Source organism: Streptomyces sp. NPDC001220, assembly GCF_053597895.1.
Window position 1 is genome coordinate 147,612 of record NZ_JBSFJE010000011.1, and the last position, 114,833, is coordinate 262,444.

At 70.8% G+C, this 114,833-nt stretch carries 101 protein-coding genes and 2 pseudogenes (2 of these 103 cut by a window edge); 67 read left to right on the forward strand and 36 right to left on the reverse strand.

The annotated features are described in order from the left end of the window. Together ACWDGI_RS26080 and ACWDGI_RS26085 are read left to right on the forward strand one after the other, a co-directional pair. Window positions 1-119: the final stretch of a hypothetical protein gene (locus tag ACWDGI_RS26080; RefSeq protein ID WP_450762848.1), read on the forward strand. It extends 184 nt beyond the left edge of the window; the window shows 119 of its 303 coding nt (coding positions 185-303); its start codon lies beyond the left edge, outside the window; the stop codon is at window positions 117-119. A gap of 115 nt (window positions 120-234) precedes the next feature. Further along, window positions 235-1,335 carry a calcium:proton antiporter gene (locus tag ACWDGI_RS26085; RefSeq protein WP_450762850.1) on the forward strand — a complete coding sequence of 367 codons (1,101 nt, stop codon included), beginning with the start codon at window positions 235-237 and terminating at the stop codon, window positions 1,333-1,335. A 23-nt stretch (window positions 1,336-1,358) separates the two neighbouring features. On the opposite strand, the gene ACWDGI_RS26090 is transcribed toward ACWDGI_RS26085, so the two are convergent. Beyond that, window positions 1,359-2,630 carry an MFS transporter gene (locus tag ACWDGI_RS26090; protein ID WP_450762852.1) on the reverse strand — a complete coding sequence of 424 codons (1,272 nt, stop codon included), beginning with the start codon at window positions 2,628-2,630 and terminating at the stop codon, window positions 1,359-1,361. A 172-nt stretch (window positions 2,631-2,802) separates the two neighbouring features. Between ACWDGI_RS26090 and aroQ the strand changes: the two genes are divergently transcribed. Continuing rightward, window positions 2,803-3,276, forward strand: coding sequence for a type II 3-dehydroquinate dehydratase (aroQ, locus tag ACWDGI_RS26095; RefSeq protein WP_362731057.1), 474 nt, complete (start codon window positions 2,803-2,805; stop codon window positions 3,274-3,276). A 4-nt stretch (window positions 3,277-3,280) separates the two neighbouring features. Here the strand turns inward: aroQ and ACWDGI_RS26100 are convergent, their stop codons facing one another. From ACWDGI_RS26100 to ACWDGI_RS26120, 5 genes are all read right to left on the reverse strand, one after another. Then, complete coding sequence (locus ACWDGI_RS26100; protein WP_450762854.1) at window positions 3,281-4,033, reverse strand: amino acid ABC transporter ATP-binding protein; 753 nt, start codon at window positions 4,031-4,033, stop codon at window positions 3,281-3,283. Then, window positions 4,030-4,953, reverse strand: a complete 924-nt coding sequence (locus ACWDGI_RS26105; RefSeq protein WP_450762856.1) for an amino acid ABC transporter permease — start codon at window positions 4,951-4,953, stop codon at window positions 4,030-4,032. Before ACWDGI_RS26105 ends, ACWDGI_RS26100 begins: the two co-directional genes overlap by 4 nt. Continuing rightward, window positions 4,950-5,834 (reverse strand): ABC transporter substrate-binding protein, encoded by an 885-nt coding sequence (locus ACWDGI_RS26110; protein WP_450762858.1) that lies wholly within the window; start codon window positions 5,832-5,834, stop codon window positions 4,950-4,952. Before ACWDGI_RS26110 ends, ACWDGI_RS26105 begins: the two co-directional genes overlap by 4 nt. Before the next feature lie 526 nt (window positions 5,835-6,360). Further along, window positions 6,361-7,017, reverse strand: coding sequence for an MBL fold metallo-hydrolase (locus tag ACWDGI_RS26115; protein ID WP_450762860.1), 657 nt, complete (start codon window positions 7,015-7,017; stop codon window positions 6,361-6,363). Window positions 7,018-7,061: 44 nt separating this feature from the next. Further along, a complete protein-coding gene (locus ACWDGI_RS26120; protein ID WP_450762861.1) occupies window positions 7,062-7,751 on the reverse strand; it encodes a maleylpyruvate isomerase family mycothiol-dependent enzyme in 690 nt (229 codons plus the stop codon). Window positions 7,752-7,975: 224 nt separating this feature from the next. Between ACWDGI_RS26120 and uvrA the strand changes: the two genes are divergently transcribed. Further along, a complete protein-coding gene (uvrA, locus tag ACWDGI_RS26125; RefSeq protein WP_450762863.1) occupies window positions 7,976-11,005 on the forward strand; it encodes an excinuclease ABC subunit UvrA in 3,030 nt (1,009 codons plus the stop codon). A gap of 190 nt (window positions 11,006-11,195) precedes the next feature. Here the strand turns inward: uvrA and ACWDGI_RS26130 are convergent, their stop codons facing one another. Next, window positions 11,196-12,107 (reverse strand): carbohydrate kinase family protein, encoded by a 912-nt coding sequence (locus tag ACWDGI_RS26130; protein WP_450762865.1) that lies wholly within the window; start codon window positions 12,105-12,107, stop codon window positions 11,196-11,198. Window positions 12,108-12,163: 56 nt separating this feature from the next. Next, a complete protein-coding gene (locus ACWDGI_RS26135; protein WP_450762867.1) occupies window positions 12,164-13,282 on the reverse strand; it encodes a LacI family DNA-binding transcriptional regulator in 1,119 nt (372 codons plus the stop codon). Window positions 13,283-13,692: 410 nt separating this feature from the next. On the opposite strand from ACWDGI_RS26135, the gene ACWDGI_RS26140 reads away from it, so the two are divergent. Continuing rightward, window positions 13,693-14,124: a Rieske (2Fe-2S) protein gene (locus ACWDGI_RS26140; protein ID WP_450762869.1), complete on the forward strand. Its 432-nt coding sequence runs from the start codon at window positions 13,693-13,695 to the stop codon at window positions 14,122-14,124. A gap of 26 nt (window positions 14,125-14,150) precedes the next feature. On the opposite strand, the gene ACWDGI_RS26145 is transcribed toward ACWDGI_RS26140, so the two are convergent. After that, window positions 14,151-15,098: a hypothetical protein gene (locus ACWDGI_RS26145; RefSeq protein WP_450762871.1), complete on the reverse strand. Its 948-nt coding sequence runs from the start codon at window positions 15,096-15,098 to the stop codon at window positions 14,151-14,153. Window positions 15,099-15,894: 796 nt separating this feature from the next. On the opposite strand from ACWDGI_RS26145, the gene uvrC reads away from it, so the two are divergent. The 12 genes from uvrC (at window position 15,895) to pgi (ending at window position 31,912) form a co-directional block, all read left to right on the forward strand. Further along, window positions 15,895-18,249: an excinuclease ABC subunit UvrC gene (gene uvrC, locus ACWDGI_RS26150; RefSeq protein ID WP_450762873.1), complete on the forward strand. Its 2,355-nt coding sequence runs from the start codon at window positions 15,895-15,897 to the stop codon at window positions 18,247-18,249. Further along, window positions 18,246-19,292: an RNase adapter RapZ gene (gene rapZ / locus ACWDGI_RS26155; protein WP_450762875.1), complete on the forward strand. Its 1,047-nt coding sequence runs from the start codon at window positions 18,246-18,248 to the stop codon at window positions 19,290-19,292. The genes uvrC and rapZ overlap by 4 nt, the downstream gene beginning before the upstream one ends. Beyond that, window positions 19,289-20,356 (forward strand): gluconeogenesis factor YvcK family protein, encoded by a 1,068-nt coding sequence (locus ACWDGI_RS26160; protein ID WP_450762877.1) that lies wholly within the window; start codon window positions 19,289-19,291, stop codon window positions 20,354-20,356. Before rapZ ends, ACWDGI_RS26160 begins: the two co-directional genes overlap by 4 nt. Continuing rightward, window positions 20,347-21,336 (forward strand): DNA-binding protein WhiA, encoded by a 990-nt coding sequence (gene whiA / locus ACWDGI_RS26165; RefSeq protein ID WP_360481844.1) that lies wholly within the window; start codon window positions 20,347-20,349, stop codon window positions 21,334-21,336. The genes ACWDGI_RS26160 and whiA overlap by 10 nt, the downstream gene beginning before the upstream one ends. 168 nt (window positions 21,337-21,504) lie before the next feature. Further along, window positions 21,505-24,459 carry a M14 family zinc carboxypeptidase gene (locus ACWDGI_RS26170; RefSeq protein ID WP_450762879.1) on the forward strand — a complete coding sequence of 985 codons (2,955 nt, stop codon included), beginning with the start codon at window positions 21,505-21,507 and terminating at the stop codon, window positions 24,457-24,459. A gap of 274 nt (window positions 24,460-24,733) precedes the next feature. After that, window positions 24,734-25,744, forward strand: a complete 1,011-nt coding sequence (gene gap, locus ACWDGI_RS26175; protein ID WP_450762881.1) for a type I glyceraldehyde-3-phosphate dehydrogenase — start codon at window positions 24,734-24,736, stop codon at window positions 25,742-25,744. A gap of 151 nt (window positions 25,745-25,895) precedes the next feature. Further along, on the forward strand, window positions 25,896-27,107 hold the full coding sequence (locus tag ACWDGI_RS26180) for a phosphoglycerate kinase (protein ID WP_450762883.1): 1,212 nt from the start codon (window positions 25,896-25,898) through the stop codon (window positions 27,105-27,107). 5 nt (window positions 27,108-27,112) lie between these two features. Beyond that, complete coding sequence (gene tpiA, locus ACWDGI_RS26185; RefSeq protein WP_450762885.1) at window positions 27,113-27,889, forward strand: triose-phosphate isomerase; 777 nt, start codon at window positions 27,113-27,115, stop codon at window positions 27,887-27,889. A gap of 136 nt (window positions 27,890-28,025) precedes the next feature. Then, a complete protein-coding gene (gene secG / locus ACWDGI_RS26190; RefSeq protein ID WP_079178834.1) occupies window positions 28,026-28,262 on the forward strand; it encodes a preprotein translocase subunit SecG in 237 nt (78 codons plus the stop codon). Window positions 28,263-28,472: 210 nt separating this feature from the next. After that, window positions 28,473-28,808 (forward strand): RNA polymerase-binding protein RbpA, encoded by a 336-nt coding sequence (locus tag ACWDGI_RS26195; protein WP_003976875.1) that lies wholly within the window; start codon window positions 28,473-28,475, stop codon window positions 28,806-28,808. 119 nt (window positions 28,809-28,927) lie between these two features. Next, a complete protein-coding gene (locus tag ACWDGI_RS26200) occupies window positions 28,928-30,187 on the forward strand; it encodes an MFS transporter (protein ID WP_450762887.1) in 1,260 nt (419 codons plus the stop codon). A 72-nt stretch (window positions 30,188-30,259) separates the two neighbouring features. Continuing rightward, complete coding sequence (pgi, locus tag ACWDGI_RS26205) at window positions 30,260-31,912, forward strand: glucose-6-phosphate isomerase (protein WP_450762889.1); 1,653 nt, start codon at window positions 30,260-30,262, stop codon at window positions 31,910-31,912. An 88-nt stretch (window positions 31,913-32,000) separates the two neighbouring features. Here pgi and pgl read toward each other — a convergent pair whose 3' ends face one another. From pgl to tkt, 5 genes are read right to left on the reverse strand one after another with little or no spacing between them, the layout of a single operon-like run. After that, window positions 32,001-32,783, reverse strand: a complete 783-nt coding sequence (pgl, locus tag ACWDGI_RS26210; protein WP_450762891.1) for a 6-phosphogluconolactonase — start codon at window positions 32,781-32,783, stop codon at window positions 32,001-32,003. Beyond that, complete coding sequence (opcA, locus tag ACWDGI_RS26215) at window positions 32,780-33,886, reverse strand: glucose-6-phosphate dehydrogenase assembly protein OpcA (RefSeq protein ID WP_450762893.1); 1,107 nt, start codon at window positions 33,884-33,886, stop codon at window positions 32,780-32,782. The genes pgl and opcA overlap by 4 nt, the downstream gene beginning before the upstream one ends. Further along, window positions 33,883-35,406: a glucose-6-phosphate dehydrogenase gene (gene zwf / locus ACWDGI_RS26220; RefSeq protein ID WP_450762895.1), complete on the reverse strand. Its 1,524-nt coding sequence runs from the start codon at window positions 35,404-35,406 to the stop codon at window positions 33,883-33,885. The genes opcA and zwf overlap by 4 nt, the downstream gene beginning before the upstream one ends. A gap of 1 nt (window position 35,407) precedes the next feature. Beyond that, window positions 35,408-36,526: a transaldolase gene (gene tal / locus ACWDGI_RS26225; protein ID WP_450762897.1), complete on the reverse strand. Its 1,119-nt coding sequence runs from the start codon at window positions 36,524-36,526 to the stop codon at window positions 35,408-35,410. A 33-nt stretch (window positions 36,527-36,559) separates the two neighbouring features. Further along, the gene (gene tkt, locus ACWDGI_RS26230) at window positions 36,560-38,647 is read right to left on the reverse strand and encodes a transketolase (protein ID WP_450762899.1); all 2,088 of its coding nucleotides are present in this window, start codon (window positions 38,645-38,647) and stop codon (window positions 36,560-36,562) included. A 378-nt stretch (window positions 38,648-39,025) separates the two neighbouring features. Between tkt and ACWDGI_RS26235 the strand changes: the two genes are divergently transcribed. From ACWDGI_RS26235 to ACWDGI_RS26250, 4 genes are all read left to right on the forward strand, one after another. Beyond that, window positions 39,026-39,979, forward strand: coding sequence for a heme o synthase (locus ACWDGI_RS26235; RefSeq protein WP_450762901.1), 954 nt, complete (start codon window positions 39,026-39,028; stop codon window positions 39,977-39,979). A 68-nt stretch (window positions 39,980-40,047) separates the two neighbouring features. Further along, window positions 40,048-40,368, forward strand: coding sequence for a hypothetical protein (locus ACWDGI_RS26240; RefSeq protein WP_450762903.1), 321 nt, complete (start codon window positions 40,048-40,050; stop codon window positions 40,366-40,368). A 474-nt stretch (window positions 40,369-40,842) separates the two neighbouring features. After that, window positions 40,843-41,949, forward strand: a complete 1,107-nt coding sequence (locus ACWDGI_RS26245; protein ID WP_450762905.1) for an amidohydrolase family protein — start codon at window positions 40,843-40,845, stop codon at window positions 41,947-41,949. 18 nt (window positions 41,950-41,967) lie between these two features. Continuing rightward, complete coding sequence (locus ACWDGI_RS26250) at window positions 41,968-42,705, forward strand: nucleotidyltransferase domain-containing protein (protein ID WP_450762906.1); 738 nt, start codon at window positions 41,968-41,970, stop codon at window positions 42,703-42,705. On the opposite strand, the gene ACWDGI_RS26255 is transcribed toward ACWDGI_RS26250, so the two are convergent. Both ACWDGI_RS26255 and ACWDGI_RS26260 read right to left on the reverse strand, forming a co-directional pair. Then, window positions 42,660-43,679 carry a COX15/CtaA family protein gene (locus ACWDGI_RS26255; protein WP_450762908.1) on the reverse strand — a complete coding sequence of 340 codons (1,020 nt, stop codon included), beginning with the start codon at window positions 43,677-43,679 and terminating at the stop codon, window positions 42,660-42,662. The two genes, ACWDGI_RS26250 and ACWDGI_RS26255, sit on opposite strands and share 46 nt — an antisense overlap. A gap of 99 nt (window positions 43,680-43,778) precedes the next feature. Beyond that, on the reverse strand, window positions 43,779-46,532 hold the full coding sequence (locus tag ACWDGI_RS26260; protein ID WP_450762910.1) for an NB-ARC domain-containing protein: 2,754 nt from the start codon (window positions 46,530-46,532) through the stop codon (window positions 43,779-43,781). Window positions 46,533-46,790: 258 nt separating this feature from the next. Here ACWDGI_RS26260 and ACWDGI_RS26265 point away from each other — a divergent pair, with 258 nt between their 5' ends. Continuing rightward, entirely contained in the window at window positions 46,791-47,936 is a 1,146-nt protein-coding gene (locus ACWDGI_RS26265; RefSeq protein WP_450762912.1) for a glycosyltransferase family 4 protein, read from the forward strand. 69 nt (window positions 47,937-48,005) lie between these two features. On the opposite strand, the gene ACWDGI_RS26270 is transcribed toward ACWDGI_RS26265, so the two are convergent. From ACWDGI_RS26270 to ACWDGI_RS26285, 4 genes are all read right to left on the reverse strand, one after another. Further along, entirely contained in the window at window positions 48,006-50,108 is a 2,103-nt protein-coding gene (locus tag ACWDGI_RS26270) for a glycogen debranching N-terminal domain-containing protein (protein WP_450762914.1), read from the reverse strand. Window positions 50,109-50,223: 115 nt separating this feature from the next. Then, window positions 50,224-51,012, reverse strand: a complete 789-nt coding sequence (locus ACWDGI_RS26275) for an ABC transporter permease (protein WP_450762916.1) — start codon at window positions 51,010-51,012, stop codon at window positions 50,224-50,226. Next, complete coding sequence (locus ACWDGI_RS26280; protein ID WP_450762918.1) at window positions 51,009-51,932, reverse strand: ABC transporter ATP-binding protein; 924 nt, start codon at window positions 51,930-51,932, stop codon at window positions 51,009-51,011. Before ACWDGI_RS26280 ends, ACWDGI_RS26275 begins: the two co-directional genes overlap by 4 nt. 46 nt (window positions 51,933-51,978) lie before the next feature. Then, entirely contained in the window at window positions 51,979-52,782 is an 804-nt protein-coding gene (locus tag ACWDGI_RS26285; RefSeq protein WP_450762920.1) for an aminoglycoside N(3)-acetyltransferase, read from the reverse strand. Window positions 52,783-52,954: 172 nt separating this feature from the next. On the opposite strand from ACWDGI_RS26285, the gene ACWDGI_RS26290 reads away from it, so the two are divergent. Genes ACWDGI_RS26290 through ACWDGI_RS26325 form a run of 8 tightly spaced genes read left to right on the forward strand, consistent with a single transcriptional unit; the run spans window position 52,955 to window position 59,537 of the window. Next, window positions 52,955-53,689: a helix-turn-helix transcriptional regulator gene (locus ACWDGI_RS26290; RefSeq protein WP_450762922.1), complete on the forward strand. Its 735-nt coding sequence runs from the start codon at window positions 52,955-52,957 to the stop codon at window positions 53,687-53,689. Further along, complete coding sequence (sufB, locus tag ACWDGI_RS26295) at window positions 53,686-55,107, forward strand: Fe-S cluster assembly protein SufB (protein WP_189260921.1); 1,422 nt, start codon at window positions 53,686-53,688, stop codon at window positions 55,105-55,107. The genes ACWDGI_RS26290 and sufB overlap by 4 nt, the downstream gene beginning before the upstream one ends. A 58-nt stretch (window positions 55,108-55,165) precedes the next feature. Further along, window positions 55,166-56,350, forward strand: coding sequence for a Fe-S cluster assembly protein SufD (gene sufD / locus ACWDGI_RS26300; RefSeq protein WP_450762924.1), 1,185 nt, complete (start codon window positions 55,166-55,168; stop codon window positions 56,348-56,350). Next, window positions 56,347-56,667 carry a bifunctional 3-phenylpropionate/cinnamic acid dioxygenase ferredoxin subunit gene (locus tag ACWDGI_RS26305; protein WP_450762926.1) on the forward strand — a complete coding sequence of 107 codons (321 nt, stop codon included), beginning with the start codon at window positions 56,347-56,349 and terminating at the stop codon, window positions 56,665-56,667. Before sufD ends, ACWDGI_RS26305 begins: the two co-directional genes overlap by 4 nt. 7 nt (window positions 56,668-56,674) lie before the next feature. Further along, on the forward strand, window positions 56,675-57,466 hold the full coding sequence (gene sufC, locus ACWDGI_RS26310) for a Fe-S cluster assembly ATPase SufC (RefSeq protein WP_450762928.1): 792 nt from the start codon (window positions 56,675-56,677) through the stop codon (window positions 57,464-57,466). Continuing rightward, entirely contained in the window at window positions 57,463-58,719 is a 1,257-nt protein-coding gene (locus ACWDGI_RS26315; protein WP_365799009.1) for a cysteine desulfurase, read from the forward strand. Before sufC ends, ACWDGI_RS26315 begins: the two co-directional genes overlap by 4 nt. Window positions 58,720-58,737: 18 nt before the next feature. Then, window positions 58,738-59,208, forward strand: coding sequence for a Fe-S cluster assembly sulfur transfer protein SufU (gene sufU, locus ACWDGI_RS26320; protein WP_365799011.1), 471 nt, complete (start codon window positions 58,738-58,740; stop codon window positions 59,206-59,208). Further along, the gene (locus tag ACWDGI_RS26325) at window positions 59,205-59,537 is read left to right on the forward strand and encodes a metal-sulfur cluster assembly factor (protein WP_037743875.1); all 333 of its coding nucleotides are present in this window, start codon (window positions 59,205-59,207) and stop codon (window positions 59,535-59,537) included. The genes sufU and ACWDGI_RS26325 overlap by 4 nt, the downstream gene beginning before the upstream one ends. Before the next feature lie 54 nt (window positions 59,538-59,591). On the opposite strand, the gene ACWDGI_RS26330 is transcribed toward ACWDGI_RS26325, so the two are convergent. Then, on the reverse strand, window positions 59,592-60,449 hold the full coding sequence (locus ACWDGI_RS26330) for an AbfB domain-containing protein (RefSeq protein ID WP_450762931.1): 858 nt from the start codon (window positions 60,447-60,449) through the stop codon (window positions 59,592-59,594). A 272-nt stretch (window positions 60,450-60,721) separates the two neighbouring features. Here ACWDGI_RS26330 and ACWDGI_RS26335 point away from each other — a divergent pair, with 272 nt between their 5' ends. The 6 genes from ACWDGI_RS26335 (at window position 60,722) to ACWDGI_RS26360 (ending at window position 65,109) form a co-directional block, all read left to right on the forward strand. After that, window positions 60,722-61,042: a DMT family transporter gene (locus tag ACWDGI_RS26335; RefSeq protein WP_450762933.1), complete on the forward strand. Its 321-nt coding sequence runs from the start codon at window positions 60,722-60,724 to the stop codon at window positions 61,040-61,042. Next, window positions 61,042-61,578 carry a TetR/AcrR family transcriptional regulator gene (locus tag ACWDGI_RS26340; protein WP_450762935.1) on the forward strand — a complete coding sequence of 179 codons (537 nt, stop codon included), beginning with the start codon at window positions 61,042-61,044 and terminating at the stop codon, window positions 61,576-61,578. Before ACWDGI_RS26335 ends, ACWDGI_RS26340 begins: the two co-directional genes overlap by 1 nt. A 118-nt stretch (window positions 61,579-61,696) precedes the next feature. Beyond that, a complete protein-coding gene (locus ACWDGI_RS26345) occupies window positions 61,697-62,302 on the forward strand; it encodes an RNA polymerase sigma factor (RefSeq protein WP_450762937.1) in 606 nt (201 codons plus the stop codon). Window positions 62,303-62,304: 2 nt separating this feature from the next. Further along, entirely contained in the window at window positions 62,305-63,300 is a 996-nt protein-coding gene (locus ACWDGI_RS26350; RefSeq protein WP_450762939.1) for a CU044_5270 family protein, read from the forward strand. A gap of 133 nt (window positions 63,301-63,433) precedes the next feature. Continuing rightward, window positions 63,434-64,423, forward strand: a complete 990-nt coding sequence (dapD, locus tag ACWDGI_RS26355) for a 2,3,4,5-tetrahydropyridine-2,6-dicarboxylate N-succinyltransferase (protein WP_450762941.1) — start codon at window positions 63,434-63,436, stop codon at window positions 64,421-64,423. 461 nt (window positions 64,424-64,884) lie between these two features. Further along, window positions 64,885-65,109, forward strand: a complete 225-nt coding sequence (locus ACWDGI_RS26360; protein ID WP_360481757.1) for a hypothetical protein — start codon at window positions 64,885-64,887, stop codon at window positions 65,107-65,109. 134 nt (window positions 65,110-65,243) lie between these two features. Here ACWDGI_RS26360 and ACWDGI_RS26365 read toward each other — a convergent pair whose 3' ends face one another. Further along, window positions 65,244-65,753 carry a hypothetical protein gene (locus ACWDGI_RS26365; protein ID WP_450762942.1) on the reverse strand — a complete coding sequence of 170 codons (510 nt, stop codon included), beginning with the start codon at window positions 65,751-65,753 and terminating at the stop codon, window positions 65,244-65,246. 140 nt (window positions 65,754-65,893) lie between these two features. On the opposite strand from ACWDGI_RS26365, the gene ACWDGI_RS26370 reads away from it, so the two are divergent. Together ACWDGI_RS26370 and ACWDGI_RS26375 are read left to right on the forward strand one after the other, a co-directional pair. Further along, window positions 65,894-66,454: a SigE family RNA polymerase sigma factor gene (locus ACWDGI_RS26370; protein ID WP_450763209.1), complete on the forward strand. Its 561-nt coding sequence runs from the start codon at window positions 65,894-65,896 to the stop codon at window positions 66,452-66,454. After that, complete coding sequence (locus ACWDGI_RS26375; protein WP_450762944.1) at window positions 66,451-67,668, forward strand: WD40 repeat domain-containing protein; 1,218 nt, start codon at window positions 66,451-66,453, stop codon at window positions 67,666-67,668. The genes ACWDGI_RS26370 and ACWDGI_RS26375 overlap by 4 nt, the downstream gene beginning before the upstream one ends. Here ACWDGI_RS26375 and dapA read toward each other — a convergent pair whose 3' ends face one another. Then, window positions 67,669-68,580 (reverse strand): 4-hydroxy-tetrahydrodipicolinate synthase, encoded by a 912-nt coding sequence (dapA, locus tag ACWDGI_RS26380; RefSeq protein ID WP_450762946.1) that lies wholly within the window; start codon window positions 68,578-68,580, stop codon window positions 67,669-67,671. A 108-nt stretch (window positions 68,581-68,688) separates the two neighbouring features. Here dapA and ACWDGI_RS26385 point away from each other — a divergent pair. The 4 genes and pseudogenes from ACWDGI_RS26385 to ACWDGI_RS26400 all read left to right on the forward strand — a co-directional run. Next, a pseudogene (locus tag ACWDGI_RS26385) lies at window positions 68,689-69,048 on the forward strand (hypothetical protein); the annotation flags it as partial. A gap of 95 nt (window positions 69,049-69,143) precedes the next feature. After that, window positions 69,144-69,626, forward strand: coding sequence for a DUF3618 domain-containing protein (locus ACWDGI_RS26390; protein WP_450762948.1), 483 nt, complete (start codon window positions 69,144-69,146; stop codon window positions 69,624-69,626). A 103-nt stretch (window positions 69,627-69,729) separates the two neighbouring features. Then, window positions 69,730-70,488, forward strand: coding sequence for a helix-turn-helix domain-containing protein (locus ACWDGI_RS26395; RefSeq protein WP_450762950.1), 759 nt, complete (start codon window positions 69,730-69,732; stop codon window positions 70,486-70,488). Window positions 70,489-70,505: 17 nt separating this feature from the next. Beyond that, window positions 70,506-71,243 carry an SRPBCC family protein gene (locus tag ACWDGI_RS26400; protein ID WP_450762952.1) on the forward strand — a complete coding sequence of 246 codons (738 nt, stop codon included), beginning with the start codon at window positions 70,506-70,508 and terminating at the stop codon, window positions 71,241-71,243. 10 nt (window positions 71,244-71,253) lie between these two features. Here ACWDGI_RS26400 and ACWDGI_RS26405 read toward each other — a convergent pair whose 3' ends face one another. Next, on the reverse strand, window positions 71,254-73,080 hold the full coding sequence (locus tag ACWDGI_RS26405) for an endonuclease/exonuclease/phosphatase family protein (protein WP_450762953.1): 1,827 nt from the start codon (window positions 73,078-73,080) through the stop codon (window positions 71,254-71,256). 308 nt (window positions 73,081-73,388) lie between these two features. On the opposite strand from ACWDGI_RS26405, the gene ACWDGI_RS26410 reads away from it, so the two are divergent. The 5 genes from ACWDGI_RS26410 (at window position 73,389) to ACWDGI_RS26430 (ending at window position 80,443) form a co-directional block, all read left to right on the forward strand. After that, window positions 73,389-74,819 (forward strand): hypothetical protein, encoded by a 1,431-nt coding sequence (locus ACWDGI_RS26410; RefSeq protein ID WP_450762955.1) that lies wholly within the window; start codon window positions 73,389-73,391, stop codon window positions 74,817-74,819. Between the two features lie 285 nt (window positions 74,820-75,104). Continuing rightward, window positions 75,105-76,559: an alkaline phosphatase PhoX gene (locus tag ACWDGI_RS26415; protein WP_450762957.1), complete on the forward strand. Its 1,455-nt coding sequence runs from the start codon at window positions 75,105-75,107 to the stop codon at window positions 76,557-76,559. Between the two features lie 453 nt (window positions 76,560-77,012). Beyond that, window positions 77,013-78,596 (forward strand): TROVE domain-containing protein, encoded by a 1,584-nt coding sequence (locus ACWDGI_RS26420; protein WP_450762959.1) that lies wholly within the window; start codon window positions 77,013-77,015, stop codon window positions 78,594-78,596. 144 nt (window positions 78,597-78,740) lie between these two features. Then, window positions 78,741-79,388, forward strand: a complete 648-nt coding sequence (locus ACWDGI_RS26425) for a GntR family transcriptional regulator (protein WP_450762961.1) — start codon at window positions 78,741-78,743, stop codon at window positions 79,386-79,388. 14 nt (window positions 79,389-79,402) lie between these two features. Then, window positions 79,403-80,443 (forward strand): 1-aminocyclopropane-1-carboxylate deaminase, encoded by a 1,041-nt coding sequence (locus tag ACWDGI_RS26430; protein ID WP_450762963.1) that lies wholly within the window; start codon window positions 79,403-79,405, stop codon window positions 80,441-80,443. A gap of 63 nt (window positions 80,444-80,506) precedes the next feature. Here the strand turns inward: ACWDGI_RS26430 and ACWDGI_RS26435 are convergent, their stop codons facing one another. The 7 genes from ACWDGI_RS26435 to ACWDGI_RS26465 all read right to left on the reverse strand — a co-directional run bounded on the left by ACWDGI_RS26435 (window position 80,507) and on the right by ACWDGI_RS26465 (window position 87,954). Continuing rightward, a complete protein-coding gene (locus ACWDGI_RS26435; protein WP_450762965.1) occupies window positions 80,507-81,703 on the reverse strand; it encodes a TerD family protein in 1,197 nt (398 codons plus the stop codon). 104 nt (window positions 81,704-81,807) lie between these two features. After that, a complete protein-coding gene (locus ACWDGI_RS26440; RefSeq protein WP_450762967.1) occupies window positions 81,808-82,797 on the reverse strand; it encodes a zinc-dependent alcohol dehydrogenase family protein in 990 nt (329 codons plus the stop codon). Further along, the gene (locus tag ACWDGI_RS26445; RefSeq protein WP_450762969.1) at window positions 82,794-83,639 is read right to left on the reverse strand and encodes a carbohydrate ABC transporter permease; all 846 of its coding nucleotides are present in this window, start codon (window positions 83,637-83,639) and stop codon (window positions 82,794-82,796) included. Before ACWDGI_RS26445 ends, ACWDGI_RS26440 begins: the two co-directional genes overlap by 4 nt. Next, window positions 83,636-84,571, reverse strand: coding sequence for a carbohydrate ABC transporter permease (locus tag ACWDGI_RS26450; protein WP_450762971.1), 936 nt, complete (start codon window positions 84,569-84,571; stop codon window positions 83,636-83,638). Before ACWDGI_RS26450 ends, ACWDGI_RS26445 begins: the two co-directional genes overlap by 4 nt. After that, window positions 84,568-85,947: an ABC transporter substrate-binding protein gene (locus tag ACWDGI_RS26455; RefSeq protein WP_450762973.1), complete on the reverse strand. Its 1,380-nt coding sequence runs from the start codon at window positions 85,945-85,947 to the stop codon at window positions 84,568-84,570. Before ACWDGI_RS26455 ends, ACWDGI_RS26450 begins: the two co-directional genes overlap by 4 nt. An 88-nt stretch (window positions 85,948-86,035) precedes the next feature. Continuing rightward, complete coding sequence (locus ACWDGI_RS26460; RefSeq protein WP_450762975.1) at window positions 86,036-86,806, reverse strand: DeoR/GlpR family DNA-binding transcription regulator; 771 nt, start codon at window positions 86,804-86,806, stop codon at window positions 86,036-86,038. 323 nt (window positions 86,807-87,129) lie between these two features. Next, window positions 87,130-87,954, reverse strand: a complete 825-nt coding sequence (locus ACWDGI_RS26465; protein ID WP_450762976.1) for an NAD-dependent epimerase/dehydratase family protein — start codon at window positions 87,952-87,954, stop codon at window positions 87,130-87,132. Between the two features lie 267 nt (window positions 87,955-88,221). On the opposite strand from ACWDGI_RS26465, the gene ACWDGI_RS26470 reads away from it, so the two are divergent. Beyond that, a complete protein-coding gene (locus tag ACWDGI_RS26470) occupies window positions 88,222-89,163 on the forward strand; it encodes a 5-dehydro-4-deoxyglucarate dehydratase (RefSeq protein WP_450762978.1) in 942 nt (313 codons plus the stop codon). Between the two features lie 29 nt (window positions 89,164-89,192). Beyond that, window positions 89,193-90,350, forward strand: coding sequence for a hypothetical protein (locus tag ACWDGI_RS26475; protein WP_450763211.1), 1,158 nt, complete (start codon window positions 89,193-89,195; stop codon window positions 90,348-90,350). Here ACWDGI_RS26475 and ACWDGI_RS26480 read toward each other — a convergent pair. Further along, window positions 90,293-91,519, reverse strand: coding sequence for an MFS transporter (locus ACWDGI_RS26480; RefSeq protein WP_450762980.1), 1,227 nt, complete (start codon window positions 91,517-91,519; stop codon window positions 90,293-90,295). The genes ACWDGI_RS26475 and ACWDGI_RS26480 overlap by 58 nt on opposite strands. A 161-nt stretch (window positions 91,520-91,680) precedes the next feature. Here ACWDGI_RS26480 and ACWDGI_RS26485 point away from each other — a divergent pair, with 161 nt between their 5' ends. The 16 genes and pseudogenes from ACWDGI_RS26485 to ACWDGI_RS26560 all read left to right on the forward strand — a co-directional run. Continuing rightward, on the forward strand, window positions 91,681-92,265 hold the full coding sequence (locus ACWDGI_RS26485) for a TIGR03086 family metal-binding protein (protein WP_450762982.1): 585 nt from the start codon (window positions 91,681-91,683) through the stop codon (window positions 92,263-92,265). A gap of 74 nt (window positions 92,266-92,339) precedes the next feature. Next, on the forward strand, window positions 92,340-93,092 hold the full coding sequence (locus tag ACWDGI_RS26490) for an MBL fold metallo-hydrolase (protein WP_450762984.1): 753 nt from the start codon (window positions 92,340-92,342) through the stop codon (window positions 93,090-93,092). Window positions 93,093-93,298: 206 nt separating this feature from the next. Then, window positions 93,299-93,955 carry a GntR family transcriptional regulator gene (locus ACWDGI_RS26495; protein WP_450762985.1) on the forward strand — a complete coding sequence of 219 codons (657 nt, stop codon included), beginning with the start codon at window positions 93,299-93,301 and terminating at the stop codon, window positions 93,953-93,955. After that, window positions 93,952-94,863, forward strand: coding sequence for a dihydrodipicolinate synthase family protein (locus tag ACWDGI_RS26500; protein ID WP_450762987.1), 912 nt, complete (start codon window positions 93,952-93,954; stop codon window positions 94,861-94,863). Before ACWDGI_RS26495 ends, ACWDGI_RS26500 begins: the two co-directional genes overlap by 4 nt. Beyond that, on the forward strand, window positions 94,851-96,593 hold the full coding sequence (gene araD, locus ACWDGI_RS26505) for an L-arabinonate dehydratase (protein ID WP_450762989.1): 1,743 nt from the start codon (window positions 94,851-94,853) through the stop codon (window positions 96,591-96,593). The genes ACWDGI_RS26500 and araD overlap by 13 nt, the downstream gene beginning before the upstream one ends. Before the next feature lie 115 nt (window positions 96,594-96,708). Further along, window positions 96,709-97,644, forward strand: coding sequence for a carbohydrate ABC transporter permease (locus ACWDGI_RS26510; RefSeq protein ID WP_450762991.1), 936 nt, complete (start codon window positions 96,709-96,711; stop codon window positions 97,642-97,644). After that, window positions 97,641-98,525: a carbohydrate ABC transporter permease gene (locus tag ACWDGI_RS26515; RefSeq protein ID WP_450762993.1), complete on the forward strand. Its 885-nt coding sequence runs from the start codon at window positions 97,641-97,643 to the stop codon at window positions 98,523-98,525. The genes ACWDGI_RS26510 and ACWDGI_RS26515 overlap by 4 nt, the downstream gene beginning before the upstream one ends. Before the next feature lie 70 nt (window positions 98,526-98,595). Further along, window positions 98,596-99,744, forward strand: a complete 1,149-nt coding sequence (locus tag ACWDGI_RS26520; RefSeq protein WP_450762995.1) for a Gfo/Idh/MocA family protein — start codon at window positions 98,596-98,598, stop codon at window positions 99,742-99,744. Further along, the gene (locus ACWDGI_RS26525; protein ID WP_450762997.1) at window positions 99,741-100,199 is read left to right on the forward strand and encodes a DUF6807 family protein; all 459 of its coding nucleotides are present in this window, start codon (window positions 99,741-99,743) and stop codon (window positions 100,197-100,199) included. Before ACWDGI_RS26520 ends, ACWDGI_RS26525 begins: the two co-directional genes overlap by 4 nt. Before the next feature lie 127 nt (window positions 100,200-100,326). Beyond that, entirely contained in the window at window positions 100,327-101,667 is a 1,341-nt protein-coding gene (locus ACWDGI_RS26530) for an ABC transporter substrate-binding protein (RefSeq protein WP_450762999.1), read from the forward strand. A 113-nt stretch (window positions 101,668-101,780) separates the two neighbouring features. Next, window positions 101,781-102,530: a rhamnogalacturonan acetylesterase gene (locus ACWDGI_RS26535; protein ID WP_450763213.1), complete on the forward strand. Its 750-nt coding sequence runs from the start codon at window positions 101,781-101,783 to the stop codon at window positions 102,528-102,530. A gap of 18 nt (window positions 102,531-102,548) precedes the next feature. Beyond that, window positions 102,549-103,865 carry a pectate lyase family protein gene (locus ACWDGI_RS26540; RefSeq protein WP_450763001.1) on the forward strand — a complete coding sequence of 439 codons (1,317 nt, stop codon included), beginning with the start codon at window positions 102,549-102,551 and terminating at the stop codon, window positions 103,863-103,865. Between the two features lie 87 nt (window positions 103,866-103,952). Next, complete coding sequence (locus ACWDGI_RS26545; RefSeq protein ID WP_450763002.1) at window positions 103,953-105,083, forward strand: pectinesterase family protein; 1,131 nt, start codon at window positions 103,953-103,955, stop codon at window positions 105,081-105,083. Window positions 105,084-105,105: 22 nt separating this feature from the next. Further along, a complete protein-coding gene (locus ACWDGI_RS26550) occupies window positions 105,106-106,218 on the forward strand; it encodes a right-handed parallel beta-helix repeat-containing protein (RefSeq protein WP_450763004.1) in 1,113 nt (370 codons plus the stop codon). A gap of 118 nt (window positions 106,219-106,336) precedes the next feature. Next, window positions 106,337-107,134: an HAD family acid phosphatase gene (locus tag ACWDGI_RS26555; RefSeq protein WP_450763006.1), complete on the forward strand. Its 798-nt coding sequence runs from the start codon at window positions 106,337-106,339 to the stop codon at window positions 107,132-107,134. A gap of 147 nt (window positions 107,135-107,281) precedes the next feature. Then, window positions 107,282-107,581 (forward strand): annotated as a pseudogene (locus ACWDGI_RS26560) (right-handed parallel beta-helix repeat-containing protein); the annotation flags it as partial. A 9-nt stretch (window positions 107,582-107,590) separates the two neighbouring features. Here the strand turns inward: ACWDGI_RS26560 and ACWDGI_RS26565 are convergent. Both ACWDGI_RS26565 and ACWDGI_RS26570 read right to left on the reverse strand, forming a co-directional pair. Beyond that, on the reverse strand, window positions 107,591-108,442 hold the full coding sequence (locus ACWDGI_RS26565; protein WP_450763008.1) for a hypothetical protein: 852 nt from the start codon (window positions 108,440-108,442) through the stop codon (window positions 107,591-107,593). Then, window positions 108,439-109,011 carry a SigE family RNA polymerase sigma factor gene (locus tag ACWDGI_RS26570; protein WP_450763010.1) on the reverse strand — a complete coding sequence of 191 codons (573 nt, stop codon included), beginning with the start codon at window positions 109,009-109,011 and terminating at the stop codon, window positions 108,439-108,441. Before ACWDGI_RS26570 ends, ACWDGI_RS26565 begins: the two co-directional genes overlap by 4 nt. A 308-nt stretch (window positions 109,012-109,319) precedes the next feature. On the opposite strand from ACWDGI_RS26570, the gene ACWDGI_RS26575 reads away from it, so the two are divergent. Continuing rightward, entirely contained in the window at window positions 109,320-110,771 is a 1,452-nt protein-coding gene (locus ACWDGI_RS26575; protein WP_450763012.1) for an NCS2 family permease, read from the forward strand. 81 nt (window positions 110,772-110,852) lie between these two features. Here ACWDGI_RS26575 and ACWDGI_RS26580 read toward each other — a convergent pair whose 3' ends face one another. Further along, entirely contained in the window at window positions 110,853-112,310 is a 1,458-nt protein-coding gene (locus ACWDGI_RS26580; protein ID WP_450763013.1) for a peptidoglycan D,D-transpeptidase FtsI family protein, read from the reverse strand. 81 nt (window positions 112,311-112,391) lie between these two features. Beyond that, window positions 112,392-113,165, reverse strand: a complete 774-nt coding sequence (locus tag ACWDGI_RS26585; RefSeq protein WP_351694752.1) for an IclR family transcriptional regulator — start codon at window positions 113,163-113,165, stop codon at window positions 112,392-112,394. Window positions 113,166-113,310: 145 nt separating this feature from the next. Here ACWDGI_RS26585 and ACWDGI_RS26590 point away from each other — a divergent pair, with 145 nt between their 5' ends. After that, a protein-coding gene (locus tag ACWDGI_RS26590) for an aldehyde dehydrogenase (NADP(+)) (RefSeq protein WP_450763015.1) crosses the window boundary here: on the forward strand, window positions 113,311-114,833 show its 5' portion. It continues 7 nt past the right edge of the window; the window shows 1,523 of its 1,530 coding nt (coding positions 1-1,523); it begins with the start codon at window positions 113,311-113,313; the stop codon falls past the right edge of the window.

The following is a 114,833-nucleotide window of genomic DNA, read 5'->3' on the forward strand; positions in this document are numbered from 1 at the left end:
CCATGCGCAACAGCGACGACCCCGAGACCAGCAAATTCGCCGAGCGGATGGCCGCCCTGTGCACCCGCCCGCCGTCCTTCTCGGACTGCGACGTCGTGGACATGACCGACTTCGCGTAACCGTTCGACCGACCGCACCCGTACGACCCCGGGGGCCGTGCCGCGCCGACGGCGGGCCCCCGGAGCCCGAAAGGACCGGAATGCGAACCCCGTACGCCTCTGCCACCATCGCTGCATGATCACTCGGCTCAGGTCGCTCTCCACTCAGTGGACGTTCCTCGTGCCGGTGCTCGCGGTCGTCCTGCTCCTGTTCACCTGGGGTCGTGATCTGCCCGGCGTGGTCGTCGCACTGGTGACCGTGGTCCTCGCCGGATCCGTCCTCGCCGCCGTCCACCACGCCGAGGTCGTCGCCCACCGGGTGGGCGAACCCTTCGGCTCCCTGGTCCTCGCCATCGCCGTCACGATCATCGAGGTGGCCCTGATCGTCACCCTCATGGTCGACGGCGGCGACAAGAGTTCCACCCTGGCCCGGGACACCGTCTTCGCCGCCGTGATGATCACCTGCAACGGCATCGTCGGAGTCTGTCTCCTCGTCGCCTCCCTGCGCCACGGCACTGCGGTCTTCAACCCCGAGGGCACCGGCGCCGCCCTCGCGACCGTGGCCACCCTGGCCACCCTCAGCCTGGTCCTGCCGACCTTCACCACCAGCAGACCGGGCCCCGAGTTCTCCGGCGTGCAGCTGACCTTCGCGGCCCTTTCCTCACTGATCCTGTACGGCCTGTTCGTCGCCACCCAGACCGTGCGGCACCGCGACTACTTCCTGCCGATCACCCGGCAGGGCGAGGTGATCGACGGCGACGACCACGCCGAGGCGCCCTCCGCGCGCACCGCCTGGATCAGCCTCGGCCTGCTGGGCCTCGCCCTGGTCGGCGTCGTCGGACTGGCCAAGGGTGTGTCGCCGACGATCGAGTCCGGCGTGCAGGCGGCCGGACTGCACCAAGCCGTCGTCGGTGTGATCATCGCCCTGCTGGTGCTGCTCCCCGAGACCATCGCAGCCCTGCGCTCCGCCCGCCGCGACCGTGTGCAGACCAGCCTCAACCTGGCGCTCGGCTCGGCCATGGCCAGCATCGGACTGACCATCCCCGCCGTTGCCCTGGCCTCCATCTGGCTCTCCGGCCCCCTGGTACTCGGCCTCGGTGCCACCCACATGCTGCTGCTCGCGCTCACCGTGGTGGTCAGCTCCCTGACGGTCGTGCCGGGCCGGGCCACACCGCTCCAGGGCGGCGTCCACCTGGTGCTCTTCGCCGCCTATCTGGAGCTGGCGATCAACCCCTAGGGCGCACTCACCCGGTGACCGGCTCACCCGGTGACCGGCTCGGCCGCCGCCACCGGCACCGGGCGCGTCTCCGGAAGCAGCGCGAAGCAGCCGAGACTCAGCAGCGCGATCGCCGTCAGGTACGTCCCCACCGCCCACGGCACCCGCCCGCTGTGCTCCGCCAGCGCCGTCGCGACGATCGGCGTGAGCGCGCCTCCGAGGACCCCGCCGAGGTTGTAGCCGACGGCGGCGCCGGTGCAGCGCACCCGGGGCTCGTACAGCTCCGGCAGATAGGCGGCGACGACGGAGAACATGGTGATGAAGGAGACCAGTGAGCCGGTGAACCCGAGGAACATCAACAGGGGCTCACCGGTCGCCAGTAGCGCGACCATCGGGAACATCCACAGCGCCGAGGCCGTGCACCCCGCAAGACACAGCGGCCGTCGCCCGTAGCGGTCGCCGAGCAGGGCCATCACCGGCGTGAGCGAACCCTTCACCACCACGGCGGCCATGATGCAGACGAGCATGACGGTACGGCTCACCCCGAGCCGTTCCGTCCCGTACGCCAGCGCCCAGGTGGTCACCGCGTAGAACACCGCGTACCCGACCGCGAGCGCCCCCGCCGTCAGCAGTACAAGCCGCCAGTGATGCCGTACGACCTCGGCGATCGGCACGCGCGCGTGGTCGTCGAGTTCCAGGAACCGGGGGCTCTCGGCAAGCGACGAACGCAGCCACAACCCGCTCAGCGCCAGCGCTCCCGCCGCCCAGAACGGCACCCGCCACCCCCATTGCGCGAACTGCGCTTCGGACAGGGACGCGGACAGGGCCAGCATCACGCCGTTGGCGAGCAGAAAGCCGACTGCCGGGCCGATCTGCGGAAAGCTCGACCACAGGGCGCGCCGCCCGGGGGGCGCGTGTTCCGCGGTCAGCAGCACCGCCCCGCCCCACTCCCCGCCGAGCCCCAGCCCCTGGAGAAAGCGCAGCACGAGCAGCAGCACGGGCGCGGCCACACCGATCGTGCCGTACGTCGGCAGACAGCCGACCGCGACCGTCGAGGCGCCGGTCAGGAGCAGGGAGGCGACCAGGACCGGACGCCGGCCACGCCGGTCCCCGATGTGCCCGAACAGCACCGAGCCCAGCGGGCGGGCCACGAACCCCGCACCGAACGTCCCGAACGCCGCCAGCGTGCCCGCGAGCGGTGAGAACGTCGGGAAGAACAGCGGCCCCAGGACGAGCGCCGCGGCCGTGCCGTAGACGAAGAAGTCGTAGAACTCGATGGCGGTTCCGGCGAGCGAGGCGGCCGCCAGCCTCAGCATCGAGGGAACCCTTACGGTGCGTACATCGTGCATGTCGCGTCAACTACCCACGGTGACCATCCGTTACGGGGGCGCACGGCGCCCTTCGCGGGCGCCTCGGCGCACCGTGATAAACCGGTCTGAGCCGCGGTCCACCCAGGGCCGCTCATCGTCCGAACGGACCGGAGGAAGCGTGCCCCGCACCCTGGCCAACGCCCCGATCATGATTCTCAACGGGCCCAACCTGAACCTGCTCGGCCAGCGCCAGCCCGAGATCTACGGCTCCGACACGCTCGCCGACGTCGAGGCCCTCTGCGTCAAGGCGGCGGCCGCGCACGGCGGCACCGTGGACTTCCGGCAGTCCAACCACGAGGGCGAACTGGTCGACTGGATCCACGAGGCGCGCCTGAACCACTGCGGGATCGTCATCAACCCGGGCGCCTACTCGCACACCTCGGTCGCCATCCTGGATGCCCTCAACACCTGCGACGGGATGCCTGTGTTGGAGGTCCACATCTCCAACATCCACAAGCGCGAGTCGTTCCGGCACCACTCCTACGTCTCCCTGCGCGCCGACGGCGTGATCGCCGGGTGCGGTGTGCAGGGCTATGTGTTCGGCGTGGAGCGGGTGGCGGCGCTGGCCGGCGCCGCCACGGCAGACGCCTGACGCCTCAGAGCCGTCCCGCCTCCACGATCCGCCGCAGGAAGCGCTGGGTCCGCTCCTGCTGCGGATCGCCGAACACCTGCTCGGCGGTGCCGTGTTCGAGTACGACGCCGCCGTCGAGGAAGCAGACCTGGTCGGCGACGTCCCGGGCGAAGCCCATCTCGTGCGTCGCCAGGACCATGGTCATGCCCTCGTCCTTCAGACCGCGGACCACGGTGAGCACCTCGCCGACCAGCTCCGGGTCGAGGGCGGCGGTGATCTCGTCGAGCAGCAGCAGCCGGGGTCGTACCGCAAGGGCGCGCACGATCGCCACCCGCTGCTGCTGACCGCCGCTCAACCGGTCCGGGTAGGCGCCCGTCTTGTCACCCAGCCCGAGGCGCTCCAGGAGCTCCCGGGCCCGTTCCTCGGCCTCCGCCCGTGAGACGCCGTGCACCCGGCGCGGTGCCAGGGTGATGTTGTCCAGCACGGTCATGTGCGGGAAGAGGTTGTAGGCCTGGAAGACCACGCCGATACGGCGGCGTACCGCGTCCTGGTCCGCGCGCGGGGCGGTGATCTCCTCGCCGTCCAGCCAGATCGCGCCGTCGTCGATCTCCTCGAGGAGGTTGGCACAGCGCAGCAGCGTCGACTTGCCGGAGCCGGACGCGCCGATCAGCGCGGTCACCGTGTGCGGGGCGACCGCCAGGTCCACGTCCCGCAGCACCACGGAGCCGCCGAAGGTCTTGCGGACGGACTCCATGCGCAGGACAGGTGCGTCGCTCATATGGATCCTCCCTGGGCCCGCTGCCGGTCCATCCGTGCCGTCACCCAGTCCGTGAAGCGGGTCATCGGGATGGTCAGCGCCACGAAGACCAGCCCGGCGACGATGTACGGCGTGTAGTTGAGGCTGCGGCCCACGATGATGTCGGCCGCCCGTACGGCGTCGATCGCACCACCGATCGACACGAGACCGGTGTCCTTCTGGAGCGACACCAGGTCGTTCAGCAGCGGCGGCACCTGACGTCGTACGGCCTGCGGCAGGATCACATGGCGCAGGGCCTGCCGGTTGGTGAGGCCGAGCGAGCGGGCCGCCGCGCGCTGCGAGGGGTGGACCGACTCGATGCCGGCACGGAACACCTCGGCCACGTACGCGGAGTACGTCAGCGTCAGCGCGGTACCGCCCAGCAGCACCGGATCGACCGTCACGCCCTGCAGCCGCAGCGCCGGGACGCCCAGCACCACGATCATCAGGTTGATGATCAGCGGCAGCCCGCGGAAGAAGTCGGTGTACGCCGCCGCGAGCGCCCGCACCGGGAAGAACACCGGCCCGCGCAGCGTGCGTGCGATGGCGATCAGCATGCCGAGGACCAGCACGGCGACACCGCAGACGACCAGCAGCCGGACGTTCAGCCACAGCCCTTCAAGGACCTTCGGCAACGCCTCGCGCGCGTACTGCCCGTTGAAGAACGTCTCCTTGGTGCGCGGCCAGCCGGGCGCGTTCACGACGACCAGGTAGAGCACGACCGCCGTGACCAGCGTCGAGAGCGCGGCGATCGCGGTGGCGCGGCGGGCGCGGGCACGCCTGTGGCGTTCCCGCTCCAGCCGCCGTTCGGACGGGGTGTAGCCGTCGTCCCCGTGCGCGGACATGCCACTCGTGCCGTCCACGCCCTCCCCCCGGGCGGACCCGTCCTTGGTGACGATCACTTGAGCACCGGGGCGTCGACGGCGTCGGACAGCCACTGCTGCTCGATCTTTGCCAGCGTGCCGTCCTTGCGCAGCGCGTCGACGGCGGTCGTGACGCACGAGGTGAGCGCGCTGCCCTTGTCGAGGACCAGGCCGAACTGCTCGGGCGTGCCGCCCTGGTTCTCGAACTGGCCGACGATCTTCGCGTTCGTCACCTCGGCCGAGGTGATGTAGAAGGCGGTCGGCAGGTCGACCACGATCGCGTCCACCTGGCCGTTCTTCAGCGCCGACTTGGCCTGGTCGTTCTTGGCGTACACGGCGGGCTGCTGCGACGGCTTCACCACGTCGGTGATGTAGTCGAGGCTGGTCGTGCCGACCTGGGCGCCCAGCTTGAGGCCCTTGAGATCCGCGATACCGGTCGCCTTCGCGGCCTTGCTGCCCTTGAGCGCGATGACCGCCTGGCGCACGTCGTAGTAACCCGACGAGAAGTCCACGGCCTTCTTGCGCTCGGCGCTGATGGACACCTGGTTGATGTCGAAGTCGAAGGTCTTCACACCGGGCGCGAACGCCTTGTTGAACGGCACGCTCTGCCAGACGACCGCGCTCTTGTCGTACCCCAGTTGCTTCGCCACGGCGTACGCGACCGCCGACTCGAAGCCCTCGCCATTGGCCGGCTTGTCGTCCTTGAACCACGGCTCGTACGCCGGTTCGTCCGTCGCGACCGTGAGCTTGCCGGACGTCTGGGTGGCCAACTTGCCCTTGGCGCACGTGGTTCCGGCCGAGGAGGAAGACCCGCCGGAAGCCTTCTCCTCCGGCTGCGGAGCACAGCCGACAGCGGTGGCGAGCAGGGCTATGGTGGCGGCGGCGACAGCGCGGCGCAGTGCGCTCGGGGCAGGGTGCATGGCGGGAGAGTGACAGCGAACGCCGCGTATGTCCAGGTCAAGGGGTTATCTGTCCGCATAGTGGGAACCGGTGTTGCGGTCTTGTGAACGTTGTCCGCCGCGGGTTGCGAGGCGACCACGCCGGGGCCGCCGGTCGAGGGCGGGGAATGGTGACCGGCGGCCCGTACCGCGCAGGAGCCGTCATCCTGTGCGGGGCTGACACCAGTTGACCGCGCGACGACGCGCGCGGGGAGCGTGCGCTGGCCCCCGGCGCGTGCGAACTGTTCACACGGGGCGCGCGACGAGTCCGCGCGGGGCGTGCGAGGTCGTGCGCGCCGGGCGCGGGTGAAGGGGTGCGCGCCGGGCGCGATTTCAGAACCACACGCCGGGCGCGCACTGCTCACACGCACGGCTCTCACGCACGGCTCGCGCGCACGGCTCTCACGCACGGCTCGCGCGGACGGCTCTCACGCACGGCCCACGCGGATGGGTGACGCCCACAGCTCACGGCCCACAGCTCATCCCCATGGCGTGTGTGCCCCAGCGCTCACCACCCGCGCGCGTGCCACTCCGGCAGGTGCGGGCGCTCCGTGCCCAGCGTGGTGTCGTTGCCGTGCCCCGGGTACACCCAGGTCTCGTCCGGCAGCACGTCGAAGATCTTCGTCTCGACGTCGTGGATCAGGCTGGCGAAGGCCTTCGCGTTCTTGCGCGTGTTGCCGACCCCGCCGGGGAAGAGGCAGTCCCCGGTGAAGACGTGCGGGTGGCCGTGCGGGTCGTCGTAGACCAGGGCGATGGAACCGGGGGTGTGCCCGACGAGGTGGCGGGCGGTCAGTTCGACCTGGCCGACCCGGATGACGTCGCCGTCGTCGACGGCGACGTCGGTGGTGACCGGGATACCGGGAGCGTCCTCGCGCCCCGCGTACGTCCGTGCACCGGTGCCGGCGACGACCTCGGCCAGCGCCTGCCAGTGGTCGCCGTGCTGGTGCGTGGTGACGACGGACGCGATGCCGTCGTCACCGATCATGCCCAGGAGCGTCTCGGCGTCGTTGGCCGCGTCGATCAGCAGTTGCTCGTCCGTGGCCCGGCAGCGCAGCAGATAGGCGTTGTTGTCCATGGGCCCGACCGCGATCTTGGTGATCATCAGGTCCTTGAGCTCGTGCACGTCCGCCGGTCCGCCGACCGTCACCTCTCCGCTGTACGTCATGGCGGTCAGCCTATAGCGGGGAGCGGCCCACGAGGTGCCGTGCGCTACAGCGGCGGAAGCGCGGGCAGGGCGCCGCCCCGCACCGTCAGGGCCGAACCGTCACGGCGGCCGGCGAGCCAGCCGAGCAGCTCCGCGGCGCTTCCCTCGACGCCGACCGGGCCTCCGGGGGCGCCGCCGCCCGTCGTCCACACGCGGCCGCCGTCGGCGCGCAGTCCGGTCGAGGGAACGTCCTGGTGGCCGCCGAAGCGTTCCGCCAGGAAGTCGATCTCCCGTTCCGCGAACTCCGCCGGGAGGTCCTCCAGCTCGTAGCCGATCCCGAGGTCGACATGGTGCAGCTCGACCTCGGCCCAGCGCCGGAACGGCACCCGTGCCGCGGCGTCGGTGACCCCGTTGCGCAGCTCCACCGTGCGCGTCCAGTCCGCTGGCTCCGCCCCGCGGGCCCGGAACCGGGCGTCGCTCTCGCGCAGGTCGGTGAGGTGGGTCTCGAGCGGGCGCGGGGCGTCCCGCTCGATGTCGGCGTCCCGGGCCCCGCCGGAGACGTACATGGGGCGCCCGCCGAGGACGTTCGTGAGCGCGTCCGCGTTGCGGGCGAGATGGGCCAGGACGTGACCGACCGTCCAACCGGGCAGCCGTGACGGTCGCGCCACGGACGCGTTGTCCAGTTTGGCGACAGCGGTGAGGATCCGGTCCGTCGCTTCCTGTACAGACGCCAGGTCATGAGCGTGATCAATCATGGGGCTGACAGTAGCCGCGCCACACCTTCGGGTGAAGGTTTCGCACTAGGTCCGTAAATCGAATGCGCGTGCTATATCGTCGACGACGGCGTCGGGCATGCTGGATGGTCCGGGATTGTTTACGCATCCAGGAATCCAACCGGCGTTGTCAGTGGCTCCCCCTAGTCTGAAGAAGCACGGGGCCCTGCCCCTGTCACTTCTCTCAAGAAAGGTGCGGACCGGCTGTGGCCGACCGTCTCATCGTCCGTGGCGCGCGCGAGCACAATCTGAAGAATGTCTCGCTCGACCTGCCTCGTGACTCGCTCATCGTCTTCACGGGGCTGTCCGGGTCGGGCAAGTCCTCCCTGGCCTTCGACACGATCTTCGCCGAGGGCCAGCGGCGCTACGTGGAGTCGCTCTCCTCGTACGCGCGCCAGTTCCTCGGGCAGATGGACAAGCCGGACGTGGACTTCATCGAGGGTCTGTCCCCGGCGGTGTCCATCGACCAGAAGTCGACCTCGCGCAACCCGCGCTCGACGGTCGGCACCATCACCGAGGTCTACGACTACCTGCGTCTGCTCTTCGCGCGCATCGGCAAGCCGCACTGCCCCGAGTGCGGCCGCCCCATCTCCCGCCAGTCGCCGCAGGCCATCGTCGACAGGGTGCTGGAGCTGCCCGAGGGGAGCCGCTTCCAGGTGCTCTCGCCGCTGGTGCGTGAGCGCAAGGGCGAGTTCGTCGACCTCTTCGCCGACCTCCAGACCAAGGGCTACTCCCGCGCGCGTGTGGACGGCGAGACCATTCAGCTCTCCGAGCCTCCGACGCTGAAGAAGCAGGAGAAGCACACCATCGAGGTGGTCGTCGACCGTCTCACGGTGAAGGACACCGCCAAGCGCCGCCTCACGGACTCCGTGGAGACCGCGCTGGGCCTGTCAGGCGGCATGGTCGTGCTCGACTTCGTCGACCTCCCCGAGGACGACCCCGAGCGCGAGCGCATGTACTCGGAGCACCTGTACTGCCCGTACGACGACCTGTCCTTCGAGGAGCTGGAGCCCCGCTCCTTCTCCTTCAACTCGCCCTTCGGCGCCTGCCCCGAGTGCACCGGCATCGGCACGCGCATGGAGGTCGACCCGGAGCTGATCGTCCCCGACGAGGACAAGTCCCTCGACGAGGGCGCCATCCACCCTTGGTCGCACGGGCACACCAAGGACTACTTCGGCCGCCTGATCGGCGCCCTCGCGGACGCGCTGGGGTTCCGCACCGACATCCCCTTCGCCGGCCTGCCGCAGCGCGCCAGGAAGGCCCTGCTCTACGGCCACAAGACACAGATCGAGGTCCGCTACCGCAACCGGTACGGACGCGAGCGCGTGTACACCACGCCCTTCGAGGGGGCGGTGCCCTTCGTCAAGCGCCGGCACAGTGAGGCCGAGAGCGACGCCAGCCGGGAGCGCTTCGAGGGCTACATGCGCGAGGTGCCCTGCCCGACCTGTCAGGGCACGCGCCTGAAGCCGATCGTCCTCGCGGTCACGATCATGGACAAGTCGATCGCCGAGGTCTCGGCGATGTCCATCAGCGACTGCGCGGAGTTCCTGGGCGAGCTCAAGCTCAACGCGCGCGACAAGAAGATCGCCGAGCGCGTCCTGAAGGAGGTCAACGAGCGGCTGCGGTTCCTGGTCGACGTCGGCCTGGACTACCTCTCGCTGAACCGCGCGGCCGGCACGCTCTCCGGCGGCGAGGCGCAGCGGATCCGCCTGGCCACCCAGATCGGCTCCGGTCTCGTCGGTGTCCTGTACGTCCTCGACGAGCCGTCGATCGGCCTGCACCAGCGCGACAACCACCGGCTCATCGAGACCCTGGTCCGGCTCCGCGACATGGGCAACACGCTCATCGTGGTCGAGCACGACGAGGACACCATCAAGGTCGCCGACTGGGTTGTCGACATCGGCCCCGGCGCCGGCGAGCACGGCGGCAAGGTCGTGCACAGCGGTTCCCTCAAGGAGCTGCTGGTCAACGAGGAGTCGCAGACCGGCCAGTACCTGTCCGGCAGGAAGGCGATCCCGCTGCCGGACATCCGCCGCCCGCAGGACCCGTCCCGTCGGCTCACGGTGCACGGCGCCCGCGAGAACAACCTCCAGGACATCGACGTGTCCTTCCCGCTGGGCGTGTTCACGGCCGTCACGGGCGTGTCCGGCTCCGGGAAGTCGACGCTGGTCAACGACATCCTGTACACGCACCTGGCGCGTGAGCTGAACGGTGCGCGGAACGTCCCCGGCAGGCACACGCGGGTGGACGGCGACGACCTCGTCGACAAGGTCGTGCATGTCGACCAGTCGCCCATCGGTCGCACCCCGCGATCGAACCCGGCGACGTACACCGGCGTCTTCGACCACGTCCGCAGGCTGTTCGCCGAGACCACCGAGGCGAAGGTCCGCGGCTACCTGCCGGGCCGCTTCTCCTTCAACGTCAAGGGCGGCCGCTGCGAGAACTGCGCCGGCGACGGCACCATCAAGATCGAGATGAACTTCCTCCCGGACGTCTACGTCCCGTGCGAGGTCTGCCACGGAGCCCGGTACAACCGGGAGACGCTGGAGGTCCACTACAAGGGCAAGTCCATCTCCGAGGTCCTGAACATGCCCATCGAGGAAGCCATGCACTTCTTCGAGGCCGTCCCGGCGATCAACCGCCACCTCTCGACGCTGAACGACGTGGGTCTCGGCTACGTCCGTCTCGGCCAGTCGGCGACCACCCTGTCCGGCGGTGAGGCACAGCGCGTGAAGCTCGCCAGCGAGCTGCAGAAGCGCTCCACCGGGCGTACGGTCTACGTCCTGGACGAGCCGACCACGGGTCTGCACTTCGAGGACATCAGCAAACTGCTGAAGGTCCTCGCCGGCCTCGTCGACAAGGGCAACACGGTCATCGTCATCGAGCACAACCTCGATGTGATCAAGACCGCGGACTGGGTCGTCGACATGGGTCCGGAAGGCGGTGCAGGCGGCGGACTCGTCGTCGCGGAGGGCACGCCCGAGGAGGTCGCCGCCGTCCCGGCCAGCCACACCGGCAAGTTCCTGCGCGAGGTCCTCGGCGCCGACCGCATCAGCGACGCCAGCTCGGTGAAGGCCCCGCGCAAGCCGGCGGCGAAGAAGACGGTCGCGGCCAAGTCGGTGGCGAAGAAGACGGCGACCGCCACGACCGCCGACAGCACGGCCACGAAGAAGGCGGCCGGGGCCACGAGGAAGACGGCGCCCGCGAAGAAGACGACCCGGGCCCGCAAGGCCTGAGGTCCCCGGGCGACCGGCTCGGACAAATCCAGAAAAGTGCGGCGCCCCGCGGGAACTCCCCGCAGGGCGCCGCTCGTTCCATCATCAGCCGCCCGATCCTCGCGGCGGCGGCGAACCTTGACTCATCAACAGCGGAATCAGCGCGGTGTCAGCGGCACCGTTGAAGAGGCGACGGAGAGCCGAACGGCCCCTACAGGTCCCCTAGTTCGGAGGCGTACGGCGGCTCCGCACCCGCCCGGGAGCAGGTGATCGCGGCCGCCCGCGCCGCGAATCGCAGCAGCCTTGTCCAGCCGTCGGCGCCCAGTCCCGCAAGCGCCTCGGCGGACAGGGCGTCCTGGGCGGCGAGTCCATGCAGCAGAGCCGCGTTCACGGTGTCCCCGGCGCCGATCGTGTCCACGACGTCGACCTCCTCACCGGGCATGGCGTACACGGTGCCATCGGGAGTGAAGGCGCTGAGACCGTCACCGCCATGGGTGATCACCACAGCGGAGGGGCCCGACTCCAGCCACTCGCGCGGGGTACCGCCCAGCCACAGCGCATCCTCCTCCGAGAGCTTGAGGAGAGTCACCGAGGGCAGCCAGCTCTTGAAACGCGCCCGGTAGGCGTCCGGATCCGTGATCAGACCTGCCCGGATGTTCGGGTCGAGGGCGGTGAACAGACCCTGCCCGGCCGCACTGCGCATCAGCTCCTCGTAGGCGCTCGCCCCCGGTTCCAGGACGAGCGAGAGCGTGCCGAAGGAGACGGCACGGGTCGTGGCGGGCAGGCTGGTTGGTGCGGTGAACAGACGGTCGGCGGTGCCGTCGACATAGAAGGAGTAGGAGGCGGAGCCCTGCGCGTCGATCGTGGCCGCCGCGAGAGTGGTCGGCTCCGTGCCGCGCTCCACGAGGGAGACATCGACTCCCGCGCGCCGTAGCCCGTCCAGCAGGGCCTCGCCGAAGGCGTCGTGCGAGGTGCGGGAGCAGCAGGCGGTGGGGGAGCCGAGGCGGCCGAGGGCCACGGCCGTGTTGTACGGGCCGCCGCCGAGCGCCGGCTGCAGGGCCGCGAGGGCGCCCGCGCCCTGCGGTACCAGGTCGATCAGTGCCTCACCGGCGACGACGATCACGAGACGGTTCCTTCCTCGGGGTACTCGGAGTGCTGGCGGTGCTCTGCCCGCCCGGACTACCCGGACTGCTGGACCTGCCGGGAGCGGACGGACCGCTGACGCGATCCCGCCGACGAGGCCGGCCAGGCCGACCGGGTCCGCGCGGTCGCCCCGCCCTCCTCCTCCTGACAGCCGCACGACGTCCGGTGCGCGAAGGTGCATGGAAGCCGTACGGTCCTGGCGGTCCGGTCGGGTGCGGCCAGCCTTTCGAGAAGCACGCGGACCGCCTCGGCGCCGATCTCCCTGCTGGGCTGGGCGACGGCGGTGAGACGAGGCGAGAACAGATCGGCCCAGGCGAAGTCGTCGAAGCAGCACAGGGCGATGTCCTCCGGCACGGAGAGGCCGTGCGCACGCAGCGCGCGCAGGGCGCCGATGGTCATCGCGTTGTTGGCGGTGACGAGCGCCGTGGGCGGCGCGGTGAGCGCCATCAGGGCGGCGGTGGCCCGCTCGGCTCCGGCGGACTCGGAGTTGCCGGGGACGACCAGACCGTCGTCGAAGGGCAGCCCCGCGGTGGCGAGCCCCTGCCGGTAGCCGGTGATCCGTTCCTCGGTGGTGCTGAGCCCGGGCAGCCCCGCGACCAGGCCGATCCGGCGGTGCCCGAGACCGGCCAGGTGGGCGACGAGCCGGGCCGTCGGCTCGGTGTTCTCGGCGCAGACCTGATCGAAGCGCGGGGCGCTGTCCGCGTGGCCGTCGATCACCCGGTCGAGGAGGACGGCCGGTACGGCATGCCGGTCGAGGTAGGCGAGGAGCGCGCGCGGGTCGGCGGAGGGGGCGACGATCATGCCGTCGACGCGGCGCTCGTGCAGAAGCTGGACGACCTTGCGTTCGTGCTCGGGGTCGTCGTGCGGATCGGCGATGAGCAGGCTGTAGCCGTGCTCCAGGGCGGCGGCCTCGACACCCTGAAGGATCTCTGTGAAGTAGGGATTGCTGATCGCCGACACCGCGAGCCCGATGGAGCGGGTGCGGGAGGTCACCAGGGAGCGGGCGAGGGTGTTGGGTGTGTAGCCCAGTTCCTCGATGGCGTCGAGCACCGCCTGACGTGTGTGGGGCAGCACCGGACGCGTCTCGTTCAGTACATGGGAGACGGTCGCCACGGAGACCCCGGCACTCCGGGCGACGTCGGCCATGGTGGGCATGGGGCTCCCCTCCTTCGTTTCCCGATCTTGGGCAAGGCCTGGGTTCCCTCCCGGGCCGCGGTGGGTCTCCGCCGGGAAGTTACTCCATCCGGGACCTCTGCGTAAACGCTTACGCAAGCGTTTACGTCCGATCGGGTGAACTCTCCCCAGGGCGTGGTCACGCCCTCTCCGCCGCCCGGACCGTCGCCGCCGTCGGGTGAGACGCCCAAGCCCCCCGCCCCCACCGGTCTGCACCTCCGGGCCCTGGGTGCCCCAACCTCGCTCGCACCTCGCCCACAACCCGACCCACCCCGAAAGCGGGACGATCTGCCCGGGTATCGTCGCTCTGCTCGACCACGGCCGCTGCGGCCGGTCACGGCCACCGCTGCAATCGATCCACCCCGCCCCCCCCAAGCCCGCTGGAGCCCCCGATGCCCGCCGACCGATCCTCCGCCAGCCGTCGTACCGTCCTGCGGGGAGCGGCGGTCACACCGGTCGCCGGGCTCGGGCTGGCCGCCTGCTCGGCTCCCGGCGGCGGAGCCTCGGCGGACGCGACGCCGACCGCCCCGGTCGACCTCGGGGCCGAGAGCGAGGTCACCAAGGGCGGCGCGAAGCTCTACCGGGAGCACAACGTCGTCGTCAGCCGGTCCGCCGACGGTGCCCTGAAGGCGTACCACACGATCTGCACGCACGCGGGGTGCCCGATCAACAAGCTCCAGGGCACGACGCTGGTCTGCCCCTGCCACGGCAGCGAGTTCGACGCGGTCACCGGAAAGGTGGTGCGGTCGCCGGCCACCGAGCCCTTGAACGAACTGCCGGTCAAGGCCGCGAACGGCCGGATCGTGGCAGGCCCGGGCGCCTGATCCGGGGGAGCCGGTTCAGCGTCGGGTCATTCCCAGTCCCAGCCGATCCCGAGGAGACCCGGCCGTACCCGGGGCTCGACCAGGTGGACGGAGCGGTGCAGCCCGCTCAGCGGGAGGGCCTGCCGGCCACTGCGCGGGGCCGCCGCGGAGTGCTGGGCGAACCGGTGGCAGTGCGTCGGCAGTGCGTCCGCGGTGAAACGGACCTGGAGGGTGTACTGGCCGCCGGGAAAGCCGAAGTCGCGGACGTACTCGCGGGAGACACCTGCCGTGCCGTCCTCCACGACGTAACGGAAGAGAAAGGTGTCGCCGGAGCGCAGGCGGGTGCCGAAGAGGAGTTCGGCGACGAGCAGGCCGGTCTCCGGGTCCGAACGGACGCGTCCGGTCCGGCAGTTCTCCAGGGCGCGCACGGTCATGTGCTGGGGGGCGCAGCCCGGGTCGCCGTGGTGGACGGCCACGAAGCGGTCGACGCCGTCCCGGTGGGCGCGCACGATGTGCTGCGACTCACGGGCGGCCAGCTCGCGGTGGGCGCCGATCCGCACGCGCTCGTGGTGTCCCAGGGTGTGCAGACCGCCGTCGAGGGACCAGTCGAGTTCGGACTGCAGCCGGTCCAGGACGTCGGAGGCCTCGATCAGGGAGCGGTAGGAGCGGGCGGCGGGGCGGCGTACGGCAGGGCCCTGATCGGCATCGGCGAGCAGCCGGATCAGGGACTCGTCCGGGAGCTGGAGTATCTCCTCCAGTGCCCGGACGGCCCGCAGTGACTCCGGGCGCTGCGGGCGACGAGCTCCCTGCTGCCAGTAGCTCAGGCTGGTGACGCCCACTTTGACCCCGTAGCGCGAGAGATGGTGCTGCACGCGCTGGAGCGGCAGCCCACGGGCGGCGATCGCGGCGCGCAGGGCCACATGGAAGGGGCCGCCGCGCAGGGCTGAGTCCAGTTCCGCGGTGGCGACGTCCGCGTGCTGTATGGCGTGCCGCATGCAGGAGGGCCTTTCTCTTGGGTTCACCACGGCTGGTCAGGCCGTTGGCGGGGGTCCGGGGCCACCCCGTCGGCGTCGGGGCGGCCGCACCTGGGTACGCCGCGTCCGCAGGCCGCTGCTCAGGGCCCCGAGTTCCCCCGCATTGAAGCGTGTTGACCAATCTCCGACAACACCTTCGGCCGGCCGAGGGCGCCCACCTGGCCGAGGCGTGCCCCCGACGCCGGAAGGATCGCGCGGGCGAGAGGGCGCCGTGGTCGCCCGGGGGAGCGAAGCGCGCTCGCGCGCAGGGCGCCGATTTGGCCAGGAAGCCGCGCAAGGTCCGTCGGGATCGACCCAGCGGTTCCGTGCCGGTCACGGGCCGGGCAACGGCCGGGTACGCGTCGGCGGAGTGCCGGGAGGGCTCGCGATGTCACCGAGGTGGCCGATTCCGAGATCCGCCTCCGGGGCGGGCTGGTCTGGCCCCGCCAGCAAGCGCGGGGGCCGCGCTCTGAGGAGCGGAGAGCCGCACGGCGACGGGGGCGCGGCGACGGGGGCGCGGCGACGGGGCTGCACACCGGTCGATCGATCTCAGCCGGTCCGGCCATCCAAGCTGGTCCGGCCAATCCAAACTGGTCCGGCTGGTCCGGCTGGTCCGGCTGGTCCGGCTGGTCCGGCTGGTCCGGCCGGTCCGATCCATCCCGCCGGTCCGAGCCATCCCTCAGTCCCGCCGGCTGGACGGGACCGCCGGTCCCACCGGCCCGTCGGGGTTGTCCACAGGCTCGTCGCGGTGTCGGTGCGCGCCAGTAGGGTGTGAGACATGGCCGACCCCTCCAGCTACCGCCCCAAGCCGGGACAGATCCCGGACTCTCCCGGGGTGTACAGGTTCCGCGACGAGCACCGCCGGGTGATCTACGTCGGAAAGGCGAAGAGCCTGCGCCAGCGCCTGGCGAACTACTTCCAGGACCTGGCGGGCCTGCACCCGCGCACCCGGACGATGGTCACCACCGCCGCGTCCGTGGAGTGGACCGTGGTGTCCACGGAGGTCGAGGCGCTTCAGCTGGAGTACTCCTGGATCAAGGAGTACGACCCCCGGTTCAACGTCAAGTACCGCGACGACAAGAGCTACCCCTACCTCGCGGTGACGATGAACGAGGAGTTTCCGCGCGTCCAGGTGATGCGCGGTCACAAGAAGAAGGGTGTCCGCTACTTCGGGCCGTACGGCCACGCGTGGGCGATCCGGGACACCGTCGACCTGCTGCTGCGCGTGTTCCCGGTGCGCACCTGCTCCGCCGGGGTGTTCAAGAACGCCACCCGCACCGGCCGCCCCTGCCTGCTCGGCTACATCGGCAAGTGCTCCGCCCCCTGCGTCGACCGGATCTCCCCGGAGGACCACCGCGACCTGGCCGAGGAGTTCTGCGACTTCATGGCCGGCCGCACCGGCACCTACCTCCGCCGTCTGGAGAAGCAGATGATGGAGGCCGCCGAGGAGATGGAGTACGAGCGGGCCGCCCGCCTGCGCGACGACATCGAGGCCCTGAAGAAGGCCATGGAGAAGAGCGCGGTCGTGCTCGCCGACGCGACCGACGCCGACCTGATCGCGGTCGCCGAGGACGAGCTGGAGGCGGCCCTCCAGATCTTCCACGTGCGCGGCGGGCGCGTGCGCGGTCAGCGTGGCTGGGTGACCGACAAGGTGGAGGACGTCACGACCGGGGCGCTCGTCGAGCACGCCCTCCAGCAGCTCTACGGCGAGGAGACCGGGGACGCCGTCCCCAAGGAGGTGCTGGTCCCGGCCCTGCCCGAGCCGGTCGAGCCGGTCCAGGAGTGGCTCGCCGGCCGCCGCGGGTCGAACGTCTCGCTGCGCATCCCGCAGCGCGGCGACAAGAAGGCCCTGATGGAGACCGTGCAGCGCAACGCCCAGCAGGCGCTCGCCCTGCACAAGACGAAGCGTGCCTCCGATCTCACCACCCGTTCCCGGGCCCTGGAGGAGATCGCCGACGCCCTGGACCTGGACAGCGCTCCGCTGCGCATCGAGTGCTACGACATCTCGCACCTCCAGGGCGACGACGTCGTGGCCTCCATGGTCGTCTTCGAGGACGGTCTGCAGCGCAAGAGCGAGTACCGCCGCTTCCAGATCAAGGGCTTCGCCGGCCAGGACGACGTGCGCTCCATGCACGAGGTGATCACCCGCCGCTTCCGCCGCTACCTCGCCGAGAAGGAGCGGACCGGCGAGTGGGTGGAGGAGGACGGCACGGACAGCTCCGTCCCGGACGCCGGCGCACCCTCGGACGCCGATGCACCTACGGATGCCGCTGCCCTCACAGCCTTCGGCGCACCCACGCCTTCCGGCGCACCCACACCTCCCGGCGGCGCACCCACAGCCTCTAGCGCACCCCTGGCCGCCGGTCCCCCCACGACCGCCAACACCCCCACCGCCGCCGACCCCGCCGGCACCTCCACGGCAACGGCCGCCGACCCCGCCGGCACCTCCACGGCCACCGACCCCGTCGGCACCCCCACGGCCGCCGACGCCGACGCCGACGCCGACAACGGTCCGATCAACGGGTTCAAGGACGACGACGGCCGGCCCAGGAAGTTCGCCTATCCGCCCCAGCTCGTGGTCGTCGACGGTGGCCAGCCCCAGGTCGCGGCGGCCAAGCGGGCGCTCGACGAGCTGGGCATCGACGACATCGCCGTCTGCGGTCTCGCCAAGCGCCTCGAAGAGGTCTGGCTGCCCGAGGACGACGACCCCGTGGTCCTGCCCCGCACCAGTGAGGGTCTCTACCTGCTCCAGCGCGTCCGCGACGAGGCGCACCGCTTCGCCATCACCTACCAGCGCACCAAGCGCGCCAAGCGTTTCCGCTCCGGCCCGCTGGACGACGTGCCGGGCCTCGGCGAGACCCGCAAACAGGCGTTGATCAAGCATTTCGGCTCGGTGAAGAAGCTGCGGTCCGCCACAATCGAGCAGATCCAGGAGGTACCGGGGATAGGCCGCAAGACGGCCGAGACCATCGCCGTGGCCCTCGCCCAGGCGGCCCCGGCCGCGCCTGCCGTGAACACGGCGACCGGAGAGATCATGGATGACAGGGAAGACGAGGCGCCCGAGACGACGGCGGACGCCTCGGGGGAGCCCGTACCCGCGGGTGCCCCGGACGATCGGGGGCAGGAGAGATGACCGAGCGCGACGCACAGCCCACAGCCCGGCGAGATCCGGCGTTCAGCGAAACACAGGGCGCGCCCAAGGAAACGCACAACGAGGCGGGCCAGGATCAGCCGCAGCAGACGGAAGCGGAAGCGGTCCAGGAAAACGGAGCAGAAGTGAGTACCGATGCCACTCCGGCCGGGGTGCCCGAGGCGGCCATCCCCGAGCTGGTGATCATCTCCGGCATGTCGGGAGCGGGCCGTTCGACGGCGGCCAAGTGTCTGGAGGACCTCGGCTGGTTCGTCGTGGACAACCTCCCGCCGGCCCTCATCCCCACCATGGTCGAGCTGGGCGCCCGCTCCCAGGGCAACGTGGCCCGGATCGCGGTAGTGGTCGACGTGCGCGGCCGGCGCTTCTTCGACAACCTGCGCGAGTCCCTCGCCGACCTCGACAGCCGGGGCGTCACCCGCCGGATCGTCTTCCTGGAGTCCTCGGACGACGCGCTGGTCCGCCGCTTCGAGTCGGTGCGGCGCCCGCACCCCCTGCAGGGCGACGGCCGGATCGTGGACGGCATCGCCGCCGAGCGGGAGCTGCTGCGCGAGCTGCGCGGCGACGCGGACCTGGTGATCGACACCTCCAGCCTGAACGTGCACGAGCTGCGCGCCAAGATGGACGCCCAGTTCGCCGGCGAGGAGGAGCCCGAGCTGCGGGCCACCGTGATGTCGTTCGGCTTCAAGTACGGCCTCCCGGTCGACGCCGACCTGGTCGCCGACATGCGGTTCCTGCCCAACCCGCACTGGGTGCCGGAGCTGCGCCCGTACACCGGCCTCAACGAGGAGGTGTCGGCGTACGTCTTCAACCAGCCGGGCGCCAAGGAGTTCCTCGACCGGTACGCCGAGCTGCTGCGGCTGATCGCGACCGGGTACCGGCGCGAGGGCAAGCGTTATGTGACCATCGCCATCGGCTGCACGGGCGGCAAGCACCGCTCGGTCGCCGTCTCCGAGAAACTCGCCGCCCGTCTGGCCGCAGAGGGAGTGGAGACCGTAGTCGTGCACCGGGACATGGGGCGCGAGTGACCGGACGCTCTCCACGGCTGAGCAGGCTGCGCCGGGTCGTGCCCGAGTCCCGCTCGGGCCGTCCCGTCGAGGCCCGCGGCGCCCGGCCGCGCCGGCGCGGTACCCAGCCCAAGGTGGTCGCCCTGGGTGGCGGCATGGGCCTGTCCGCCTCGCTCGCCGCGCTGCGCCGGATCACCGGCGACCTCACCGCCGTCGTCACCGTGGCCGACGACGGCGGCTCCAGCGGGCGCCTTCGTGACGAACTCGGTGTGCTTCCTCCGGGTGATCTGCGCAAGGCCCTCGCCGCGCTGTGCGGTGACGACGACTGGGGCCAGACCTGGGCCCGGGTCATCCAGCACCGTTTCCAGTCCAAGGGCGACCTGCACGAGCACGCGGTCGGCAATCTGCTGATCGTCGCCCTGTGGGAACAGCTCGGCGACCACGTCCAGGCCCTGGACCTGGTCGGCAAGCTGCTCGGCGCGCACGGGCGGGTGCTGCCCATGTCCGCCGTGCCGCTGGAGCTGCAGGCCCTGGTCAAGGGGCATGATCCGGAGCGGCCGGAGGAGGTGGACATCGTCCGGGGGCAGGCCACGGTGGCGCTGACGCCCGGCGAGGTGCAGTCCGTGCACCTGGTGCCGCACGACCCGCCGGCCGTACCGGAGGCCGTCGCGGCGGTCCTGGACGCGGACTGGGTGGTACTGGGGCCCGGGTCCTGGTTCTCCTCGGTGATCCCGCACCTGCTGGTCCCCGATCTCCTCGACGCGCTCACCGAGACCAAGGCCCGCAAGGTCCTGTCGCTGAACCTCGCACCGCAGCCGGGTGAAACCGAAGGCTTCTCCCCGCAGCGTCATTTGGAGGTTTTGGGCCGACACGCCCCTAAACTCGCCCTGGACGTGGTGCTGGCCGACGAGGCCGCCGTGCCCGACCGCGACTCGCTCACCGAAGCCGCCAAGCGGCTGGGAGCCGCGGTCGAGCTGGGCCCCGTGGCCCGGACCGACGGATCATCCCGGCATGATCCGGAGCTGTTGGCCGCCGCGTACGACCGTATTTTTCGGATGCATGGAAGGATCGGCCCATGGCGATGACGGCAGCGGTGAAGGACGAGATCTCCCGGCTACCCGTCACCCGGACCTGCTGCCGGAAGGCCGAGGTCTCCGCCATTCTGCGGTTCGCGGGCGGCCTCCACCTGGTGAGCGGGCGCATTGTGATCGAGGCGGAGCTGGACACCGCGATGGCGGCCCGGCGCCTCAAGCGGGACATCCTGGAGATCTTCGGACACAGCTCCGAGCTGATCGTGATGGCACCCGGCGGACTGCGCCGCGGCTCGCGCTACGTGGTGCGCGTGGTCGCGGGCGGCGACCAGCTGGCCCGCCAGACCGGGCTCGTGGACGGGCGCGGCCGCCCGATCCGGGGCCTGCCTCCGCAGGTGGTCTCCGGGGCGACCTGCGACGCGGAGGCGGCCTGGCGCGGCGCCTTCCTCGCGCACGGCTCGCTGACCGAGCCCGGCCGTTCGTCCTCCCTGGAGGTGACCTGCCCCGGCCCGGAGGCCGCGCTCGCCCTGGTCGGGGCGGCCCGTCGGCTGTCCATCGCGGCGAAGGCCCGTGAGGTGCGCGGCGTGGACCGGGTGGTCGTCCGGGACGGTGACGCGATCGGCGCGCTGCTGACCCGGCTCGGCGCGCACGAGTCCGTGCTGGCCTGGGAGGAGCGCCGGATGCGCCGCGAGGTGCGGGCCACCGCGAACCGCCTCGCCAACTTCGACGACGCCAACCTGCGCCGCTCGGCGCGCGCGGCCGTCGCCGCCGGTGCCCGGGTCCAGCGGGCCCTGGAGATCCTCGCCGACGAGGTGCCCGAGCACCTCGCGGCGGCCGGCCGGCTGCGGATGGAGCACAAGCAGGCCTCCCTGGAGGAGCTGGGCGCGCTCGCCGACCCGCCGCTCACCAAGGACGCGGTCGCGGGCCGGATCCGCCGTCTGCTGGCGATGGCCGACAAGCGCGCGTCCGACCTGGGCATCCCGGGCACCGAGGCCAACCTCAGTGAGGAGATGGCCGACAACCTCGCAGGCTGAGTCACCGTCAGTACACCGGTGCCGACGACCTCTTCGGCCGTCGGCACCGGTGTTTGCGTCTCTTTTAAGCCACCGTGAACTGTCTGTGAGGCGCCCTTGACTCGATCATGGAGTGTCATGAGCCTGGCAGGGGTTCGCCGCCGTGGCGGACCACTGCTAGGGGGGTTCATGAGACACAGAGCGAGATCGATCCTCGCTGTCGGCGCGCTCCTGATCGGCGGAGCCGCACTCGCGCCCATGGCCCAGGCGCAGACCGGGGGTTCGGCGAAGCCCGACCCCGACGAGGTCAAGGTCTTCCACGCCGACGTCACCAAGAAGCAGATTCCCCTGCTGCTCAAGGCCGGCCAGGACGGCCATGAACTCGGCGACCAGGTCACCGGATCCGGCAAGACCGAAGTCGAGGTCTACCTCACCGACGGACAGGCCCGGACCCTGGAGAAGCAGGGTGTCGACCTCACCGAGCACACGCTGTCGGCCAAGGCGGAGACGCGGGTCGCGGACGCCTCCCAGGGCGTGTTCCGCCCGTACGGCGGCAGCGGCGGGCTCAAGGAGGAGATCCTGCGGACCGCGCAGGCCAACCCCGGCCTCACCAAGGTCGAGTCCATCGGCAAGACGCTGAACGGCCAGGACATCCTCGCGCTCAAACTGACCAAGGGCGCGAAGAAGTCCAAGGACGGTTCCAAGCCCGCCGTGCTCTATGTGTCCAACCAGCACGCGCGCGAATGGATCACGCCGGAGATGACCCGCCGGCTGATGCACTACTACCTGGACAACTACCGCACCGACAAGCGCATCAAGAAGATCGTCGACTCGACCGAACTGTGGTTCGTGCCGTCCGCCAACCCCGACGGCTACGACTACACCTTCCAGAACTCCGACACCCGTCTGTGGCGCAAGAACCTGCGGGACGTCAACGGCGACGGTGTCATCAGCACGGGTGACGGCGTCGACCTCAACCGGAACTTCGGCTACAAGTGGGGCTACGACGACGAGGGTTCGTCCCCCAACCCCACCAGCGAGACCTACCGCGGCGCGAGCCCCGAGTCCGAGCCCGAGACCAGGGCGCTGGACGACTTCGAGAAGCGCGTCGGGTTCACGTACGGCATCAACTACCACTCGGCCGCCGAACTCCTCCTCTACGGGGTCGGCTGGCAGGTGGCCACGCCGACCCCGGACGACGTCCTCTACAAGGCGCTGGCCGGCACCCCGGACAACCCGGCGATCCCCGGCTACCACTCGCAGGTCTCCTCGGAGCTGTACACCACCAACGGCGAGGCGGACGGCCACGCGTCGAACGTCAACGGGATGGCGATGTTCACCCCCGAGATGTCGACCTGCCAGACGGCCTCGAACATCGACCCGAACGACGCCTGGAACGCCGCCGACTGCCAGTCGGTCTTCAACTTCCCGGACGACGAGAAGCTGATCCAGGACGAGTTCGCGAAGAACATCCCCTTCGCGCTCTCTGTCGCCGAGACCGCCGCCCACCCCGACCAGCCGGTCTCCTCGGTCGGCCTGAGCGCCGCCGACTTCACCCCGGCCGCGTTCTCCACGTCGTACTCGCGCGGCGCCGACCAGGAGGTCTCCGTCGTCGTCCGCAAGGCGATCCGCGACAAGGAGCTGAAGTACCGCGTCAACCGCGGCCGTACCCACGACATGGCGCTCAAGCACTGGAAGGGCGGCGAGACCTACGGCGGTGAGGACAACCTCTACTTCGACGAGTACCGGGCCAAGGTGAAGGACGGCGTGCCGGGCGACAAGGTCGAGGTGTGGTTCACCGGGGAGACCAGGAGCGGCAAGAAGGTCTCCAGCTCGCACTTCACGTACACCGTCGCCGAGCGGCCCAAGGCGGACACGCTGGTGGTCGCCGAGGAGGGCGCCAAGGCCACCCAGGCACAGACCTATGTCGACGCGCTGAAGGCGGCCGGACACAAGGCGGTCGTCTGGGACGTCGCCACCCAGGGCGCGCCCGACGCGCTCGGCGTGCTGAAGCACTTCAGGACGGTCGTGCACTACTCGGGCACGAGCGGCCCCGGCAACGACACCCAGCTCCAGCTGCGCGCCTACCTCAACGAGGGCGGCAAGCTGATCGAGGCCGGCGAGCTGGCCGGCGGCAGCGTGAACCTCGGCGACGGCACCCCGTCGAACGACTTCAGCCAGTACTACCTGGGCGCCTACTCCCGCACCTCGACCAGCGGGGCCACCGGATTCACCGGCTCCGGCGCGCTGGACGGCTCCGGTGGCGCGCTCAGCGGCACCTCCGCCAACCCGCTCGACAAGGCCGGGACCTACGCCGTCACCTCCGACGAACTCGCCGCCGACACCTACCCGCAGTTCGCCAGCGCGGGCGCGGGCCAGTTCGCCGGGACCGTCAACCCGTACGGGCCGTACTCGGGGTCGTACATGGCCGCCGCGGTCCACACGGACGACGCCTACAAGCGCCTCACCCGCACCATCGACCTCACCGGTGTCACCGCGGCCGACCAGCCGGCCCTGAGCGCCAAGCTGCTCTGGGACACCGAGCCCGGCTACGACCACGCGGTGGTCGAGGCGCACGTGGTGGGCGCCGACGACTGGACGACGCTGCCCGAGGCGGGCGGTGCCACCAGCGACGCCGTGCCGAGCGAGTGCGGGGCCGGGTTCCTGATCGCCGAGCACCCGTGGCTCAAGCACTACCTGACCATCACCGGCGACCAGTGTGCCGCGAGCGGCACCAGCGGCTCCTGGCACAGCTTCACCGGCAGTTCGGCGGGCTGGCAGTCCGTGAAGTTCGACCTGAGCGCCTACGCCGGGCGGACCGTCGAGGTCTCCATCGGCTACATCACCGACCCGAGCACCGGCGGACACGGCGTCCTCGTCGACGACGCCTCGCTCCTGACCGGCTCCACGGCCACCGAGACCGAGGGCTTCGAAACCTCCCTCGGCCCCTGGAGCGTCAGCGGACCGCCGGCGGGCAGCCCGGCCGTCCTCAAGGACTGGGAGCGCACCGGAGCCCTGTTCAGGACCTACGGAGCCGTCACCACCGACCGCACCGTGCTGCTCGGTTTCGGCCTGGAACAGGTCAGCTCGGCCGCCGACCGTGCCGCTCTGGTGAAGAAGGCGTTGACGGCACTCGACAACTGACGGCGACGGCACTCGACATGTGAGCCGACCCGCTCACGAACGAGTGACAACGGGCTGAAACGCGGTCGGCATTCCGTGACAAAACCGCGTGATACGACCCCCGATCCGGGGCGGTCCGTACCCCTACTGGCGGGTACGGACCGCCTCGCCGTGTATGGGGCATCTGGATGTCACCTCGGGAGCCTCAGGGAGGTAGGGTCGTGGGTGGTCGGGGACATCCCAAATACAGCTCGCCGGCACCGCATGGCCGGCGTACCAACGAGGAGATCGGTTCGTGACGATCCGCGTAGGCATCAACGGCTTCGGCCGTATTGGTCGCAACTACTTCCGCGCGCTGCTGGAGCAGGGTGCAGACATCGAGATCGTGGCTGTCAACGACCTGGGTGACACCGCGACCACCGCCCACCTGCTCAAGTACGACACGATCCTTGGGCGTCTCAAGGCCGAGGTCTCGCACACCGCCGACACCATCACGGTCGACGGTCACACCATCAAGGTCCTGTCCGAGCGCAACCCCTCCGACATTCCGTGGGGTGAGCTGGGCGTCGACATCGTCATCGAGTCGACCGGCATCTTCACCAAGAAGGACGACGCCGCCAAGCACATCGCCGGTGGTGCGAAGAAGGTCCTCATCTCGGCTCCGGCCAAGGACGAGGACATCACCATCGTGATGGGCGTCAACCAGGACAAGTACGACCCGGCGAACCACCACGTCATCTCCAACGCCTCCTGCACCACCAACTGTGTGGCGCCGATGGCGAAGGTCCTCGACGAGAACTTCGGCATCGTCAAGGGCCTGATGACGACGGTGCACGCGTACACCAACGACCAGCGCATCCTGGACTTCCCGCACAAGGACCTGCGTCGCGCGCGTGCCGCCGCCGAGAACATCATCCCGACCACCACCGGTGCCGCGAAGGCCACCGCGCTGGTCCTGCCGCAGCTCAAGGGCAAGCTCGACGGCATCGCGATGCGCGTCCCGGTCCCGACCGGCTCGGCCACCGACCTGGTCGTGACGCTGCAGCGCGAGGTCACCAAGGACGAGGTCAACGCCGCGTTCAAGAAGGCCTCCGAGGACGGCGACCTGAGCGGCTACCTGGCCTACACCGAGGACGAGATCGTCTCCTCGGACATCGTCGGCGACCCGGCCTCCTGCACCTTCGACTCCTCCCTGACCATGGTCCAGGAGGGCAACACGGTGAAGATCCTCGGCTGGTACGACAACGAGTGGGGCTACTCCAACCGCCTCGTCGACCTCACGGTCTTCGTCGGCAACCAGCTCTGATCGGCCAAGCAGGCACCTCGATGCGGTAGCAGGGCTCGGGCAGCGCACGGTCGCGCCGCCCGAGCCCTGACGCACGTATGGATCGACCCGGCGGCTACGGTTCGATCAGCCCTCGTACGATCAAGAGCCCTCCTGTAGGAGTCCCCAAACCATGAAGACGATCGACGAACTCCTCGCCGAAGGGGTCGACGGCAAGCGGGTCTTCGTCCGCGCCGACCTCAACGTGCCGATGTCCGACGGCCTCATCACCGACGACGGCCGCATCCGCGCCGTCCTGCCCACCGTCAAGGCCCTCGCCGACGCGGGCGCCAAGGTGGTCGTCGCCTCCCACCTGGGCCGTCCCAAGGGCGCCCCGGACCCCAAGTTCTCCCTGCTCCAGGCCGCCGAGCGGCTCGCCGAACTCCTCGGCGCCCCGGTCGCCTTCGCCCAGGACACCGTCGGCCCCGCCGCCCACGACGCGGTGAACGGCCTGCAGCCCGGCCAGGTCGCGGTCATCGAGAACCTGCGCTTCAACGCCGGCGAGACCGCCAAGGACGACACCGAGCGCGGTGAGTTCGCCGACCAGCTGGCCGCCCTCGCGGACGTCTACGTCGGCGACGGCTTCGGCGCCGTGCACCGCAAGCACGCCTCCGTCTACGACCTCCCGGCCCGGCTGCCGCACTACGCCGGCTACCTGATCGCCACCGAGGTCGGCGTCCTGAAGAAGCTCACCGAGGACGTCCAGCGCCCCTACGTGGTGGTGCTCGGCGGCGCCAAGGTCTCCGACAAGCTCGCCGTCATCGACGAACTGCTCGGCAAGGCCGACCGCCTCCTCATCGGCGGCGGCATGGTCTACACCTTCCTCAAGGCCAAGGGGTACGAGGTCGGCAGCTCCCTCCTCCAGGAGGACCAGCTCGGCACCGTCACCGAGTACCTGGAGCGCGCCGAGAAGACCGGCGTGGAGATCGTCCTGCCCGTCGACACGCTGGTCGCGCCCGAGTTCCCGGACCTGTCGGGCAAGGCCCCGTCCCAGCCCAGCACGGTCGCCGCGGACGCCATGCCGGCCGGCCAGATGGGGCTGGACATCGGCCCGGAGACGGCCAAGCTGTACGCCTCGAAGCTCGCCGACGCCGCCACCGTCTTCTGGAACGGCCCGATGGGCGTCTTCGAGCACCCCGACTACGCCGCGGGCACCCGGGCGGTCGCCCAGGCTCTCGTCGAGTCCAAGGGCTTCACCGTCGTCGGCGGCGGTGACTCCGCAGCCGCCGTGCGCATCCTCGGCTTCGACGAGAACGCGTTCGGACACATCTCGACCGGTGGCGGCGCCTCCCTCGAATACCTCGAGGGCAAGACGCTCCCCGGCCTCGCCGCACTGGAGGACTGACCCACATGAGCACGCGCACGCCGATCATGGCGGGCAACTGGAAGATGAACCTCAACCACCTCGAGGCCATCGCGCACGTCCAGAAGCTCGCCTTCGCCCTGGCCGACAAGGACTACGAGGCCGTCGAGGTCGCCGTCCTGCCGCCCTTCACCGACCTGCGGTCCGTGCAGACCCTGGTCGACGGCGACAAGCTCAAGATCAAGTACGGTGCCCAGGACCTCTCGGCGCACGACTCCGGCGCCTACACCGGCGAGATCTCCGGCCCGATGCTGACCAAGCTGAAGTGCACGTACGTGGTCATCGGCCACTCCGAGCGCAGGCAGTACCACGCCGAGACCGACGAGATCGTGAACGCCAAGGTCAAGACCGCCTACAAGCACGGTCTGACCCCGATCCTGTGCGTCGGCGAGGAACTGGAGGTCCGCGAGGCGGGCAACCACGTCTCCCACACCCTCGCCCAGGTCGAGGGCGGCCTCAAGGACGTCCCGGCCGAGCAGGCCGAGTCGGTCGTGATCGCCTACGAGCCCGTCTGGGCCATCGGCACCGGCAAGGTCTGTGGTTCCGGGGACGCCCAGGAGGTCTGCGCCGCGATCCGCGGCAAGGTCGCCGAGCTGTACAGCCAGGAGCTGGCCGACCAGGTCCGCATCCAGTACGGCGGCTCCGTCAAGGCCGGCAACGTGGCCGAGATCATGGCGCAGGCCGACATCGACGGCGCGCTGGTCGGCGGCGCCTCGCTGGACGCCGACGAATTCGTCAAGATCGTGCGCTTCCGCGACCAGTGAGCAGAACTGCGAGTAGGCGGTAGCGGCGATCCGTCGTACCCTTGCGGGGCCGAAACTGTTACGAGGAGCCCGCTCCGGGCTTCGATCCCGGTTTCGGCCCCGCAGTCCATCCGTATCCGAGGAAGTTGGTCCAGCCGTGGTTTTGGGGTTCTCGATCGCCCTGATCGTCTTCAGCCTGCTGCTGATGCTGCTGGTGCTGATGCACAAGGGCAAGGGCGGCGGCCTCTCCGACATGTTCGGTGGCGGCATGCAGTCCTCCGTCGGCGGCTCCTCGGTCGCCGAGCGGAACCTGGACCGGATCACCGTGGTGATCGGTCTGCTGTGGTTCGCGTGCATCATCGTCCTCGGCATGCTGATGAAGACGAACAGCTGATCCGCGACTCGCACACACGCACAATCCGCACGTAAGGCCCCATGTTCGGTACGCGCACCTGAGCGCGGCCTATCATGGGGCTTGCGTCTAGGTGCGGGGGCGGTAACTCCCAACACTGGACGCGCGTTGGGCCTTACGTAGACTGAGGCGCTCGCAACGAAGCGACACGCCGACTCGCTTCGCGGCACCATCACGCAGGGAGTTACGACCGTGGCAAGTGGCAACGCGATCCGAGGTAGCCGGGTCGGGGCGGGGCCGATGGGCGAGGCCGAGCGCGGCGAGTCCGCGCCGCGTCTGCGCATCTCCTTCTGGTGCTCCAACGGGCACGAGACGCAGCCCAGCTTCGCCAGCGACGCGCAGGTGCCCGAGACCTGGGACTGCCCGCGCTGCGGCTTCCCGGCCGGTCAGGACCGGGACAACCCGCCGGACCCGCCGCGCACCGAGCCGTACAAGACGCACCTCGCGTATGTACGGGAGCGGCGCAGCGACGCGGACGGCGAGGCGATCCTCGCCGAGGCGCTCGCCAAACTGCGGGGCGAGATCTAGGAGTTGAGGCCGGCCAGGTGCCTGAGGGCGCCTGGCCGGAGCTGTCTTCGCGGCCGGGACCCGGGCCGTTGTCAGTGGTGCCCTCTACGGTTTGTGCATCGGCGAATCGTGAGGGGGCGATGATGACGGGGCAGGAGCGGGCGCCCGCCTGGCGCGGGGGATTCGGGCGGCTGTGGACGGCCGCCGTGGTCTCCCGGTTCGGAGACGCGTTACGGACGTCCGCGCTGCCCCTGCTGGCCGCGCGCCTGACCGACGATCCTCTCGCCATCGCCTCGGTGACCGCCTGTGGCTATGTGCCGTGGCTGCTGTTCGGACTGCTCGGTGGCGCCGTCGCGGACCGGGTGGACCAGCGGCGCGCGATGTGGGCCGTGGACACGGTACGGGGGCTGCTCGTCGCCGCCTTCGCCCTCGCCGTGGGGCTCGGTCACGCCTCGATCCCGCTGCTGCTCGTGCTCGCCTTCGCGCTGACCACGCTCCAGACGCTCTTCGACAACGCGTCCACGGCCCTGCTGCCCTCCCTGGTCGACCGGCAGACACTGGGCGGGGCCAACGCCCGGCTGATGACCGGACAGCAGATCGCCGGCGGCCTGCTCGGCGCCCCGCTCGTTCCGCTGCTCCTGACGGCCGGCGCGTTCATGCCCTTCGCGGCCGACGCGAGCACCTACCTGGCGGCCGCGGCCCTGGTCGCCTCCCTGCGGACACGGCCACCCGAGCGGGCGCCGCGCCCGGCCGGCAGCACCCTGCGCACCGAGATCGGCGAAGGCCTGCGCGCCCTGTGGCAGGACCGCGCCCTGCGCGCCACCTGCGTGGCCACCCTGCTCTGCAACATCGGCATGGGCGCCCTGATCGCCACCCTGGTGCTGCACGTCACGCGCTGGCTGCAGGCCGGCACCGCGGGATACGCGGCGGCCATGACCGCGTTCTCGGTCGGCAGCATCACCGGCGGCTTCCTCGCCCAGCGCATCGCCCGCCGCACCGGGCGGGTGCGCGCCCTGCTGGTCGCCGGGACCGTCCAGACGTCGTCCCTGCTCCTCATCGGCACCGTCCGGCACCTCGGCGCGCTCGTCGCCGGGATGCTGCTGCTCGGCGCGATGAACATGGTGTGGAACGTCAACCAGGTCACGCTGATGCAGCAACGCGCGCCCGAGTCGATGACCGGCCGGATCGCCGCCGCCTTCCGCACCTCCTCCACGTCCGGCGCACCGCTCGGCGCCCTCCTCGGCGGAGCCGTCGCCGGGGCGTACGGCCTGAACGGGCCCGCGCTGCTCGCCGCCGTCCTGTTCGGTCTGGCCGTCACCTCGTTGATACCGGTGCGCAAGCCGGACGTACCTGTTGTTGCGCCGCGGAACGGCGCGACAGCAGGCCGCGTCCCAAGCTGATCAATTAGGTTGGAACGGCAGCGGGGCAGGTACGCAACAGGACAGGTGCAAGGAAGAAGGCTGAAGTCGCACATGAACGCAGACGGCCGTACCAGGCTCAATCAGACGCCCGAGTGGACCGCGCTCGCCAAGCACCGGGAGGAGCACGCCGACACCCATCTGCGGGACCTGTTCGCGGCCGACCCGGCGCGCGGCACGGGCTACACCCTCCAGGTCGGTGACCTCCACATCGACTACTCGAAGCACCTGGTCAACGACGAGACGCTGCGGCTGCTGCGCGAGCTGGCCGCCGCCACCGACGTCTTCGGCCTGCGGGACGCCATGTTCCGCGGCGAGAAGATCAACGTCACCGAGAACCGCGCGGTGCTGCACACGGCGCTGCGCGCCCCGCGGGACGCGGTGATCGAGGTCGACGGAGAGAACGTCGTACCGCAGGTGCACGCGGTCCTGGACAAGATGAGCGGCTTCGCCGACCGCGTGCGCTCCGGCGCCTGGACCGGCCACACCGGCAAGCGCATCAAGAACGTGGTCAACATCGGCATCGGCGGCTCCGACCTCGGTCCCGCGATGGCCTACGAGGTGCTGCGCAGCTTCACCGACCGCGATCTCACGGTCCGCTTCGTGTCCAACGTGGACGGCGCCGACCTGCACGAGGCCACCCGCGACCTGGACGCGGCGGAGACGCTGTTCATCATCGCCTCGAAGACCTTCACCACCATCGAGACGATCACCAACGCCACCTCCGCCCGCAACTGGGTGCTGGGCGAGCTGAAGGCCGGTCAGGACGCGGTCGCCAAGCACTTCGTGGCCCTCTCCACGAACTCCGAGAAGGTGTCGGACTTCGGCATCGACACGGCCAACATGTTCGAGTTCTGGGACTGGGTCGGCGGCCGCTACTCCTACGACTCGGCCATCGGCCTCTCGCTGATGATCGCGATCGGCCCGGACCGCTTCCGCGAGATGCTCGACGGCTTCCACCTGGTCGACGAGCACTTCCGCACCGCCCCCGCCGAGTCCAACGTCCCGCTCCTGCTGGGGCTGCTGGGCATCTGGTACGACAACTTCCACGACGCCCAGTCGCACGCGGTCCTGCCGTACAGCCACTACCTGTCGAGGTTCACGGCGTACCTCCAGCAGCTGGACATGGAGTCCAACGGCAAGCACGTGGCGCGGGACGGCAAGGAGGTCGAGTGGACGACCGGTCCGGTCGTCTGGGGCACGCCCGGCACCAACGGGCAGCACGCCTACTACCAGTTGATCCACCAGGGCACGAAGCTGATCCCGGCGGACTTCATCGGCTTCGCCGAGCCGGTCGCCGAGCTGAGCGGCGAACTCAAGGCGCAGCACGACCTGTTGATGGCGAACTTCTTCGCCCAGACGCAGGCGCTGGCCTTCGGCAAGACGGCCGAGGAGGTCCGCGCGGAGGGTGTGCCGGAGGAGCTCGTCGCGCACAAGACCTTCAAGGGCAACCGCCCGACGACCACCATCCTCGCCCGCGAACTGACCCCGTCGGTCCTCGGCCAGCTCGTCGCCCTCTACGAGCACAAGGTGTTCACCCAGGGCGCCGTCTGGAACATCGACTCCTTCGACCAGTGGGGCGTGGAGCTCGGCAAGGTCCTCGCCAAGCGCGTGGAACCGGCACTGACGGAGGGCACGGAGGTACCCGGCCTGGACCCGTCGACGACGGCCCTGGTGGCCAAGTACCGCGAGCTGCGCGGGCGTTAGGCCCGGGGAATGAAGAACCCGCCCGGGGAATGAAGAACCCGTACGGCCACCGGGCCGTACGGGCTCTCCACTGGTTTTCAGGACCTCGTCACGGCGAAGCCGGTGGGTACAGCGAGCGGGGTAGCTGGGACGCTGCTGCCGCGTCCAGGAGCCAGAGGGTGCGCCGGCGGCCCTGGGCGCCCGCTGCCGGGGCCTGGATCTCGCCCGCGCCCGAGAGGGCGATGGCGACGGCCTCGGCCTTGTCCTCGCCCGCCGCCAGCAGCCAGACCTCGCGGGCCGAGCGGATGGCGGGGAGGGTGAGGGAGACCCGGGTCGGCGGCGGCTTCGGGGAGCCGTGGACGCCCACCACCGTGCGTTCCGTCTCCCGGACCGCGGGCAGCTCCGGGAAGAGCGAGGCCACGTGGGTGTCCGGGCCGACGCCCAGCATCAGGACGTCGAAGGTGGGCACCGAGCCGTGGTTCTCCGGGCCGGCCGCGCGGGCCAGTTCCGCGGCGTAGGACTCGGCGGCCGCCTCCACGTCCGCGCCCCAGGGGCCGTCCGACGCGGGCATGGCGTGCACGCGCTTCGGGTCCACCGGCACCTGGTCGAGCAAGGCCTCGCGGGCCTGGGTGTCATTGCGCTCCGGGTCGCCCTCGGGCAGGAAGCGTTCGTCGCCCCACCACAGGTCGAGCCGGCCCCAGTCGATGGCGTCCCGCGCCGGAGCCGCCGCGAGGGCCGCGAGCAGACCGTTGCCGTTGCGGCCGCCCGTGAGGACCACGGACGCCTCGCCCCGGGAGGCCTGGGCGTCCACGATCTTCGTGATCAGGCGGGCCGCGGCGGCCTGCGCCATCAGCTCCTTGTCGTGGTGCACGACCAGCTGGGGGGTGCTCATGGTGCCTTCACCCTCTTCTTCAGCGGTTCCTTCGCCGCCGCTTCGGGCGCGGCAGCTTCCGGGGCAGCGGCTTCGGCGGCCGGTTCTCCTTTGGCCGACGGCTCGGGCGCCTGGGCCTCAGGAGTGGCCTGGGCGGCCGGAGCGGCCGGAGCCTCCGGTTCCGCGGCCGGCGAGGCCGACGCGTTCAGCCGCTCCACACCGAACCGCAGGGCCGAGGCGTAGGTGTCGTCCGGGTCGAGCCGCCGCAGTTCCTCCGCGATCAGCTCGGCCGTCTCCCGCCGCTTCAGCGCCACCGCCCGGTCCGGCTGGCCGTCGATGGACAGGGTGGCGAGGGAGCCGTCCGCGCGGTCGAGCGCGATCGCCCCCTGGCTGGTGTCGAGACGGACCGCCGTCAGGCCGGGGCCCGACGAGAGGGAGCGCTTGACGGGGACGTCCAGCCGGTCCGCGAGCCACATCGCCAGCAGCTCACAGCTCGGGTTGAACTCCTCGCCCTCCACCTCGACGGCCTTGACCTCGCAGACCACCTGGTCCAGGGCCGCCGCCAGCATCGAGCGCCAGGGCGTGATCCGGGTCCAGGACAGGTCCGTGTCGCCGGGGGTGTAGGCGTCCGCGCGGGCGGACAGCTCCCGTACCGGCTGCTCGGAGGAGTAGGTGTCGGTGACCCGGCGCTGGGCGAGGGCGCCCAGCGGATCCTTCGCCGGGTCGAGCGGGGCGTTGACCGGCCACCAGACGACGACCGGGGCGTCCGGCAGCAGCAGCGGCAGCACGACCGAGTCGGCGTGGTCGGCGACCTCGCCGTACAGCCGCAGCAGCACCGTCTCGCCGGAGCCCGCGTCCGCGCCCACCCGGACCTCGGCGTCCAGGCGGGAGGCCGTACGGTCGCGGGGGGAACGGGAGACACGCTTGATGACGACCAGCGTGCGCGAGGGGTGCTCGTGCGAGGCGTCGCCGGCGGCCTTCAGGGCGTCGTACGCGTTCTCCTCGTCGGTGACGATGACGAGGGTGAGCACCATGCCCACGGCGGGCGTGCCGATGGCCCGGCGGCCCTGTACCAGCGCCTTGTTGACCTTGCCGGCCGTGGTGTCCGTGAGGTCTATCTTCATGGCCGGCGCCAGCTCCGTCCGTCTCGTGCGAGCATCTCGTCGGCCTCGGCGGGACCCCAGGTGCCCGACGGGTACTGGGCGGGCCTGCCGTGCTGGTCCCAGTAGTCCTCGATCGGGTCGAGGATCTTCCAGGACAGCTCGACCTCCTCCGTGCGCGGGAAGAGGTTGGCGTCGCCGAGCAGCACGTCCAGGATCAGCCGCTCGTAAGCCTCCGGCGAGGACTCGGTGAACGACTCGCCGTAGGCGAAGTCCATCGACACGTCCCGGATCTCCATCGAGGTGCCCGGCACCTTGGAGCCGAAGCGGACCGTGATGCCCTCGTCCGGCTGGACGCGGATGACGATCGCGTTCTGGCCCAGCTCCTCCGTCGCCGTGTGGTCGAAGGGGGAGTGCGGGGCCCGCTGGAAGACCACCGCGATCTCGGTGACGCGGCGGCCCAGACGCTTGCCGGTGCGCAGGTAGAAGGGGACACCCGCCCAGCGGCGGTTGTCGATCTCGACCTTGATCGCGGCGTAGGTGTCGGTCTTCGACTTGCCGTCGATGCCGTCCTCTTGGAGGTACCCGGTGACCTTCTCGCCGCCCTGCCAGCCGGCCGCGTACTGGCCGCGCACGGTGTGCTTGCCCAGGTCGTCCGGCAGCCGTACGGCGCCGAGCACCTTCTCCTTCTCGGCGGCCAGCGCGTCCGCGTCGAAGGAGGCGGGCTCCTCCATCGCGGTCAGGGCCATCAGCTGGAGCAGGTGGTTCTGGATGACGTCACGGGCGGCACCGATGCCGTCGTAGTAGCCGGCGCGGCCGCCGATACCGATGTCCTCGGCCATGGTGATCTGCACGTGGTCCACGAAGGACCGGTTCCAGATCGGCTCGAACATGGTGTTGGCGAAACGCAGCGCCAGGATGTTCTGGACGGTCTCCTTGCCGAGGTAGTGGTCGATCCGGAACACCTGGTCCGGTTCGAACACCTCGTGCACGACCTTGTTGAGCGCCTCGGCCGACTTCAGGTCGTGGCCGAAGGGCTTCTCGATGACCGCGCGCCGCCAGGAGCCGCCGCTCTGGTCCGCCAGGCCGTGCTTCTTCAGCTGCTGGATGACGACCGGGAAGGACCGCGGCGGGACGGACAGGTAGAAGGCGAAGTTGCCTCCGGTGCCCTGCGCCTTGTCCAGCTCCTCGATGGTGGAGCGGAGCCGCTCGAAGGCGTCGTCGTCGTCGAAGGTGCCCTGGACGAAGCGCATCCCCTGGATGAGCTGCTGCCAGACCTCCTCGCGGAACGGGGTGCGGGCGTGTTCCTTGACGGCGTCGTGGACCTCGGCGGCGAAGTCCTCGTTGGCCCACTCGCGGCGGGCGAAGCCGACCAGGGAGAAGCCCGGCGGCAGCAGACCCCGGTTGGCGAGGTCGTAGACCGCGGGCATGAGCTTCTTGCGGGAGAGGTCGCCCGTGACGCCGAAGATGACCAGACCGGACGGTCCCGCGATACGCGGGAGCCGTCGGTCTGCGGGGTCACGCAGCGGGTTGCTGCTCGACAATTTAGCCCTCCGAGGGGGCCAGGCGCTCCAGCTCCGCCTGGGTCGACTTGAGCAGGTCGTTCCAGGAGGCCTCGAACTTCTCGACGCCCTCGTCCTCCAGAACCTGGACCACGTCGTCGTACGAGATGCCCAGCCGCTCGACGGCGTCGAGGTCGGCGCGGGCCTGCTCGTAGGTGCCGGTGATCGTGTCGCCGGTGATGCCGCCGTGGTCCTCGACCGCGAGGAGGGTGGCCTCCGGCATGGTGTTCACGGTGTTCGGCGCGACCAGGTCGTCGACGTACAGGGTGTCCTTGTACGCCGGGTCCTTCACACCGGTCGACGCCCACAGCGGACGCTGCTTACGCGCGCCCGCGTTCTCGAGCGCCTGCCAGCGGCCGGAGGAGAAGACCTCCTCGTACGCCTGGTAGGCGAGCCGGGCGTTGGCGACGGCGGCCTTGCCGCGCAGCGCCTTGGCCTCGTCGGTGCCCAGGTCGTTCAGGCGCTTGTCGATCTCGGTGTCCACACGGGACACGAAGAACGACGCCACCGAACGGATGAGCGAGAGGTCCAGGCCGCGCTCCTTGGCCTTCTCCAGGCCGGAGAGGTAGGCGTCCATGACCTCGCGGTAGCGCTCCAGCGAGAAGATCAGCGTGACGTTGACGCTGATGCCGAGGCCGATGACCTCGGTGATCGCCGGCAGACCCGCCCTGGTGGCCGGGATCTTGATGAGCGTGTTGGGGCGGTCCACCAGCCAGGCCAGCTGCCTGGCCTCGGCGACGGTCGCCTTGGTGTTGTGCGCCAGGCGCGGGTCGACCTCGATCGACACGCGGCCGTCCTGGCCGTCGGTCGCGTCGTACACCGGGCGCAGGATGTCGGCGGCGTCGCGGACGTCCGCCGTGGTGATCATGCGGACGGCCTCTTCGACCGTGACCTTGCGGGCGGCGAGGTCCGACAGCTGCTGGTCGTAGCCGTCGCCCTGCGAGATCGCCTTCTGGAAGATCGTCGGGTTGGTGGTGACGCCCACGACGTGCTGCTGGTCGATCAGCTCGGCGAGATTGCCGGACGTGATCCGCTTGCGCGACAGGTCGTCCAGCCAGATCGCGACGCCTTCTTCGGAGAGGCGCTTGAGTGCGTCTGTCATGGAATTACATCTCCTACGTGTCGTATGTGAGCGTCAGCGCTGGGCGGCGGCGATGGATTCCCGGGCCTTGGCGGCCACGTTCTCGGCGGTGAAGCCGAACTCGCGGAAGAGCACCTTGCCGTCGGCGGAAGCACCGAAGTGCTCCAGGGAAACGATGCGGCCGGCGTCCCCGACGTACTTGTGCCAGGTGAGGCCGATACCCGCCTCGACCGACACCCGCGCCCTGACGGACGGCGGCAGCACGCTGTCCCGGTACCCCTGGTCCTGCTCCTCGAACCACTCCACGCAGGGCATGGAGACGACCCGGGTGGGTACGCCGTCGGCCTCCAGCTGCTCGCGCGCCTCGACGGCGACGTGCACCTCGGAGCCGGTGGCGATGAGGATGACCTCGGGGGTGCCGTTCGACGCCTCGAAGAGGACGTAACCGCCCTTGACCGTGTCCTCGTTGGACTCGTACACCGGCACGCCCTGGCGGGTCAGCGCCAGGCCGTGCGGAGCGCCCTTGCCGAAGACCTTGGTGTAGCGCCTGAGGATCTCGCGCCAGGCGATGGCGGTCTCGTTGGCGTCCGCCGGGCGGACCACGTTCAGACCGGGGATGGCGCGCAGCGAGGCGAGGTGCTCGACCGGCTGGTGCGTCGGGCCGTCCTCGCCGAGACCGATGGAATCGTGCGTCCACACGTACGTCACCGGCAGGTGCATCAGCGCCGACAGCCGCACGGAGTTGCGCATGTAGTCGGAGAAGACGAGGAACGTACCGCCGTAGACACGGGTGTTGCCGTGCAGGGTGATGCCGTTCATCTCCGCGGCCATGGAGTGCTCGCGGATACCGAAGTGGATGGTGCGGCCGTAGGGGTTCGCACCCGGCAGCGGGTTGTCCGCCGGCAGGAACGAGCTGTCCTTGTCGATGGTCGTGTTGTTCGACCCGGCGAGGTCGGCGGAACCGCCCCACAGCTCCGGGATCACGGCACCGAGCGCCTGGAGCACCTTGCCGGAGGCCGCGCGGGTCGCGACGCCCTTGCCGGGCTCGAAGACCGGGATCTTCTCCTCCCAGCCCTTGGGCAGCTCGCCCGCGGCGATGCGGTCGAAGTCGGCGGCCCGCTCGGCGTTGCTGTCGCGCCACAGCTGGAACGACTTCTCCCACTCGGCCTTCGCGGCCGCGCCGCGCTCGCCCGCCTGGCGGGTGTGGGCGATGACCTCCTCGGCGACGTCGAAGCTCTTCTCCGGGTCGAAGCCGAGGACGCGCTTGGTGGCCGCGACCTCGTCCGCGCCGAGCGCCGAGCCGTGGGCGGCCTCGGTGTTCTGCGCGTTCGGGGCGGGCCAGGCGATGATCGAGCGCATCGCGATGAAGGACGGCTTGTCCGTCACCTTCTTCGCGGCCTCGATCGCGTTGTAGATGGCGTGCGGGTCCAGGTCGCCGTCCGGCTGCGGGGCGATGCGCTGGACGTGCCAGCCGTACGCCTCGAAGCGCTTGACGGTGTCCTCGGAGACGGCCGTCTCGGTGTCGCCCTCGATCGAGATGTGGTTGTCGTCCCACAGCAGGACCAGGTTGCCGAGCTTCTGGTGGCCGGCCATCGAGGACGCCTCGGCGGAGATGCCCTCCTGGAGGCAGCCGTCACCGGCGATGCAGTAGATGAAGTGGTCGAAGGGGGACTCGCCCTGCGGCGCGTCCGGGTCGAACAGGCCGCGCTCGTAGCGGGCGGCCATGGCCATGCCGACGGCGTTGGCGACACCCTGGCCGAGCGGTCCCGTGGTGGTCTCCACGCCCTTGGTGTGGCCGTACTCCGGGTGGCCCGGGGTCTTCGAGCCCCAGGTCCGGAAGGACTCCAGGTCTTCCAGCTCCAGGCCGAAGCCGGCCAGGTAGAGCTGCGTGTAGAGGGTCAGCGACGAGTGACCGGCGGACAGCACGAAACGGTCGCGGCCCACCCAGTCGGGGTCGGACGGGTCGTGCCGCATCACCTTCTGGAAGAGGGTGTACGCGGCCGGCGCCAGGCTCATCGCCGTACCCGGATGGCCGTTGCCGACCTTCTGTACGGCGTCGGCGGCCAGGACGCGGGCGGTGTCGACGGCCCGCTGGTCCAACTCGGTCCAGTCGAGGTCTGTGGTGGTCGGCTTGGTGCTCACCCTGGGTCAGGGCTCCTCTCCACATGTTCGGTTACCGGTCCACGGGCACACGCCCGCACCGGCTGCCGGTGCACTGGGTGCCCACCGGCCGCTGTCGAGCCTACCCCCGTAAGGACGTGCGTTTTTTCGAGTGTTTCCAGACTGCCGGGCCTTGCGGGGATCCGCCTCCCGACTGGCCGAGAAGGCATTCGGCACATGAATACGGAACCGCTCATCTGACTGCTCAACCGAGCCCCCGTCCCCCTCTTCCGAGACGCCCCCCAACACGACCCCACCCCCGCGAAGGTCGGGGTATGGGCAACGTCTAAAGTGGCGTGGTACGCGCGAGCCTTTACCGTGAGTTCACACGGCGGGGCTCGCTGGGAGTCTCTGTCAGGGGTGTGCGTGACGGCCGTCGAATCCCGTCCAGCGGGGGTACTCGGTGCGAGCGAGAGCCCGAGTCACCGGCCGTTCGGGGCCCGTGTCAAAGCTTTCGTGGCGCTGACCAAGCCGCGGATCATCGAGCTGTTGCTCATCACCACCGTTCCGGTGATGTTCCTGGCGCAGCAGGGTGTGCCCGACCTGACGCTGGTGCTGCTCACCTGTGTCGGCGGCTACCTCTCGGCGGGCGGTGCCAACGCGCTGAACATGTACATCGACCGGGACATCGACGCGCTGATGGACCGGACCTCGCAGCGTCCGCTGGTGACCGGCATGGTCAGCCCGCGCGAATGCCTCGCCTTCGGCATCACCCTGGCGATCGGCTCCACGCTGCTGTTCGGCTTCACCGTCAACTGGCTGAGCGCCTGGCTGTCACTCGGAGCACTGCTCTTCTACGTCGTCGTCTACACGATGATCCTCAAGCGCCGTACCTCGCAGAACATCGTCTGGGGTGGCATCGCCGGCTGTCTGCCGGTGCTGATCGGCTGGTCGGCCGTCAAGGACTCCATGTCGTGGGCGCCGGTCATCCTCTTCCTCGTCATGTTCTTCTGGACACCGCCGCACTACTGGCCGCTGTCCATGAAGGTGAAGGACGACTACGCGCGCGTGGGCGTGCCGATGCTGCCGGTGGTCGCCTCCAACAAGGTGGTCGCCAAGCAGATCGTCATCTACAGCTGGGTGATGGTCGCGGTCTCGCTGCTCCTCACCCCCCTCGGCTACACGGGCTGGTTCTACACGCTCGTCGCCCTGGTGGCGGGCGGCTGGTGGCTCTGGGAGGCGCACGCGCTCCAGAACCGTGCGAAGGCCGAGGCGACGGGCGGGAAGCTCAAGGAGATGCGGCTGTTCCACTGGTCCATCACCTATGTGTCGCTGCTGTTCGTGGCGGTGGCCGTGGACCCCTTCCTGCACTGACCCACGCGGGCCCACATCACACCGCCCTGCCCTCGCCAGTCGATCTACTCGTGAGTAGCATCCTGCTCATGGCAGACACGCAGCAGGTTGACCAGAAGGCCGAGCGCAAGGTCGCGCGCCTCGCCAGGCAGATCAGCACCTTCGCCAAGGCCCACGGCGGCGCCGAGGGCCAGGTGGCCCACATCGGCGAACGCGGCGCGCGGATCGTCCTCGTGGGTGAGGACGGCGGCTGGGGCGACCTGGTGGCCCCGAGCACCGAGATCGCCCGGCAGGCGGTGGAAAAGGCGGGCATCACCGTCCACGAGTCCTTCGACGGCGAGTTCGCGGCGAAGGTCCGGACCGGCCCGTACGAGTGGAAGCGGATGGCCGGCATTCAGATCGGCGGCTGAGACAACGCGCCCCGGCAGGGGCGCGGGGCTCTACCGATGCGCGGCTCCACCGCGTGAGCGCGATCAGCCCCACCGGTCGGCTGCCGAAGACGCCCGCGCACCGCGGCCGGCCCTCACCGGTCGGCTGCCGAAGAACGCCCGCGCGCTGCGGTCGGCCCTCATCGGTCGGCTGCCGGAGACGCCCGCGCACTGCGGTCGGCCCTCACCGGTCGGCTGCCGAAGAACGCCCGCGCGCTGCGGTCGGCCCTCATCGGTCGGCTGCCGGAGACGCCCGCGCGCTGCGGTCGGCCCTCATCGGTCGGCTGCCGGAGACGCCCGCGCACCGCGGCCGGCCCTCACCGGTCGGCTGCCGAAGAACGCCCGCGCACCGCGGCCGGCCCTCCCCGGTCGGCCGCCGAAGTACGCCCGCGCACCGCGACCTCCTTCCCGGTTCACCCGTTAAGACGGTATGCAGCCGTCCACGGGGGAGCCCGGATGATCGAAACGCCGTCTCTGGTGGACCAGTACTGCCACGGAGTGCTGCGTACGGAGCTCGGCCTGGGAACCTTCGAGGCCCAGCTCGCCCGCACCGAAGGCCCTCCGGCCCCCGGCACCACCCTGTTCGACACCCAGACCGGTTTCGCGGTACGGCGCTGGTGCCCCCCGCTCCTCGGCCTGGAACCCCACTGTCCGCCCGCCCGCTACCTGGCCCGGCGCCGTGAACTCGGCGTCCTGGAGGCGGGCCGCCGGCTGCTGCGCGGCAGCGGCATCACCACCTACCTCGTCGACACCGGCCTCCCCGGCGACCTCACCGGCACCGCCGAGATGGCCTCCACCGGGGCCGCCGAGGCGCGGGAGATCGTCCGCCTGGAGCTGCTGGCCGAACAGGTCGCCGACACCTCCGGCACCGTCGAGTCCTTCCTCGCCAACCTCGCCGAGTCCGTGCACGGCGCGGCGGCGAACGCGGTCGCCTTCACCTCCGTCGCCGGACTGCGGCACGGCCTCGCCCTGGCCCCCGAGCCGCCCGGACCCGGTGAGGTGAGAGGCGCCGCGGGCCGCTGGCTGGCCGGCCGCCGGGTCGGCGGCGAGCTGACCGACCCGGTTCTCCTGCGGCACCTGCTGTGGATCGCCGTCGCCTCCGGTCTCCCGCTCCAGCTGCACGCGGGCCTCGGCGAGCCCGGCGCCCGGATCGACCGTACCGACCCGGTCCTGCTGACCGACTTCGTCCGGGCCACCGCGGGCCTGGGCACCGACCTGGTCCTGCTGCACGGCTACCCGTACCACCGCCACGCCGCCCACCTGGCCGGCGTCTTCCCGCACGTGTACGCCGACTCGGGCGCTGCCCTGGTGCGTACCGGCGCACGGGCCGCGACGATCCTCGCCGAGATCCTGGAACTGGCCCCCTTCGGCAAGATCCTCTTCTCCAGCGGCGCCCACGGCCTGCCCGAACTGCATGTCGTCGGCGCCCGCCTCTTCCGTGAGTCCCTCGCCCGGGTCCTCGGCGGCTGGGTCGCCGAGGACGCCTGGTCGCTGGGCGACGCGCAGCGCGTGGCCAGGCTGATCGCGGCGGGGAACGCGAAACGCGTGTACGGGCTGGGGTGACCTGTACAGACTGGGTGCATGGACACCGAGACGTTACTGACCCGGTTCGTCGGTGAACTGTCGGCGCTGGACCCGGTCGCCGTCTGGGCGCACGGCTCGCTCGCCGCCGGTGACTACCAGGAGGGCCGCAGCGACCTGGACCTGATCGCGGTGCTGCCGGGGCCGGTGACCCCGGCCGTCGTATGGGGGGTCGGCGTGGCACACGCCCGGCTGCGCGCGCTGCCGCTCGCCACCGTCCTGCACTGCACCTATCTGACCCCGTCGACCGCGGCCGATCCCGCCCGGCGCCATCTGACCTGGGCGTACGAGCAGCTCTTCAAACGGCCGGTCAGTCCGGTGACCCGGCGTGAGCTGCACGCCTTCGGGCGGGTGCTGCACGGGAAGGCGCCCGGCGGGCTGCTGCCGCCGGTGACGGACCGGGAACTCGGCGACTTCGTCGTCCGTGAACTGCGGGACTACTGGCGGCCCGCAGTCGGCAAGGCCCCGCTGTGGACGCGGGACGTCTGGGTCGACGTCGGGATGACCACGTTCGCCCGTGCCACGGTCACCGCGCGCGAGGGCCGCCTGATCTCCAAACGCGAGGCGCTGGACCTGCTGCCCGGTCTCGGGGCGCCCGTCGAGGTCGTCGAGGACATCCGCAGCCGCCGTTACGCCGACCCCGCCCCGCCCGCCGGGGAGTGGACGGCCCGCCGGGCCCGGCTGACCCGGGACTACTTGGGCCCGGCGATCGAGGCGCTCACGGCGTCGTACGACTGAGCGGGCACCTCGGCCGTCACCTCGGCGCGTTCCCGCAGGGAGAGCAGAACACGCAACACGCCGATCCACACCAGGCAGGAGCCGAACATGTGGAGGCCCACCAGGATCGTGGGCAGGTGCGTGAAGTACTGGACGTAACCGATCACGCCCTGGCCGAGCAGGATCAGGAAGAGGTCACGGGTGCGGTCGCGCGGGCCCTGCGGGGCGTTGACGCCCCGCAGGAAGAACCAGAGCGCGAAGGTCAGCGACACCACGATCCAGGCCAGCACCGCGTGCAGTTCGGCGACGCCCTCCCAGCTGACGTCGATGCGCTCCACCTCGCCCGAGTCGCCCGGGTGCGGTCCCGCGCCGGTCACCACCGTGCCCACCGCGATGAGCAGCAGCGACACGGTCAGCAGGGCCCACACCAGTTGCTGCACGGCCCTGCCGACCAGCGGGCGCGGCGCGCCGTCGCCCTCGCGGGTGCGCTGCCACATCAGGGCGGCGACCGTGATGAGGGCGGTCGCCAGCAGGAAGTGCGCGGCGACGGTGTACGGGTTGAGGCCGACGAGCACCACGACGCCGCCGAGGATCGCGTTGCCCATCACGATCCAGAACTGCGCCCAGCCCAGCCGCGTCAGGCCGCGCCGGTACGGCTTCTCGGAACGGGCGGCGATGATCGCCCAGCCGACCGCCGCGCACAGCACGTAGGTCAGCATGCGGTTCGTGAACTCGATGGCGCTGTGGTAGCTCAGCGCGGTCGTCGGGGTCAGCGAGCCGTCGGTGCACTCGGGCCAGGTCGGACAGCCGAGGCCGGAGCCGGTGAGCCGGACCGCGCCGCCGGTGACCACGATGACCACCGACATCACGAGGGCGGCGAGGGCCGCGCGCCGGACGGTCCGGGGATCCGGGGTCCAGCGGTCGGCGATGAAGGCGAGCGGGTTGCGCACGGCCGCTACGGCATCGGCGGGGGTCAGCTTTGGCACGTCCCCCATCGTAGGGCGCCGCTTGTGCATGAATTCACGTGGGTCGGTGATCCGCCGACCGCGTCGTGGATCCCGGCGGCGGACCGGGCAGGTGCCGGCGCCGCCCGGTCACCCGTCGGCGCTCCGCGTCACCTCCCTGATGTGGGCGGCACTTCGGCGCAGCCCGGCCGCGGTCGCGTCGTCGGGGGCACAGCGGGCCAGCCGCTCGTACACCGCGACGAGAACGGGATGGCAGGGGCCCAGACGCTCCTCGAAGATGGTCCTGGCCCTGTCCAGGATCTCCCAGGCATCGCACTCGTGGCCGGTGGCCAGCCGGACCTTCCGGCCCGGGGGACCCGCGACCAGCAGGACCTCGCCGAGGCGCGAGAGCGTCTTGGCCCGGTACGGGTGGTCCTCCTTGTAGGCGCTGACATAGATGGCCTCCGCTTTGAGGAGGTCCTTCTCCGCTTCCTTCGCCCGGCCCTGGGCCAGGCGCAGCGATCCGCGTTTGTTCAGACAGGCCGCGTACTTGTGGTTCTCCGCCTCCCGGCGTTTGCGGTGCTGGTCCACGGCCTGGGACAACAACTGATCCGCCTCCTGCAGCGTCCGGGCGGCACCTCGGAGCAGGCGCAGGCGCAGAAAGGGCGCGCGGGTCTCCCTGGCGAGGGCGCGGGTGGCCTCGCCGCGACGTCGCACCACGTCGGCCAGAAACTTCTCGACCTGGGCCGTCTCGAAGTTGTCACTCTCCGGGTTGGACGGAAAACGGGAGAGGGCCAGCCGGAGATGCTCCTCGGAGGCCTGAAGGTTCCCCCGGTCCTGCTCCACGATCCCCCTGCAGAAGACGAGCTCGGCGCGGAAGAGCCTGTGCTCGGGCGGCTCCTCGCCGTCCTGGGCCGGAATCAGGGTCTCGGCCCTGTCGTAGTGCTGGAGCGCCCGGCAAAGGTGCCCCGCGTTGCGCTGGATCTGGCCCAGCCTCATCTCGGTGCGTGCCCGGTCGAGCCCCAGCCACTGCAGGCCCCCCTCCCGGAACAGTCCCATCGCCTGGGTGACGGATCGTACGGCCTCCGCGAACTTGACTCGCTCGCGCAGGACGTCCGCCCGCAGGAGCAGACACTCGGCGTGCAGCCGCAGCAACCCCGAGCGCTCCTCGTCGGTCGCGCAGCGCGCCAACGTGGCCACGCAGTCCTCGTGCAGCGCGCCGCACTCCTTCTCGGCGGCCTCCAGATCGGCCAGCCGGTACTTCTGGCGTGCCACGTCCAGCAGCGCCTCGATGCGCGCCCGGTCGCCGCCGATCCCGCTCGCCCGTATCGCGGCCTCGTGCGCGTAGTAGGACAGGACGTCCCGCTGGTACACGCCGCGGTGTTCCTGGTAGTCCCCCGCCTGGTGCATCAGGCGTGCCAGCGCCTCGCGGGCCGAGGTGTCGCCGTGCGGGTCGGTGGCCCACGCGCCGTCTTCCTCGATGGCTCTTCGGATGGCCTGGACATGCGGCATCAGGCGCTCTCTGCCGATCTCGCCGTCGGCCTGGTCGGACGATGCGCTGGACGCCTGCGCGAAGGCGGCCTCCACCACCCGGACGATGGTCTGCGACCACATGGCACGTGCCGCGGCGTCCATGCCTTCCTTCACGGATCGCTGGATCTGCAGGTGCATGCTGTAGTGGCCGGAGTCGCCATGGCCGGTCCTGCCGACGCTGAGCAGCCAGCGGTCGCCGAGCAGCTTCGTCACCTTGGCGAAGCTGTGTTCCTCCGCCAGCAGTACCCGCAGGGACGGCGGCACCAGCGGCCGGAACTGAGGATCGCGCAGCAGCTGCCGAGGGATCCCCTCGGGGGCCAGGAACGCGCACAGACGCAGCAGGTCCTGGGCCCTGGGCTCCTGGTCGACGACCCGCGCGATGGCGAGCCCGATCGTGGCGTCCGCGTCGGTTCCGATGCTCGGGCGCTCCCGCAGCTTGCGCAGGTAGTCCTTGGCCGGCACGCCTTCCGCGTTGATGTAACTGCCGGCCTGGACGAGGGAGAGCGGCAACCAGCCGAGGGCGCTGCCCAGTTCGTCCAGCACCCGGGTGGCGTCGGCGTCGTCCGTTCCGGTGTCCTGGGAGCTGATCCGCGCCTGCAGGAGGACCAGTCCGTCCTCGGGGCCGAGCTGACGCAGCCCCACCCTCTCCGCCGTGATGTCGTACTTCTCCAGGACGTTGATCACCTGAGTGGTGATGACCACCGCGCCCGAGACATCCGTGGGCAGGAGGAAGGGACGCATGTCCTCCCGCTCGCTGCGCAGCGGCCCCAGGCTTCGGTCCTGCACGTCGTCGTACACCAGCAGCCAGTCCGGCTCCTCGCGCAGCCGGCTCCACAGCCGGTTGAGGACCACACTCTTCGATTCGTGCCCGGGGACGTCGAGAAAGGCCGCCAGCTCCAGGAGCTGGCTGGTGAGGAGTCCGTACGTCGATGCCCTGAGCCACCAGACGAGGGCTCCGGTCTCGTCCCACCGCCTCTTGGCGAAGTGCGCCGCCAGTTCTGTCTTGCCGACACCGCCCATACCGTGGATCACGCAGACCCGTAACGTGCCGGGGTTGTCCTCCTGGAGTCCCAACTTGGCGGCGACGCTTAGGAGTTCCTCGTCCCGGCCGACGAACGGCTCGGAACGGCTGGGGATTTTCAGATGGGATGTACGAGGCTCGGTTCTGGGACGATGGACGCCGTAGTAGCCCGACAGCGCGGCCACCCCGCCCAGCACGCCGGCGGAGGTGGCGAGAGACAGGAGGGTCGCGCCGTGAGTGTCCTGTGCGATCACGGACAGAAAGGCCGCCCCGGCGGCGGTGGCATAGCTCAGGGCGACCTTGATCCGCCGGCGCGTGACAAGTGACCGGCTTCTGTAACTGAGTGCCATGGCGCCTCCCCCGAAACCGCCCGCAGTACTGTCCATTGTCCCCGTTGGCCGTCTGCGCGAACAGAGAGTGGCACGAGGTCGGCCGGGGACCACCCGACCTCTTGCGTGGCGGCCCGTGTCCGCCGAGTTCCGCACAGTGGCCCAACACCCGGAGGTGTGGTGGTTCGGCAGCAGGCAACCCCAGGTCAGGACGGCGAAGTGAGCGAGGGACCGCACATCGGGCTCGTGCATTGGGCGTTCCCGCCCTGCGTGGGAGGAGTGGAGACGCATCTGTGGTCGTACGCGCGGGCTCTGACGGCCAGAGGCCTCAGGGTCACCGTCTTCACCGGGACCGCGGGGGCGCGGTCACCGGGTGACGGGATCCGCGTCCGGCAGCACCGGCTGCTGGATCTGTCCCGCCCGCACCGGCAGGGCGTCGCAGCCGTGCACGAGATGCGGGACTGGTTCCGTGCCGAACTCGCCGCGCCGGGGGACGGGATCCGCCTGGTGCACGGTCATAACCTGCACCAGTTCTCCGCGGTTCCGGCCCGGGCACTGCGGCTGCTCAAGGACGAGCTGGGGCTGGTGCTGCCGCACACCTACCACAATCTCAGGCGCCATCCGGAGGACGAGCGGATGGCCAGGGAATGCGCCGTGTGGGACACCCACCACGCGGTGTCGGACTTTCTGGCGGGGGAGTGCGCCGACGTGCTCGCACAACCGGTCAGCCGCACCTACCTGGGCGTCGACACCAGTGCCTTTCTCGACATCCCCGAACTGGACGAGACCGGTGGGCGGCCCATCGTGCTGCTGCCGGCTCGTCTCGTCCCCAACAAGGGGGCCGAACTCGCCATTCTCATGGTGCGCGACATCATCGCCCGTGGTCGGCGCCTCTCGCCGGAGGGCCCCGTGGTGCGGCCCCGGCTGGTGCTGACCAATCCCTCCACCACGGTGGACTTCCGTCACGAGGCCGAGGGCTTCCGGGTACGTCTGCGTCGGCTGATCCATGAGTGCGGTCTGGAGGAAGGGCCGGGCAAGGACGTCGAGTTCAGGGAGGCCGGCGTGGACGACATGCGCAAGCTGTACGAGGAGGCCGCGGTCGTGGTGTACCCGTCGCGGTTCGCGGAGCCCATGGGGCTCGCCCCGCTGGAGGCCATGTGCGCGGCTCGTCCGGTGGTCGCCATGGGGGTGGGGGGCCTCGGCGAGAGTGGAGGCATCCTGGTCGCACCCGGTGTGGGGGAGAGTGAGGAGACGCTGGCCGCCAGGTTCGCGGACGAGGTGTGGCGGCTGCTCGGCGAGCCGTCGCTGGCTCGGCGGATCGGGGCCGCGGGACGCGCCCATGTACGTGCGCACTTCGATCTGGGGCACGTCCATGTGGAGCCGATGCTCGACGAGTACCGGCGTCTGCTGGCCATGCCGGCATAGCCGGGGCCGCCTGTCACCGAGGGGGAGGGGCGGCGCGCGGGTCCGTTTCGCGCACCGCCCCGGCCCGAATCAGCGGTTCTCCACCCGCCATCCCGTGGGGAGCCCGGAGCACTTGCCCTCGCCGGCCGCGGTGACCTCCACGTCCAGGGTGTGCCCGGCGAGCACCAGCCCCTCCACCAGGAGCGGTGCCGGATGGGCGGGGTCGACGGTGAGGACGCGTCGGGCGGCGTCGGGCCGCAGCCCGAGCAGAGCCGTCAGCAGCGCCACTCCCGACGCCGCCGACCAGCCCTGCGGCCGGCAGGTGGCCGGGTAGGGCAGCGGAGGCGGGGAGGCCGGCTCCCGTGTCTCACCGCCGTAGAGCTCGGGCATCCGGTGGTCGAAGTGCGTCGACGCGTCGAGCAGTCCCTCGGCCAGCACCAGCGCTTCCCGGCGATGCCCGGTGGCGCACAGACCGTGTACGGCGATGGCGGTGTCGTGCGTCCACACGGCGCCGCCGTGGTAGCTGAACGGATTGAAGCCGGGCACCTCCGCCGAGCGGCTGCGCAGTCCCCAGCCCGAACTCAGCCCCGGCGCCGCCAGCCAGGCCGCGACATCCCGGCTCCCGGCGGCGTCGATGATGCCCGTCGCCAGCAGGTGTCCCATGTTCGAGGCGGCGCCGGTCACGGGCTGCCCCTTCTCGCCCACCGCCACGGCCGGATAGCGGGCGGCCGGCCCCAAGGCGGCCGGGACCCAGAACAACTCGGCGAAGGCCTTGCGCAGGGAACCGGCCCAGTCCCGCAGCTCCTCGGCCTGGCCGTGACGGCCCCGGTGCTCCAGCAGCCCGGCCAGACCTACCGCGGCCTCGTACGCGTATCCCTGGACCTCACACACCGCCAGGGGCGGCCCCACGTGCCGCCCTTCGGCGTCGCGCACCGCGTCGGCGCTGTCCTTCCAGGACTGGTGGCGCAGCCCCCCGGAGCGGGAGTGGTAGCGCAGCAGGCCGTAATCGTCCCGCCGGCAGCTCTGCCGGACCCAGTCCATCGCGCGCTCCGCGGCGGGCAGCAGGGCATCGACGTCGGCATCGGGCATGCCCCAGTTCCATGCGTCGACGAGCAGGGTGACGAACAGGGGCGTGGCGTCGACGGAGCCGTAGTAACGAGAGGGAAGGCGCAGTCCGTGGCCGTGTTCGGCATCGGCTGGCCGCAACTCGTGCAGGATCCGGCCCGGGGCCTCCTCACGGAAGAGATGGTTCTCGGTGCCCTGACGCCGGGCGAGGGCCCACAGAGTGCCACGGGCCAGACCGGTGCCCAGCGGCAGCATCATCCGGGCCGACCAGATCGAGTCGCGGCCGAAGAGTGTGAGGAACCAGGGGCAGCCGGCGGCGACGAACTGGTCCTCGGGACCGCCGACGTCGGTGCGCAGCGGGTCGGCGAGCCGCAGGGCGTCGAGATCCCGGAGCCCTGTGCGGACGAGTTCGACCAGGCGGACGTCGCCGCGCACGGTCGGCTCGGCCCAGGGGGCGGGGGTGCGCGGGGCCACGGGATGACCCACCGGCGCGGTGTCCGCGCCGCCGGTCACGGCGAGCCGGACCGTCCAGACCGAGTTCGCCGGGAGGAGCACCGCGCGCCAGGCGAGGGAGCCCTCCTCGCGGCCTGCGGAGATCTCGGGCTCGGGCCCGGACACCACCGTGACCATGGAGTGCTGCCCGCCGGACGTCCAGGACAGCGACAGCGGGCCGGCCGTGCACGCCACCGCGGGGCCTCGGTATCCGCGCTTGACGTCGGCGACGGTCACCAGATCCGTGGCGATGGTCAGCGACAGGTCCAGCCGGCGCGTCCGGGTCCCGGTGTTGCGCACCGTCAGGAGTTCTTCCCCACCGGCGGTGCGGGTCCGTTCGACCATCACCGAGGGATCGTCGGTGCCGTCCCGCGTGTACCGGTGGACCGCGGTGAACTTCACCCGGGCCGGACCCAACGGCTGCACACCGATGGGCTCGGGTTCCCGGTCGTCGACGAGGAGACGCAGTGTGTGCAGCAACCGCCGGTCGTGGTCGTAGAAGCCGTCGACACGAGCGCCTGTCAGCTGCCCGTCTCGCGGCGAGGCGGTGAAGGCCGGCGCGGTCACGCAGAGAATCACATCGTGCAGCAGCGGCTGCAGATGTTGCCTCGCGGACGGGTCCAGGGGTTCTTGCACGGGGGGTTCTTCCCCTTCTGTAGCCCTTACCGAAATGAGACACCAAGGGTGTCACCAGTGGGCTCGCCGCGGGGGTATTCGGAGACGAAAGGCGATTCGCGGGTGAGTTCCCGGCCTACTCCCAGCGGAAGAACCGACCCGCCGCTCCGAGCCCCAGCACCGCCCACACCGCCAGGATCCCCAGGTCGCCCCACGGCGTCCCGGCGCCGTGCTGGAGCACGTCCCGGAGTCCGTCCGAGAGGGCGGAGATGGGCAGCAGGCCCAGGATCTCCTGTCCGGTCGAGCCGAACCTGTCCAGCGGGACGATGACCCCGCCGCCCACGAGCAGCAGCAGGAACACCAGGTTGGCGGCGGCCAGTGTCGCCTCCGCCTTGAGGGTGCCCGCCATCAGCAGGCCGAGGCCGGAGAACGCGGCCGTGCCGAGGACCAGCAGGAGCAGGACGGCGAGCACGCCGGTAAACGTCCCGGCGCCGTGCGGGGACCAGCCGAGGGCCAGGGCGATCACCGTCAGGAGGATCACCTGGAGGACCTCGGTGACCAGGACCGAGGCCGTCTTCGCCGTCATCAGGCCCCAGCGGGGCAGCGGGGAGGAGGCGAGCCGCTTCAGGACGCCGTACCGGCGCTCGAAGCCGGTCGCGATCGCCTGGCCCGTGAAGGCCGTGGACATGATGGCGAGGGCGAGGATGCCCGGGGCCAGGAAGTCGACCGACTTCCCGGTGCCCGTGTCCACGACGTCCACCGAGCTGAACAGGACCAGCAGCAGCGTCGGGATCACGACCGTCAGCAGCAGCTGCTCACCGTTGCGCAGCAGCATCCTGGTCTCCAGGGCCGCCTGCGCCGCGATCATGCGGGGCAGCGGGGCGGCACCCGGCCGGGGGGTGTAGGTGCCCGTCGCGGTGGTCATGAGCGCAGCTCCTTGCCGGTCAGCTCCAGGAAGACGTCCTCCAGTGTGTGGCGTTCGACCGAGATGCGGTCGGGCATCACCCCGTGCTGGGCGCACCACGAGGTGACCGTCGCCAGCAGCTGGGGATTGACCTTGCCCATGACCCGGTAGGAACCCGGCGTGAGCTCGGCGGCCGCGGAGTCGGCCGGGAGCGCCTTGAGCAGCGAGCCGACGTCGAGGCCGGGGCGGCCGGAGAACCGCAGGGTGTTCTCGGCGCCGCCCTTGCACAGCTCCTCGGGGGAGCCCTGGGCGATCACCCGGCCGGCGTCGATGACGGCGACGTCGTCGGCGAGCTGCTCGGCCTCCTCCATGTAGTGGGTGGTGAGGATGACCGAAACGCCGTCGGTGCGCAGGTCCCGCACCAGGTCCCAGGTGGCCCGGCGGGCCTGCGGGTCGAGCCCGGCGGTCGGCTCGTCGAGGAACACCAGTTCCGGACGGCCCACGACGGCCATGGCCAGCGCCAGCCGCTGCTGCTGGCCGCCGGAGAGCCGGCGGTAGGACGTGCGGCCGCAGCCGCCCAGGCCCAGCCGCTCGATCAGCGCGTCCACGTCCAGCGGATGCGCGTGCAGCTTCGCCACGTGCCGCAGCATCTCGTCCGCGCGGGCGCCCGAGTAGACCCCGCCGGACTGGAGCATCACGCCCACTCTGGGACGCAGCTCGGCGGACTGACGTACGGGATCGAGGCCCAGGACGCGCACCGAGCCGGAATCCGGCCTGCGGTACCCCTCGCAGGTCTCGATCGTCGTCGTCTTGCCCGCTCCGTTGGGGCCGAGCACGGCGGTCACACCCGGGCGGGCCACCAGGTCGAGGCCGTCCACGGCGGATTTCGTGCCATACCGCTTCACCAGGTCCCGCACCTGGACCACGGGCTCACTTCGCATGGTGACAGAGTCTAGGTACGGCTGCCTTCACCCGGACGGCCGGGTGCTAGATCTCCTCCTCACGGGGTCGATGTACGGCCAGCCATCGCTCGGCGTAGGCCACCGCCTCACGCACGGGAAAGAGCCGGGCCTCGGCCGCGCCGACCGGTCCGCGCGCCACGACGGGCCGGTCGCGTTCGAAGTCGTAGCCCAGTTCGTCGAAGCGGTCGGAGGTGATCGACACCTCGGTCACCACCTCCCAGCCGCCGCCCGGCGCGGGCCGGCCGACCCGGACGCGTGGCGACGGTATGCGGTATTCGGCCAGGTGGAAGCCGGTACAGGTGGCGTAGCCGGTGCCGAGCATCAGCACGCGCGCGTCCAGCTTCTCCAGCCGGGCCAGCGGACTGCGCTCGCCGAGCCGGCAGTCGGGGGCGTGGCCGTCGACGATCGCGGCCGCCCGGGGGCCGACGGCCGCGAAGGAGGTCTGCGGGTGCGCGCTGCGCAGGGCGCCCGGCCAGGTGCGCACGGTCTCCGGGATCACGCCGACGCCGCGCGCGGGGGTGATCCGGGGGTCGTACGGCGGCATGGTCGCCCGGATGTCCGCCCACCACTCCTGCGGTACCGGCGGGTCGCGCCACACCGCCGGGTCCGAGAGGTCGCCGGTCTGGGTGGGGACCACCAGGGTGCCGTCCGGACCGAGCGCGTCGAGAAGACTTTCCACGACCGCCACGGCTCCGCCGTTGACCCAGCCGAGGGAACTGAGCGAGGTGTGCGCGAGGAGGGTTTCGCCGGTCTTGACGCCGAGCAGCCGAAGCTGCTTCGCGAGGGTGTCCCGAGTGACAAGAGGGCCGGTCGGAGGGGGTGTGGGCATGGTTGTGGAGTGTTCCGGACGGGGCCGCCGACCGCCACCAAATTGGCCGAGGGATGATCGATCAAAGATCGTTTGCGCAGGTCAGATTAGGTATGCCTAAGTGACGCAGGGCACCGCTCGCCGGGCCGGACGCCGCTTGCCTGGCTCTGAGGAATTACGCAACAATGGCGTTGTGAAAAACGTCGGCGAGGCTCGGGAGACCCCCACGGGGACCCCGCAGGAGGAACTCGCGACCGGTGAGCGTTCGACGCGCAACCGGGTCGCGCGGTCGATCCTGGACCACGGCCCGTCGACCGTCACCGAACTGGCCGGCCGCCTGGGCCTGACCCCCGCGGCCGTACGCCGGCACCTGGACGCGCTGGTCGCCGACGACGTCGTGGAGCCGCGCGAGCAGCGGGTGTACGGCGCTCGGACGCGCGGCCGGCCCGCCAAGGTCTTCGCCCTCACCGACTGCGGGCGCGACGCCTTCGACCAGTCCTACGACACCCTCGCCGCCGACGCGCTGCGCTGGATCGCCGAGCAGGGGGGCGGCCAGGAGGCGGTCGCCGCCTTCGCGCGGGCCCGGATCACCGCCCAGGCGAGCGCCTACCGCAAGGCGATCGAGGCCGTGAGCGCCGACGACCGCACGGAAGCGCTGGCCAAGGCCCTGAGCCGGGACGGGTACGCTGCAACGGCGCGTAGCGCACCGGTCGGCGAGCAGCTGTGCCAGCACCACTGCCCGGTCGCCCATGTCGCGGAGCAGTTCCCGCAGCTGTGCGAGGCGGAGACGGAGATCTTCGCCGAACTGCTCGGAACACACGTCCAGCGACTGGCGACCATCGCGCACGGCGACGGCGTCTGCACGACGTTCATCCCCAAGATTTCCACTGACGCATCTGCTAGCACGGCCGGGAGGAACCCCGCATGACTCTCCCCACGGAGACTGCCCACCCCGAACTCGAGGGTCTGGGCAAGTACGAATACGGCTGGGCCGACTCCGACACGGCCGGCGCCTCCGCCAAGCGCGGCATCAACGAGGACGTCGTCCGGGACATCTCCGCGAAGAAGTCCGAGCCCGAGTGGATGACCAAGCTCCGCCTCAAGGGCCTGCGCCTCTTCGAGAAGAAGCCCATGCCGAACTGGGGCTCGGACCTGTCGGGCATCGACTTCGACAACATCAAGTACTTCGTGCGCTCCACGGAGAAGCAGGCGGAGTCCTGGGAGGACCTGCCCGAGGACATCAAGAACACCTACGACAAGCTGGGCATCCCGGAGGCGGAGAAGCAGCGCCTGGTCGCCGGTGTCGCCGCCCAGTACGAGTCGGAGGTCGTCTACCACCAGATCCGCGAGGACCTGGAGGAGCAGGGCGTCATCTTCCTCGACACCGACACCGCGCTGAAGGAGCACCCGGAGCTCTTCAAGGAGTACTTCGGGACCGTCATCCCGGTCGGTGACAACAAGTTCGCCTCCCTGAACACCGCCGTGTGGTCGGGCGGCTCCTTCATCTACGTGCCGAAGGGCGTGCACGTCGAGATCCCGCTCCAGGCCTACTTCCGGATCAACACCGAGAACATGGGCCAGTTCGAGCGGACCCTGATCATCGTCGACGAGGGTGCCTACGTGCACTACGTCGAGGGCTGCACCGCCCCGATCTACAAGTCGGACTCGCTGCACTCCGCGGTCGTCGAGATCATCGTCAAGAAGAACGCCCGCTGCCGCTACACGACCATCCAGAACTGGTCGAACAACGTCTACAACCTGGTCACCAAGCGCGCCGTCGCCTACGAGGGCGCGACCATGGAGTGGATCGACGGCAACATCGGCTCCAAGGTGACGATGAAGTACCCGGCCGTCTACCTGATGGGCGAGCACGCCAAGGGCGAGACCCTCTCCATCGCCTTCGCGGGCGAGGGGCAGCACCAGGACGCCGGCTCCAAGATGGTCCACATGGCGCCGAACACGTCGTCCAACATCGTCTCCAAGTCCGTGGCCCGCGGCGGCGGCCGTACCTCCTACCGCGGCCTGGTCGAGATCGGCGAGGGCGCGGCCGGATCCAAGTCGAACGTGCTGTGCGACGCGCTGCTCGTCGACACGATCTCCCGTTCCGACACGTACCCGTACGTCGACGTCCGCGAGGACGACGTGTCCATGGGCCACGAGGCGACCGTCTCCAAGGTCTCCGAGGACCAGCTCTTCTACCTGATGAGCCGCGGTCTGACCGAGTTCGAGGCGATGGCGATGATCGTGCGCGGCTTCGTCGAGCCGATCGCCAAGGAACTGCCCATGGAGTACGCCCTCGAACTCAACCGGCTGATCGAGCTGCAGATGGAAGGCGCGGTCGGCTAACCCCACCGCCTCTCCCAGCAAGCCACTTACGGAACGGAAAGCGAGCACTACGACAGCCATGGCTGAGGCTCAGAACACACCGGTGGGCTCCACCACCGCCGGCTCGATCGCGGTCGCCGCCGAGTCGACCGTCGCCACGCGCATGAGCGCGCCCCCGTCCTTCGACGTCGCGGACTTCCCGGTCCCGCACGGCCGCGAGGAGGAGTGGCGGTTCACCCCGCTGGAGCGCCTGCGCGGGCTGCACGACGGCACGGCGGTCGCCACCGGCGACGGCCTGAAGGTCGCGGTGGAAGCCCCCGAGGGCGTCACCGTCGAGCTGGTCGGCCGCGACGACCCCCGGCTCGGCCGGGCCGGCATCCCGGTGGACCGGGTCGCCGCCCAGGCGTACTCCGCCTTCGAGCAGGCCGGCGTGGTCACCGTCCCCAAGGAGACGGTCCTCACCGAGCCGATCCGGATCGCCGTGCACGGCCAGGGCGGGGTCTCCTACGGCCACCAGGTCATCGAGCTGGGCGCCTTCGCCGAGGCCGTCGTCGTCATCGACCACACCGGCGACGTGGTCACCGCCGCCAACGTCGAGTACGTCCTGGGCGACGGCGCCAAGCTCACCGTCGTCTCCGTCCAGGACTGGGACGACAAGGCCGTGCACGTGGCCCAGCACAACGCCCTGGTCGGCCGGGACGCCTCCTTCAAGTCGGTCGTCGTCACCTTCGGCGGCGACGTCGTACGACTGCACCCGCGAGTCTCCTACGCCGGCACCGGCGGCGAGGCCGAGCTGTACGGCCTGTACTTCACGGACGCCGGGCAGCACCAGGAGCACCGGCTGCTCGTCGACCACAACACCCCGCACTGCAAGTCGAACGTGGCCTACAAGGGCGCCCTCCAGGGCGAGCAGGCGCACGCGGTCTGGATCGGCGACGTCCTCATCGAGGCCAAGGCCGAGGGCACCGACACCTACGAGATGAACCGCAACCTGGTCCTCACGGACGGCGCGCGGGTCGACTCGGTGCCGAACCTGGAGATCGAGACCGGCGAGATCGTCGGCGCCGGCCACGCCTCCGCCACCGGCCGCTTCGACGACGAGCAGCTCTTCTACCTGATGGCCCGCGGCATCCCGGAGTACGAGGCCCGCCGACTGGTGGTCCGCGGCTTCTTCGCCGAGCTGGTCCAGCAGATCGGCGTCGCCGACATCGAGGAGCGGCTGCTCGCCAAGATCGAGGAGGAGCTGGAGGCCTCGGTCGCATGACCACCTTCGTACGCGCTTGCAGTCTGAGCGAGCTGGAGGACGACACCCCGAAGCGGGTGGAGCTCGACGGCACGCCGGTATCGGTCGTCCGCACCGAGGGAGAGGTGTTCGCGATCAACGACATCTGCTCCCACGCCAACGTCTCGCTCTCCGAGGGCGAGGTGGAGGACTGCCAGATCGAGTGCTGGCTGCACGGCTCCAGCTTCGACCTGCGCACCGGCAAGCCGTCCGGCCTCCCGGCCACCCGCCCCGTCCCCGTTTACCCCGTAAAGATCGAAGGGGACGACGTGCTCGTCTCCCTCACCCAGGAGTCCTGAGGCACCCATGGCAACGCTTGAAATCCGAGACCTGCACGTCACCGTCGAGGCCGACAACGCCACGAAGGAGATCCTCAAGGGCGTCGACCTCACCGTGAAGCAGGGCGAGACGCACGCCATCATGGGCCCCAACGGCTCCGGCAAGTCGACCCTCGCCTACTCGCTCGCGGGTCACCCGAAGTACACGATCACCGGCGGCACCGTCACCCTCGACGGCGAGGACGTCCTGGAGATGTCCGTCGACGAGCGCGCCCGCGCGGGCCTGTTCCTGGCCATGCAGTACCCGGTCGAGGTGCCCGGCGTCTCGGTCTCCAACTTCCTGCGCACCTCCGCCACCGCCATCCGCGGCGAGGCCCCCAAGCTGCGCACCTGGGTGAAGGAGGTCAAGGAGACCATGGAGCGCCTCTCCATGGACCCCTCCTTCGCCGAGCGCAACGTCAACGAGGGCTTCTCCGGCGGTGAGAAGAAGCGCCACGAGATCCTTCAGCTGGAACTGCTCAAGCCGAAGATCGCGATCCTCGACGAGACCGACTCCGGCCTGGACGTCGACGCCCTGCGCGTCGTCTCCGAGGGCGTCAACCGCGTCCGTGAGACCGGCGAGGTGGGCACCCTGCTCATCACGCACTACACGCGCATTCTGCGCTACATCAAGCCCGACTTCGTCCACGTCTTCTCCGCCGGACGCATCGTCGAGTCCGGCGGTGCCGAGCTCGCCGACAAGCTGGAGAACGAGGGCTACGAGGCTTACACGAAGGGTGGCCCCGTGAGCGGAGCGAACTCAAGGGGGGCCGTCGCGTGACACAGCTGCCGGGCCTCCTCGACACCGAGGCGATCCGCAAGGACTTCCCCATCCTGGACCGACTGGTCCACGACGACCGGAAGCTCGTGTACCTGGACAACGCGGCGACCTCGCAGAAGCCGCGCCAGGTGCTGGACGCACTCAGTGAGTACTACGAGCGCTACAACGCCAACGTCCACCGCGGTGTGCATGTGCTCGCCGAGGAGGCCACGGCGCTGTACGAGGGCGCGCGCGACAAGGTCGCCGAGTTCATCAACGCGCCCAGCCGCGACGAGGTGATCTTCACCAAGAACGCCTCCGAGTCGCTGAACCTCGTGGCGAACATGCTCGGCTGGGCCGACGAGCCCTACCGGGTGGACCACGAGACCGAGATCGTCATCACGGAGATGGAGCACCACTCCAACATCGTGCCGTGGCAGCTGCTGGCGCAGCGCACCGGCGCGAAGCTGAAGTGGTTCGGCCTCACCGACGACGGCCGCCTCGACCTGTCCAACATCAACGAGATCATCACCGAGAAGACGAAGATCGTCTCCTTCGTGCTGGTGTCGAACATCCTGGGCACGGTCAACCCGGTCGAGGCGATAGTCCGCCGCGCCCAGGAGGTCGGCGCGCTGGTCTGCATCGACGCCTCCCAGGCCGCACCTCACATGCCCCTCGACGTCCAGGCCCTCCAGGCCGACTTCGTGGCCTTCACCGGCCACAAGATGTGCGGCCCGACGGGCATCGGCGTCCTCTGGGGCCGCCAGGAGCTCCTGGAGGACCTGCCCCCCTTCCTGGGCGGCGGCGAGATGATCGAGACGGTGTCGATGCACTCGTCGACCTACGCCCCGGCGCCCCACAAGTTCGAGGCGGGCACGCCCCCGATCGCCCAGGCGGTCGGCCTCGGCGCGGCGATCGACTACCTGAACTCCATCGGCATGGACAAGATCCTCGCCCATGAGCACGCGCTGACCGAGTACGCGGTACGGCGGCTCACCGAGGTCCCCGACCTGAAGATCATCGGCCCCACCACGGCCGAGGACCGGGGCGCGGCGATCTCCTTCACCCTCGGGGACATCCACCCGCACGACGTGGGCCAGGTCCTCGACGAGCAGGGCATCGCGGTCCGGGTCGGCCACCACTGCGCCCGTCCGGTCTGCCTGCGGTACGGAATTCCTGCGACCACGCGAGCGTCGTTCTATCTGTACTCCACGCCGGCCGAGATCGACGCACTGGTCGAGGGGCTGGAGCACGTACGGAACTTCTTCGGCTGAAGGGCGTGAACTGAGACCGTGAAGCTGGACTCGATGTACCAGGAAGTCATCCTGGACCACTACAAGCACCCGCACGGGCGTGGTCTCAGGGATGGCGACGCCGAGGTGCACCATGTGAACCCGACGTGCGGCGACGAGATCACCCTCCGAGTGAAGTACGACGGCACGACGATCGAGGACGTCTCGTACGAGGGCCAGGGCTGCTCGATCAGCCAGGCGAGCGCCTCCGTACTGAACGACCTCCTGGTCGGCAAGGAGCTCGGCGACGCGCAGCAGATCCAGGAGACCTTCCTGGAGCTGATGCAGTCCAAGGGCAGGCTCGAACCCGACGACGCGATGGAGGAGGTGCTGGAGGACGCGGTCGCGTTCGCCGGTGTCTCCAAGTACCCGGCCCGGGTCAAGTGCGCTCTCCTGAGCTGGATGGCGTGGAAGGACGCGACGGCTCAGGCGCTGGGTGGCGCGGCCGACGCCGAAAGGAAGACGGCATGAGCGAGACCGTTGAGATGAAGCCGGCCTCGGAGGAAGAACTCCGCGAGGCGCTGTACGACGTCGTCGACCCCGAACTGGGCATCGACGTCGTCAACCTCGGCCTGATCTACGGCATTCACATCGACGACGCGAACATCGCGACGATCGACATGACCCTGACCTCGGCGGCCTGCCCGCTGACGGACGTCATCGAGGACCAGGCCAAGTCCGCCACGGACGGCCTCGTCAACGAACTGCGCATCAACTGGGTCTGGATGCCCCCGTGGGGCCCCGACAAGATCACCGACGACGGCCGCGAGCAGCTGCGGGCGCTCGGGTTCAACGTCTGACACCCGCACAGCGGAAAGCGGCGGCACCGGTCGGGTGCCGCCGCTTTCGCGTGTTCAGGCCAGGGGATCCACCAGGCGGAACGTCGCGTCCGCGCGGTAGAGGTCGCTGTTCTGGTAGGAGATCAGTTTCAGCTGGAAGTTCTGGTGACGCAGGAAACGGCCGGGGTAGTTCACCGACTCCAGCATGACCGCGCCGGAGTAGGCCGAGGTCCGGGCGCAGAAGGTGGCGTCCTGGTGGAAGAGGGACGAGCCGTCGCTGCGGTCGGCGCGCAGCACGAAGTCGCGGTGGCGCAGGTACTTTCCGTCGGACGTCCTGAACGAGTAACAGGAGCTGTTCGCAAGGCCCTTGACGACGGTGAACGTGGAGTCCGCGCGGGACTCCGAGCCGCTGACTGGGTCGAGCTTCACGTAGCCGTCGCGCACATGCCAGTAGCGGTCCGGGTAGTTGACCGAGCTGACCGACCTGCGGGCGGAGGACTGCGGTGCGGAGCCGCCCGAACTTCCTTTGGACGGCGTGGACTTGGAGGGCTTCGCGCTGGACGGCGAGGTCTTCGGAGTGGAGCCGGGCGCAGCGTCCGACGCCGTGGCGGAGGGGGGCGAGGTCGGAGAAGTCGTCAGCATGCCCGACTTGTCCTTCGCGGGGGTGGCCGGTCCCGTCGCCGTCGGCGAGGCGAAGGAGAGCAGGCCGGGGCCGCGGTCGAGGGCCGCGTCGGTCGGTGGGGGAGGCGGTGCCGACGCCTGGTCAGGAGTGTTGCTGCTGACGGCTATCGCGGTGACGCAGGCGACGACCGTGGCGATCGCCAGCGTGCCGGCCAGCCAGAGTCTTCGCGTTCCGGGAGCCCGGGAGGTGTCGGGGGCCCAGCCGTTCTCCCAGGAGGGGTGCGGCGGGGGTTGGGGGGTGGTTTCTGGCATGCGCATTTCCTCCAGCGGCGCCAAGGCAGCGGCAGCCGGGGGTGTGAGGGTGAAGTGGATGAAGTGTGAAGCGCTGGTGGATCACAGAGGTGCACACACTAGTGGAGTCACGTGGCCGCGGGGAGCCGTTTCAGCTAGCGGTTTCTATGAGAGTTAAACATCTTCGCGCGGCGTACGGGAGTTCAAGTGCGGATCCCGGCGCCTTTTCAGGCGGTGCACTGCGGCGGGATCGTTGTGTACGGTCGTACACAACGATGCGTACACTCGTACGCATGGGATACCTGACGCTCGCCGGCGCCATAGCCGCCGAGGTCGCCGCGACGACGGCGATGAAGTACAGCGAGGGCTTCAGCAGGCTCTGGCCCTCGCTGGTGACGGCACTGGGGTACGTGGTGTCGTTCCTGCTCCTGGCCGCGACGCTGAAGACCGTGTCGATCGGCACGGCGTACGCGATCTGGTCCGGAGTCGGCACCGCGGCCATCGCCGTGCTCGGCCTGCTGCTGTTCGGGGAGGGACTGAGCGCGGTCAAGGTCGCCGGGATCGTGCTCATCATCGGCGGAGTGGTGGTCCTGAACCTCGGAGGCACGCACTGATGGCACGCCGGTACGACCCCGAACGCCGGCAGCGGATCATCGAGGCGGCGATCCGCGTGGTGGGGGAGAAGGGTCTCGCCGGGCTCTCCCATCGCTCCGTCGCCGCGGCGGCGGACGTACCGCTCGGCTCGACGACGTATCACTTCAAGACCCTCGACGAGCTGATGGTCGCCGCGCTGCGGCAGGCCAACGAGGGCTTCGCCAAGGTGGTCGCCGCGTACGGCGGCCTGGACGACCCCTCGGCGGACCTCGCCACCGCCCTCGCCCGGATCCTCGGCGACTGGCTGAACGGGGACCGCACCGCCGTGGAGTTGGAGTACGAGCTCTACCTCGCCGCCCTGCGCCGCCCGGCCCTGCGCCCCGTCGCCGCCGAGTGGGCCGACGACCTCGCCGAACGGCTGGCACGGCGCACCGACCCGGTCACGGCGCGGGCGCTGGTCGCGCTGATGGACGGTATCTGCCTGCAGGTGCTGCTGACGGGGACGCCGTACGACGAGGGGTACGCGCGGGAGGCGCTGGGGCGCGTGATTCCCTGAGCGGAACGCGTCTGCCGCTCCCTTTCCCGGCGAGCCGGCCGAGGCACCGTGAACCCTCCGGCGGGCATCGGGGAACAGGGGGTGACACACACGCACCGACGAACCAGGGGGAGCCCTCGTGAGCGGACCGCCGCCGGCCACGGCACAGGCGGAGGACGACGCGGAGACCGTCGCCCAGTCACTGGAACAACCGGAGCTCTTCGCCCGGCTCTACGATCGCTACGCGCCCGACATCCACCGGTACGCGGCGCGCAGGCTCGGCGACGCAGCGGCCGACGACATCACCGCGGACACCTTCCTCGTCGCCTTCCGGATCCGCTCCCGCTACGACCTCGCACGCCCCAACGCGCGCCCGTGGCTGTACGGCATCGCGGGCAACCTGATCGGCAAGCAACGCCGGGCCGAGGTACGGGCACTCAAGGCGCTGGCCCGCACCGGCCACGACCCGGTCGCCGCGTCCTGGAGCGAGACCTGGGTCGAACACACCGACAACCGGATCGACGCGCAGGGCCCGCTCGCCGGCGCCCTCGCCGCACTGACGGCGGGCGACCGGCACGTCCTGCTGCTCGTCGCCTGGGCCGACCTCACCTACCAGGAAGTCGCCGAGGCGCTGGACATCCCGGTCGGCACGGTCCGCTCCCGGCTCAACCGGGCCCGGCGCAAGGTACGTACGGCGCTGGGCGCCGATCCGGCATTCGTGGGCGACACCGCGGAGGTGGCATAGCGATGGACGAGATGACCGAGGTGCGCGCGCTGCGCGCCGACGCGCCGGTGCCCGACCGGGCACGGCTGGCGGCGGGGCGCGCCCTGCTGACCGACGCGGTACGGGCCGGGGAGCGGCGCCGGGCCGGGTGGCGGCGGGAGTTCGTGATCGTCGCGGTCGTGGCCGCGGTGACCGCCGTCGCCGTCACCGCCGCCCTGCTGGTGGGCGGGGGCGGCACGGGGCGCAGGGTGCGGCCCGCGACGCCGGACATCGACCTGAAGGGGATGAGCGCGCACGACTTCCTGGAACGGGCGGCCGACGCGCTGGACAAGCAGTCGGCGGGCACCGAGCCCACCGGGAAGCAGTGGATCTACACGATGATGGCGACGGGACCGGACAACGGGGAACCGTCGCCCGAGGACCCGAAGAGGGAGGACTGGAAGCGGTACGACGGCGAACGGCGGGTCTATCAACCGGCGGCGGGCCATCCCGGACTCACGGTCGTCCGGGGACGTGCCACGCGCCTGGGGCTGGACGACTACGACTCACCACGTGAGGTGTACAGGTTCATGGCCGCACTGCCGGCCGACGGCGAGGGGACGCTGCGGGCGCTCCGTAGGAGGAACGCCGTCGAGGACACCGAAGTGGGCCCCGGAGCCAAGGCGTGGAACGACTACGCCGAGATCAGCGACCTCCTCCAGGCCGACCTCGTGCCGCCCGCGGGGCTGGCCTCCGTGTACCGCGCCCTCGCGCTCCTGTCCGACCAGAGGATCACCGACCACCTGGTCGAGGCGGTCACCGGCCGCAAGGTCGTCGCCCTGACCCACGACGTCGCCGGTATCGGCGTCGACCTGCGCCCGCGCAAGGCCGACGGCAAGGCCAGGATGGGCAAACTGACGCTGATCGACCCGCGGACCTACCGCGTCGTCGGCTTCGGGACGGTCGTGGAGGGCAAGGTCGCCGACATCGAAGAACGGGTCACGACCGCGGTGGTGGACAAGGCCGGCGAGCGCCCCTGACACCACCCCCGGATCCTGGGCGGCCCGCACCGCGGGGGAGTGCGGGCCGCCCGGCGGATCTTCACGGCCCGCCTCCCGAGACGCCCCGCACGCTGGTTCGCCTCCCCGGCCCCCGGACGGTTAGGTTGCCCTCATGACCGACACGACTGCTCTTCGTCCCACCGGCGCCGTTGCCGCCGGGCTCGCCACCATCGCCGCCGACGGCACCGTTCTCGACACCTGGTTCCCCGCGCCCGCGCTGGTCGCCGAGCCCGGCCCGGCCGGCACCGAGACGCTCTCCGCCGAGCAGGCCGTGGAACTCCTCGGTGAGGGTGCGGCCAGGGCGATCGGCCCGGACCCCCGCCGCAACGTCGAGGTCGTCGCGGTCCGCACGGTCATCGCCTCGATCGACGAGAAGCCGATCGACGCGCACGACGTCTACCTGCGTCTGCACCTGCTCTCGCACCGTCTGGTCAAGCCGCACGGCCTGAGCCTGGACGGCCAGTTCGGCTTCCTCGCCAACGTCGCCTGGACCTCCCTCGGCCCGGTCGCCGTCGACGACATCGAGCAGGTCCGGCTGAACGCCCGCGCCGAGGGCCTGCACCTCCAGGTGACCTCGATCGACAAGTTCCCGAGGATGACCGACTACGTCGTCCCGAAGGGCGTCCGTATCGCCGACGCCGACCGGGTCCGCCTCGGCGCGCACCTCTCCGAGGGCACGACCGTCATGCACGAGGGCTTCGTCAACTTCAACGCCGGCACGCTCGGCACCTCGATGGTCGAGGGCCGCATCTCGGCCGGTGTGGTGGTCGGCAACGGCTCGGACATCGGCGGCGGCGCCTCCACCATGGGCACCCTGTCCGGCGGCGGCAACGTGATCATCGCCATCGGCGAGCGCTGCCTGGTCGGCGCCGAGGCGGGCGTCGGCATCGCGCTCGGCGACGAGTGCGTGGTCGAGGCCGGCCTCTACGTCACCGCGGGCACCCGCGTCACCATGCCCGACGGCCAGATCGTCAAGGCCCGCGAGCTGAGCGGCGCCTCCAACATCCTCTTCCGCCGCAACTCGGTCACGGGCGCCGTCGAGGCCCGCCCGAACAACGCGGTCTGGGGCGGCCTGAACGAGATCCTGCACAGCCACAACTGACCATCGACGGCCGTGCCCTGCGGCCGCCTGCGCGATCAGCGCCCCGACCTTGCTGTCGAGCTGTCGGCGGTTTGTCGACGCCGGTCATCACTGAGCGCCCTTCCATGGCCCGAGGACGGCCCGGGGGAGGGCGCTCACGTGCTTTCTCGGCCGGTCGAACCGCACGATGGCGGCGGAGCGCCACAGGCGGAGGCCGACGGTCGGCGTGGAACCCCGTGGGAACCCGGTTTCGAGGAGGCCATGCGGTCGCCCGGGGCCTCGATGTGGTCCAGAAAATCGAACACGTGCTTGAATCTGGCCATGCGACTGTTTTCCGCCGACCTTGCCCAGGCACAGCAGGAGTGGAGTGCCACCTACCAACAGCTGCGTGACCTGGAGCGGTCAGACCGGAACGTGAATGAGCGGCATCAGCGATGACGACCTGGAACGCGGGTCCGCATGACCCGGACGACCCTGAAGACATGCCCGGACCGATACGTGTGATCGTGCATCCACCGTCGCCCACGGGGGGCCGCCGCGTGCGCGTGGACGGTGAGATCCTCGGGCTGGCTCACCACGCGGTCGACGTCGCGGAGTTTCTCCGCCGGGCCGGGCTGGACATCGACCCGGCGGAGGTGGCCGAGTCACCGTGGATCGACTGGCGCGGAGTGGGGCCCGAGCGCTGGGGGCCGGAGACGATCAGTTGATCGGCGCGCTGCTTCTGTCGACGGGTGATGCCCGCAACGCGGAATGTCGCGGCCGGGAGGCCCCCGACTCGTGACCCGGCAGAGCCGCAGACGTGCGGTCGGCCGGACGGCCGCCCCATGGTGCGGGAGGGCGCTCAGCCGTCCTGGGGCAGGGATCCGCGGAACTGCGTCAGCGCGGCGAAGTCGCCCTCCCGCAGGCCGATCCGGGGATCGACGTGGTGCAGCAGGGCCGGGCCGGGGTGGTGGGCGCGGACGTACAGCGTGTCCGCCGGGCTCTGCTCGTCGTCCACCCAGGCGAACGGCCGCCCCCCGGCGTACGAGACGATCGCCTCCGTCTTCCAGTGCACGCCGTCGGGCCGCTCCGCCAGCAGCCCCCTGCCGAAGTCGACGTACGGCAGCTCGGGCAGACCCACGACCGGGGCGATCCAGCGGTTCGCCTCGGCCATCCAGGTGGTCGCCCAGCACAGCTCGTAGCCGAGGGCGAGCAGCGCCGGGCCGTGCTCCGGGTTCAGCCAGACCCGCAGGGGGCGTCCCGGGCGGACGGTCGCCCGGATCGTCGTATAACCCTCGGGGCGCCGCTCGCGCTGGGCCGCATACGGGTTGAGGGGGCCGTCGACGTCCAGGAACAACAGGGGGCGGCTCATGGGGACAACGTAGGGCAGCGGGCGGGTGCGACACCGGTGCATTTATTCCGCGCCGACAGGCATAGTGGGGCCGCTCCATAGGCGTCACCACGGTTACAGGGGCCGGACACGAGGTGGGCCCGGGGGAAGAGAAGGTGACGATGGATGCGGAACTGCAAGAGAGCTTCCGGGAGTTCGTGGACGGTCGGTCCACCGCGCTGCTGAGGACGGCCGTGCTGCTGACCGGCGGTGACCGGCACGCGGCCGAGGACCTGCTGCAGAACGCCCTGATCAAGGCGGCGGGTCGCTGGCAGCGCATCGACGAGCCCGAGGCCTATGTACGGCAGATCCTCTACCGGCAGCAGATAAGCCGCTGGCGGCTCAAGTGGCGGCGGCGCGAGTTCAGCGTCGCCGAACCCCCGGAGAGCCCGCCGGCCCCCGACACCGCATCCGCCGCCGAGCTCCGCCTCGTCCTGCGCACAGCCCTGTCCCGGCTCACCGCCCGCCAGCGCACCGTGCTGGTGCTGCGCTACTTCGAGGACCTGTCGGAGGCCGACGTGGCCCGGCTGCTCGGCTGCTCGGTCGGCACCGTGCGGTCCGCCACCCACCGCTCCCTGGCCCGGCTGCGCGTCCTCGCACCCGAACTGGCCGCCCTCGCCCCGGACGCCGGCCACGCGCAGCCGCCGTCCCGTGACTACTCGCCCATGGAGGTGCGGCCGTGAACGCCGAGGAACTCGTCCGGGAGACCCTGCGCGAACAGGCCGCCGAACAGCCGTCGGCGGGATCGGGCTTCGCCGACCGGGTGCTGGCCGTCCGTCGGCGCCGACGCGCCCGCCGGTTCGCCTCCATGGCCGCCGCGACGGCCGCCGTGGTCGCCGTCGCGGTGGCGGTACCGCTGCTGGACTCCGGGAAAAGCGATGTGCGTCCGTCCGGGGTCGTGCAGCGGAACGGGATCACCGGCCACCCGGACCAGTCGCCGCCGCGCGAGCTCATCGCGGCCGGTCAGACGGCGCTCGCCGCGTACTACACCTGGCGGACCGTGCCGCTGACGGACGACAAGGGCATCGGCGTACGCACGTACCGGCTGCTCGACCCGGGGACCGGCACCTACGTGAAGGACTCCCGGTGGGCCTTCGTCGCCGTCGCGCCGGGCCTGCGGACGGCCGCCGTGCTGGAGCAGACCCTGCCCGTCCGCCGGATCGGCCTGCTCGACCTCGCGACGAGGAAGGTCGAGCGGTGGATCCCCGTCGAGCACCGGGTCGGCGCACTCGCCTTCTCGTACGACGGGACCCGGCTCCTGGCGACGACGTACGACGAGAACCCCGACGTGCGGGCCAAGGCCCAGAACGCCAAGGGCGGCTGGGACTGGGGACCCGGGTTCGCCGCATCGAGCCGGACCGGCTTCTACGACCTCGGCGTGGCCTCCGGCAAGGGCTCCTGGACCGGGGTCGTGTCCGACCGCAACGACCTCGCGCGGGGTGACTTCTCCTTCAGCCGCACCGGCGACCAGGTGTACGCGCGTGTCATCGGCGACAGGGACGGGACGCAGCAGTTCTACGACCTCGACGGCGCCAAGATCGCCGCCCCGGCGGACGAGAAGTACCTGCGCGCGGACGTCGACGCACGGCTGTCCCCGAACGGCCGGCTCGCCGCCCTCGGTCTGACCAAGGAGGTCGCCCCCGGGAAGTCGTACTCCTCGATCCGCGATCCCCGCACCGGCAAGGAGATCACCAAGGTCCGTGGCGGCGACCTGCTGGCCTGGGCCGACGACCGGCGGCTCATCGCCTGGGAGCGGGCCAGCGGCCTGGACGAGCCGTACCGGGCCCGGCTCGCGCTGGTGACGATCGGCAGCGACAAGATCGTGCCGCTGAGCGGGGTCCAGAAGGATATGTACGACGAGCTGAAGGCGTGGCAGCCCGTCTTCGCCCGCCGCTGATCAGTCGGCCACGAGCTCCTCGTACACCGCCCGCAGCCCGTCGGCCGCCTCCCGGCCGGCGGGCCGCAGCGGTGCCCGCACCGGGCCCGCAGGCAGGCCGATCCCGGCGAGCAGCGCCTTCGCCGTGACCGTGCCCGGCAGCCCCGCGGCCGTCATCGCCTCGATCAACGGCGTGGCCCGCAGCTGCAGTTCGGCGGCACGGGCGGTGTCACCGGCGTCGAACGCGTCGAGGATCGCGGCGACCCGGCCCGGCACCACGTTCGCGACCGTGCTGACACAGCCGGCCGCGCCCACCGCGTACAGGGCGAGGATGTGTTCGTCGCAGCCCGCGTAGTACGCCAGGTCCGTGTGCGCCAGCACCTTCTGGGTGCCGAGGAAGTCGTACGAGCAGTCCTTCACGGCCACGATCGCGGGGTGCGCGGCGAGCCGGATCAGCGTCTCCGGCTCGATACGGGTGCCGGTGCGGCCCGGGATGTCGTACAGCATCACCGGCAGCCCGGTCGCCTCCGCCACCTCCAGGAAGTGCGCCTCCAGCGCGTCCTGCGGCGGCCGGCTGTAGTACGGCGACACCACCAGCACGCCGTCCGCGCCCGCCTTCTCGGCCGCGCGCGCGAGCTCCACGGTGTGCAGGGTGTCCGCGGTGCCCACGCCCGCCACGAGTGGCACCCGCTCGCCCACCGCCTCCCGGACGGCCGAGATCAGCTCGGCCTTCTCGGCGTCCGTGGTGGTCGGCGACTCGCCGGTGGTGCCGTTCAGCACCAGGCCGTCACAGCCGTCCGCCACCAGCCGCGCGGCCAGCCGCCGGGCGCCGTCGAGGTCGAGCGCCCCCGCCTCGGTGAACGGTGTGACCATCGCACAGAGGGTGCGGCCGAAGGGGCGGGGCGAGCGGGCGATGTCGGGTGGGTTCGTCATGAGGGTAGTCTCGGCAGCGCGACGGCTTAGCTCCACTTAATTCTCCTATGGGGTACGTCTTAGGAACGCTGAATCGTCGCTCCTGTGGGCGCGCCGAGGCCCTGTGTCCAATACGCCCGGCAGCGGGTGCGCACGGCCACCGTCGGGGCGTGCGCCTGCGGCGCGCCGGGCGTGGCGCTCGCCGACGCGGGCTGGGGCCGGCCCGGATGGCGGGCCCTGGCGGCCGCCTGCGGGGGCTGTGTACGCGCGCGCACGTCCGTCTCGCTCGCCGGGTTCGCCCGGCTGGCCGGAGCGGGGCTGCGGGTGGTGGCCGGGGGTGCGGGGGCGGTCTCCGGGGAGCCCGTGCCGGTGCCGGGCGAGGGCTTCGGGGTGCCCGAACTGGTCGCGGAGGCGGCCCTGTTGCAGGCCCGCCTCGACTGGTTCCAGAGCCGGCTCGCGCGGCTCGGTGAGCGGGGGGAGCGGGACTGACGGACGGGTCGCCCCGCCTGACCGTCGGCGACCTGGGTACTCGGAAGGTCCGCAGGCACAAGCGGACGCCGACGAGACCAGGAGGGGCAGTACCGATGACGAAGGGGAACGCGCATGAAACGGGGGCCCGCATCATCGACTCCGCGGGCGCCCTGGCGGCGAAGGCCGACCTCAAGGGGCGTACCCAGGCCCGCGCCGCCGATCTCAAGGACAAGGCCGGCGCCCTGACCGTCCAGCTGCGCGAGGGTGCCGCCCGGGCCGGCCACCAGGCCCAGGACCGGGCGACGAAGGGCGGCCACACCACCCAGGAGCAGATGGCCCAGGCGCGGCACACGCTGCAGGAGCGGGCGCTCAGGACCGGGCACGCCGTTCAGGAGCGGGCCGGACGGGCGGGCCATCTGGCGTCCGACAGGGCCGTCGAGGCGGGGCACGCCGCCGAGGGGCGCCTCCCGCAGTCCGCGCGTACGGCCTTCCGGGGCGCGCAGCGGCACGCCCGCCCGGTGCTGGTCGCGGGCGCCGCCCTCGCCGTCGCCGGTGCCGTCGCCGTGGGCGCCCTGCGCCGTGGCCGGCGCCACTGAGAACCGCGCGGGGCCTCCTCCCCGCTGTCTCCACCCGCTCCACCCTCCCACCGAAAATCTGATCCGTCTGGACAGGAAAAGTTTTCGGTGAGAGGGTGGAGCCATGCTGGACGTGACCGTGATCGAGGACCCCGAGGCCGCGGCGGTGTCGCTGGACCCCATACGGGCCCGGCTGCTCGCCGAACTGGCCGCCGCGCCCGCGTCGGCAGCGATGCTGGCCGGCCGGGTCGGGCTGCCCAGACAGAAGGTGAACTACCACCTCAAGGCGCTGGAGCGGCACGGCCTGGTGGAGCTGGCGGGCGAGCGGCGCAAGGGCAATGTCAACGAGCGGCTGATGCGCGCGACCGCCGCGTCGTACGTCATCTCGCCGGCCGCCCTGCCCGCCGTACAGCCGGACCCGGACCGCTTCCGCGACCAGCTCTCCGCGCGCTGGCTGCTCGCGGTCGGCGCCCGCCTGGTGCGCGACGTCGGCACGCTGATCAGCGGTGCCGCCAAGGCCCGCAGACAGCTGGCGACCTATGCGCTGGACGGCGAGGTGCGCTTCGCCTCCGCCGCCGACCGCGCGGCGTTCGTGCAGGAGCTGACGGCGGGCGTGAGCGCGCTCATCCGCAAGTACGACGCGCCCGACACGGAGGACGGCCGGGACCACCGGATCGTCGTCGCCCTCCACCCCACGGTCAAGGCCGACCCCGGCCCGGCGGCCGACCCCGGCCCGGCGGCCGACCCCGGCCCGGCGGCCGACCCCGGCCCGGCGGCCGGGACTCACCCGGCGGCCGGGACGCACCCCGCGGCCGAGATCCTCCCGGCGGCCGAGGGCCGGCCCGGGGTCTCGGAGCGGACCACCCCCGAAACGGATCAGTAGGCAGCAGGAGCCCCGACATGTCCAAGGAATTCGAGATCGCCCGCGAGTTCGAGGTCGACGCCACACCCCAGGAGGTGTGGGAGGCGATCACCAACGGCTCCGGCGCCTACCTGTGGCCGATGGAGCCGCCCGAGCCCCGGGTGGGCGGCGCGGCGGCCTTCGGCTCCACCGTGACCGCCTACGAGCCGCCGCACCACCTGATCGTCCGCAGCGAGGACCTCGGTTTCCCGGTCCAGAGCGTCAACCAGCTGGAGCACGTGATCGAGCCGCGGGACGGCGGCCGCCGTGCCTGGGTGCGCTACGTGCACAGCGGGATCTTCACCGACGACTGGGACAACCAGTACGACGGCGCGAGCCGGCACACCGACTTCTATCTGCACACCCTGCGCGAGTACCTGGTCCACTTCGCGCCCCGCCCGGTCACCTTCGCGCAGCTCAACGGCCCCGAGGCGGCCCAGGCGCCGGACGCCTTCGAGGCCGTGGGCCGCGCTCTCGGCCTGCCGGACGACCTGGCCGAGGGCGCGAAGGCGAGCGTCCGGGGGCCCGGCGGCCGGACCCTGGAGGCGGTGGTCGACTACCGCAACCCGTACTTCATCGGGCTGCGCACCGACGACGCCCTCGTCCGGTTCTTCGGACGCAACCACTGGGGCGCCCCGGTCGGCATCAGCATCCACGACTTCGCGGCGGACGCCGACGCCCGGGCGAACGAGAGCGCCTGGCAGGACTGGCTGAACGGCGTGTTCAGCCAGTCCTGAGCCACGGTCGTCAGGGGCGGAAGCGCAGCACCTGCGGGTCGTGGTCGCTGATCTGGTCGTGGAACTCCGAGTTGACGTGCACGCTGTCGTACTCGAAGTCGCCGTTGCGGCGGATCTCCTTGCTGATCAGGATCTGGTCCAGGACCTGCTCGTTGCCCTGGTAGTCGTAGGTGTAGCGCTCCTTGGTCGGCAGCGACTGGATCGCCGACCAGAGCGCGCCGTGGCTCTCCAGGATCTTGGTGGTGCCGGAGAAGTCGAAGTCGTTCATGTCGCCGAGCGCGATGACGTTCGCGTCCTTCTGGACGTCGAGGATGCTCTTGACGAACGCGTTGACCAGCGTCGCCTGCGCGTGGCGCTGGACCTCCGAGCTGCGCGCCACCGGCTGGTACTGCGCGGTCAGGCCCTGGTCGCCGCCCTTGGAGTTCAGGTGGTTGGCGATCACGAAGACCGTCTTGCCGCGGAAGACGAACTCGCCGGCCAGCGGCTTGCGGCTGGTCGTCCAGGCGGAGTTCGCCGGGTCGACGCGGCCGGGGGAGGCGGTCAGCTGGGCCTGGCCGTGCACCCTGGTGACGCCCACCGCGGTGGTGGAGTCGCCGCCCGCGCGGTCGACGAAGGACACCCGCTCGGGGTTGAAGAGGAAGACCTGGCGGATGTTGCCGCCGGGCTCGCCGCCGTCCTGGTCGTTGACCGGGTTGATGGAACGCCAGTCGTACTTCGGGCCGCCGGCCGCGACGATCGCGTCGATCAGCTTGTTCACCGTCACGTCGGCGGCGACCGTGCCGTCGTCCGTCGCACCGTTGTTGTCCTGGATCTCCTCCAGGGACACGATGTCGGGCGACTGCAGGTTGTTCACGATCGCGGCGGCGTGCGCGGCGAAGGTGCCGTCGGAGGGGTCGAGGTTCTCGACGTTGTAGGTGGCGACGGCCAGCTCGCTCTTCGACTGCTTCCTCGTCGTCTCGCGCTGCAGGCCCCCGCTCTTGAGGGTGCCCAGCTTGCTCGCGACGAGGGTGTAGCCGCCGAACTGGTTGTAGTCCAGCGGGCCGGTCGTGGCGCCGGTCAGCGTGTCGCCGACGTTCGCCACCGGGAAGTCGGCGGTCGCGCCCAGGGACTGGATCTGGAGACGGCCGGTGTTCTGGTCGTTGTAGGAGCGGTACAGCGAGCCGCCGCGGACGGTGCGGTTCTCGTGCGGCTTCACCGTCACCCACACCTCGGCGTACGGGTCGGTGGCGGTGACCACGCGGGTGTCGCGGACCTGGACGTTCATGCCCTCCAGGGACTCGTAGTAGTCCAGGGCGTACTTCTTCGGCTGGAGCGTCAGGCCGTTGACCGAGCCGGCCGCGGCCGTGTCACCCGCCGGGGTGTACTTGGCCGGCACCGACTTCTTGTCGATCACGACCGGCGCCGGGACCGCGTTGCCGGTGGAGACCGTGGTGACCGTCGGCTTGGTGATCTCGGTCAGCGACTGGTTGCCGGTGGAGGCACCGCCCGGGACGTACTCGGAGACCGTGCCGGTGACCGTGACGGAGTCGCCGACCGCGACCTTCGGGGTGGAGCTGGTGAAGACGAAGACGCCCTCACTGGTGGCCGGGTCGGCGTCGGGCGTCGGATCCTGGAGCCAGAAACCCCGCGAGGAGCCGTAGGTGCGCGTGGCCGTGACGATGCCGGGGACGTCCGTCACCTTCTGGCCGGCGTACGGCGATATGCGCGTGGCGCCCTGGACGTCATGGATGCGCAGCCCGTCGGCCTGGGCCGGCGAGGTGAGGGCGACGGTGGACGCCGCGCTGCAGACGGCGGCGACGGTGAGCGCGGCGAGACGCGCGGAAGACCTGCTCGGCAAGGAAATCCCTCCGGGGACATAAACGGTGCCGGGACGAGGATGCGTCATGGAGTGGGCATGACACGCGTAGACAGAGAGTGAACACTTGTCCCCCCCGTTTTCTACGCGCGTCAATCTCGTCCCTGCGTAGGGGAGTTGTCAAGGTTTCGGCCATGTACGCAGCTCGGCGAGGAGATGAACCGGGCGGCATGGGTGGAAATCCGTCTAGGCTGAGCGGCTGAGGCGTACGGCGTCCCGATGGTCGTACGGCCGTCGTACGGAGTCCATGTCGTCGTACGACCGTAGAGGCGTCCGAGGAGAACCACCCGATGTCAGACAGCTCCCCCCTGCCGCCGGTGCGGTTGCGCCCCGAAGCGGAGCTGGCACGCGCCGCGCTGGCCACGCCGCTGCTCTCCCGGGCCGCCCGGCTCGCCCGCTGGGCCGGACCCGACACCCGCGTCGACGCAGGTGGCGGACTGGCCGAGGAGCAGCTCCCGGCCGCCGCCGAGCTGCTCGGGCTCACCGGGGACGACGCCGCCGCGTACACCGCCGAGGCCTGGCGGGTCGCCCTGGACGCCGGGCTCGTCGAGATCGTCGACGAGGAGGCCGGGACGGTCGCGGCGGGGGAGGAGCTGGCGCTGCTCACCGGAGGCTCGCCGCACGACGTCCTCGGGGTCTGGCTGGCCGCCCTGGAGACCGTGATCGGCGACGCGAGCGTGCCCGACCTGGACGGAATTGTCGACGCGCTCGACGAGGGCGGCGAGGTCGATTTCTCGTCACTCGGCTGGGACCCCGAGGCGGAGGCGGACTTCCTGGACGGTGTCCTCGGCAACCTGTACCTGCTGACGGTGAGCGAAGGCGGTCCCGGCGAGGCGCCGGTGCCGCTGCCCGCGCTCGCCGCGTCGATGATCGTGCCCAGCGACATGGGGGAGCCGACCAACGACGTCCTCGAACAGGTCTCCGACGCGATGATGCGGCTCGACGACCAGTTCCGGACGCTGGAGCCGGTCGGACTCGTCGCGTACCAGCCGGTCGACGAGGCGCTCATGGCCGACACCGAGGAGGAGCCGGCCGCGGGGCCGGTCGACGAGAGCGACGTCACCCGGTACGGCATGGTGCGGCTCACCCCGCTCGGCGCGTACGGGCTGCGGGCGCGGCTGCTGGAGGCCGGGTTCGAGGCGCCGGCGGTCGGAGAGCTCGCCGACAAGGGCGCGGACGCGTTGCTCGACGGCATGGCCGCGTTCCCGCAGGGAGCCGCGCAGGCCGAGACCGAGCAGTGGCTGGACCGCCGCGAATCCCTCGCCGCCGCACGGGAGTTGCTGGCCGCCGCGCGGGGCGACGACGCGGGCGCGCCGCTGCGCAGGCTGCGCTGCCAGCAGGCGCTGTCCCTGGTCGGCACCGAGGCCGAACCGGCACTTCGCGAAGTCCTCGGCGACCCCGAGCTGGGCGGACTGGCCAGGGTCTGGCTGGCCGAGCGCGGCGCCGCCGACGTCCCGGCACCCTCGCCGGACATGATCTTCTGGCTGACCATCGACACGGTCGCCGCGCAGCTGGCCGCCGAAGGGAACTCCGAGGAACTGCAGGCCCTGGTCGAGGGGTTGGCCCAGCAGCACGCCGGGTTCTTCGCCGAGGCCTGGCGGGTCGAGCACCCGGACACGGCCGACGTCCTGGAGGCGATGGGACGCCTGCACCCGGACAAGAAGGTCGCGAAGGAGGCCCGGAAGGCGGCGTTCAAGGCGCGGTCGCAGCACGGGGGATAGCGCCCGAAGGGGCGGGGCCGCGCGCGGGTCGGGCCCCGCCGGACGCGCCGAGTGCGGCTGAGCGCCGCCGTGGCGGAAGAAGGATTCCAGGCCGCGGCCGGCGACGCCCGCGGCGCTTTCTTGGGTGTGGCTTTGGATTGCCGTGGGGCGGTGCATACGGATTCATTGAACAAACGAAGCCGATGTCGCCCCGAGTTCAGACGGAGTTCAGACGCGGCCGGGAGCGTGTGCGCCGACTTGAGGTCCGCCACCCTCCACGGCCCTTCGACCGTCACAGGAGACACCATGTCGCTCACCCGCAGGGACTTCGCCAGAAAATCCGCGATCACCGGTGCCGGTGTCGCGCTGGCGGGCAGCGTCGGCGCCCTCGCCACCGCCCCGAACGCCCTCGCGTCCACCGAGACCGAGGCGTCCGGCACGGCCGAGGCGAAGCACGGACACGGACACGGCGGAGTCGGCTACGGGCCGCTGCTCCCCGACCCCGACGGCATCCTCGCGCTCCCCGCCGGCTTCGAGTACCGCGTCATCACCTACAGCGGCAAGACCCGGCTGGAGTCGGGCGAGTTCACCCCCTCCAACCACGACGGCACCTCCACCTTCGACGGCCCGCGCGGCGCCACCCTCCTCGTCAACAACCACGAGCTGGCCGGCCCCCGCGCCAACTGGACCCACCCGGTGCCGCTCACCGAGGGCCTCGTCTACGACCCGGCGGCCGCCGGCGGCTGCACGGTCGTCGAGGTGCGCCACGACCAGGTCGCCGAGTGGGTCGGCATCGCCGGCACCGCCACCAACTGCGCGGGCGGCAACACCCCCTGGGGCACCTGGCTCACCTGCGAGGAGACCGAGGACAAGGCCGGCTCCAACGGCATGACCAAGGACCACGGCTATGTCTTCGAGGTCGACCCCGAGGACCGCCGGGCCAACCGGAACCCCAAGCCGGTCAAGGCGCTGGGCCGGTACGCGCACGAGGCCGTCGTCGTCGACCCCAGGCGCGGCCACCTCTACCTGACGGAGGACGCGTCCAACCCGAACGGTCTGCTCTACCGCTGGACCCCGCCCGAGCACTTCCACCACGGCCGCGGCCGGCTGCGCACCCTCGCCGACGACGCGGGCACGCTGCAGGCCTTCAAGTGCTTCGACTCCGGCGGCGTGTTCGTCGACGACCTCTCCCGCGCCACGAAGATCGGCACCGTGTACGGCGTCGACTGGACGGACGTTCCGGACCGCGACGCCAGGACCACCTCGGTCCGCAAGCAGTTCACCGCCGGACAGGTCACCCGCGCCCGCAAGCTGGAGGGCATGTGGTGGGGCGACGGGGGCGTGTACATCGTCTCCTCCTACGCCCGTTCGGAGAGCCCCGTCCAGCACGACGGCGCCGTCTGGTTCTACGACCCCAAGCGCCGCACCCTCACCCTGAAGGTCCTCATCGGAGTCAACCCGGACCCGTCCGTGGACGGCGACTTCGACGGCCCGGACAACATCACCGTCTCCCCGTACGGCGGCCTGGTCATCGCCGAGGACGGCGAGGGCATCCAGCACCTGTTCGGCGCCACCGACAGCGGCCGCACCTACCCCATCGCCCGCAACGAACTGAACGCCGGCACCGAGGAGGAGCCGGAATACAGCGAGTTCACCGGCGTCACCTTCTCGCCCGACGGCAAGACCCTGTACGCGAACATCCAGACGCCCGGCATCATGCTTGCCATCACCGGGCCCTGGAAGCGCCAGAAGCGCGGGTAATTAATTCACTCGCTCGGCCCGCGGCACGCCTCCTAAGGTAATGAACGTCCAGGTGCGAAGGCAGGACCTACTTCCACTGATAATGGGGCGGCCGCGGGTTCGAGTCCCGCCACCGGTACAACGCGCCGGTGTAGCTCAGGGGTCAGAGCACCTACGTCGGTTCCGCCGGCCTTGAACTCTGGACACCAAAATCTTCATGCACCTCCCGGTGCGTGTGTCACTGAACTCGGGAGGCGCAGCTCATGGAGGGTGCCCGGTGCGCAGGCAGCGGATACTTCAGGGCCCTGGTCCCCGAAAGGGGATGCGGGTTCGAATCCCGTCATCGGCTCAGGGCCGATGTGGCGGAAAGGAAGACGCGCCAGGTTAAAAGTCCCGCCGCCGACTCCTGATCTCGGGCACCCTCCTCCTGTTGCGCCTCCTCCCAGACTCCAATGAATTCGGGGGGAATTCACCATGGCGCGATTCAACACCAAGGCGGCCCGAGCGCAGCCCACTTCACGGGTCACCTCGACCGGACGCGTGCTCCGCACCTACCAGGGCGGGCGTGGCCAGGAGCGGGACACGCGGTCTGAACTTTTTTTGCTGGCGGTGTCCCACTTTGCCGCGGGCACCTTCTACGAGAGTGAGGCAGACCGCGACGACCGGTACGCGAAGCTCGTCCGCGAGCTCGCCGTCGCCGATCCGGCCTGGACCGCCGGCCTGCTCGGCTGGCTGCGCGGCGAGGGCAACATGCGGACCGCCTCCCTCGTGGGCGCCGCCGAGTACGTGCACGCACGTCTGACCGCGGGCGCCACCGAGGGCCCCTCGAACCGGCAGGTCGTCGCCTCCGTGCTGCGGCGGCCCGACGAGCCCGGCGAACTGCTCGCCTACTGGACGGCGACCTACGGCCGTGCCGTCCCCAAGCCCGTCAAGCGGGGGATCGCCGACGCTGTACGGCGGCTCTACCACGGCAAGTCGCTGCTCAAGTACGACACCGCGGCCAAGGGATACCGCTTCGGCGACATCCTGAACCTGGTGCACGCGGCGCCGGACCCGGACAAGCCGTGGCAGGGCGAGCTGTTCCAGTACGCGCTGGACCGGCGGCACCACCCGGACACGGCCGTACCGCCAGCGTCGAGCCCGGTGCTCGCCGCGCACCGCGAGCTGATGGCGCTGCCCGTCGCACGGCGGCGCGCGGTCGTCACCGAGCCCGGTGGCGCCCAGCGGCTCGCGGCGGCCGGCATCACCTGGGAGGCGCTGGCCGGATGGCTCCAGGGGCCGATGGACAAGGCGGCCTGGGAGGCCGTGATCCCCTCCATGGGGGCCATGGCGCTCGTCCGCAACCTGCGGAACTTCGACGAGGCCGGAGTCTCCGACGAGGTCGCCGCCCAGGTCGCGGCCCGGATCAGTGACCCAGCGGAGGTGGCGCGCTCGCGGCAGTTCCCGTTCCGGTACCTCGCCGCGTACCAGCACGCCCCGTCGCTGCGCTGGTCCTTCCCGCTGGAGCGGGCGCTCGGCCACTCGCTGGCCAACGTGCCCGCGCTGCCGGGGCGGACGCTGGTGCTGGTCGACCGGTCGGGCTCGATGTGGGGTCCGCTGTCCGACCGCTCGCGGCTCAACCGGGCCGACGCGGCGGCGATCTTCGGTTCGGCGCTCGCGCTGCGGGCGGCGGACGCGGACCTCGTCGAGTTCGGTACCACGAGCAGGCGGCTGACGTTCGGCAAGGGCGAGTCGGTGCTGAAGATCCTCGGCCGCTTCGGCTCGCTGGGCGGTACCGACACGACCTCGGCGATCCGCTCGCACTACCGGGGGCAGGACCGGGTGCTGATCGTCACCGACGAGCAGTACACGTACCACCGGCACGGCGACCCCACCCAGCAGGTCCCGGCCCACATCCCGGTCTACACCTGGAACCTGGCCGGCTACCGGGTCGGCCACGGCCCGTCGGGAGCGGCCAACCGGCACACCTTCGGCGGCCTCTCGGACGCGGCTTTCCGGATGGTGCCGCTGCTGGAGTCCGCCCGGGACGCCGACTGGCCGTGGGCGACGGCCGCCTGACCGCTACCGGCTCATGAGCGTGGCCCGCACCTTCACGGAGGGTGCGGGCCACCCGCGTGCCTCCGCAGCACGCGTGCTCACGCCCCACGCGTGCTTACGCCGCACCCTTGCCCGGGTCTCAATTGATATCTAACATTTCAGTTCATGGATGCGCTGCGCCCCGTCCCCCGCACTCTGCTCCGCGACCGCGCCTACGAGGCCATCCGCGATGCCATCGTCGCCGGGGAGATCGAACCCGGTGCGGTGGTGCGGGACGTCGAGTTCGCCGAGCGGCTCGGGCTGTCCCGGGCGCCGGTACGCGAAGCGTTCGCCCGGCTCGTCGACGACGGGCTCCTGGAGAGCAAGCCGCAGAGCCACACCCGGGTCACCCCGGTCGTGGCCGCCGACGTACGGGACGCGGCGGCCGTGGTCGGCGCCATGCACGAGCTGGCCACCCGGGCCGCCGTACCCCGGCTGCGGGACGCCGACCTCGACATGATGCGCGCGGCCAACGACCGGTTCGCCGCCGCCGTACGCGCCGGTGACGTGGACGAGGCCCTGCGCGCCGACGACGAACTGCACGACGTCCTGATCCGGGTGGCCGGCAACCGCGCGGCCGCCGCCACCGTCGCCCGCTACACCCCGCTCATCCGGCGCCTGGAGCGCCGCCGCTTCGGCGAGGGCGGCTCCTGCCGCTCGGCGGGCCTGCACGAGCGGCTCATCGAGGCGTGCGCGGCCGGTGACCCGCGGGCGGCGGTCAAGGTCACCGCCGACATCTGGCACACCCTCGCCGACCTGGCCGACCCCGACTGACACCAGGAGCCACCATGTCCCCCTCCGCGCCCCCTTCCCCGTCCATCTCTTCCTACGACCGTCACCCCCTCCTCTTCGGCCCCTCGCCCGTGCATCCGCTGGAGCGCCTCACCGCCCATCTCGGCGGGGCCGCGCTGTGGGCCAAGCGGGAGGACTGCAACTCCGGGATCGCGTACGGCGGGAACAAGACGCGCAAGCTGGAGTACCTGGTCGCCGATGCCCTCGCCCAGGGCTGCGACACCCTCGTCTCCATCGGCGGGGTGCAGTCCAACCACACCCGCCAGGTCGCCGCCGTCGCCGCCCGCGCCGGGCTCAAGTGCGTGCTGGTGCAGGAGAGCTGGGTGGAGTGGCCGGACTCCGTGTACGACAAGGTCGGCAACATCCTGATCAGCAGGCTGGCCGGGGCCGACGTCCGGCTCGTCCGGGCCGGGTTCGGGATCGGGTTCAAGGAGAGCTGGGAAGGGGCGCTGCGCGAGGTCGAGGAGTCCGGCGGCAGGCCCTACGCCATCCCGGCCGGCGCCTCCGACCATCCGCTCGGCGGGCTCGGCTTCGCCAACTGGGCGTACGAGGTCGCCGAGCAGGAGCGGGAGCTGGGCGTCTTCTTCGACACGGTGATCGTCTGCTCGGTGACCGGGTCGACCCAGGCCGGCATGGCCGCCGGGTTCGCCGCGCTGGCGGAGGCCGGTGGGCGCGAGCGCCGGGTCATCGGCATCGACGCCTCGGCCAAGCCCGCCGAGACCCGTGAGCAGGTGGCACGGATCGCCCGGCGGACCGGACGACTGATCGGTCTCCAGCGCGAGTTGACCGTCGACGACATCGAGCTGGACGAGCGCTACCACGCGGGCGTCTACGGCATTCCCGACGAGACCACCCTGGAGGCGATGCGGCTCGCCGCCCGCACTGAGGGCATGGTGACGGACCCGGTGTACGAGGGGAAGTCGATGGCGGGGATGGTGGACCTGGTCGAACGGGGCGAGATCGACCACGGCTGCACCGTCCTCTACGCCCACCTGGGCGGGCAGCCCGCGCTGAACGCCTACAGCGCCCTGTTCTGACGGACCGGAAGAGACGGTCCCGCGCCCCTCGGAAGAGGCGCGGGGCGTGTCGGTCCCCGGCCGCTACAGCGCCTGCGCGCCCGGCTTCACCATGTTCCGGACGGTGCGGGCCTTCACGAACTCGCCCAGTGCCGTCATGTCCCACTCGCCGGAGAACTGGCGGACCAGCTTGGCCATCATCACGCCGGTCTGCGCCTCCGCGTTGGTGAGGTCGAAGCGGACCAGTTCCTCGCCGGTCGCCGCGTCCAGGAGGCGGCAGTAGGCCTTGGCGACCTCCGTGAACTTCTGTCCGGAGAAGGAGTTGACGGTGAAGACCAGGCCGGTGACCTCCGGGGGGATCCGGCCGAGGTCGACCACGATCACCTCGTCGTCGCCGCCTCCCTCACCGGTGAGGTTGTCGCCGGAGTGCTTGATCGCGCCGTTGAGGATGGACAGCTTGCCGAAGTAGCAGCTGTCGACGTGGTCGCGCTGCGGGCCGTAGGCGATGACCGAGGCGTCCAGGTCGATGTCCTTGCCGCGGAACGCCGGCTCCCAGCCCAGGCCCATCTTCACCTGGGAGAGCAGCGGTCTGCCGCCCTTGACCAGGGACACCGTCTGGTTCTTCTGGAGGCTGACCCTGCCCTTGTCGAGGTTGATCTTCCCGGCGCCCGGGACGGGAGGGGCGGGCGGCGCGGGAGGCGCGGGCGGGGCCACGACGGGGGGAGCCGTCGGCTGCGGGGCCGTCGGCTGGGGAGCGGCCGGCTGCGGGGCCGGGGTGGTCGGAGCCGGTTCCTCCACCGTCACGCCGAAGTCGGTGGCGATGCCGGCCAGCCCGTTCGCGTACCCCTGGCCGACCGCGCGGGCCTTCCACGCGCCGTTGCGCAGGTAGATCTCGACGACCACCAGGGCCGTCTCGGTGCCCAGCTGCGGCGGCGTGAAGGTGCCCAGCACCGAGCCGTCGTCCGCGTTGCGGATGGTCGCCGTCGGCTCGATGCCCTGGAAGGTCTGCCCCGCGGCGTCGGGGCTCGCGGTGACGACGATCTTCTCGATGCCCGGGGGCACGGCGGCCGTGTCGACGGTGATCGCGTCCGGGGACGTACCGCCGCCGGAGCGGTACGCCACACCCGGGCCGCTGGGCTGGTTGTAGAAGATGAAGTCGTCGTCGGAGCGCACCTTGCCGTCGCCGGTGAGCAGCAGGCCCGACACGTCGAGCCGCACCGGGGCGGCGACGTCCACCGCCACCCGGGAGACGGGGAGAGGGATGTTCGAGCCAGGGGTCATAGCTGTCATGCCGCGAGAACGAACGGCATCGCTTTACCGTTCCCTTACCGTCGAGCGGCCCTCGCACCGTCCCCCGATCGGCTCAGGGGACCTTGCGATCCGGCTCAGGGGACGACGACGATCTTCCGTCCGACCCCCGCCGCGAACTGCTCCAGCGCCTGCGGGTAGCTGTCCAGCGGGAGGCGGTCGCTGATGAAGACCTCCGGGTCCAGGACCCCGTTCGCGAACAGCTCCGCGGCGCGTTCGTAGCTGTGCAGGACGGCCATGGAGCCGGTGATGGTGATCTCCTGGTTGTAGATGCGGTACGGGTCGATCGTCACCCGGGTCGCGTAGTCGGCGACGCCGAACTGGAGGAAGGTGCCGGCCTTCCCCACCCGCTCCAGGCCGTCCTGGATCGCCGCCGCGTTGCCGGTCGCGTCGATCACCACGTCCCAGCCCCGCGGCCGGTCCAGTTCGTCGGCGTTCGCGGCGGACGCGGAGACGCCGAGCGCGCGGGCGGTCTCCAGGCGGGCCGGGTTCAGGTCGACCACGTCGACGCTGGCCGCGCCGGTCCGCTTGGCGAGCTCCAGCATCATCAGGCCCATGGTCCCGGAGCCGTAGATCAGGACGTGGGCGCCCAGTCGGGAGTTGAGGACGTCGTAGCCGCGTACCGCGCAGGACAGCGGTTCGACCAGGGCCGCGTCCTGGGTGCGGACGTGCTCGGGGAGCTTCACGCAGTTGGCGACCGGGGCGACCGCGTACTGCGCGGCGCCGCCCGGCACGGTCACGCCGATCGCGGCCCAGCGTTCGCAGAGGTTGTTGTGGCCGTCCCGGCAGTAGCGGCACTCGTGGCAGTACAGGGACGGGTCGACCGCGACCTGGTCGCCGATCGCCACCTCGGTCACCTGGGAGCCGACGCCGACCACCTCGCCGGCGAACTCGTGGCCCGGCACGATCGGCAGCTTGGGCGCGAACTCGCCCTGGAGGATGTGCAGATCGGTTCCGCACAGGCCGCAGGCGGCCACTTCCACCACGACCTCACGGGGGCCGGGTGTCGGGTCGGGGACCTCGGTGACGACGGCACGGCCCACGGACTCGATGACGGCGGCCTTCATTTCACGGCTCCCAACGACAGGCCCTGGACCAGCTTGTCCTGGGCGGCGAACCCCGCGGCGAGCACCGGCAGGGAGACGACGAGCGACGCGGCGCACACCTTGGCCAGGAACAGGCCCTGGCTGGTGATGAAGCCGGTCAGGAAGACGGGGGCGGTCTCGGCGACCACGCCCGTCAGGACTCGGGCGAAGAGAAGTTCGTTCCAGCTGAAGATGAAGCAGATCAGGGAGGTGGCGGCGATGCCGGGCAGCGCGATCGGGGCGACCACGCGCGCGAGGATCGTCGGGAGGCGGGCGCCGTCGATCTGCGCGGCCTCGATCACCGCGACCGGGACCTCGGCGAGGAACGACTGCATCATCCACACCGCGATCGGCAGGTTCATGGAGGTGTAGAGGATGACCAGGAACCAGATGTTGTCCAGCATCCCGGTGTTCTTCGCGAACAGGTAGATCGGCAGCAGGCCGGCCACCACCGGCAGCATCTTGGTGGAGAGGAAGAAGAACAGGACGTCCGTCCACTTCCTGACCCGCCGGATCGACAGCGCGTAGGCCGCCGGGAAGGCCAGGACGAGGACGAAGAGGGTGGAGACGATCGAGGCGACCGCCGAGTTGATGAGGGCCGGCCAGGGGCTCGCGCCGCCGCCCGCCCCGAAGAACTCGCGGTAGCCGTCCAGGGTGAGGGCGGCGCCGAAGGAGGGCGGGTTGGTCGCCGCGTCCGCCTCGGAGTGGAAGGACGTCAGCGCCATCCAGGCGATGGGGAAGAAGAAGACGATGCCGACCAGCCAGGCCACCAGCCCGATGCTGAGACCCCGGTGCTTCCTGACGCGTATGGCGAGGCTGCTCATGCGCGGGACACCTCCTCGCGGAACAGGGACGACACCACGCGCAGGGCGAAGGTCGCGATGATGATCGAGCCGATGACGACCAGGACGCCGGCGGCCGAGGCGAGGCCGTTCTCGTGGGCCTGGTAGAAGCTCTGGTACACGGTGTAGGGAAGGTTGGCGGTGCCCAGGCCGCCGGACGTGATCGTGAAGACCGCGTCGAAGTTCTGGACGATGTAGATGCTGCCCAGCAGGGCGCCGAGTTCGAGATAGCGGCGCAGGTGCGGGAGCGTGAGATAGCGGAAGACCTGCCAGTCGCTCGCGCCGTCCACCCGGGCGGCCTCGATCTGCTCGGGATCACGGCTCTGCAGCCCGGCGAGCAGGATCAGCATCATGAACGGCGTCCACTGCCACACCAGGGCGGCCTCGACCGCCAGCAGCGGGGTGCGGGAGATCCAGTCGGGCTGCGGACCGCCGACGTAGTGCAACAGGCCGTTGAGCAGGCCGTATTCGGGGTTGTAGAGGACGTGCTTCCAGAGCAGGGCGGCGGCCACCGGGACCACCAGGAAGGGGGCGATCAGCAGGGTGCGGACGACGCCCCGGCCACGGAACCTGTTGTTCAGGAGCAGGGCCAGCGCGAGGCCGAGGACCAGGCTGACCAGCACCACCGTGACCGTGAGGAGCACGGTCGTCCACACCGAGTGGCGCAGGTCGGCGTCGGTCAGGACCTGGCGGTAGTTGTCGACGCCGGCGAAGTGGCGGGCCTTCGGGTAGAGGGCGTTCCAGTCGAAGAAGGAGATGACCACCGTGGCCACGAACGGCAGCTGGGTCACGACGATCATGAAGACCAGGGCGGGCAGGAGGGGGGCCCGGGTGGCCCAGGCGCGCAGGCGGGCGGAGGGCGGCCGCGTGGCGCGTGCGGGTGTCGCTGCGTAGGGGGCTGTCGTCGCGGTCATCGTCCCTCGTACTCCTTGGAGATCTTCTCGGCCAGCTGCTGGGACTTCTTCAGGGCCGAGTCGACGGACTGTCGTCCGGCGATGGCCGAACTGATCTCCTGGGAGACCTTGGTGCCGAGATCGGTGAACTCGGGAATGTCGACGAACTGGATGCCGGGCGCGGGGCGCGGCTGGACGCCGGGGTCGTTCGGGCGGGCGCTCTCGATGGCCTCCTTGGTCATCTCCTGGAACGCGGCGGCCGACTTGACGTAGTCCGGGTTCGTGTACGTCGACGCGCGCTTGCCCGCCGGGACGTTGGACCAGCCGCCGGTCTGGCCGCCGCTCTGGCCGACCAGCTCCTCGTACTCCTTGCTGGACGCCCAGGAGACGAACTTCCAGGCCTTGTCGGGGTTGCGGGAGGCCTTCTGGATGCCCCAGGCCCACGTGTAGAGCCAGCCGGCGGACTTGGTCTGCTCCACGGGCGCGGGGACGTAGCCGAGCTTGCCCTTGACCGGGGAGCCGTTCGCCTCCAGGAGGCCGGCCGCGCTGGTGGCGTCGTACCACATGGCGGTCTTGCCCTGGGTCATGTTGTTGAGGCACTCGGCGAAGCCGGACTGCGGGGCGCCGGACTCGCCGTGCCTGCGGACCAGGTCGACGTAGAACTTCGTCGCCTTCTCGAACCCGGGCCCGGTCAGCCGGGCCTTCCAGTCCTTGTCGAACCAGGTGCCCCCGTAGGTGTTCACGACCGTGGTCAGCGGTGCCATCAGCTCGCCCCAGCCGGGCAGGCCGCGCAGGCAGATGCCGCGCATGCCGGACTGGGCGCCGTCCGCCTTGGCGGCGAGGTCGGCGACCTGCTGCCAGGTGGGGTGCGCGGGCATCGTCAGGCCCTTCGCCGCGAACACGTCCTTGCGGTACATCAGGAAGGACGACTCGCCGTAGAAGGGCTCGCCGTAGAGCTTGCCGTCGTCGGCGGTCAGGGACTCGCGCATCGGCTGGAGGATGTCCTGCTGGTCGAAGCCGGGGTCCTTGGCGACGTAGGAGTCCATCTCGTGCAGCCAGCCGTTGCGGGCGTAGATCGGTATCTCGTAGTTGGACAGGGTGGCCACGTCGTACTGGCCGGCCTGGTTGGCGAAGTCCTGGCTGATCTTGTCGCGGACGTCGTTCTCGGGCAGGACGGTGAAGTTGACCTTGATGCCGGTCTCCTTGGTGAAGCGCGGGGCGAGCTTCTGGAGTTCCGTCATCTGGGGGTTGTTGACCATCAGCACGTTGATCGAATCGCCGCCGGAACCGGACCCGCCCGCACCGACCCAGCAGCCGGAGAGCAGCGGGGCGAGCAGCGTCCCTGCGGCGGCCATGGCGAGTGTGACTCGCGGCCTCCGTCGGCTCGGGGTTCGCATGGATCGCTCCTGGAGGAATCGTGATATATGGGGCACTGCGGGGTGGGGAAGAGCCCTTCGGGAAGGGCGTGGGTGTGTCGTCGGTGGGTCAGACCCGGATGACCTGCGGGCCCAGCAGGGCGTAGCGGTGGGCCTCGGCGGCCGGAAGAAGGGTGCTCGTCACGATCGCCTCCAGGGCGCCGACCTCGGCGAAGCGGCAGAAGCTGACGGCTCCGAACTTGGTGTGCACGCCCGCGAAGACCGTCCGGCGGGCGGCGCGCACGGCCTGCGCCTTGACCTCGCTGACGGCGGGGTCCGGAGTGGTCAGGCCGTGCTCACGCGAGATGCCGTTGGCTCCAATGTAGGCGAGGTCGAGAACGAAACCGGCGAGCATCTTCGTCGTCCAGTGGTCGACGGTCGCCAGCGTGCCGGCCCGTACCCGTCCGCCGAGCAGCAGTACCGACATGTTCTCGGTCTCCGCGAGCGCGCCCGCGACCGGCAGCGATGCGGTGACCACGGTCAGTGGCCGGTCCGTCGGCAGTGCCTCGGCGATGAGCTGTGGGGTGAAGCCCTCGTCGACGAAGACGGTCTCGGCGTCGCCCAGCAGCTCGGCGGCGGCCGACGCGATCCGCCGCTTCTCCGGGACGTGGCTGGTCGAACGGAAGGCGAGCGTGGTCTCGAAACCGGCGCTCTCGACGGGATACGCGCCCCCGTGGGTACGGCGGACCAGGCCGTGGTCCTCCAGGGCGCGCAGGTCCCGCCGGATGGTCTCCTTGGCCACGCCGAGGGTGGTGGCGAGGGCGGTGACGTCGACCGAGCCGGTGACGCGCGCGGCCCGCACGATCTCCCGCTGGCGTTCTTCCGCCGTCCTCGTGCTCATCTCGTCACCCACTTCCTTGTGGAGCTGCGTGGAGCTGCCCGTTCGGGCCATGCAGCAAGTTCTACAGCGGGTGTGCGAGGCTGACCAGGTCTGTTGCGGGCCCGATACTGCCCGGGTGTGTCCGTTTGCCGGTCCCGGTGCCCGCCTCGGACCTGCGCTGCTGCCGGGTGCGGGGTGGGAGCGGGCAGCCGGGATGCCCGAACGCGGCGGCGGGCGGGCCCGTTCGGTGCCCGCCCGCCGCCGTGGACGATCGTTTTCCGCCGCCCGCGTGCTGCCGTGTCCGGTTGTCCTCCGCCGTCTCGCGTCTCGCGTCCCGTTCGGGTTCAGTACGGCCAGATGGGCGGGTCGTTGACGAAGCGGCCGCCCAGGTGGGTGTGGGCCGGGTTCTCCGGGTCCAGCTCGCCGTGCTCGGCGATCAGCTTCTCCGCGAACCGCTCCGAGTCGTCCTGCGGCTCGTAGCCGAGCGCGCGGGCGCCGGTCAGGTCCCACCACAGGCGGGTGTTGGCGGAGGAGCCGTAGACGACGGTGTGGCCGACCTCCTCGGCGGTCAGGGCCGCGTGGAAGAGGCGGGCGCCGTCGGCCGGGCTCATCCACACCGAGAGCATGCGCACGTCGGCCGGCTCGGCGAAGCAGGAGCCGATGCGTACGGAGACGGTCTCCAGGCCGTGCCGGTCCCAGTAGAGCTGGGCGAGGTCCTCGCCGAAGGACTTGGACAGGCCGTAGAAGGTGTCCGGGCGGTGGGGGGTGTCGACCGGGATGAGCGCCCTCGAGCCGAGTGGGGTGTCCGTGCTCGGGGCCGGGGTGTAGCCGACGGCGTGGTTGGAGGAGGCGAAGACGATCCGCTTCACGCCGGCCTCGCGGGCGGCCTCGTAGAGGTGGTACGTGCCCTCGATGTTCGAGCGGAGGATCTTCTCGAAGGGGGCCTCCAGGGAGATCCCCGCGAGATGGAGGACCGCGTCCACGCCCCGTACCGCTTCCCGCAGCGCGTCCTGGTCGCCGAGGTCGGCGGTGATCGCGTCGGGCTCGCCGTCGATCGGGCGGACGTCGAAGAGGCGCAGCTCGTAGCCGTACTCCGGGAGCAGGGTCCGCATCAGGGTGCCGAGCCCGCCTGCGGCGCCGGTGAGCAGTAGCGTGCGGGGAGTGGGCATCCAAGGTCTCCTCGGTCGGCGTCCTCTGGGTGATCCAGTGGTCTCATCCATGTATGGCATTCACATGCGTGGACACGCTAGGGAGATGCGGCGCGCCTCGTCAAGTGTGCCGTGGAGTGCGGGAATCCGCTCGGATGTTGGTCGTTTGTGTCCTTGACCGACCCGGAGGCGGCCTCGTAACGTGGTCGCGTTCATGAATATGGACACTGATCAGACACATGCATCAAGGCACGTGCATCAAGACCCATGCATCAACAGGGAGCGCCCGTGACGCCAGCCCCTCTCGCCGCGCGGCTCCGTGACCCGCGCGGGCCGCTCTTCTTCCCCGTCACGGCCTACGGCCCCGACGGCTCCCTCGACCTCGACGCCTACCGCGAGCATGTGCGCCGGGGCGTCGAGGCCGGTGCCGCGGCCGTGTTCGCCTGCTGCGGCACCGGGGAGTTCCACGCGCTGCTGCCCGAGGAGTTCGAGGCCTGTGTGGGCGCGGCCGTGGCGGCCACCGAGGGCCGGGTACCGGTGATCGCCGGCGCCGGCTACGGCACCGCGCTCGCCGTGCGCTACGCGCGTCTCGCCGCGGCCGCGGGCGCCGACGGCCTGCTCGCCATGCCGCCCTACCTGGTGGTCGCCGGTCAGGAGGGCCTGTTGCGGCACTACCGGGAGGTGGCCGCGGCGACCGATCTCCCGGTCATCGTCTACCAGCGGGACAACGCGGTGTTCACCCCGCCCACGGTCGTCGAACTCGCCCGCACCGAAGGCATCATGGGCTTCAAGGACGGCCTCGGCGACCTGGACCTGATGCAGCGCATCGTCAGCGCCGTGCGCACCGAGGTCCCCGGCGACTTCCTCTACTTCAACGGCCTGCCCACCGCCGAACAGACCCAGCTCGCCTACCAGGCCATCGGCATCACCCTCTACTCCTCGGCCGTCTTCTGCTTCGTCCCCGAGATCGCCCTCGCCTTCCACGCCGCCCTGCGCGAGGGGGACCGGCCGACGGTGGAGCGCCTGCTGGACGGCTTCTACCGCCCGTTCGTCGAACTCCGCGCCCAGGGCCGGGGCTACGCCGTCTCCCTGGTCAAGGCGGGCGTACGGCTGCGCGGTCTGGACGTCGGCGAGGTGCGGCCGCCACTGCACGAGCCGGGCGAGGACCACGTGAAGCAGCTCGCCCAGCTGATCGAGCGCGGGTACGCCCTGCTGGAGGAGGACGCGTGACGGCGCCGGCGGGATCCGGGGGAGGACCGTTGAAGGCGTCGGCGTTCGTCTACCCCTGGGACGTGAACGGGGACCCCGGGGCCCCGGAGCGGATCGCCGCGCTCGGCGTGGACCAGGTGACCCTCGCCTCGGCCTACCACTCGACCCGCGCCCTGACCCCCCGGCACCCACGCCACCGCATCGTCACCGCCGAGTACGCGGCCGTCTACTACCCGGCGGGCGACCGCTGGGCGGGCCGCGGGCTCCGCCCCCACCAGGCGGGCGACTGGGCCCCCGGTGACGCGTACGGAGAAGCCGCCGAAGCCCTGGCAGGCGCCGGCCTCGAGGTGCACACCTGGGTGATCCTCGCCCACAGTTCCCGGCTGGGCGCCGAGCACCCGGAGACCTCGGTCGTCAACGCCTACGGCGACCGCTACCCCTGGGCCCCCTGCATCGCCCAGCCCGCCACGCGCGCGTACCTGACCGACCTGGCCGCCGAGGCCGCCGTCCGCCCGGGCGCGGCCGGCACCGAACTGGAGTCCCTCGGCTGGTACGGCCTCCCGCACCTGCACGCCCACGACAAGACCGGGGGTGTCGCCCTCGGCGACGCCGGCCAGTACCTGATGGCACTGTGCTTCTGCCCGGCCTGCCGGGCCGGGTACGGCGAACAGGGCCTGGACGCCGACGAGCTGGCCACCGCCGTACGGGAGGCCCTGGAGCCGCTGTGGCGGGGCGCGGCGGACGACGGTGGATGGCCGACGGTGGAGAAGCTGCTCGAAGAGCCGGTGGCGGCGGCCACCCGCGCGTGGCGCGACGGACGGGCCCGCACGCTGCAGGAGGCGGCCGTGGCCGCGGTACGCGCGGCGGCCCCCGAGGGCTTCCAGGTGCTGCTGCACGCCGACCCGGTGGCCTACCACTGCGGCGCCAACGCGGGCGTGGACCCCGCGCACGTGCTGTCGGTCGCGGACGGCGTCGTGGTTCCCTGTGCGGGCGGTACGGCCCTGCTGGCGCCCTTCGCGGAGCACGCGCGCGAGGACACGGTCCTGGCCGCCAACTTCACGGTGGTCTCCGGGATGGGCGGCAGCCCCGGCACCCTGGCGGCCGACGCGGCCCGGGCACGTGACCTGGGCGCGACCGGACTGCGGCTGTATCACGCCGGGTTGGCGTCCGACGGCGACCTGGCGGCGGTGCGGGAGGCGCTGCGCTGAGCCAGTGACCCGGCGGTGGCCAGCAGCGTCCCGCCGAGGACCACCAACAGCAGCCGGTGGTCGACGAGTTCGACAAGGGCGGCCCCGACGGCCAGGCCGACCACGTTCGGCGTGAACATCAGCGTGTCGGCGGTCGCGGTGGCCCGCCCCAGTGCCGCGGCCGGGATCTCGCGTTGTACGGCGGTGTAGGCGGCGATCAGCACACAGGGCAGCCCGATCCCGCCCGCCGCACTGCACGCCAGCACCACCGCGTCGTACGGCACCGCCCGCGCGGCCACCGCGACCCCCGTCAGCGCGATGCCGTACGCCGCGAACCGGCGCTCGCCGAGCCGTCGCAGGGCGGGCCCGGAGACCAGCCCGACTGCGACCGAGCCGGCGCCCTGGACGGCGTACATCACGCCCGTGTAGGCGGGGGAGCGGCCGAGGGCGTCCACCACCGCGTAGTTCAGGCTGCTGCCGAGCGAGGCGAGGCACATCGTGGCGCCGCCGGCCCGCACCAGCGGACGCAGGGCCGGGTGCCCCCACAGCAGCCGGACGCCCTCGGCGGTCTGCCGCCGCCAGTTCCCGGTGGCCGGCCGCGGGTGTTCCTCGTGCACCCGGAGCAGCGCGCACACCCCCGCCGCCAGCACGAAGCTGCCGGCGTCCAGCAGCGCCACGCTCGGCCCGCCGTACGCCGTGTACAGCGCGGCGCCGGTCAGCGGGGCGACCAGTTTCATGCCCTCGCGGGCGGTCGTCCGCAGCCCGTTGAAGTCACCGAGGAGGGCCGGGTCGACGGCGGCGGCGACCAGGGCGGAGTTGGCCGCGTCCTCGACGACGCCCGCCGCGCCGTACAGGACGAGGACGGTGAAGAGGAGCCAGACGGAGCCGGACGAGTCGACCGTCCAGAGGGGGAGCAGGAGGACGGCGAGGGCGAGGTTCAGGCGGACGAGCAGGGGCTTGCGGCGGACGCGGTCGGCGAGGGTGCCGAGGGCGGGGCCGAGCAGGGTGGGGGCCCACAGCGCGGCGGTGCACAGGGCGGCGAGGCCGTCGGAGCCGGTGAGGTCCTTCACCCAGACGCCCGACACCAGCCAGAGCGCGGAGCTGCCGAAACCGGACACCACGACGCCGGCGAGGTAGAGGCCGGCATTGCGGTCGCGGAGCAGGCGGGTCACGGTCCAGGAGGTGGTCATGCCTGGTCATCGTGGGCCTAAGGCGGGGGCGTGGGGATCGGGCAGGTGCCTTAGAAGGACCGCGACCGTGCGTCTTCCGGCGGACGTGGCGATGAGTTCCGGGGCCCGTCGGGGTCCACCTCCCGAAGGAGAGTTCCGGCACGGCTTGGGAGGCGGCACGAATGACCGGCACCACCATGATCGACCTCGGCCCGCAGGCGAGGATCGTCGCGATGCTCGCGCAGGGGGTGACGGACGAGCAGCTCACGGCGTCGACCCCGTGTCCGGATTATGTGGTCGGCCACCTCCTGGCCCATGTGGCGGGGCTGTCCGTGGCCTTCCGGGACGCGGCCCACAAGACTCCGGGGACCACGACCGACCACCGTCCCGACGGCACCCTGCCGGAACTCGGCCCGGGATGGCGGCGGGAACTGCCCGAGGCGCTCGACGCCCTGGCACGGGCCTGGCGGGAGCCGTCCGCGTGGGGCGGAATGACCCGGGCGGGCGGGATGGACCTGCCGGGGGAGGTGGCCGCGGCGGTCGCCGCCGACGAACTGGTCGTCCACGGCTGGGACCTGGCCCGGGCCACCGGCCAGGAGTACGTCCCGGACCCGGTGGCGCTGGAGGCGGCGTACGGCTTTCTGCGGGCGGCGGCGGAGATGACCGACCGGGGCCCCTTCGGCCCGCTGGTGCCGGTGCCGGAGAACGCGCCGCTGCTGGAACGGGCGATCGGGCTGAGCGGCCGTGATCCGGGCTGGAAGCCGTAAGAGGGCCGGGCCGTAAGCCGTAGAGCGACTCGAACGGTGAGCGGGCGGGGACCCGGATCCGTACTCTCCTCGCCATGGCACTGAGCCTCACCGTCCTCGGCACGGCCTCTCCGCACCCCCGGCCCGGCCGCCCCTGCTCCGGCTATCTGCTGCGGGGCGGGGGCGCCGAGGTGTGGGTGGACGCGGGGACCGGAACCTTCGCGGAATTGCAGCGGCACACGGATCCGGCCCGGCTCACGGCGATCTGGATCTCGCACCTGCACGCGGACCACAGCGCGGATCTGCTGGCCGCCGCCTACGCGTACGCCTTCGGCGGGATGACGCCGGCCGCGCCGATACCGGTGTACGCGCCGCAGGCCTGCGCGCAACGGCTGGCGGGCTTCCTGGGCCGGCCGGACGTGGGCTTCCTGGCCGGGGTGTTCGACTTCCGGCCGCTGTACGACGGGCACATGGTCCGGCACTGGAACCTGCGGCTCGCCGCCCGGGCGGTGGCCCACGACGTCGAGGCCTACGGGCTGCGCGCCGAATGCCAGGGGAGTGTACTGGCGTACTCCGGGGACAGCGGTCCCTGCGACGCGCTGACCGAGCTGGCCGCCCGCGCGGACGTCTTCCTGTGCGAGGCCGACCTCGACGAGCATCGCGATGGCGAACGGGTACATCTCACACCGGAGGACGCGGGGCGGATCGCCCGGGACGCCGGGGTGCGGGAGCTGCTGGTGACGCATGTGGGGCCGGCGCTGACCAGGGAGATGGCGGCGGCCCGGGCGGGGGCGGTGTCGGGACGGCCCACCGGCGTGGCACGGGAGGGCGAGGCCAGGGGTCTCTGAATCCGCCGGACCCCAGGCCGTACACCGGATCCGAGGCGGGCCGCGGCGCCCGGCGGAGCACCTTTGTCAGAAGCATTGACGAAACACGGCCGTCCTCCTACCTTCATCCGCGTCGTACTTCGTACGTCATATATGAGACGCGATATGCGAGATCAGATACGTCAGACCGGCTCGCCGAAGCCGGTACGTGACCCCGAGAGGCGCGCATGACCTCTGTGCCCATGCCGATTCCGTCCCGGACGCAGTACGTGCTGGACGCGATCAAGCACCGCATCCTCACCGGGCAGCTGACGCCCGGTCAGGCCCTGGTGGAGACCGAACTGGCCGCGCGGTTCGGGGTGTCCAAGACCCCCGTCCGGGAGGCCCTCAAGACCCTCGCCGGGACCGGGCTGGTCGTGATGAGCCAGTACAAGGGCGTCACGGTGCGCATGGTGGACGCGGACATGGCACGCGAGGTCTACGACGTACGGCTCCTTCTCGAACCCGAGGCGCTCCGGCGGGCCGTCAGGACGGGCGCCTCCCTGGACGCCGCCCGGGACGCGCTCACCCGGGCCGACGACGCGACCGACACCGCCGAACGCTCCCTCGCCAACCGGGACTTCCACCGCGCCCTCTACCTCCCGTGCGGCAACCCGCTGCTCGGCCGGATGCTCGACGAGGTCCGCGACCAGGCCGCCCTCGTCTCCGCCGTCGCCTGGGCCGCCTCCCCCTCCTGGGAACAGGAGGCCGGTGAGCACCGCGAGATCCTGCGGCTGGCTCTGGCGGGCGACGCCGACGGCGCCGCCGGTGCCCTGCACGCCCACATCGCGTCCTTCGTCGAGCGTGCGTACCCCGAAGCCCGGGCCGAGGAGGGACAGGAATGAGCAGCGTGGCGTTCGAGACCCAACGGGCGGCCCTGGCCGACGTCGTGGCCATCCCGGTGACCCCCTTCGCCGCGGACGGCACCGTCGACGAGGCCGCCCACCGGGCCCTGCTGCGCCGCCTCCTCGACGGCGGTATCCGCACCCTCACCCCCAACGGGAACACCGGCGAGTTCTACGCCCTCACCCCCGAGGAGCGGCGGCTCGTCACCGAGCTGACCGTCGACGAAGCCGGGGAGCGGGCCATGGTCCTCGTCGGCGTGGGACACGACGTGCCGACCGCCGTGGCCTCCGCCCGGCACGCCCGGGAGCGCGGCGCCCGGATGGTCATGGTCCATCAGCCCGTCCACCCGTACGTCTCGCAGGGCGGCTGGGTCGACTACCACCGCGCCGTCGCCGAGGCCGTGCCCGAGCTGGGCGTCGTCCCCTACCTGCGCAACGCCCAGCTCCCCGGCGCCCGCCTCGCCGAACTCGCCGACGCCTGCCCCAACGTGATCGGCGTCAAGTACGCGGTCCCCGACGCCGCCAGGTTCGCCGCGTTCGCCCGCGACGCCGGTCTCGACCGCTTCGTCTGGGTCGCCGGGCTCGCCGAGCCCTACGCGCCCTCCTACTTCTCGGCCGGCGCCACCGGCTTCACCTCCGGTCTGGTGAACGTCGCCCCGGCCGTTTCGCTGAACATGATCGAAGCGCTTCGGTCCGGCGACTACCCGGCCGCCATGAAGGTCTGGGAACAGATCCGCCGCTTCGAGGAACTCCGCGCGGCCCACGGCTCCGCCGACAACGTCACCGTCGTCAAGGAGGCCCTCGCCTCCCTCGGCCTGTGCCGCCGCGACGTCCGCCCGCCCAGCAGGCAGCTGCCCGAGGAAGAGCGCGCCGAGGTCGCCGCCATCGCCTCCGGATGGTCCATGTGAACGCGCCCCGCAAGCGGCCCGAGGAACTCCGCAGCCACCAGTGGTACGGCACCGAGGGCCTGCGCTCCTTCAGCCACCGCGCCCGCACCCGCCAGCTCGGCTACCTCCCCGAGGAGCACCTCGGCAAGCCGGTCATCGCGATCCTCAACACCTGGTCGGACATCAACCCCTGTCATGTGCACCTCCGTGACCGGGCGCAGGCGGTCAAGCGGGGCGTGTGGCAGGCCGGCGGATTCCCGCTGGAGTTCCCGGTCGCCACGCTCTCCGAGACGTTCCAGAAGCCGACCCCGATGCTCTACCGCAACCTCCTCGCCATGGAGACCGAGGAACTGCTGCGGTCGTACCCGGTCGACGGGGCCGTGCTCATGGGCGGCTGCGACAAGTCCACCCCCGCCCTCCTCATGGGCGCCGCCTCCGTCGACCTGCCGGCCGTCTTCGTGCCCGCCGGCCCGATGCTCCCCGGCCACTGGCGGGGCGAGGTCCTCGGCTCCGGCACCGACATGTGGAAGTACTGGGACGACAAGCGCGCCGGTCTGATCGGCGACTGCGAGATGCAGGAGCTGGAGAGCGGGCTGGCCCGCTCGCCCGGTCACTGCATGACCATGGGGACGGCCTCCACCCTGACCGCCGCCGCCGAGGCCCTCGGCGTGACCGTCCCGGGCGCGTCCAGCATCCCGGCCGTCGACTCGGGGCACGACCGGATGGCCGCCGGGGCGGGGATGCGGATCGTCGAACTCGTCCACCGGGACCGGCGGCTCTCCGACATCCTCACCGAAGAGGCGTTCGCGGACGCCGTCACCACCGTCCTCGGCCTCGGCGGCTCCACCAACGCCGTCATCCACCTCATCGCCATGGCGGGACGGGCGGGCGTGCGGCTCACCCTCGACGACTTCGACCGCATCGCCCGCACCGTGCCCGTCCTCGCCAACGTCCGGCCCGGCGGCCGGAAGTACCTCATGGAGGACTTCCACTTCGCGGGCGGCCTCCCGGGCTTCCTCTCCCGCATCCCCGACCTGCTCCACCTCGACCGGCCGACGGTCTCCCACGACACCTACCGCGAGCAGCTCGCCGGCGCCCGGGTGCACGACGACGACGTCATCCGGCCCCGCGACAACCCGGTGGCCGCCGAGGGCGGAGTCGCCGTGCTGCGCGGCAACCTCTGCCCGGACGGCGCCGTCATCAAGCACATCGCCGCCGACCCGCGGCTCCTCGGGCACACCGGGCCCGCCGTCGTCTTCGACGACTACCGGACCATGCAGCGCACCATCGACGACCCCGCCCTCGGCATCACCGCCGACAGCGTCCTGGTGCTGCGCAACGCCGGGCCCAAGGGCGGCCCCGGCATGCCCGAGTACGGCATGCTGCCCATCCCCGACCATCTGCTGAAGCAGGGCGTGCGGGACATGGTGCGGATCTCCGACGCCCGGATGAGCGGGACGAGTTACGGCGCCTGTGTGCTGCACGTGGCACCGGAGTCGTACGTCGGCGGCCCGCTGGCACTCGTCCGCACCGGCGACTCCATCACCCTCGACGTCGAGGCCCGCACGCTCCGACTCGACGTGGACGACGAGGAGCTGGCGCGACGCCGGGCCGCGTGGACGCCGCCGCCGGTGCGCCACCGGCGCGGCTACGGCGCCCTCTACGACCAGCAGATCACCCAGGCCGACACCGGCTGCGACTTCGAGTTCCTGGCCCGGCCGGGCGAGGTCCCGGACCCGTACGCGGGCTGACCGCACCACCCACGATCGCCACAACCGCCCCTGATGATCGTCGAAGCGCTTCAACCACGTGCATCTAGCAAGCGCTTCCTGCACCCGCTGTAACCAGAGCGAACGGAGAACAGTCATGGCCCAAGCCGCAGCCGTGGCGAAACCGCCCGCGCCACCCCGGCGGCGCCGTGCCTCCGCGACGCCGCGCAGGCTGCCGTATCTGCTGATCGCCCCGGCGGCCCTGCTGATGCTGGGCTTCATCGCCTACCCGGTGCTCAGCGTCTTCTACTACAGCCTGCAGAACTACAACCCGACCAAGCCCTGGCGGAACGGCTTCGCGGGCCTCGGCAACTTCACCCAGGCCTTCGCGCACGACCCGCAGTTCTGGTCCACGCTGACCTTCAGCGCCAAGTGGGTCGTGGTGGAGGTCGGGTTGCAGCTGCTGTTCGGTCTGGCGCTGGCGCTCATCGTCAACCAGACGTTCGTCGGGCGGGCGCTGGGCCGGGCACTGGTCTTCTCGCCCTGGGCCGTCTCCGGCGTGCTGACCTCCGCGATCTGGGTGCTGCTCTACAACTCCCAGACGGGCGTCACCCGTTACCTCGCCGACGCGGGCATCGGATCGTACGGCACCAGCTGGCTCTCCGACACCTCGACGGTGTTCCCGGCGGCCGTCGTCGCCGACCTGTGGCGCGGCGTCCCCTTCTTCGCGATCCTCATCCTCGCCGACCTCCAGTCCGTCTCCAAGGACCTGTACGAGGCCGCCGAGGTCGACGGGGCCGGCCGGATCAAGCAGTTCTGGCACATCACCCTGCCGCATCTCAAGGACGCCATCGTGCTCTCCACCCTGCTGCGCGCGGTGTGGGAGTTCAACAACGTCGACCTGCTCTACACCCTGACGGGAGGCGGCCCGGCGGGGGAGACGACGACCCTTCCCCTCTACATCGCCAACACCAGTGTCGACGCCCACAACTTCGGCTACGCCTCCGCGCTGACCACGGTGGCGTTCGTGATCCTGCTCTTCTGCTCGGTGGTCCATCTGCGGCTGAGCAAGTTCGGAGGCGAGGCCAAGTGATCACCGAGATCGCCCCCGAGACCGAACCCGTCGTGTCCGCACCCGCCCGGCCGGGGAGGCGGCGCCGCGCCTGGGACGAGGCCCCCCGCTGGCAGATCTACCTCCCCCTCGGGATCTACCTCGTCTTCACCCTCGTCCCCTTCTACTGGATCCTGCTCTTCGCCCTGCGCCCGGCCGGCTCCACCTCCCTGGTGCCCTGGCCGGTCACCTTCGAGCACTTCCGGAAGGTGTGGACCGAGCGCAGCTTCGCCACCTACTTCACCAACAGCGTCTACGTCGGCGTCGCCACCCTGCTGCTGACCACGGTCGTCGCGCTGGCCGGCGGCTACGCCCTGGCCCGCTTCGACTTCCGGCTCAAGCGCGGCTTCATGCTGGCGCTGCTCTGCTCCCAGTTCGTGCCCGGCGCACTGCTCCTGGTGCCGCTCTTCCAGATCTTCGCCGGGCTCCAGATGATCAACTCGCTCGGCAGCGTCGTCATCGCCGAGACCGTCTTCCAGCTGCCGCTGTCGATGATCCTGATCAGCGGCTTCATCAGGAACGTGCCGTACTCACTGGAGGAGGCCGCCTGGGTCGACGGCTGCGACCGGCTCACCGCCTTCCGGATCGTCGTCCTGCCGCTGCTGCGGCCGGGGCTGATCGCGGTGGGCTCCTTCGCCTTCGTGCACGCCTGGAACCACTTCCTGTTCGCCCTGATGTTCCTCTCCGACCAGAGCAAGCAGACCATCCCGGTGGGCCTCAACACCCTGATGAGCGCCGACAGCGTCGACCTCGGCGCGCTGGCCGCGGGCGGGATCATCGCGGCCGTACCGGTGGTGATCGTCTTCGCGTTCATCCAGAAGTGGCTGATCACCGGCTTCGGCGCGGGGGCGGTGAAGGGATGAGACAGCACACGGGCCGACCGGGCCGGACGCTTACCCTGCACGCAAAGATCGCCGGCGCAGGGAGCCTGCCGTGAACACTTCGACCATCGACATCGTGCTGGCGGGGGCGCGCGGCCACGGCCGCTGGCACCTGGAGAACATCCGCCGCCTCCAGGAGAAAGGGGTCGTACGGCTCGCCGGCATCTGCGAGCTGACCCCGCTCGGCGCGGACGAACTGCCGGAGGGCCTCGGCACGCCCGAGCAGTCCGCCGACTTCGGCGCCCTGCTCGATACGACCGGCGCCCGGATCGCCGTGATCTGCACCCCGATCCCCACCCACACCGACCTCGCGCTGACCGCCGCCGAGCGCGGGGTGCACCTGCTCCTCGAAAAGCCGCCGGCACCGTCGTACGCGGAGTTCCGGCGGATGGCCGACGGGGTCGCCAAGGCCGGCGTGGTCTGCCAGATCGGCTTCCAGTCGCTGGGCTCGGGCGCCGTGCCCGCGATCCGCAAGCTGCTGGCTCAGGGCGTGATCGGTGAGGTGCTGGGGGTGGGCGGGGCCGGCGCCTGGGCCCGCGCCGAGTCCTACTACCGGCGGGCGCCCTGGGCCGGCAAGCGGCGCATCGGTGGTGTGGACGTCGTCGACGGCGTCCTCACCAACCCCTTCGCGCACTCCGTCGCCACCGGCCTCGCCCTGCTCGGCACCTCCCGCGCCGAGGACGTCACCCGCATCGAGACCGAACTGCTGCGCGCCAACGACATCGAGTCCGACGACACCTCCTGCGTCCGCGTCACCACCCCGCGCGGCCCGCTCACCGTCGCCGCCACGCTCTGCGCCGAGGAGCCCGGGGACCCCTATGTCCTGGTGCACGGCAGCAGCGGCCGGATCACCTTCTGGTACAAGCAGGACCGGGTGCTGGTGCAGCGGGCGGGGCACGGCCCGCAGGAGACCGAGTACGGCAGCACGGACCTGCTGGAGAACCTCGCCGACCACCTCACCACCGGCGCCGAACTGCTGGTCGAACCCGACTCGACGGGCGCCTTCATGAAGGTCGTCGAAGCGATTCGGCTGGCCGGCGACCCGGCCGCGCTGCCCGCCGACGCCTGGCACCTCCTGCCCGACGAGGACCGCCGGGTCGTCACCGGCATCGACGCACTGGTCGCGGCCTGCGCCGACACCCTCGCCCTCTACTCCGAGCTGTCCGCCCCCTGGGCCCCACCGAAAGCGGTGAGCACATGACAGACACCCTGGTGTTACGGGTCGCGGGACGCCCGGTCGCCCGCTACGTCACCCGGTCCGGACTGCCGGCCCGTCTCTCCCCGCGCCCCTACCTGCATCCCGTCACCACCCTTGCCGGTACGGCCGTCACCGAGCTGACCCCGGCCGACCACACCCACCACCTCGGCGTCGGTGTCGCCGTTCCCGACGTCGAGGGGTTCAACTTCTGGGGCGGGCGGACCTTCGTCCGGGACCAGGGTCCGACCGAACGGGACAACCACGGCACCCAGCGCCACCTGGCCTTCCAGCTGCGCGACCCCGACGGGTTCGTGGAAGAGCTGCGCTGGGCCTCCGCCGAACGGCTGCCGGTCCCGCCCGGCGAGACCGTCGTACGGCGCGTCGTCACCGTCGTCGCCGACGGGCGGCTCGGGCGGGGCGAGGCGGCCGCACTGGTCCGCAAGGCGGTGACCCGGTGACCACCTTCACCTACCCGGCCCTGAACGCCGACCGGTCCGCCCCGGACGTCTGCCGCGTCGGCGCCCGGTAACCGAACGTCCGCACCACCGCACATCTCCATTGGATCCAGAAGAAGAGAGCCGACCAATGAAGAGCAGCATCCGCATTCGCAGAAGCAGGCGTGCGGCCGTCGCCGTCGCCCTGGGCTCCGTGCTCGCCCTGACCGCCACCGCCTGCGGCGACGACGGCAGCGGCAGCGCGCAGGGCAAGGGCAACGAGGGCTCCGGCAAGGGCACGATCACCTTCTGGGACAACAACGGCGGTGTCCGCACCGACGTCTGGAAGCAGATCATCGCCGACTTCGAGAAGCAGAACCCCGGCATCAAGGTCGACTACGTCGGGGTGCCCGCCGCCAGTGTGCAGTCCAAGTACGACACCTCCATCCAGGGCGGCGGACTCCCCGACGTCGGCGGTGTCGGCACCGCGATGCTCGCGGAGGTCGCCGCGCAGGGTGCCCTCGAACCGCTGGACGGCCGGCTCGCGAAGAGCTCCCTGAACGGCAAGCTCAACGAGAAGTTCCTGGAGAGCGTGAAGGCCGCCGGCGGCGACGGCAAGACCTATTCCGTGCCGACGTCCGCGAACAACGGAACGCTCTGGTACCGCACCGATCTGTTCGGCGCGGCCAAACTGGACCCGCCGACCACCTGGACGAACTTCTTCGCGGCCGCCGACCGACTCACCGACAAGGGCAACAACAAGTTCGGGTACACCATCCGGGGCGGTGAGGGGTCGATAGCCCAGGCGCTGGACGCCATGTACGGGCAGAGCGGGATCACCTCGTTCTGGAACGGCGACAGGACGACGGTGAACGACCCGAAGAACGTAGCCGCCCTGGAGAAGTACGCCGGGCTCTACAAGAAGGACACCCCGTCCGCCGACGTCAACAACGACTTCACCAAGATGGTCGCGCAGTGGGACTCCGGCACGATCGGGATGCTGAGCCACAACCTCGGTTCCTACGCCGACCACGAGAAAGCGCTGAGCGGGAAGTTCAAGGGCATTCCCAACCCCACGCTCGACGACGGGACCCGGGTGCAGGTGTCCAACCCGGTCGACGGGCTCGGGCTGTTCAAGTCCGGCAGGAACAAGGCCGCCGCCTGGAAGTTCATCGAGTTCGCGGCGTCCCACGAGGCCAACAGCGAGTGGAACGAGTCGGCGGGGCAGGTGCCGGCGAACAACGAGGCGGCGCAGGACGCGTGGGTGCGGTCGTCGGAGCCGACGAAACTGGCCGCCGAGGCGCTCAACGGGGCGTCCACCAAGATCGTGCAGCTCCCCTACTACCTGCCGGACTGGAACACCGTTTCCAAGGCCGACAACGAGCCGAACTTCCAGAAGGTGCTGCTGGGGAAGCTGACGGCGAAGGAGTTTCTGGACACGTTGGCCGATCAGCTTGATAAGGCGCAGGCGGACTGGAAGGCCCATCACTAAGAGCTCGGGTGGTTTCGGTTCTGGGGGCTGCGGGCCCGTTGTGGCCGGTCGCGCAGTTCCCCACGCCCCTAAAGGCAGGAAGGTGAACGGTCTTGTCACTTACCCGTAGACAGATCACCGCGGCCGGCCTCGCCGCCGTTCCTCTCGTCGGGCGTTCTCCGGACAGGCGTAGGACCCTTTACATCGCCGGTGATTCCACTGCCGCCCAGAAGTATGCCGACGCGGCCCCGGAGACCGGATGGGGAATGGCGCTCCCCTTCTTCCTCCGGAAAGACGTCGCCGTCTCCAACCAGGCCGTCAACGGCCGGAGTTCCAAGAGCTTCGTCGACGAGGGGCGGCTCGACGCCATCCTCGCCGCCGTTCGGCCGCACGATCTGCTCCTCGTCCAGTTCGCGCACAACGACGAGAAGAGCGACGATCCCACCCGGTACACCGAACCCTGGACCACCTATCAGGACCATCTGCGCCTCTACGTCGAAGGCGCTCGCGCGCACGGTGCCCGGCCGGTCCTCGCCACGCCCGTGGAGCGGCGGAGGTTCGACGCCGACGGCAACGCCGTGCCGACCCACGGCGACTACCCGGCGGCGATGCGCGCGCTCGCCGTACAGGAACGTGTGCCGCTGCTCGACATCGAGGCGCTGTCGCTCGCGCTGTGGCAGTCGCTCGGGGCCGAGGCGACCAAGACGTACTTCAACTGGACCGCCACCGAACAGGACAACACGCACTTCAATCCGCCGGGGGCCATCGCCGTGGCCCGGCTCGTGGCGCGCGAGCTGCCGCGCGCCCGGGTGCTGGCCCGGCACGACGTCATCCGGCTGCACCAGGAGATCCCCACGTCCTGGATCACCTGGCCCACCGCATAGCCGAAGGAGACCCGCACAGTGCGTACATTTGTGTGTCATGCACGCGTCATTACGGCGGTCGTGGGCTGCACCGCCCTCGTGCTCGCCGTGACCGGGACCGCCCAGGCCGCCGCCCCGCACCGGGCCGCGCTCGAACGCCAGGTGCTGGGCGCCGCCGACGGCTGGGGCGCGGCCACCACCGGGACCACCGGCGGGGCCGCCGCCGACTCCGCGCACGTCTACACCGTCACCAGCTGGGACGGGTTCAAGGCCGCCCTGGCCGACGGGGGGAGCGCGCCGAAGATCATCAGAGTCAAGGGGGCCATCGACGCGGACGGGCCGAGCTGTGACTCGTTCGCCGTGCCCGGCTACGACTTCGACGCCTACCTCGCCACGTACTCACCCGAGGCCTGGGGGCACTCCACCAACCTGGACGGCGAGCCCGACGACAGCCCGGAGGGGCTGCGCCGCGCCTCCGCCGCCCACCAGGACGCCTACATCAAGGCGAACATCCCGGCCAACACCACCATCGTCGGCATCGGCAAGGACGCCGGTTTCAAGGGCGCCGGCCTGCAGATCAAGGCCGTCGACAACGTCATCGTCCGCAACCTGGACTTCGAGAGCCCACTCGACTGCTTCCCGCAGTGGGACCCGACCGACACCGCCGACGGCAACTGGAACTCCGAGTACGACAGCGCGGTGGTCTACGGGTCGACCCATGTGTGGATGGACCACGACACGTTCACCGACGGCGGCCACCCGGACAGCACCCTGCCGTACTACTTCGGGCGGATCTACGAGCAGCACGACGGTGAGCTGGACATCGTCAAGGGCGCCGACTACGTCACCGCCTCCTGGAACGTCTTCGAGGACCACGACAAGACGATCCTCATCGGCAACAGCGACAGCGCGTCCACGGCCGCCGTCGACCGGGGGCATCTCAAGGTCACCTTCCACCACAACCTGTTCTCCGACCTGGTGGAGCGGGCGCCGCGGGTGCGGTTCGGGCAGGTCGACTCCTACAACAACCACTTCGTCGCCGAGGACGGCTACGGCTACAGCTACGGCATCGGCATCGAGTCCCAACTCGTCGCAGAGCACAACGCGTTCACCCTGCCCGACACCGTCAGGGCCGGCTCGGTCCTGAAGAAGTGGAACGAGTCGACGCTCACCGCCGACGACAACTACGTCAACGGTGAGCCGACGGACCTGATCGCCGTCCACAACGCGCAGATCCCCGCCGAGACCCTCCAGGCGGGCTCGACCTGGACCCCGACCCTGCGCACGAGGATCGACCCGGCACGGGCCGTGCCACGCATCGTCGACCGCGGGGCCGGGGCCGGCCGACTGCGCTGACCCTCTCGCGTCCCCGGGCCGGGGCGCCCCACCGCCCCGGCCCCCTCCCTCACCTTCACCCGAGCCGCACCGCGAAGGAGCATCCGCATGCCCTCGCACCATCCACGACCGCCCCTGTCCAGAAGGGGCTTCCTGATCGCTGGCGCCGGGACGGGCGCCGCGCTCGGCCTCGCCACCGGCCCCGCGCGGGCCGTCGTCGGCGGCCGCCGTCCGTTCGGGCGGTACGGGTCGCCCGAACGCCGTCTCACCCCGCAGACCTTGTACGTCGACCCGCACGGCCGCGGCGACTTCACCACCGTCCAGGCCGCCGTCACCGCCGCCACCGGCAGCGGCCGTACCCTCGTCCTCGCCCCGGGCGTCTACCGGGAGACGGTCGCCCTCGACACCACCCGCGCCGAGGCCACCTGGATCGGCGCCTCCGAGGACCCGCGTGACGTCGTCATCGTCCACGACAACGCGGCCGGCACCGCCAAGCCCGGCGGCGGGACCTACGGCACCACCGGCTCCGCCACCGCCACCGTGCAGGCCGACGGCTTCACCGCCCGCTGGATCACCTTCGCCAACGACTGGCTGCGCGCCGACCACCCGGACATCACCGACACCCAGGCCGTCGCCCTCAAGGCGCAGGGCGATCGCAGCGCCTTCCACCACTGCCGCTTCCTCGGGCATCAGGACACTTTGTACGCCGACTCGACGGCCCTCGGCGTCTTCGCCCGCCAGTACTTCGCCGACTGCTACGCCGAGGGCGACGTCGACTTCGTCTTCGGGCGGGCGACCGCGGTGTACGAGCGGTGCCACTTCCGCACCCTGGACCGGACCGACCTGGCGGCCGCCCCGTACGGGTTCGTCTTCGCGCCCTCGACCGCCCGTGCCGATGCACACGGGTTCCTCGCCGTCCGCTGCCGGTTCTCCTCCGGAGCGCAGGACGGTGCGTACAAGCTGGCCCGCCCCTGGGTGCCCAGCTCCGATCCCACCGCCTGGCCCTCGCTGGTCGTGCGGGACAGTCTCATCGGCCCGGGCATCGATGCCGTCGCCCCCTACACGAACATGCGGGACGCCTATCCCTGGCAGTCCATGCGGTTCCACGAGTACCGGAACCACGGGCCGGGCGCGGTGATCACCGTCCCCGACAACCGGCCCCAGCTCAGCGCCGCCGAGGCCGTGTCGCACACCCCCGCCGCCTACCTCGGCGACTGGAAACCCGTCCGCCGGCCCTGATCGACGAAAGGACCCGCACGTCATGCGTCGTATCAGCTTTCTCACCGCGCTCGCCGTGACCACGGCGTCGCTCGGACTCGCCGTGCTCGCCACCCCGGCGCACGCGGCGACCGTCGTGGTCAGCAACTCCACCGACCTGACCAACGCCATCAAGAACGCCACCGCCGGTACGGTCATCCAGGTCCGCGGCGGCACCTACTACCCGACCGCCACCCTCCAGTCCACCGCCAACGGCACCTCGTCGTCGCCGGTCACCCTCACCGCGTACGGCTCGGAGACCGTGAAGATCGACGGGTCCTCGCTGCCCTCCGGCTCCTGGATCCTCAAGCTGACCGCCGACTACTGGAACGTCTCCGACATCACCTTCCAGAACTCCCCGGACAGCGCGGTCGTCTGCCAGTCCTGCACCGGAACCAACTGGAACAACATCAAGACCATCGACGGCGGCGACTCCGGTTTCACGCTCACCGGGGACGGCACGGTGAACAACACCGTCAAGAACATCGACTCCTACGGCAACTACGACGCCGCCACCCACGGCGAGAACGCCGACGGTATCGCCGTCAAGTTCGGCTCGGGCACCGGGAACCTGATCTCGGCGGCGCGGACCTACGACAACTCGGACGACGGGATCGACTTCTGGTCCTTCTCCTCGCCGGTCACCATCGAGCACACCTGGTCCTTCGGCAACGGATACAACCGCTGGGGCGACTCCGCGTTCGCCGGTGACGGCAACGGCTACAAGCTGGGCGGCGACGGCGAGGTGGTCGCCCACGTCGTCAACAACTCGGCCGCCTGGGGCAACGCCGGCAACGGGTTCACCGAGAACTCCAACACCGGCGCGATCGTCATCAACCGCACCACCGCCTACGCCAACGGCAACTGGGGCTACTACTTCGCCACCAGCGCCGCCCGGCTCGGCAAGAACCTCGCCGTGAGCAACGGGAGCGGCCTGGTCAGCAAGGGCTCCTCGGTCGTGTCGGCCGGCAACAACTGGGACAGCGGGATCGGCACCCCCGCGTTCAAGTCGACGGACGCGAGCAGCACGTACAACGCCCGCAGCTCCAGCGGCACACTGCCCGCGACCACCTTCCTGACGACCGCCAGCACCGCCATCGGGGCCACCATGGACTGACCCGGACATCCGGAACCAATCCCTCCAGGGCGCTTGACCCGTTTTTTGCCTGTGGATGAGATATCGATCAGGCAACGGGACTCGCGCCCACCAGGATGACGCGCGTAGAACTCCTGTCATGCATAAGTCACTCCGCATCGCGGCGATCACCGCCTCCTGTGCGGTCGCCGCCGGCGCCCTCTACGGCGCCGGTGCCGCCACCGCCGGCCAGAAGACCGCGAACTCCACCCACGAGCCCTACAACATCGGGCTCCTGGTGAAGGACATCGACACCTACTACGGCACGGCCGCCGACGCGGGCGGCGTCTACCAGGCGTCGCCGACCAGCCCGTACGCCAAGGACCTGGCGCATCTCGACAAGGACGCCCAGCGCTACATCGACCGCGCCGCGCGCAAGGCCCACCGCAAGGGCGAGAAGCCCGCGGTCGTCTTCGACATCGACGACACGCTGCTGCTCAGCCTCGACTACGAGAAGCGCTACAACTACACGTACAACTCCGCCACCTGGGCGGCCTACGTCAACAAGGCCGACCGCCCGGGAGTCTTCGGCAGCGCCGAGCTGGTGCAGTACGCGAAGCAGAAGGGGGTGGAGGTCTTCTACAACTCCGGTCTCAGCGAGGCACAGCGCACCGCCGCCGTCGAGAACCTGAAGAAGATCGGCGCCGACGTCAATCTCGACGCCGGGCACATGTTCCTCAAGGACGCGGCCAACCCGCCGTCGTACCTGAGCGGTTGCGCCACCGCTGGCAGCTGGACCTGCACCACCGTGCAGTACAAGTCCGGCACCCGTAAGCACATCGAGAAGGACCTCGGGTACGACATCATCGCCAACTTCGGCGACCAGTACTCGGACCTGGACGGCGGCCACGCGGACCGCACGTACAAGCTGCCGAACCCGACGTACTTCGTGTCGTAGGCCGCAGGCCTCGGCGGCGGACGCGGCAACCCTTTCCGGCCGCGGTGGCGACTGGGAGACAGAAACGGGCCGGGGCAGCCCCTCCGGCCCGTTTCGCTCCCCTCGTCAGCACGTCGTCATCGGCGACGTCAAGGAAAGGAACGCCCAGTGCGCTTCAGCACGGGACGCCACCGCAGGACCCGTACCCTCTCGATCGCCGCGGCGGTGGCCGTCGCGGCGGGCGCGGGCGGCGTCTACCTCGGCCTGTCGAACGGCGGTGCCCAGGCCGCCACCAGCACGGTCACCGTCTCCACCACCGCACAGCTGGAGTCGGCCGTCGCGCACGCCACCGCCGGCACCGTCATCCAGGTCCGCGCGGGCACCTACTACCCGACCGCCACCCTCAAGTCGACGGCCGGCGGTACCGGTGCGAGCCGCATCACGCTCAAGGCCTACACCAGCGAGAAGGCTGCTTGCCTATGAGTCCCCGTCGGCTGTCGATTGGGTAGCGAAGTCGCCCGTCACCGCGTACTGCCTGCCGCCCGCGCTGCCGGTGATCGTGTAGCCGTCCTTCTTGGCGTCGCGGCCGCCCTGCTCGTGGTTGTACTGGCCCGCGAACACCCACTCGCCGACCGCGACCTTGCTGCCCGGCTTGAGCGTCCACGTATAGACGAGGAAGCCGTCCCGCTCGGTGACCGACTGCGTGAAGTCGGTCTCCGGCAGGGAGCGCCAGGCTCCGGCGTCGGACACCCCGCCGGTCTGGGCCACCTTCAACCGCACGGTGAGCGCGGTCAGTTGCGCGGAGGTCTTCAGGGTGACGTCGGACTGCGCCCAGAAGTCGTTGCTGTGCGGGTCCACCGAGCCGTCCGACCAGAGCGGCCCGTCCTGCTCGCCCCTCACGACGGGTGCCGCGGGGGTGGCGGAGGCCTTCGGGGTCGCCGAGGGCGTCGAACTCGCCTTGGGGGAGGAGTGGGTCGAGGGCACGCCGGGGGCCGGCGGAGCGGCGGTGCGGGACGGCGGGCGGCTGGTCGCGTCCGGCGAGGCGGAGGGCGTCGGCGACACCGCGACCGTCCTCTCGGTGGGCGGGTCCTTCACGGCCGAGGCGACCGCGTAGCCGCCGACGCCGAGGACCGCGGCGACCGCCGCCGTGGCGCTGACCACCCGGACCCAGCCGAACAGGGGCGGCAGGGTGGCGCGGTGGCCGGGGCGGCCCTGCGCGGCCATGCCCCGCTCGACCCGGGCCAGGATGCGGGCGCGGTCGGGTTCGTGCTCCTCGGCCGTCTCGTGCAGCCGGGCGCGCAGCTCGTCGTGCACGTCCTGCTGCCTCATCGGTTCCTTCCTCCGCTCTCACCGGCGCGCGGCCCCATCGCCGCGTGCACCCGCTGCGGCACACCCTGGGAGTCGCCGAGCAGTCTCTGCAGCTCGGCCATGCCCTTCGAGGTCTGGCTCTTAACGGTACCCACCGAGATCCCGAGGGCGAGCGCGGTGTCCTTCTCCGACAGGTCGAACGCGTGCCGAAGCACCACACACGCCCGTTTGCGGAACGGCAGGCGGCGCAGCGCCCCCTGGACGTCGACCACGCCGGCGATGTCCGGGTTCTCGGTCTTCTCCTCGCGGGGCGACCAGAACAGGGCGATACGGCGTCGCTCGCGCACGGCGCTGCGGATGCGGGTGCGGGCCAGGTTGGCGACGACACCCCGGGCGTAGGCCACCGGGTGGTCGGCCGCGCGCACCCGGTCCCAGCGGTGCCAGAGCGCCAGCAGCGCGTCGGCGGCCAGGTCGTCGGCGGCGTCGGCCTCGCCGGTCAACATGTGGGCGAGGCGGGAGAGTTCGGCGTAGTGGCGTTCGAAGAAGGCATGGAACTCCGCGGAGGCGGCGTCGTCGACGACTGTGCCCACGGGTGACCTCTTCTGTCAGGGTGTCCGCGCCATGCGCGCCTGTGTCATGCCTGCCTGTGCCATGCGTGCCTGTGTCATGCGAATGACAGGTGGATCGACATGCGAACGTGCGGAGGAACGTTCCGGCGAGATCCGGAGCGTAGCAGTGATCTTTTTGTGTGTGCCGTACGGGGGTTCGGTGGCGGTCCGGGCGACCGGAGTCCATCGGGCCTGATTCCGTAACACGGAGAAAACCTGAAACCGGTTCGACGCGGGAACAATCCAGCCAGCATCCGCACACGATCGCTCAGGCAACGAGGAGTACGACCATGTCCGAGTCGCAGAAGGTGGACGAGCGGCAGAGCGCCCCGCCACCTGCCGGCAACACCGTCGACCGGTTCTTCAAGATCTCCGAACGAGGGTCCACCTTCGGCCGGGAGATACGCGGCGGCTTCGCCACGTTCTTCACCATGGCCTACATCCTTGTCCTGAACCCCATCATCCTCGGCAGCGCCAAGGACAAGTTCGGCCACACCCTCGACACCGGCCAACTGGTCACCGCCACCGCGCTGGTGGCCTGTGTGATGACGGTCATCATGGGCGTCGGCGGCAACCTGCCGCTGGCCATCGCGGCCGGGCTCGGCCTCAACGCCGTGGTGGCCTTCCAGTTGGCGCCGCTGATGAGCTGGTCCGACGCGATGGGCCTGGTCGTCCTCGAAGGCATTCTGATCTGTGTGCTGGTGGTGACCGGCCTGCGTGAAGCGATCATGAACGCGATCCCGCAGGCGATGAAGCAGGCGATCGGGGTCGGCATCGGTCTGTTCATCGCCTTCATCGGCTTCGTCGACGCCGGGTTCGTCAGCCGGATCCCGGACGCCGCGAACACCACCGTGCCGGTGCAGCTGGGCGCCGTCGGCCGGCTCACCGGCTGGCCCGTACTGGTCTTCTGTCTTGGCGTGCTCCTGACCATCGCACTGGTCGCGCGCAAGGTGAAGGGCGCGATCCTGATCAGCATCGTCACCATGACCGTCGTGGCGATCGTCATCGACTCGGTCGCCGACATCAAGAGCTGGGGCCTGACCACGCCGAAGGTCCCCGACAAGATCGTCGACACCCCCGACTTCGGACTCCTCGGCCACTTCAGCCTGTTCGGCGGCTTCGCCGAGGCCGGCGTCCTCACCGCCGTCCTGCTGGTCTTCACGCTGATCCTGTCCGACTTCTTCGACGCCATGGGCACGATCGTGGGCATCAGCGCGGAGGCCGGGCTGCTCGACGAGAAGGGGCAGGTGCCCGGCATCGGACGGGTGCTGTTCATCGACGGCGCGGCGGCGGTGGCCGGCGGTGTGGGCTCGGCCTCCTCCAACACGGCGTACATCGAGTCGGCGGCGGGGGTGGGCGAGGGGGCGCGCACCGGCTTCGCCAACCTGATCACCGGCGGGCTGTTCGGACTCGCGCTCTTCCTGACGCCGCTGCTGACGATCGTGCCGCTACAGGCGGCGGCGCCGGCGCTGATCGCCGTGGGCTTCCTGATGATGACCCACGTCAAGCACATCGACTGGGACAAGTACGAGATCGCCATCCCGGCGTTCCTGACGATCGCCGCGATGCCGTTCACCTACTCGATCACCGACGGGATCGGGGCGGGGTTCCTGGCGTACGTGGTGATCAAGGCGGTGCTGGGGAAGGCGAAGGAGGTCAACTGGCTGCTGTGGGTCGTGTCGGCGCTGTTCCTGGTGTACTTCGCGATCGATCCGGTGGAGCAGGTGCTGGGTGTGAAGTAGGGGGTGGGGCGCGGGGGTGCGCTTTCGGCCGCGGGTTGTTCGTGGCTGGTCGCGCAGTTCCCCGCGCCCCTACGGGGCGCTCTACTTCAACGCCGCCTGCATCATCGCCTTCGCCACCGGCGCCGCCAGCCCGTTGCCGCTGACCTCCGTCCTCGCCGCGTCCGACTGCTCGACCAGGACCGCCACCGCGACCTCCTTGCCCGTGCCGTCGGACTTGCCGTACGAGGTGAACCAGGCGTACGGGGTCTTGGAGTTGTTCTCGCCGTGCTGGGCGGTGCCCGTCTTGCCGCCCACCGTCACGCCGTCGATCCGGGCGTTCGTGCCGGTGCCCTGCTCGACGACCGTCTGCATCGCGGACTGCAACTGCTCGGCCGTCCCGGAGCTGACGATCTGCTCGGTGCTGGTGTCGTCGTCGTAGTTCTTCAGCACGTCGCCACCGCTGTCGGTGATCTGCGAGACCATGTGCGGCGAGACCAGCTTGCCGCCGTTGGCGATCGCGGCGGAGACCATGGCCATCTGCAGCGGGGTCGCCGTGACGTCGAACTGGCCGATGCCGGAGAGGCCGGTCTGGGCCTTGTCCATGTCCGACGGGTAGACGCTGGCCCAGGCCCGCACCGGGATGTCCTGCTTGGCGTTGTTGAAGCCGAACTTCTCGGCCATCGCCCGCACCTTGTCCTGGCCGAGCTCGACGGCCATCTTGCCGAAGACGTTGTTGCAGGAGTAGCGCAGCGCCGTACGGATCGAGGCGTCCTCGCAGGGGGCCGTGCTGCTCTCGTTCCGCAGCGGGGTCGTCGTGCCCGGCAGGGTGTACGGGTTCGGGCTGTGGGTCTTGTCGTCGACGTTGGCGTAGAGGCCGTCCTCCAGCGCCGCCGCCGCGACCACCAGCTTGAACGTCGAACCCGGCGGCAGCGGCTGGCGCAGCGCCCGGTTGGTGAGCGGCTTGTCCGCGTCGGCGGTCAGCTTCTTCCAGGCCACACCGGCCGTGTTGGCGTCCGTGAGCGAGGAGGGGTCGTACGACGGGGTGGACACGACCGCGAGGATCTTGCCGGTCTTCGGGTCGATCGCGACCGCCGCGCCCTTCTTGTCGCCGAGCGCCCGGTACCCCGCCTTCTGGACGGCCGGGTCGATCGTCGTGATCACGTTGCCCGGGTCGGCGCGCTGGCCGGTGACCGTGTCCATGACCGTCTTCAGCCGTGTGTCGGTGCCGTTCAGCAGGTCCTGGTAGATGCCCTCCAGCTGGGTCGGGGCATAGGCCTGCGAGGCGTAGCCCGTCACGGCCGCGTACAGCCTGCCGTCCCTGTACGTGCGCTTGTACTTGAGGTCACTGCTGCTCAGGGTCCGTGCCGAGCCGGTGATCGAGTCACCGGCCACGATGATGTTCCCGAGCGGCCGCGAGTACGTCTCGATCGCGTTGCGCCGGTTGTCCGTGTCGTCCGCGAGGGCCTGGCCGTCGTAGAACTGCACCCATGTCGCCCTGACCAGCAGAGTGAGCACGAGCAGCAGCGCGAAGACGGACGCTCGCCTGATCGTCTTGTTCATTCCGCTCAGACAGACGAGCGAAGACGGGTCGTCCGTTCCCGTGCGGGCGGATTTCTCATCGTCCGCTCATGCGGCGCCGCGCTAGAGCCGTCGCGTCGCCAGCGTCAGGCGGTCCCGGGCGTCGAACAGCGCGTCCTTGATCATCTGTTCGTGTGCGGGGGTGAGCCGGGCCACCGGGACCGAGCAGCTGATCGCGTCGCGGGCCGGGGTGCGGTACGGGATCGCCACCCCGAAGCAGCGCAGCCCGAGCGTGTTCTCCTCGCGGTCGATCGCGAAGCCCTGTTCACGGATCTGGTGGAGCTCCTCGATGAGCTTCTCGCGGTCCGTGAGGGTGTGCTCGGTGAGCGCCGGGAGGGTCTCCGGGAGCAGCTTGCGGACCTGCTCGTCGGTGTGGGTGGCGAGCAGCGCCTTGCCCAGGGAGGTCGAGTGCGCGGGGAGCCGGCGGCCGACCCGGGTGAAGGGGCGCAGGTAGTGCTGGGACTGGCGGGTGGCCAGGTAGACCACGTTCGTGCCGTCGAGGCGCGCCAGGTGGATGGTCTCCGTGGTGTCGTCGGAGAGCCGGTCCAGGGTCGGGCGGGCCGCCGCGACCACCTCGTCGCCGTCGATGTAGGAGGTGCCGACCAGCAGGGCCCGGACCCCGATGCCGTACCGGGTGCCGGTCGCGTCCGTCTCCACCCAGCCCAGCTCCACCAGGGTGCGCAGCAGCATGTAGAGGCTGGACTTGGGATAGCCCACGGCCTCCTGGACCGCCGCGAGGGAGTGCATACCGGGCCGGCCGGCGAAGTACTCGAGCAACTCCACGGTCCGTACCGCGGACTTGACCTGTGCCCCGCCGCCTGTCTCGCCTGCCGACATCGCCCTTGACCCCTTCGTTGGACGAGAAACCGAGGTTATAGTCTCCAACAGCATATTCATCATCAGAGATAGCGTTCAGTATATCGAACATCCCTGGTGAGTGACCCGGCTCTGCGGCAGAACGCAACTCATGGAGGAACCCGCGGTGGCAGCAGCACCAGTCTGGAGTGTCGACCCGCGTACCGGGAAGCAGCGTGAACAGGTTGCGGTGGAAGCCACAGCCGAGGAGGTGGACACCACCGTCACCGCGGCGCACGCCGCACGCGGCTCCCTCGCCGACCGCACGGTCCGCGCCGCCTTCCTGCGGTCCGCCGCCGCCGGACTCGACGCGGCCAAGGGCCACCTCGTGGAGGCCGCCGACGCCGAGACCGCGCTCGGTCCGGTCCGTCTCACCGGGGAGCTCGCCCGCACCACCTACCAGCTGCGGGCCTTCGCCGACATCGTCGACGAGGGCGCCTTCCTCGACGTCATCGTCAACCACCCCGACGCCACCGCCACCCCGCCCGTCCCCGACCTGCGCCGCTACAAGGTCCCGCTGGGCGTCGTCGCCGTCTACTCCGCCTCCAACTTCCCCTTCGCCTTCTCGGTCGCCGGCGGCGACACCGCGAGCGCGCTGGCCGCGGGCAACCCGGTCGTCGTCAAGGCCCACCCCGACCACCCGGGCCTGTCCGAGCTGGTCGCCAAGGTGCTGCGCCGGGCCGCGGCCGAGCACGGCATCCCCGCCGAGGTGGTCGGTCTGGTGCACGGCTTCGAGGCCGGCATCGAGCTGATCAGGCACCCGCTGGTCGCCGCGGCCGGCTTCACCGGTTCGGTGCGGGGCGGCCGTGCGCTGTTCGACGCGGCCGCCGCGCGTCCGGTGCCGATCCCGTTCCACGGCGAGCTGGGCTCCCTCAACCCCGTCCTGGTCACGGAGGCCGCGGCCGCCGAGCGCGGCGGGGAGATCGGCACCGGGCTCGCCGGTTCGATGACGCTGGGCGTGGGCCAGTTCTGTGTGAAGCCGGGCCTGGTGCTGGTGCCGGCCGACGCCGCCGGTGACGGCCTGGTCAAGTCCCTCACGGACGCGGTCAGCGACACCGACGCGGGCGTGCTGCTCGACCACCGGATGCGGGACAACTTCGTCGCCGGGGTCGCCGAGCGCGCCGAACTCCCCGACGTGGAGAGCCCGGTGACACCGGGCGCGGGCGGCGAGCACACCGTCAGCGCGGGGTTCCTCACGGTGCCGGCGAGCCGGCTGGCCGAGGAGGGGGCGTACGACCTGCTCCTGGAGGAGTGCTTCGGGCCGGTGACCGTGGTGGTCCGGTACGCGGACCGGGGCGAGGCGACGGCGGTGCTGTCGCGGCTGCCGGGGAATCTCACGGCGACGGTGCACGTCTCCGCCGAGGAGGCCGCGGGGGAGGGTCTCGGGGCGGAGATCCTCGCGGAGCTCACGCCGCTGGCCGGGCGGGTGCTGGTCAATGGGTGGCCGACGGGGGTTGCCGTGGCGTCGGCCCAGCACCACGGTGGGCCCTACCCCGCTACGACGTCCACGTCCACTTCTGTGGGCGGTACGGCCATCGAGCGGTGGCTGCGGCCGGTGGCGTACCAGGGGGTGCCGGAGGCTCTGCTGCCGGTGGAGTTGCGGGACGAGAATCCGCTGGGGCTTCCTCGGCGGTTCAACGGGGTGCTGGA

Coding starts and splice junctions, on each gene's coding strand:
- ACWDGI_RS26085 (WP_450762850.1), top strand. CDS start 235: ATGATCACTCGGCTCAGGTCGCTCTCCACTCAGTGGACGTTCCTCGTG.
- ACWDGI_RS26090 (WP_450762852.1), bottom strand. CDS start 2,630: ATGCTGAGGCTGGCGGCCGCCTCGCTCGCCGGAACCGCCATCGAGTTC.
- ACWDGI_RS26100 (WP_450762854.1), bottom strand. CDS start 4,033: ATGAGCGACGCACCTGTCCTGCGCATGGAGTCCGTCCGCAAGACCTTC.
- ACWDGI_RS26110 (WP_450762858.1), bottom strand. CDS start 5,834: ATGCACCCTGCCCCGAGCGCACTGCGCCGCGCTGTCGCCGCCGCCACC.
- ACWDGI_RS26115 (WP_450762860.1), bottom strand. CDS start 7,017: ATGACGTACAGCGGAGAGGTGACGGTCGGCGGACCGGCGGACGTGCAC.
- ACWDGI_RS26120 (WP_450762861.1), bottom strand. CDS start 7,751: ATGATTGATCACGCTCATGACCTGGCGTCTGTACAGGAAGCGACGGAC.
- ACWDGI_RS26135 (WP_450762867.1), bottom strand. CDS start 13,282: ATGCCCACCATGGCCGACGTCGCCCGGAGTGCCGGGGTCTCCGTGGCG.
- ACWDGI_RS26140 (WP_450762869.1), top strand. CDS start 13,693: ATGCCCGCCGACCGATCCTCCGCCAGCCGTCGTACCGTCCTGCGGGGA.
- ACWDGI_RS26145 (WP_450762871.1), bottom strand. CDS start 15,098: ATGCGGCACGCCATACAGCACGCGGACGTCGCCACCGCGGAACTGGAC.
- uvrC (WP_450762873.1), top strand. CDS start 15,895: ATGGCCGACCCCTCCAGCTACCGCCCCAAGCCGGGACAGATCCCGGAC.
- rapZ (WP_450762875.1), top strand. CDS start 18,246: ATGACCGAGCGCGACGCACAGCCCACAGCCCGGCGAGATCCGGCGTTC.
- whiA (WP_360481844.1), top strand. CDS start 20,347: ATGGCGATGACGGCAGCGGTGAAGGACGAGATCTCCCGGCTACCCGTC.
- ACWDGI_RS26170 (WP_450762879.1), top strand. CDS start 21,505: ATGAGACACAGAGCGAGATCGATCCTCGCTGTCGGCGCGCTCCTGATC.
- ACWDGI_RS26180 (WP_450762883.1), top strand. CDS start 25,896: ATGAAGACGATCGACGAACTCCTCGCCGAAGGGGTCGACGGCAAGCGG.
- tpiA (WP_450762885.1), top strand. CDS start 27,113: ATGAGCACGCGCACGCCGATCATGGCGGGCAACTGGAAGATGAACCTC.
- ACWDGI_RS26200 (WP_450762887.1), top strand. CDS start 28,928: ATGATGACGGGGCAGGAGCGGGCGCCCGCCTGGCGCGGGGGATTCGGG.
- pgi (WP_450762889.1), top strand. CDS start 30,260: ATGAACGCAGACGGCCGTACCAGGCTCAATCAGACGCCCGAGTGGACC.
- pgl (WP_450762891.1), bottom strand. CDS start 32,783: ATGAGCACCCCCCAGCTGGTCGTGCACCACGACAAGGAGCTGATGGCG.
- opcA (WP_450762893.1), bottom strand. CDS start 33,886: ATGAAGATAGACCTCACGGACACCACGGCCGGCAAGGTCAACAAGGCG.
- tal (WP_450762897.1), bottom strand. CDS start 36,526: ATGACAGACGCACTCAAGCGCCTCTCCGAAGAAGGCGTCGCGATCTGG.
- ACWDGI_RS26240 (WP_450762903.1), top strand. CDS start 40,048: ATGGCAGACACGCAGCAGGTTGACCAGAAGGCCGAGCGCAAGGTCGCG.
- ACWDGI_RS26245 (WP_450762905.1), top strand. CDS start 40,843: ATGATCGAAACGCCGTCTCTGGTGGACCAGTACTGCCACGGAGTGCTG.
- ACWDGI_RS26250 (WP_450762906.1), top strand. CDS start 41,968: ATGGACACCGAGACGTTACTGACCCGGTTCGTCGGTGAACTGTCGGCG.
- ACWDGI_RS26255 (WP_450762908.1), bottom strand. CDS start 43,679: ATGGGGGACGTGCCAAAGCTGACCCCCGCCGATGCCGTAGCGGCCGTG.
- ACWDGI_RS26260 (WP_450762910.1), bottom strand. CDS start 46,532: ATGGCACTCAGTTACAGAAGCCGGTCACTTGTCACGCGCCGGCGGATC.
- ACWDGI_RS26275 (WP_450762916.1), bottom strand. CDS start 51,012: ATGACCACCGCGACGGGCACCTACACCCCCCGGCCGGGTGCCGCCCCG.
- ACWDGI_RS26280 (WP_450762918.1), bottom strand. CDS start 51,932: ATGCGAAGTGAGCCCGTGGTCCAGGTGCGGGACCTGGTGAAGCGGTAT.
- ACWDGI_RS26285 (WP_450762920.1), bottom strand. CDS start 52,782: ATGCCCACACCCCCTCCGACCGGCCCTCTTGTCACTCGGGACACCCTC.
- sufB (WP_189260921.1), top strand. CDS start 53,686: ATGACTCTCCCCACGGAGACTGCCCACCCCGAACTCGAGGGTCTGGGC.
- sufD (WP_450762924.1), top strand. CDS start 55,166: ATGGCTGAGGCTCAGAACACACCGGTGGGCTCCACCACCGCCGGCTCG.
- ACWDGI_RS26305 (WP_450762926.1), top strand. CDS start 56,347: ATGACCACCTTCGTACGCGCTTGCAGTCTGAGCGAGCTGGAGGACGAC.
- sufC (WP_450762928.1), top strand. CDS start 56,675: ATGGCAACGCTTGAAATCCGAGACCTGCACGTCACCGTCGAGGCCGAC.
- ACWDGI_RS26325 (WP_037743875.1), top strand. CDS start 59,205: ATGAGCGAGACCGTTGAGATGAAGCCGGCCTCGGAGGAAGAACTCCGC.
- ACWDGI_RS26330 (WP_450762931.1), bottom strand. CDS start 60,449: ATGCCAGAAACCACCCCCCAACCCCCGCCGCACCCCTCCTGGGAGAAC.
- ACWDGI_RS26335 (WP_450762933.1), top strand. CDS start 60,722: ATGGGATACCTGACGCTCGCCGGCGCCATAGCCGCCGAGGTCGCCGCG.
- ACWDGI_RS26340 (WP_450762935.1), top strand. CDS start 61,042: ATGGCACGCCGGTACGACCCCGAACGCCGGCAGCGGATCATCGAGGCG.
- ACWDGI_RS26350 (WP_450762939.1), top strand. CDS start 62,305: ATGGACGAGATGACCGAGGTGCGCGCGCTGCGCGCCGACGCGCCGGTG.
- dapD (WP_450762941.1), top strand. CDS start 63,434: ATGACCGACACGACTGCTCTTCGTCCCACCGGCGCCGTTGCCGCCGGG.
- ACWDGI_RS26360 (WP_360481757.1), top strand. CDS start 64,885: ATGCCCGGACCGATACGTGTGATCGTGCATCCACCGTCGCCCACGGGG.
- ACWDGI_RS26365 (WP_450762942.1), bottom strand. CDS start 65,753: ATGAGCCGCCCCCTGTTGTTCCTGGACGTCGACGGCCCCCTCAACCCG.
- ACWDGI_RS26370 (WP_450763209.1), top strand. CDS start 65,894: ATGGATGCGGAACTGCAAGAGAGCTTCCGGGAGTTCGTGGACGGTCGG.
- dapA (WP_450762946.1), bottom strand. CDS start 68,580: ATGACGAACCCACCCGACATCGCCCGCTCGCCCCGCCCCTTCGGCCGC.
- ACWDGI_RS26390 (WP_450762948.1), top strand. CDS start 69,144: ATGACGAAGGGGAACGCGCATGAAACGGGGGCCCGCATCATCGACTCC.
- ACWDGI_RS26395 (WP_450762950.1), top strand. CDS start 69,730: ATGCTGGACGTGACCGTGATCGAGGACCCCGAGGCCGCGGCGGTGTCG.
- ACWDGI_RS26400 (WP_450762952.1), top strand. CDS start 70,506: ATGTCCAAGGAATTCGAGATCGCCCGCGAGTTCGAGGTCGACGCCACA.
- ACWDGI_RS26410 (WP_450762955.1), top strand. CDS start 73,389: ATGTCAGACAGCTCCCCCCTGCCGCCGGTGCGGTTGCGCCCCGAAGCG.
- ACWDGI_RS26415 (WP_450762957.1), top strand. CDS start 75,105: ATGTCGCTCACCCGCAGGGACTTCGCCAGAAAATCCGCGATCACCGGT.
- ACWDGI_RS26420 (WP_450762959.1), top strand. CDS start 77,013: ATGGCGCGATTCAACACCAAGGCGGCCCGAGCGCAGCCCACTTCACGG.
- ACWDGI_RS26425 (WP_450762961.1), top strand. CDS start 78,741: ATGGATGCGCTGCGCCCCGTCCCCCGCACTCTGCTCCGCGACCGCGCC.
- ACWDGI_RS26430 (WP_450762963.1), top strand. CDS start 79,403: ATGTCCCCCTCCGCGCCCCCTTCCCCGTCCATCTCTTCCTACGACCGT.
- ACWDGI_RS26435 (WP_450762965.1), bottom strand. CDS start 81,703: ATGACCCCTGGCTCGAACATCCCTCTCCCCGTCTCCCGGGTGGCGGTG.
- ACWDGI_RS26440 (WP_450762967.1), bottom strand. CDS start 82,797: ATGAAGGCCGCCGTCATCGAGTCCGTGGGCCGTGCCGTCGTCACCGAG.
- ACWDGI_RS26445 (WP_450762969.1), bottom strand. CDS start 83,639: ATGAGCAGCCTCGCCATACGCGTCAGGAAGCACCGGGGTCTCAGCATC.
- ACWDGI_RS26450 (WP_450762971.1), bottom strand. CDS start 84,571: ATGACCGCGACGACAGCCCCCTACGCAGCGACACCCGCACGCGCCACG.
- ACWDGI_RS26455 (WP_450762973.1), bottom strand. CDS start 85,947: ATGCGAACCCCGAGCCGACGGAGGCCGCGAGTCACACTCGCCATGGCC.
- ACWDGI_RS26460 (WP_450762975.1), bottom strand. CDS start 86,806: ATGAGCACGAGGACGGCGGAAGAACGCCAGCGGGAGATCGTGCGGGCC.
- ACWDGI_RS26465 (WP_450762976.1), bottom strand. CDS start 87,954: ATGCCCACTCCCCGCACGCTACTGCTCACCGGCGCCGCAGGCGGGCTC.
- ACWDGI_RS26480 (WP_450762980.1), bottom strand. CDS start 91,519: ATGACCACCTCCTGGACCGTGACCCGCCTGCTCCGCGACCGCAATGCC.
- ACWDGI_RS26485 (WP_450762982.1), top strand. CDS start 91,681: ATGACCGGCACCACCATGATCGACCTCGGCCCGCAGGCGAGGATCGTC.
- ACWDGI_RS26490 (WP_450762984.1), top strand. CDS start 92,340: ATGGCACTGAGCCTCACCGTCCTCGGCACGGCCTCTCCGCACCCCCGG.
- ACWDGI_RS26495 (WP_450762985.1), top strand. CDS start 93,299: ATGACCTCTGTGCCCATGCCGATTCCGTCCCGGACGCAGTACGTGCTG.
- ACWDGI_RS26500 (WP_450762987.1), top strand. CDS start 93,952: ATGAGCAGCGTGGCGTTCGAGACCCAACGGGCGGCCCTGGCCGACGTC.
- araD (WP_450762989.1), top strand. CDS start 94,851: ATGGTCCATGTGAACGCGCCCCGCAAGCGGCCCGAGGAACTCCGCAGC.
- ACWDGI_RS26510 (WP_450762991.1), top strand. CDS start 96,709: ATGGCCCAAGCCGCAGCCGTGGCGAAACCGCCCGCGCCACCCCGGCGG.
- ACWDGI_RS26525 (WP_450762997.1), top strand. CDS start 99,741: ATGACAGACACCCTGGTGTTACGGGTCGCGGGACGCCCGGTCGCCCGC.
- ACWDGI_RS26530 (WP_450762999.1), top strand. CDS start 100,327: ATGAAGAGCAGCATCCGCATTCGCAGAAGCAGGCGTGCGGCCGTCGCC.
- ACWDGI_RS26545 (WP_450763002.1), top strand. CDS start 103,953: ATGCCCTCGCACCATCCACGACCGCCCCTGTCCAGAAGGGGCTTCCTG.
- ACWDGI_RS26550 (WP_450763004.1), top strand. CDS start 105,106: ATGCGTCGTATCAGCTTTCTCACCGCGCTCGCCGTGACCACGGCGTCG.
- ACWDGI_RS26555 (WP_450763006.1), top strand. CDS start 106,337: ATGCATAAGTCACTCCGCATCGCGGCGATCACCGCCTCCTGTGCGGTC.
- ACWDGI_RS26565 (WP_450763008.1), bottom strand. CDS start 108,442: ATGAGGCAGCAGGACGTGCACGACGAGCTGCGCGCCCGGCTGCACGAG.
- ACWDGI_RS26575 (WP_450763012.1), top strand. CDS start 109,320: ATGTCCGAGTCGCAGAAGGTGGACGAGCGGCAGAGCGCCCCGCCACCT.
- ACWDGI_RS26580 (WP_450763013.1), bottom strand. CDS start 112,310: ATGAACAAGACGATCAGGCGAGCGTCCGTCTTCGCGCTGCTGCTCGTG.
- ACWDGI_RS26585 (WP_351694752.1), bottom strand. CDS start 113,165: ATGTCGGCAGGCGAGACAGGCGGCGGGGCACAGGTCAAGTCCGCGGTA.